At 47.7% G+C, this 114079-nt stretch carries 120 protein-coding genes, 5 pseudogenes and 2 riboswitches (2 of these 127 running past the window's edge); of the genes and pseudogenes, 46 read left to right on the top strand and 79 right to left on the bottom strand.

Features of this window, described 5'->3' with window-relative positions:
• A protein-coding gene (gene lytH, locus ACQE26_RS08445) for an L-Ala--D-Glu endopeptidase (RefSeq protein ID WP_500471262.1) crosses the window boundary here: on the top strand, positions 1-3 show its 3' portion. Its footprint begins 975 nt before the window's first position; only the last 3 of its 978 coding nucleotides appear in the window; its start codon lies off the left edge, out of view; the stop codon is at positions 1-3.
• A 37-nt stretch (positions 4-40) separates the two neighbouring features.
• Here lytH and yunB read toward each other — a convergent pair whose 3' ends face one another.
• From yunB to ACQE26_RS08415, 6 genes are all read right to left on the bottom strand, one after another.
• The gene (gene yunB, locus ACQE26_RS08440) at positions 41-799 is read right to left on the bottom strand and encodes a sporulation protein YunB (RefSeq protein ID WP_076982791.1); all 759 of its coding nucleotides are present in this window, start codon (positions 797-799) and stop codon (positions 41-43) included.
• Positions 800-925: 126 nt separating this feature from the next.
• The gene (locus ACQE26_RS08435; RefSeq protein ID WP_500471261.1) at positions 926-2320 is read right to left on the bottom strand and encodes a bifunctional metallophosphatase/5'-nucleotidase; all 1395 of its coding nucleotides are present in this window, start codon (positions 2318-2320) and stop codon (positions 926-928) included.
• Positions 2321-2337: 17 nt separating this feature from the next.
• Positions 2338-3159: a sulfite exporter TauE/SafE family protein gene (locus ACQE26_RS08430; RefSeq protein ID WP_500471260.1), complete on the bottom strand. Its 822-nt coding sequence runs from the start codon at positions 3157-3159 to the stop codon at positions 2338-2340.
• A gap of 19 nt (positions 3160-3178) precedes the next feature.
• Positions 3179-4030: a DUF72 domain-containing protein gene (locus ACQE26_RS08425; protein ID WP_438420560.1), complete on the bottom strand. Its 852-nt coding sequence runs from the start codon at positions 4028-4030 to the stop codon at positions 3179-3181.
• A gap of 26 nt (positions 4031-4056) precedes the next feature.
• Entirely contained in the window at positions 4057-4410 is a 354-nt protein-coding gene (locus tag ACQE26_RS08420; RefSeq protein ID WP_016938056.1) for a YunG family protein, read from the bottom strand.
• 101 nt (positions 4411-4511) lie between these two features.
• Positions 4512-5855 carry an allantoinase gene (locus ACQE26_RS08415; RefSeq protein WP_500471259.1) on the bottom strand — a complete coding sequence of 448 codons (1344 nt, stop codon included), beginning with the start codon at positions 5853-5855 and terminating at the stop codon, positions 4512-4514.
• Positions 5856-6029: 174 nt separating this feature from the next.
• On the opposite strand from ACQE26_RS08415, the gene pucR reads away from it, so the two are divergent.
• The 5 genes from pucR (at position 6030) to uraH (ending at position 12261) form a co-directional block, all read left to right on the top strand.
• The gene (gene pucR, locus ACQE26_RS08410) at positions 6030-7625 is read left to right on the top strand and encodes a purine catabolism transcriptional regulator PucR (protein ID WP_500471258.1); all 1596 of its coding nucleotides are present in this window, start codon (positions 6030-6032) and stop codon (positions 7623-7625) included.
• A 144-nt stretch (positions 7626-7769) separates the two neighbouring features.
• Positions 7770-9119: a nucleobase:cation symporter-2 family protein gene (locus tag ACQE26_RS08405; RefSeq protein WP_500471257.1), complete on the top strand. Its 1350-nt coding sequence runs from the start codon at positions 7770-7772 to the stop codon at positions 9117-9119.
• Between the two features lie 5 nt (positions 9120-9124).
• Positions 9125-10417, top strand: coding sequence for a nucleobase:cation symporter-2 family protein (locus tag ACQE26_RS08400; RefSeq protein ID WP_500471255.1), 1293 nt, complete (start codon positions 9125-9127; stop codon positions 10415-10417).
• Between the two features lie 12 nt (positions 10418-10429).
• Positions 10430-11914: a factor-independent urate hydroxylase gene (gene pucL / locus ACQE26_RS08395; RefSeq protein WP_500471253.1), complete on the top strand. Its 1485-nt coding sequence runs from the start codon at positions 10430-10432 to the stop codon at positions 11912-11914.
• Entirely contained in the window at positions 11914-12261 is a 348-nt protein-coding gene (gene uraH / locus ACQE26_RS08390) for a hydroxyisourate hydrolase (protein ID WP_500471252.1), read from the top strand. Before pucL ends, uraH begins: the two co-directional genes overlap by 1 nt.
• Positions 12262-12303: 42 nt before the next feature.
• Here the strand turns inward: uraH and ACQE26_RS08385 are convergent, their stop codons facing one another.
• From ACQE26_RS08385 to allC, 8 genes are all read right to left on the bottom strand, one after another.
• Entirely contained in the window at positions 12304-13002 is a 699-nt protein-coding gene (locus ACQE26_RS08385; RefSeq protein ID WP_500471251.1) for an aspartate/glutamate racemase family protein, read from the bottom strand.
• A gap of 137 nt (positions 13003-13139) precedes the next feature.
• Entirely contained in the window at positions 13140-13661 is a 522-nt protein-coding gene (gene pucE / locus ACQE26_RS08380; RefSeq protein WP_500471249.1) for a xanthine dehydrogenase subunit E, read from the bottom strand.
• On the bottom strand, positions 13652-15889 hold the full coding sequence (gene pucD / locus ACQE26_RS08375) for a xanthine dehydrogenase subunit D (RefSeq protein WP_500471248.1): 2238 nt from the start codon (positions 15887-15889) through the stop codon (positions 13652-13654). The genes pucE and pucD overlap by 10 nt, the downstream gene beginning before the upstream one ends.
• Positions 15886-16716, bottom strand: coding sequence for a xanthine dehydrogenase subunit C (gene pucC, locus ACQE26_RS08370; protein ID WP_500471247.1), 831 nt, complete (start codon positions 16714-16716; stop codon positions 15886-15888). The genes pucD and pucC overlap by 4 nt, the downstream gene beginning before the upstream one ends.
• Positions 16713-17330 (bottom strand): xanthine dehydrogenase accessory protein PucB, encoded by a 618-nt coding sequence (gene pucB, locus ACQE26_RS08365; RefSeq protein WP_500471245.1) that lies wholly within the window; start codon positions 17328-17330, stop codon positions 16713-16715. Before pucB ends, pucC begins: the two co-directional genes overlap by 4 nt.
• Complete coding sequence (locus ACQE26_RS08360; protein ID WP_500471243.1) at positions 17327-18319, bottom strand: XdhC family protein; 993 nt, start codon at positions 18317-18319, stop codon at positions 17327-17329. Before ACQE26_RS08360 ends, pucB begins: the two co-directional genes overlap by 4 nt.
• A gap of 229 nt (positions 18320-18548) precedes the next feature.
• Positions 18549-19799, bottom strand: coding sequence for a (S)-ureidoglycine--glyoxylate transaminase (gene pucG, locus ACQE26_RS08355; RefSeq protein WP_500471242.1), 1251 nt, complete (start codon positions 19797-19799; stop codon positions 18549-18551).
• Between the two features lie 16 nt (positions 19800-19815).
• Positions 19816-21054: an allantoate deiminase gene (gene allC, locus ACQE26_RS08350; protein ID WP_500471240.1), complete on the bottom strand. Its 1239-nt coding sequence runs from the start codon at positions 21052-21054 to the stop codon at positions 19816-19818.
• Between the two features lie 415 nt (positions 21055-21469).
• On the opposite strand from allC, the gene ACQE26_RS08345 reads away from it, so the two are divergent.
• The 5 genes and pseudogenes from ACQE26_RS08345 (at position 21470) to ACQE26_RS08325 (ending at position 25375) form a co-directional block, all read left to right on the top strand.
• On the top strand, positions 21470-22336 hold the full coding sequence (locus tag ACQE26_RS08345) for an endonuclease I family protein (RefSeq protein ID WP_064778658.1): 867 nt from the start codon (positions 21470-21472) through the stop codon (positions 22334-22336).
• Between the two features lie 69 nt (positions 22337-22405).
• A pseudogene (locus ACQE26_RS08340) lies at positions 22406-22567 on the top strand (aldo/keto reductase); the annotation flags it as partial.
• Between the two features lie 296 nt (positions 22568-22863).
• Positions 22864-23847 (top strand): aliphatic sulfonate ABC transporter substrate-binding protein, encoded by a 984-nt coding sequence (locus ACQE26_RS08335; RefSeq protein ID WP_438420578.1) that lies wholly within the window; start codon positions 22864-22866, stop codon positions 23845-23847.
• The gene (locus ACQE26_RS08330; protein WP_438420579.1) at positions 23847-24611 is read left to right on the top strand and encodes an ABC transporter permease subunit; all 765 of its coding nucleotides are present in this window, start codon (positions 23847-23849) and stop codon (positions 24609-24611) included. The genes ACQE26_RS08335 and ACQE26_RS08330 overlap by 1 nt, the downstream gene beginning before the upstream one ends.
• A gap of 11 nt (positions 24612-24622) precedes the next feature.
• Positions 24623-25375, top strand: coding sequence for an ABC transporter ATP-binding protein (locus ACQE26_RS08325; protein ID WP_060964358.1), 753 nt, complete (start codon positions 24623-24625; stop codon positions 25373-25375).
• 92 nt (positions 25376-25467) lie between these two features.
• Here the strand turns inward: ACQE26_RS08325 and ACQE26_RS08320 are convergent.
• Together ACQE26_RS08320 and ACQE26_RS08315 are read right to left on the bottom strand one after the other, a co-directional pair.
• A pseudogene (locus ACQE26_RS08320) lies at positions 25468-25620 on the bottom strand (two-component sensor histidine kinase); the annotation flags it as partial.
• 27 nt (positions 25621-25647) lie between these two features.
• Entirely contained in the window at positions 25648-26751 is a 1104-nt protein-coding gene (locus ACQE26_RS08315; RefSeq protein ID WP_500471239.1) for an ABC transporter ATP-binding protein, read from the bottom strand.
• A gap of 181 nt (positions 26752-26932) precedes the next feature.
• Between ACQE26_RS08315 and frlR the strand changes: the two genes are divergently transcribed.
• Positions 26933-27661, top strand: coding sequence for a transcriptional regulator FrlR (gene frlR / locus ACQE26_RS08310; protein WP_060964356.1), 729 nt, complete (start codon positions 26933-26935; stop codon positions 27659-27661).
• 24 nt (positions 27662-27685) lie between these two features.
• Here frlR and ACQE26_RS08305 read toward each other — a convergent pair whose 3' ends face one another.
• From ACQE26_RS08305 to frlB, 5 genes are all read right to left on the bottom strand, one after another.
• Complete coding sequence (locus ACQE26_RS08305) at positions 27686-28543, bottom strand: fructoselysine 6-kinase (RefSeq protein ID WP_500471238.1); 858 nt, start codon at positions 28541-28543, stop codon at positions 27686-27688.
• A 13-nt stretch (positions 28544-28556) separates the two neighbouring features.
• Complete coding sequence (locus ACQE26_RS08300; RefSeq protein WP_060964354.1) at positions 28557-29459, bottom strand: carbohydrate ABC transporter permease; 903 nt, start codon at positions 29457-29459, stop codon at positions 28557-28559.
• 3 nt (positions 29460-29462) lie between these two features.
• The gene (locus ACQE26_RS08295; RefSeq protein WP_500471236.1) at positions 29463-30341 is read right to left on the bottom strand and encodes a carbohydrate ABC transporter permease; all 879 of its coding nucleotides are present in this window, start codon (positions 30339-30341) and stop codon (positions 29463-29465) included.
• Between the two features lie 57 nt (positions 30342-30398).
• Complete coding sequence (locus ACQE26_RS08290) at positions 30399-31667, bottom strand: ABC transporter substrate-binding protein (protein WP_500471234.1); 1269 nt, start codon at positions 31665-31667, stop codon at positions 30399-30401.
• 80 nt (positions 31668-31747) lie between these two features.
• The gene (gene frlB / locus ACQE26_RS08285; RefSeq protein ID WP_016938024.1) at positions 31748-32734 is read right to left on the bottom strand and encodes a fructosamine deglycase FrlB; all 987 of its coding nucleotides are present in this window, start codon (positions 32732-32734) and stop codon (positions 31748-31750) included.
• A 193-nt stretch (positions 32735-32927) separates the two neighbouring features.
• Between frlB and ACQE26_RS08280 the strand changes: the two genes are divergently transcribed.
• The gene (locus tag ACQE26_RS08280; RefSeq protein WP_438420586.1) at positions 32928-33854 is read left to right on the top strand and encodes a MerR family transcriptional regulator; all 927 of its coding nucleotides are present in this window, start codon (positions 32928-32930) and stop codon (positions 33852-33854) included.
• A 32-nt stretch (positions 33855-33886) separates the two neighbouring features.
• Here ACQE26_RS08280 and ACQE26_RS08275 read toward each other — a convergent pair whose 3' ends face one another.
• From ACQE26_RS08275 to ACQE26_RS08265, 3 genes and pseudogenes are all read right to left on the bottom strand, one after another.
• A complete protein-coding gene (locus ACQE26_RS08275) occupies positions 33887-34477 on the bottom strand; it encodes a sporulation delaying protein family toxin (protein WP_060964350.1) in 591 nt (196 codons plus the stop codon).
• Positions 34478-34561: 84 nt separating this feature from the next.
• Positions 34562-35378 (bottom strand): annotated as a pseudogene (locus ACQE26_RS08270) (sporulation-delaying protein SdpB family protein); the annotation flags it as partial.
• A gap of 32 nt (positions 35379-35410) precedes the next feature.
• Positions 35411-35941 (bottom strand): SdpA family antimicrobial peptide system protein, encoded by a 531-nt coding sequence (locus tag ACQE26_RS08265; RefSeq protein ID WP_438420588.1) that lies wholly within the window; start codon positions 35939-35941, stop codon positions 35411-35413.
• Between the two features lie 123 nt (positions 35942-36064).
• Between ACQE26_RS08265 and ACQE26_RS08260 the strand changes: the two genes are divergently transcribed.
• Positions 36065-36337 (top strand): DUF1648 domain-containing protein, encoded by a 273-nt coding sequence (locus ACQE26_RS08260; RefSeq protein ID WP_500471232.1) that lies wholly within the window; start codon positions 36065-36067, stop codon positions 36335-36337.
• A gap of 39 nt (positions 36338-36376) precedes the next feature.
• Here the strand turns inward: ACQE26_RS08260 and ACQE26_RS08255 are convergent, their stop codons facing one another.
• From ACQE26_RS08255 to ACQE26_RS08245, 3 genes are all read right to left on the bottom strand, one after another.
• Positions 36377-36751 carry a nucleotide excision repair endonuclease gene (locus ACQE26_RS08255; RefSeq protein ID WP_003151888.1) on the bottom strand — a complete coding sequence of 125 codons (375 nt, stop codon included), beginning with the start codon at positions 36749-36751 and terminating at the stop codon, positions 36377-36379.
• Positions 36752-36817: 66 nt separating this feature from the next.
• A complete protein-coding gene (locus ACQE26_RS08250; RefSeq protein WP_500471231.1) occupies positions 36818-37933 on the bottom strand; it encodes an NAD(P)/FAD-dependent oxidoreductase in 1116 nt (371 codons plus the stop codon).
• Positions 37934-37970: 37 nt separating this feature from the next.
• A complete protein-coding gene (locus ACQE26_RS08245) occupies positions 37971-38672 on the bottom strand; it encodes a class I SAM-dependent methyltransferase (protein ID WP_500471477.1) in 702 nt (233 codons plus the stop codon).
• Positions 38673-38745: 73 nt separating this feature from the next.
• On the opposite strand from ACQE26_RS08245, the gene ACQE26_RS08240 reads away from it, so the two are divergent.
• Positions 38746-39207 carry a DUF2691 family protein gene (locus ACQE26_RS08240; protein WP_500471229.1) on the top strand — a complete coding sequence of 154 codons (462 nt, stop codon included), beginning with the start codon at positions 38746-38748 and terminating at the stop codon, positions 39205-39207.
• Between the two features lie 135 nt (positions 39208-39342).
• On the top strand, positions 39343-40179 hold the full coding sequence (gene csn, locus ACQE26_RS08235; RefSeq protein WP_500471228.1) for a chitosanase: 837 nt from the start codon (positions 39343-39345) through the stop codon (positions 40177-40179).
• A gap of 35 nt (positions 40180-40214) precedes the next feature.
• Here csn and sufB read toward each other — a convergent pair whose 3' ends face one another.
• The 19 genes from sufB to ACQE26_RS08140 form a co-directional block, all read right to left on the bottom strand.
• Positions 40215-41612 carry a Fe-S cluster assembly protein SufB gene (gene sufB / locus ACQE26_RS08230; protein WP_007410090.1) on the bottom strand — a complete coding sequence of 466 codons (1398 nt, stop codon included), beginning with the start codon at positions 41610-41612 and terminating at the stop codon, positions 40215-40217.
• A gap of 19 nt (positions 41613-41631) precedes the next feature.
• Entirely contained in the window at positions 41632-42075 is a 444-nt protein-coding gene (gene sufU, locus ACQE26_RS08225) for a Fe-S cluster assembly sulfur transfer protein SufU (RefSeq protein WP_003151877.1), read from the bottom strand.
• The gene (gene sufS, locus ACQE26_RS08220) at positions 42065-43285 is read right to left on the bottom strand and encodes a cysteine desulfurase SufS (RefSeq protein ID WP_045926011.1); all 1221 of its coding nucleotides are present in this window, start codon (positions 43283-43285) and stop codon (positions 42065-42067) included. Before sufS ends, sufU begins: the two co-directional genes overlap by 11 nt.
• Positions 43285-44598: a Fe-S cluster assembly protein SufD gene (sufD, locus tag ACQE26_RS08215; protein WP_016938012.1), complete on the bottom strand. Its 1314-nt coding sequence runs from the start codon at positions 44596-44598 to the stop codon at positions 43285-43287. The genes sufS and sufD overlap by 1 nt, the downstream gene beginning before the upstream one ends.
• Positions 44599-44615: 17 nt before the next feature.
• Positions 44616-45401, bottom strand: a complete 786-nt coding sequence (gene sufC / locus ACQE26_RS08210) for a Fe-S cluster assembly ATPase SufC (protein ID WP_003151872.1) — start codon at positions 45399-45401, stop codon at positions 44616-44618.
• A 177-nt stretch (positions 45402-45578) separates the two neighbouring features.
• Positions 45579-45731 carry a YuzK family famiily protein gene (locus ACQE26_RS08205; RefSeq protein WP_003151857.1) on the bottom strand — a complete coding sequence of 51 codons (153 nt, stop codon included), beginning with the start codon at positions 45729-45731 and terminating at the stop codon, positions 45579-45581.
• 192 nt (positions 45732-45923) lie between these two features.
• Positions 45924-46301: a carboxymuconolactone decarboxylase family protein gene (locus tag ACQE26_RS08200; protein WP_031306536.1), complete on the bottom strand. Its 378-nt coding sequence runs from the start codon at positions 46299-46301 to the stop codon at positions 45924-45926.
• A gap of 92 nt (positions 46302-46393) precedes the next feature.
• Positions 46394-47209: a methionine ABC transporter substrate-binding lipoprotein MetQ gene (metQ, locus tag ACQE26_RS08195; protein ID WP_500471227.1), complete on the bottom strand. Its 816-nt coding sequence runs from the start codon at positions 47207-47209 to the stop codon at positions 46394-46396.
• A 13-nt stretch (positions 47210-47222) separates the two neighbouring features.
• A complete protein-coding gene (locus ACQE26_RS08190; protein ID WP_064778644.1) occupies positions 47223-47891 on the bottom strand; it encodes a methionine ABC transporter permease in 669 nt (222 codons plus the stop codon).
• Positions 47884-48909, bottom strand: coding sequence for a methionine ABC transporter ATP-binding protein MetN (gene metN, locus ACQE26_RS08185; protein WP_438420593.1), 1026 nt, complete (start codon positions 48907-48909; stop codon positions 47884-47886). The genes ACQE26_RS08190 and metN overlap by 8 nt, the downstream gene beginning before the upstream one ends.
• Before the next feature lie 105 nt (positions 48910-49014).
• A riboswitch (SAM riboswitch) is annotated at positions 49015-49121 on the bottom strand.
• 111 nt (positions 49122-49232) lie between these two features.
• Entirely contained in the window at positions 49233-49583 is a 351-nt protein-coding gene (locus ACQE26_RS08180; RefSeq protein ID WP_500471225.1) for an SCP2 sterol-binding domain-containing protein, read from the bottom strand.
• A 96-nt stretch (positions 49584-49679) separates the two neighbouring features.
• A complete protein-coding gene (locus ACQE26_RS08175) occupies positions 49680-50000 on the bottom strand; it encodes a thioredoxin family protein (protein ID WP_016938005.1) in 321 nt (106 codons plus the stop codon).
• An 8-nt stretch (positions 50001-50008) separates the two neighbouring features.
• Positions 50009-50371 carry a toprim domain-containing protein gene (locus ACQE26_RS08170; RefSeq protein ID WP_438420595.1) on the bottom strand — a complete coding sequence of 121 codons (363 nt, stop codon included), beginning with the start codon at positions 50369-50371 and terminating at the stop codon, positions 50009-50011.
• A 67-nt stretch (positions 50372-50438) separates the two neighbouring features.
• On the bottom strand, positions 50439-50675 hold the full coding sequence (locus tag ACQE26_RS08165) for a YusG family protein (RefSeq protein WP_016938003.1): 237 nt from the start codon (positions 50673-50675) through the stop codon (positions 50439-50441).
• 54 nt (positions 50676-50729) lie between these two features.
• Positions 50730-51113: a glycine cleavage system protein GcvH gene (gene gcvH, locus ACQE26_RS08160; protein WP_500471223.1), complete on the bottom strand. Its 384-nt coding sequence runs from the start codon at positions 51111-51113 to the stop codon at positions 50730-50732.
• Between the two features lie 59 nt (positions 51114-51172).
• Positions 51173-51529 (bottom strand): arsenate reductase family protein, encoded by a 357-nt coding sequence (locus ACQE26_RS08155; protein WP_049627325.1) that lies wholly within the window; start codon positions 51527-51529, stop codon positions 51173-51175.
• Positions 51530-51642: 113 nt separating this feature from the next.
• On the bottom strand, positions 51643-53427 hold the full coding sequence (locus tag ACQE26_RS08150) for an acyl-CoA dehydrogenase FadE (RefSeq protein WP_500471222.1): 1785 nt from the start codon (positions 53425-53427) through the stop codon (positions 51643-51645).
• Between the two features lie 18 nt (positions 53428-53445).
• Positions 53446-54621 (bottom strand): acetyl-CoA C-acetyltransferase, encoded by a 1176-nt coding sequence (locus ACQE26_RS08145; RefSeq protein ID WP_003151841.1) that lies wholly within the window; start codon positions 54619-54621, stop codon positions 53446-53448.
• Between the two features lie 10 nt (positions 54622-54631).
• A complete protein-coding gene (locus tag ACQE26_RS08140; RefSeq protein WP_500471221.1) occupies positions 54632-57001 on the bottom strand; it encodes a 3-hydroxyacyl-CoA dehydrogenase/enoyl-CoA hydratase family protein in 2370 nt (789 codons plus the stop codon).
• 190 nt (positions 57002-57191) lie between these two features.
• On the opposite strand from ACQE26_RS08140, the gene ACQE26_RS08135 reads away from it, so the two are divergent.
• Positions 57192-57332 carry a YuzL family protein gene (locus ACQE26_RS08135; protein ID WP_076982541.1) on the top strand — a complete coding sequence of 47 codons (141 nt, stop codon included), beginning with the start codon at positions 57192-57194 and terminating at the stop codon, positions 57330-57332.
• 30 nt (positions 57333-57362) lie between these two features.
• Here ACQE26_RS08135 and ACQE26_RS08130 read toward each other — a convergent pair whose 3' ends face one another.
• Positions 57363-58271 (bottom strand): proline dehydrogenase family protein, encoded by a 909-nt coding sequence (locus ACQE26_RS08130; protein ID WP_500471219.1) that lies wholly within the window; start codon positions 58269-58271, stop codon positions 57363-57365.
• Positions 58272-58359: 88 nt separating this feature from the next.
• Between ACQE26_RS08130 and ACQE26_RS08125 the strand changes: the two genes are divergently transcribed.
• The 4 genes from ACQE26_RS08125 (at position 58360) to ACQE26_RS08110 (ending at position 61177) form a co-directional block, all read left to right on the top strand.
• Positions 58360-58617, top strand: a complete 258-nt coding sequence (locus ACQE26_RS08125) for a hypothetical protein (protein WP_016937996.1) — start codon at positions 58360-58362, stop codon at positions 58615-58617.
• 11 nt (positions 58618-58628) lie between these two features.
• Positions 58629-58961, top strand: a complete 333-nt coding sequence (locus tag ACQE26_RS08120; protein ID WP_045926004.1) for a spore coat protein — start codon at positions 58629-58631, stop codon at positions 58959-58961.
• A gap of 138 nt (positions 58962-59099) precedes the next feature.
• A complete protein-coding gene (locus ACQE26_RS08115) occupies positions 59100-59561 on the top strand; it encodes a MarR family winged helix-turn-helix transcriptional regulator (protein WP_438420601.1) in 462 nt (153 codons plus the stop codon).
• Between the two features lie 20 nt (positions 59562-59581).
• Positions 59582-61177, top strand: a complete 1596-nt coding sequence (locus ACQE26_RS08110; RefSeq protein WP_500471217.1) for an MDR family MFS transporter — start codon at positions 59582-59584, stop codon at positions 61175-61177.
• 35 nt (positions 61178-61212) lie between these two features.
• On the opposite strand, the pseudogene ACQE26_RS08105 reads toward ACQE26_RS08110, so the two are convergent.
• A pseudogene (locus tag ACQE26_RS08105) lies at positions 61213-61326 on the bottom strand (tautomerase family protein); the annotation flags it as partial.
• A gap of 63 nt (positions 61327-61389) precedes the next feature.
• On the bottom strand, positions 61390-62277 hold the full coding sequence (locus tag ACQE26_RS08100) for a LysR family transcriptional regulator (protein WP_438420603.1): 888 nt from the start codon (positions 62275-62277) through the stop codon (positions 61390-61392).
• Positions 62278-62416: 139 nt separating this feature from the next.
• Here ACQE26_RS08100 and ACQE26_RS08095 point away from each other — a divergent pair, with 139 nt between their 5' ends.
• Both ACQE26_RS08095 and ACQE26_RS08090 read left to right on the top strand, forming a co-directional pair.
• A complete protein-coding gene (locus ACQE26_RS08095; protein ID WP_012118395.1) occupies positions 62417-63163 on the top strand; it encodes an acetoacetate decarboxylase in 747 nt (248 codons plus the stop codon).
• A gap of 13 nt (positions 63164-63176) precedes the next feature.
• Complete coding sequence (locus ACQE26_RS08090; RefSeq protein WP_500471216.1) at positions 63177-64217, top strand: ketopantoate reductase family protein; 1041 nt, start codon at positions 63177-63179, stop codon at positions 64215-64217.
• Positions 64218-64406: 189 nt separating this feature from the next.
• Here the strand turns inward: ACQE26_RS08090 and ACQE26_RS08085 are convergent.
• From ACQE26_RS08085 to ACQE26_RS08070, 4 genes and pseudogenes are all read right to left on the bottom strand, one after another.
• Positions 64407-64674 (bottom strand): annotated as a pseudogene (locus ACQE26_RS08085) (YusU family protein).
• Between the two features lie 2 nt (positions 64675-64676).
• On the bottom strand, positions 64677-65501 hold the full coding sequence (locus ACQE26_RS08080; RefSeq protein ID WP_016937987.1) for an ABC transporter ATP-binding protein: 825 nt from the start codon (positions 65499-65501) through the stop codon (positions 64677-64679).
• A gap of 155 nt (positions 65502-65656) precedes the next feature.
• Positions 65657-66094: a YusW family protein gene (locus ACQE26_RS08075; RefSeq protein WP_500471215.1), complete on the bottom strand. Its 438-nt coding sequence runs from the start codon at positions 66092-66094 to the stop codon at positions 65657-65659.
• A gap of 120 nt (positions 66095-66214) precedes the next feature.
• On the bottom strand, positions 66215-67996 hold the full coding sequence (locus ACQE26_RS08070) for a M3 family oligoendopeptidase (protein ID WP_500471475.1): 1782 nt from the start codon (positions 67994-67996) through the stop codon (positions 66215-66217).
• Between the two features lie 133 nt (positions 67997-68129).
• Between ACQE26_RS08070 and ACQE26_RS08065 the strand changes: the two genes are divergently transcribed.
• Positions 68130-68978, top strand: a complete 849-nt coding sequence (locus ACQE26_RS08065; RefSeq protein WP_500471214.1) for an oxidoreductase — start codon at positions 68130-68132, stop codon at positions 68976-68978.
• A gap of 83 nt (positions 68979-69061) precedes the next feature.
• Complete coding sequence (locus tag ACQE26_RS08060) at positions 69062-69526, top strand: Dps family protein (protein ID WP_016937983.1); 465 nt, start codon at positions 69062-69064, stop codon at positions 69524-69526.
• Between the two features lie 46 nt (positions 69527-69572).
• On the opposite strand, the gene htrB is transcribed toward ACQE26_RS08060, so the two are convergent.
• The gene (htrB, locus tag ACQE26_RS08055) at positions 69573-70937 is read right to left on the bottom strand and encodes a serine protease Do-like protein HtrB (RefSeq protein WP_500471213.1); all 1365 of its coding nucleotides are present in this window, start codon (positions 70935-70937) and stop codon (positions 69573-69575) included.
• A gap of 275 nt (positions 70938-71212) precedes the next feature.
• Between htrB and cssR the strand changes: the two genes are divergently transcribed.
• Together cssR and cssS are read left to right on the top strand one after the other, a co-directional pair.
• Positions 71213-71890 (top strand): two-component system response regulator CssR, encoded by a 678-nt coding sequence (gene cssR / locus ACQE26_RS08050; RefSeq protein WP_045925993.1) that lies wholly within the window; start codon positions 71213-71215, stop codon positions 71888-71890.
• Positions 71887-73242, top strand: coding sequence for a two-component system sensor histidine kinase CssS (gene cssS / locus ACQE26_RS08045; protein ID WP_060964314.1), 1356 nt, complete (start codon positions 71887-71889; stop codon positions 73240-73242). Before cssR ends, cssS begins: the two co-directional genes overlap by 4 nt.
• Positions 73243-73269: 27 nt before the next feature.
• Here the strand turns inward: cssS and spxO are convergent, their stop codons facing one another.
• Entirely contained in the window at positions 73270-73434 is a 165-nt protein-coding gene (spxO, locus tag ACQE26_RS08040; protein WP_101605372.1) for an anti-adapter protein SpxO, read from the bottom strand.
• Between the two features lie 178 nt (positions 73435-73612).
• Here spxO and ACQE26_RS08035 point away from each other — a divergent pair, with 178 nt between their 5' ends.
• On the top strand, positions 73613-74488 hold the full coding sequence (locus ACQE26_RS08035) for a TetR/AcrR family transcriptional regulator (protein WP_438420609.1): 876 nt from the start codon (positions 73613-73615) through the stop codon (positions 74486-74488).
• 36 nt (positions 74489-74524) lie between these two features.
• On the opposite strand, the gene fumC is transcribed toward ACQE26_RS08035, so the two are convergent.
• Together fumC and ACQE26_RS08025 are read right to left on the bottom strand one after the other, a co-directional pair.
• Positions 74525-75913 (bottom strand): class II fumarate hydratase, encoded by a 1389-nt coding sequence (fumC, locus tag ACQE26_RS08030; protein ID WP_045925990.1) that lies wholly within the window; start codon positions 75911-75913, stop codon positions 74525-74527.
• 67 nt (positions 75914-75980) lie between these two features.
• Positions 75981-76166, bottom strand: coding sequence for a YvzF family protein (locus ACQE26_RS08025; RefSeq protein ID WP_003151806.1), 186 nt, complete (start codon positions 76164-76166; stop codon positions 75981-75983).
• Between the two features lie 116 nt (positions 76167-76282).
• Here ACQE26_RS08025 and gerAA point away from each other — a divergent pair, with 116 nt between their 5' ends.
• Genes gerAA through ACQE26_RS08010 form a run of 3 tightly spaced genes read left to right on the top strand, consistent with a single transcriptional unit; the run spans position 76283 to position 79909 of the window.
• Positions 76283-77725 (top strand): spore germination receptor protein GerAA, encoded by a 1443-nt coding sequence (gene gerAA / locus ACQE26_RS08020; protein WP_500471474.1) that lies wholly within the window; start codon positions 76283-76285, stop codon positions 77723-77725.
• Positions 77700-78800 carry a spore germination protein gene (locus ACQE26_RS08015; RefSeq protein WP_500471211.1) on the top strand — a complete coding sequence of 367 codons (1101 nt, stop codon included), beginning with the start codon at positions 77700-77702 and terminating at the stop codon, positions 78798-78800. Before gerAA ends, ACQE26_RS08015 begins: the two co-directional genes overlap by 26 nt.
• The gene (locus ACQE26_RS08010) at positions 78797-79909 is read left to right on the top strand and encodes a Ger(x)C family spore germination protein (protein ID WP_500471210.1); all 1113 of its coding nucleotides are present in this window, start codon (positions 78797-78799) and stop codon (positions 79907-79909) included. Before ACQE26_RS08015 ends, ACQE26_RS08010 begins: the two co-directional genes overlap by 4 nt.
• Positions 79910-79952: 43 nt before the next feature.
• Here the strand turns inward: ACQE26_RS08010 and liaR are convergent, their stop codons facing one another.
• The 11 genes from liaR to ACQE26_RS07955 all read right to left on the bottom strand — a co-directional run bounded on the left by liaR (position 79953) and on the right by ACQE26_RS07955 (position 89791).
• Positions 79953-80585 (bottom strand): two-component system response regulator LiaR, encoded by a 633-nt coding sequence (gene liaR / locus ACQE26_RS08005; RefSeq protein WP_016937973.1) that lies wholly within the window; start codon positions 80583-80585, stop codon positions 79953-79955.
• A complete protein-coding gene (gene liaS, locus ACQE26_RS08000) occupies positions 80563-81645 on the bottom strand; it encodes a two-component system sensor histidine kinase LiaS (RefSeq protein WP_438420612.1) in 1083 nt (360 codons plus the stop codon). Before liaS ends, liaR begins: the two co-directional genes overlap by 23 nt.
• A complete protein-coding gene (gene liaF, locus ACQE26_RS07995) occupies positions 81642-82373 on the bottom strand; it encodes a cell wall-active antibiotics response protein LiaF (RefSeq protein ID WP_269774319.1) in 732 nt (243 codons plus the stop codon). Before liaF ends, liaS begins: the two co-directional genes overlap by 4 nt.
• A 28-nt stretch (positions 82374-82401) precedes the next feature.
• The gene (liaG, locus tag ACQE26_RS07990; RefSeq protein WP_500471208.1) at positions 82402-83271 is read right to left on the bottom strand and encodes a LiaG family protein; all 870 of its coding nucleotides are present in this window, start codon (positions 83269-83271) and stop codon (positions 82402-82404) included.
• Positions 83272-83376: 105 nt separating this feature from the next.
• Positions 83377-84054: a stress responsive protein LiaH gene (gene liaH / locus ACQE26_RS07985; RefSeq protein WP_047477575.1), complete on the bottom strand. Its 678-nt coding sequence runs from the start codon at positions 84052-84054 to the stop codon at positions 83377-83379.
• Positions 84055-84067: 13 nt separating this feature from the next.
• Entirely contained in the window at positions 84068-84448 is a 381-nt protein-coding gene (locus ACQE26_RS07980; RefSeq protein WP_438420615.1) for a protein liaI, read from the bottom strand.
• Positions 84449-84615: 167 nt separating this feature from the next.
• Positions 84616-85884 (bottom strand): MFS transporter, encoded by a 1269-nt coding sequence (locus tag ACQE26_RS07975; protein WP_438420616.1) that lies wholly within the window; start codon positions 85882-85884, stop codon positions 84616-84618.
• Between the two features lie 164 nt (positions 85885-86048).
• Positions 86049-86618 (bottom strand): cob(I)yrinic acid a,c-diamide adenosyltransferase, encoded by a 570-nt coding sequence (locus ACQE26_RS07970; RefSeq protein ID WP_438420617.1) that lies wholly within the window; start codon positions 86616-86618, stop codon positions 86049-86051.
• Positions 86615-87841: an ABC transporter ATP-binding protein gene (locus ACQE26_RS07965; protein ID WP_500471207.1), complete on the bottom strand. Its 1227-nt coding sequence runs from the start codon at positions 87839-87841 to the stop codon at positions 86615-86617. Before ACQE26_RS07965 ends, ACQE26_RS07970 begins: the two co-directional genes overlap by 4 nt.
• Entirely contained in the window at positions 87838-88884 is a 1047-nt protein-coding gene (locus ACQE26_RS07960; protein ID WP_500471206.1) for a FecCD family ABC transporter permease, read from the bottom strand. Before ACQE26_RS07960 ends, ACQE26_RS07965 begins: the two co-directional genes overlap by 4 nt.
• The gene (locus ACQE26_RS07955) at positions 88847-89791 is read right to left on the bottom strand and encodes an ABC transporter substrate-binding protein (protein WP_500471205.1); all 945 of its coding nucleotides are present in this window, start codon (positions 89789-89791) and stop codon (positions 88847-88849) included. Before ACQE26_RS07955 ends, ACQE26_RS07960 begins: the two co-directional genes overlap by 38 nt.
• 188 nt (positions 89792-89979) lie before the next feature.
• Here ACQE26_RS07955 and ACQE26_RS07950 point away from each other — a divergent pair, with 188 nt between their 5' ends.
• Positions 89980-90771, top strand: a complete 792-nt coding sequence (locus ACQE26_RS07950) for an SDR family NAD(P)-dependent oxidoreductase (protein ID WP_016937962.1) — start codon at positions 89980-89982, stop codon at positions 90769-90771.
• Positions 90772-90819: 48 nt separating this feature from the next.
• On the opposite strand, the gene ACQE26_RS07945 is transcribed toward ACQE26_RS07950, so the two are convergent.
• The 5 genes from ACQE26_RS07945 to sigO form a co-directional block, all read right to left on the bottom strand.
• Complete coding sequence (locus ACQE26_RS07945; RefSeq protein ID WP_500471204.1) at positions 90820-91698, bottom strand: SMP-30/gluconolactonase/LRE family protein; 879 nt, start codon at positions 91696-91698, stop codon at positions 90820-90822.
• Positions 91699-91765: 67 nt separating this feature from the next.
• Positions 91766-93508 (bottom strand): sensor histidine kinase, encoded by a 1743-nt coding sequence (locus ACQE26_RS07940; RefSeq protein WP_500471203.1) that lies wholly within the window; start codon positions 93506-93508, stop codon positions 91766-91768.
• Entirely contained in the window at positions 93505-94212 is a 708-nt protein-coding gene (locus tag ACQE26_RS07935; protein WP_016937959.1) for a response regulator transcription factor, read from the bottom strand. The genes ACQE26_RS07940 and ACQE26_RS07935 overlap by 4 nt, the downstream gene beginning before the upstream one ends.
• A gap of 172 nt (positions 94213-94384) precedes the next feature.
• Complete coding sequence (rsoA, locus tag ACQE26_RS07930; RefSeq protein ID WP_016937958.1) at positions 94385-94621, bottom strand: sigma-O factor regulator RsoA; 237 nt, start codon at positions 94619-94621, stop codon at positions 94385-94387.
• Between the two features lie 3 nt (positions 94622-94624).
• Positions 94625-95155 (bottom strand): RNA polymerase sigma factor SigO, encoded by a 531-nt coding sequence (sigO, locus tag ACQE26_RS07925; RefSeq protein WP_095241447.1) that lies wholly within the window; start codon positions 95153-95155, stop codon positions 94625-94627.
• Positions 95156-95396: 241 nt separating this feature from the next.
• On the opposite strand from sigO, the gene ACQE26_RS07920 reads away from it, so the two are divergent.
• The 3 genes from ACQE26_RS07920 to rsiO all read left to right on the top strand — a co-directional run bounded on the left by ACQE26_RS07920 (position 95397) and on the right by rsiO (position 97317).
• On the top strand, positions 95397-95552 hold the full coding sequence (locus ACQE26_RS07920; protein ID WP_016937956.1) for a YvrJ family protein: 156 nt from the start codon (positions 95397-95399) through the stop codon (positions 95550-95552).
• A 116-nt stretch (positions 95553-95668) separates the two neighbouring features.
• Positions 95669-96829 (top strand): oxalate decarboxylase, encoded by a 1161-nt coding sequence (gene oxdC / locus ACQE26_RS07915; RefSeq protein WP_016937955.1) that lies wholly within the window; start codon positions 95669-95671, stop codon positions 96827-96829.
• Between the two features lie 65 nt (positions 96830-96894).
• Positions 96895-97317, top strand: a complete 423-nt coding sequence (rsiO, locus tag ACQE26_RS07910) for an acid stress-sensitive anti sigma factor RsiO (protein WP_500471201.1) — start codon at positions 96895-96897, stop codon at positions 97315-97317.
• Positions 97318-97353: 36 nt separating this feature from the next.
• Here the strand turns inward: rsiO and ACQE26_RS07905 are convergent, their stop codons facing one another.
• The 3 genes from ACQE26_RS07905 to ACQE26_RS07895 are packed head-to-tail and all read right to left on the bottom strand — an operon-like array spanning position 97354 to position 100223.
• Positions 97354-98157 carry an ABC transporter ATP-binding protein gene (locus ACQE26_RS07905; RefSeq protein WP_012118422.1) on the bottom strand — a complete coding sequence of 268 codons (804 nt, stop codon included), beginning with the start codon at positions 98155-98157 and terminating at the stop codon, positions 97354-97356.
• 18 nt (positions 98158-98175) lie between these two features.
• Complete coding sequence (locus tag ACQE26_RS07900) at positions 98176-99186, bottom strand: FecCD family ABC transporter permease (RefSeq protein WP_500471200.1); 1011 nt, start codon at positions 99184-99186, stop codon at positions 98176-98178.
• The gene (locus tag ACQE26_RS07895; RefSeq protein ID WP_438422156.1) at positions 99186-100223 is read right to left on the bottom strand and encodes a FecCD family ABC transporter permease; all 1038 of its coding nucleotides are present in this window, start codon (positions 100221-100223) and stop codon (positions 99186-99188) included. Before ACQE26_RS07895 ends, ACQE26_RS07900 begins: the two co-directional genes overlap by 1 nt.
• A gap of 249 nt (positions 100224-100472) precedes the next feature.
• On the opposite strand from ACQE26_RS07895, the gene ACQE26_RS07890 reads away from it, so the two are divergent.
• Together ACQE26_RS07890 and ACQE26_RS07885 are read left to right on the top strand one after the other, a co-directional pair.
• The gene (locus ACQE26_RS07890) at positions 100473-101411 is read left to right on the top strand and encodes an iron-hydroxamate ABC transporter substrate-binding protein (RefSeq protein WP_500471199.1); all 939 of its coding nucleotides are present in this window, start codon (positions 100473-100475) and stop codon (positions 101409-101411) included.
• Positions 101412-101558: 147 nt separating this feature from the next.
• Complete coding sequence (locus ACQE26_RS07885) at positions 101559-102473, top strand: class I SAM-dependent methyltransferase (protein ID WP_500471198.1); 915 nt, start codon at positions 101559-101561, stop codon at positions 102471-102473.
• Positions 102474-102521: 48 nt separating this feature from the next.
• Here ACQE26_RS07885 and ACQE26_RS07880 read toward each other — a convergent pair whose 3' ends face one another.
• Complete coding sequence (locus ACQE26_RS07880; protein WP_060964289.1) at positions 102522-103934, bottom strand: amino acid permease; 1413 nt, start codon at positions 103932-103934, stop codon at positions 102522-102524.
• A gap of 108 nt (positions 103935-104042) precedes the next feature.
• Positions 104043-104224: riboswitch (Lysine riboswitch) on the bottom strand.
• A 122-nt stretch (positions 104225-104346) separates the two neighbouring features.
• On the bottom strand, positions 104347-104487 hold the full coding sequence (gene sspJ / locus ACQE26_RS07875; RefSeq protein ID WP_003151760.1) for a small acid-soluble spore protein SspJ: 141 nt from the start codon (positions 104485-104487) through the stop codon (positions 104347-104349).
• Positions 104488-104669: 182 nt separating this feature from the next.
• Between sspJ and ACQE26_RS07870 the strand changes: the two genes are divergently transcribed.
• Positions 104670-105152: a metal-dependent hydrolase gene (locus tag ACQE26_RS07870; RefSeq protein WP_060964288.1), complete on the top strand. Its 483-nt coding sequence runs from the start codon at positions 104670-104672 to the stop codon at positions 105150-105152.
• Positions 105153-105194: 42 nt separating this feature from the next.
• The gene (locus tag ACQE26_RS07865) at positions 105195-107051 is read left to right on the top strand and encodes an LTA synthase family protein (RefSeq protein WP_500471195.1); all 1857 of its coding nucleotides are present in this window, start codon (positions 105195-105197) and stop codon (positions 107049-107051) included.
• Between the two features lie 28 nt (positions 107052-107079).
• Here the strand turns inward: ACQE26_RS07865 and ACQE26_RS07860 are convergent, their stop codons facing one another.
• Positions 107080-108006, bottom strand: coding sequence for a substrate-binding domain-containing protein (locus ACQE26_RS07860; protein WP_438420627.1), 927 nt, complete (start codon positions 108004-108006; stop codon positions 107080-107082).
• A gap of 117 nt (positions 108007-108123) precedes the next feature.
• On the opposite strand from ACQE26_RS07860, the gene modA reads away from it, so the two are divergent.
• The 7 genes from modA to ACQE26_RS07825 all read left to right on the top strand — a co-directional run.
• Positions 108124-108921 (top strand): molybdate ABC transporter substrate-binding protein, encoded by a 798-nt coding sequence (gene modA / locus ACQE26_RS07855; RefSeq protein ID WP_500471193.1) that lies wholly within the window; start codon positions 108124-108126, stop codon positions 108919-108921.
• Positions 108902-109585 carry a molybdate ABC transporter permease subunit gene (gene modB, locus ACQE26_RS07850; RefSeq protein WP_060964284.1) on the top strand — a complete coding sequence of 228 codons (684 nt, stop codon included), beginning with the start codon at positions 108902-108904 and terminating at the stop codon, positions 109583-109585. The genes modA and modB overlap by 20 nt, the downstream gene beginning before the upstream one ends.
• Before the next feature lie 91 nt (positions 109586-109676).
• A complete protein-coding gene (locus tag ACQE26_RS07845; protein WP_060964283.1) occupies positions 109677-110324 on the top strand; it encodes a response regulator transcription factor in 648 nt (215 codons plus the stop codon).
• 5 nt (positions 110325-110329) lie between these two features.
• Entirely contained in the window at positions 110330-111433 is a 1104-nt protein-coding gene (locus ACQE26_RS07840; RefSeq protein ID WP_500471472.1) for a sensor histidine kinase, read from the top strand.
• Between the two features lie 119 nt (positions 111434-111552).
• Positions 111553-112488, top strand: coding sequence for an ABC transporter ATP-binding protein (locus ACQE26_RS07835; RefSeq protein WP_500471191.1), 936 nt, complete (start codon positions 111553-111555; stop codon positions 112486-112488).
• A 23-nt stretch (positions 112489-112511) separates the two neighbouring features.
• Positions 112512-113606, top strand: coding sequence for an ABC transporter permease (locus ACQE26_RS07830; protein WP_500471189.1), 1095 nt, complete (start codon positions 112512-112514; stop codon positions 113604-113606).
• A gap of 1 nt (position 113607) precedes the next feature.
• A protein-coding gene (locus tag ACQE26_RS07825) for an ABC transporter permease (protein WP_500471188.1) crosses the window boundary here: on the top strand, positions 113608-114079 show its start. The gene runs 674 nt beyond the window's last position; only the first 472 of its 1146 coding nucleotides appear in the window; its start codon is at positions 113608-113610; the stop codon falls past the right edge of the window.

Here is a 114079-nt window from a genome sequence, read left to right as displayed (position 1 = left end):
TAAACACACAGCCGCCAGAAGAGAATGCGGCTGTGTGTCTTTATTTGTCTTTCTCCTTTTTTTCATTCGGCAGCTGAACGGAAGGCGTCACACCTGATCCGCCGCTTCCGTTATAAAACTGCGGCACCTCTCCTTGAATGGCTTTAATGGAGACCGGAATATTATTTGTCACGACTGATGTCTTGCTGGCAAACGGAATAATCACCTTCACTTTAATCTCCACGAAAATACTGATATCAATCAGGGCATTGTTGATGCCGTACGGCTTTATTTTTGTTTTCACATCAGTCAACGCATCACCGATCAGGTTAAAGCGCACGGGGATTTTTGGCCCGAGATTCCCGAGAATGCTGTTTCCCGTGACCTGCCCTAAAGGGATGTTAATCATAATTGCATCGGCCGTTTTGGCGCCTTTTTCTGTTTCATGCTGCTTATTGTTCGACTCCGCTTCCTTCAGATGAGCCTGAAGCTGCTTTGTCACTTTCGCCTTCATGCTGTTGACCACTTGTGTATTAAAATCCATCGTTGTGACTTTTCCGTTTTCATCCGTTTTCATATCGACCATATCTTTCACATTGTCGCTGTGAGACATGTATTCTTCAATGGATTCCGTAATGACCTCTGTCGCCACCCGTTTTGTTTCCATTTCTCCGATGTTCATCAGCACCGGTTTGATTGAGGAGTTGATCATCCAAAGGCTGATGACCGTCGATATGATAAAAAAAGCAAACGACAGAAGAAGCACATACCGAAAAGGCAAAGGCCCTCTCTTGCGAAGAGTGCTCCGGTATCTAGGCAAGAAAAATCCCCCCTTACATATCACAATGTATGCTTGTAAGAGGGGACATAGTAATTTATTTTTGCTCTTAAAAAATCACGCTTTCCTTCATTCAGGTGCCCGCGGCAGAAATGGACCGGCGTGACATTACGGCTGCTGCGCAAGCTTCCAGGCGAGCAGATCTCTTAAAAACTCCGGCATAAAGTATTGTTTTTCTTTCGAATCACGGATCTCAGGGAACAGCTTGCCGAGTGTGAACATGTCGAGAACGGCAACCGAGTATATCCGGTCCGGATCAAGCTCTTCCCCGTTCACTTTCACATTGATGAGGTGCGTCACCCCGTCTTCAAGGATGTCAGTCTCCACCTCTGCTCCGGCATATACCATCCTGCCCATGACTTCTCCGCGGAAGCCGAGGCCTTTAATCCGCAGCTGCTCCATTTTTTCAGAGGCAGCCTGGCTGATTGTTTCTTGAAGTTCCCTGCCTGAAAGACGCACGGCGACCGGATTGATCGGATGCGGGCAGATGCGGTGCAGATCAAGCTTTGTGACAGGCCCCTTTCTTAAAGGCCCCAAAATGACGCCTGAATTCACCATGCTGACTTCACAGCCGCACCAGCTTTTCAGCGCTTCGGCTAAAAGAAGCGGGAGGAGCGATTCTTCAAACCACTTCACGCCGGCTTCTTCATTCAGATCGGCGACTTGTACGGAGAGCAGGTTTTCCGCTTCCCGTTCTTTCTCTTTCAGATAAGCCGCTGTATCTTCAGATTCACCGTGCCAATCAGCCATTTTCTGCACAGATGCCTGTTTGCTGACGATGGTTCTTGATTCACTTTCGATCGTCAGCTCGACACAGCCGACATAGTTCCCGTATTTCTCCGCACAGGCAAGCAATACGCCGTTTATGTCCTGGCCGTCCTCAAGAAGGTGGTGCGTATGCGATTCAAGAATGACATCAATATCGGGGAATTTTTCCGCTGCGGCCCGGTCATCGATCAAGCCTAAATGCGAAAGCAGAATGATGATATCCGCTTTGCCTTTGATATTGTCAAGTGATTCTTGAATGCTTTTTTCCGCATCCGTCACCGTCCAGCCAAGCTTTTGATAGACGGGATAATACGGCACTGTGACGCCGAGTATGCCTGCGGTCATCCCGTTTTTCAGCGTTTTGATCACGTATGGCTCGGCCCATTTCGGCCGCTGTCCGTCCGCGTCAAACAGGTTGGACACGATGACGGGAAACGCGGCATGAGTATATAAATCCGCCAGTTCATCATGAGGCAGCGTAATTCCTTCATTATTCCCGACGGCGGCCGCATCAATCTCAAGACGGTTTAACAAGTCGACATTCGCTTTGCCGAAGGTCGCTTCCGTTATCATTTGAAATCGGTCCATATGGTCGCCGATGTCGAAAACGAGTGTTTCCTCCCCGTCTTTTTCATGCTCATTTTTCTTCTGCTCAATATAATGTACGATTTTCGGCCAATTTTCGAAATGGCTGTGCAAATCATTCGTATGATATAAACGGAGCTTCTCTAACATACCATCTCTCCTACCTTTTAGCTGAATATCCCTTGATAAATCAATTCACAGCCGATCAAAATCAAGACGAGCCGCATGAAAAGCACGATTGTTTTCGTCTGCACCCGCTTGTTGACCCACGCGCCCATTTTACCGCCGAACCAAGCGCCCGGAATAAGGCACAGCGCATAAAGCCAATTGACATGGCCCTCTGCGATATGTGACACGGAACCTGTCACGGAGGATAAGAAAATAATGAGCATTGACGTGGCCACAGCCACTTTCGGCGGGAACAAAAATAACAGCATCATGGCCGGAACCATAAGAGAGCCGCCGCCGATGCCGAAAAGACCGCCCAATAAGCCGACAAAAAAGGCAATCGCGATACCGGTAAACATACGGTACGAATATGTATAAAGCTCACCCGATTCATCCTCATATGTCCGGATCATGCCTTTATGCGCTTTATTGACCGGTTTTGCTTTCGCCCTCAGCATTAATGTAATGGAAATCAAGATCATAAAAAGTCCGAACCAGACGGAAAACGTATGCGCATTAAAGAGTTTAGACAAATACGCGCCGATGATGCTTCCCGGACCTGAACCGATAAAAAAGATCAGCCCGCTTTTGTAATCAACGGTTTTATATTTCATATAGGCCAGAGTTGATGACAGACCCGTAAATATAATCACCAAAAGGGACGTGCCGATGGCAGTCTGCGGTGTTACGTCATGGAAAAACGGAGTCATCGTGCTTAAATAGAGCATTGCGGGCACAATAATAATTCCTCCCCCAAGCCCGATCAGGCTGCCGACCGTTCCCGCGATAAATCCTAATATAATTAAAATAAGATAAGACATGTGTCTTGAAACCTCTTTTCTAGCTGAATAGGTCAAGCTGCTTCGGAGCAAGCCCGGTATATTGTATATCTAGCATTTCAAGCATCTCAAGGCCGTTGTCGGCGGCGTCTCCGCCTGAGTTATTATTGAAGAGCACGTACAGATTGCGCGACTGCTTTTTCAGCTCCAGAAGATTGTTTTTCCAATCTTTGAGCTCCTGTTTATTATAGCGGTATAAATATCTGACTTCACGCCAGTTTTGCCCGCCGTCAGGTTTGATCCAGCCCTGCTTGTTCCGTCCGTGAAAACGGACAAGCGTTTTTTCTTCATCCGTTGCTTTCAGGACGGCCGGAATGCTGCCCTCGCCGATTTGCGGCTCGTCACATATGCTGTGAATCCAGCCTTCCGCCTTCATAAAGGAAAGCGTCTGCTCGTAAAATGGCGGGGAAAACCATGACCTGTTGCGGAATTCAAGCGCACACGGGATATCACCCATCTGCTGCCTGCACCATCTCAAATATGCGACGTTTTCTTTCTTGCAGTCAAACCACGGCGGGAATTGGAACAGCACCATGGCAAGCTTTCCATGCTCTATATACGGCGTCAATGACAGCTTAAACGCTTCAAACATCTCTTCCTTCGTTTCAAAAGGAATATCGCCGCGCTGATGGCCCGTCATCCCTTGATATGCTTTGATGATAAATTGAAAAGTTTCCGGCGTCTCTTTGACCCACCTCTCGTTATTGCGGGCGGGCTGTATCGCGTAAAAGCTCGCGTCCAGCTCAACGATGGGAAAATGAGAGGAATACGCCTGCAGTTTTTGCGGTCCCGCCGTTTTAGGCGGATAGATGCTGTCATGATCCCCCCAACCCGTCAGTCCGATATAAATCACATTCCTTCACCTCTCACTCTAGTTTATCACAGGTGTTTTTCTCTTTCCGTCTCCATGTTTTGTCTGAATGCACTTTTCAGATACCGGTATTGATGTTCATTGGTGTCCGAAAATGCCTCACTTCTGGTAGAAGGGATATGCTGATAGACGACCGGCTCCGAAAACTGTCCCCTCGTGAAATCATATATCTCCCCTTCTATTCGGTTATAAAAATGCCAGCTTGTGCCGGTTTTTGTTTTGAGAATGTCACCGCCGTAAACATCTTGGATGACTAAAGCCGTCACGCCGCACTGGCCTTTGGCCGGGCATTCTTCCGTCCATTTTGTACTGGACTGCCGCGACCAGGATGCCGTTAATATGTTCAAGATTTGATCATACAATGTGTTTTACTCCTTTTTATAAAAAGATACCACGTTGATGAAATTTTAAAAACAAGCAGGGCGGAAATCAAAAAAAAACCCGGCGGTAAAATCCGCCGGGCTTACGAAGGAACGACCAGCGCTCCGTCAATGCCTTCTTCTGCTTTCTTCCCGTCACTGTACACGCATCGGCCTTTGCTGTATGTAGCCGAAATGCGGGAGGGAAAGGTATGTCCTTCGTAAAGGCTTAGCTTATGCTTTTGAAACATCGATTCTCTTGTGACAGTGTACGGCTCCATGCTGACAAGCACAAAATCCGCATCACACCCCTCCTCAAGGCGCCCTTTTTTCTGAAGGCCGAATCGTCGCGCAGGTGCCGCCGCTGTCCATTCAGCGATGGTTTCAAACGGAATCTGATGCTCAAGCGCGAGTTCCAGCATCCCTAATAAAGTAAACTGCCCGCCGCTGATTCCGCCCCATGATAAAAACAGATTATCCTCCCGCTTCAAGGATGGACGGCAAGGGGAATGGTCTGAGGAAACCATGTCAATGTGCCCCGCAATGAGCGCCTCGATCAGCGCTTCCTGCGACTTTCGCGGCCGGAGCGGAGGCGCGCATTTTGCGACAGAGCCCTTTTCCCGTAAATCGTCATGGCTGAACAAGACATAATGCGGGCATGTTTCGACTGAAACATCGAGCCCTTCCTGTTTCGCCTCTCTGATCAGCCGAACCGCTTTCGCCGTGCTGATATGAACAAAATGAACCGGGCAGCCTGTCACCCTCGCATACTGAATGGTGCGATATACCGCTTCAGCTTCGGCTTCCTCCGGGCGGGAGGCGGCGTACGCATCCGCATCCACCTTTCCTTCATTGGCCAAAACCATCTGCAAATAACTTGTGATCGCGTCGCTTTCCGCGTGAAGAGCGAGGATTTTCCCTGTTGCAGCGATTTCTGCCATGCCTTTGAGCAATGTCCGTTCATCAACAGAGCGGAACTCGTCTGTGCCTGATCTTGATAAAAATGCTTTAAATCCGATCGCTCCCGCTTCAGCCATCGGGCGGATGTCCTCGATATGGCCGGGCACAAGTCCGCCCCATAGCGCAAAATCCACGGCTGATTTTTGCCTTCCGAGTTCAGCTTTTGCGTGTAGATGCTCTGCCGTCACGGTTGATGGGATGCAATTGAGCGGCATATCAAAATAGGTGGTGCAGCCGCCTGCCGCCATCATTTGAGAGCCTGTTTCAATCCCCTCCCAGTCCTCTCTGCCCGGTTCATTGAAATGAACATGGCAGTCTATCGCACCGGGAAACACGTACTTTCCGTCTGCTTGGATGATTTCTGCCCCGCTTGTTTCAATGACAGAACCAACCTCGGCAATGATACCGTTTTGAACTGCGATATCAACTTCCTTCACACCATCTGGCGTAACTGCCTTCGCACCTTTTATCACCATATCGTAAGCCATACCGATCCCCCCATGTCAGGTTGACGATTTTTCATGTCAGTTTATGTAACACAATCCATTCTATTTTCAACAGTTTACTGCTACTATAATCGTATTACATCAGCAAAACCGCTAGAATTCCTATTGAAAATTATTCATCTTAACCAATATTTTTATAGAAAAGGAGAATGCGCTATGAATATTTTTGATGTGATGAGAATACCGGCTTTTGAAAACGCCCATTTAATCGCTGGAAAAGCAGGAGGTGAAAGAGAGGTACAGCATGTCAATATGATGGACGCACCGGATATTGCAGACTTCCTGCATAAGAATGAATTGCTCGTCACCACCGCGTATCACCTGAAGGATCACCCCGACCAGTTATCTGAATTGATTCGGCAAATGGCAAAACGCGGCTGCGCGGGTCTCGGCATTAAAACAAAGCGCTACTTGGAGGATATCCCGAAAGAAATCATCGAATTGGCCGATTCATACGCGTTTCCGATCATTGAGCTTCCGGAACACATCCGTCTCGGCGATATTGTGAATGCAACACTCAGCCGTATTCTCGATATGCGTTCCAACGAGCTTCAGCAAGCCATTTACGCGCACAAAAAATTCACAAACCACATTATGAGCGGAAAAGGGCTGCAATCTCTCCTCAAAAAGGTCTCAGACCTGCTTCAGATACCCGTGCTGCTTCTGGACCAGCATGCCAAAATGCTGTCTGCGTCCCATCAGATCTCAATTGAGACCGAAAAGCTAAAAAGAGTCCTGAACACCGTATCCGGGCCGTTTTTCACTTGTTTTTCCGCAATCTCCGATCAGAAAACATATTCCGTCCTTCCTATTTATAATCATGAAAAAAACTGCGGCTTCCTGCTGATACCGGACATGGTGCAGGCCGGCGACAAAGGATTGATTCTCACCATTGAGCAAGCGGCCAACGTGATATCCTTTGAACTGCTGAAGGAAAATGCGCTGAAGCAATTCAGCAGGCGTGCGCGCAATGAGTTTTTCAGCAATTTTATTGAGCGCACATTTTCTTCAGACGATGAAATCAAAAACCGGGCGAAGGAATTCAAGCTGCGCTGGGATCAAAAATACATGTGCATCGCCGGCAAACTCGACCGGAATAACGATTCGATCAGCTTCACAGAAAATCAGCTCGCCTCCGACGGTGTCTTCGACTTTCTTGAAGGTGAATTATCAGCCTTCCCGTTTCCGCCCCACCTTTTTATAAAAGGAAATGTCGGCATTATTCTGATAGAAGCGACAGACAGCTGGAATGAAATGCACGCCTCGGTGATCAGCTTTTTGGAGCAGTTCCAAACACAGGTCAGAGCTCAGTTTAAGCGGACGGTGTCCTTTGGCATCAGCAATATATGCCAAAAGCTTATTGACGTTCCCGACGCTTTCACAGAGGCTTCTGATGCTCTGCACTCTGGGCATTTGTCAAGAAGCACGGAGTTTATCCAGGTGTATCACGCGAAAGATGTGCCCGAGCTTCTCCGCCTGCTTCCGGTTGAGGATTTGAAGAAGTTTTACAGTTCCACGCTTCAAAGCCTCGCTGAAAAACAGCAGGAGGATCAAAGCCTGCTTCATACGCTGTCCGTCTATTTAGAAACACACTGCCAAATCTCCGAGACGGCAAAGCGCCTGTACGTTCATCGCAATACGGTCATCTACCGCCTTGAAAAATGTGAGGATCTGCTGGGCAAAAGCTTAAAAGATCCTGAAACGACGATGCGTTTGCGGCTGGCCTTACGGATGCAGCGGCTGATCAGCTAGCATCTGTCACATAATCTTACAAACTAAACCGTTTTTCGTCACTTCCAGCAATAATGCCTGTCTTTTTCAGCTACTGTACCCAATGACACCCAAAAATCAGCACGCTATCATGTTACTAAAGTTTACATACAAGGAGGGACTATGTTGAAACAAAGATCGTTTGCGGTGTTTTCTCTTGGCCTTCAGCATGTACTGGCCATGTATGCAGGTGCGATTTTAGTGCCCCTGCTTGTCGGCAGGGCGCTGAATGTAACCTCTGAACAGCTGTCTTACCTGTTAGCGATTGACCTGTTAACGTGCGGCGTCGCGACGCTTTTGCAAACCTTGCGCGGCGCACACATCGGCATCGGGCTTCCCGTCATGCTGGGCAGTTCGTTTGTGGCCGTCACTCCGATGATCGCTATCGGCGCCAATTACGGCATTCACGCGGTTTACGGTTCCATCATTACAGCCGGTGTATTCATCTTTTTGTTTGCGCGTTTTTTCGGCAAGCTGACCGTGTTATTCCCTCCTGTCGTAACAGGAACCGTTGTGACCTTAATCGGCCTTTCACTTGTTCCGGCAGGTGTGAAAAATATGGCCGGCGGCGAAAAAATAAACGGCGGCGCCAACCCCGAATACGGTTCGCTCGAAAACCTTCTTCTCTCTGTCGGCGTTCTTGTTCTGATCCTAGTCCTCAACCGCTTTCTCAAAGGGTTTGCCCGAACGCTGTCTGTTCTGATCGGAATCGCCGCCGGAACAACGGCAGCGGCGCTCATGGGCAAAGTCAGCTTTTCTGCTGCTGCTGAAGCCCCGTTCTTCCAAATCCCGAAACCGTTTTATTTCGGAGCCCCTTCATTTGAAATCGGACCAATCTTAACGATGCTGCTCGTCGGAATGGTCATTATCGTCGAATCAACCGGCGTTTTCTACGCAATCGGCAAGATATGCGGCAGATCTTTAACCGAAAAAGATCTTGTCAAAGGCTACCGGGCAGAGGGAATCGCTATTCTTATCGGCGGGCTGTTCAACGCCTTTCCTTATAACACCTTTGCGCAAAACGCCGGCTTATTGCAGCTGACGAAAGTCAAAACAAGAAATATCGTCGTTACCGCAGGCTGTATCCTTGTCTGTCTCGGCCTGATACCGAAGATTGCCGCCCTTGCTTCTGCCGTTCCTGCTGCTGTACTTGGCGGCGCAACCGTTGTCATGTTCGGCATGGTGATTGCCTCAGGCGTTAAAATTCTCAGCACAGCGGATCTCAAAAACCAATACCACCTCTTGACCATCGCATGCTCAATCGCACTCGGCATCGGCGCCAGCACGGTCCCCGGGATTTTTGCTGAATTCCCCGCTCCAATCAGAATTCTGGTCAGTGACGGCACCATCACCGGCAGCCTGACCGCCATCTTTTTGAATCTATTTTTCAGCCTGCGCGGCAAAAAAGAAAAAACAACACAGAAAACCGAACTTCCGGCATTAGATCATACACTCGCATTAGAAAAAGAGGTGTAAAAAAGATGCAGAAACAGCAAAATGCCTTTCAGCTGGTGATGCTCGGACTTCAGCATATGCTTGCCATGTATGCGGGAGCCATTCTCGTTCCGCTGATCGTCGGAGCGGCGATCGGGCTGAATGCGGGGCAGCTGACATATTTAATCGCGATCGATTTGTTCATGTGCGGGGCGGCGACTCTTTTGCAGCTATGGAAAAACCGGTTTTTCGGCATCGGCCTCCCCGTTGTGCTCGGATGTACGTTTACCGCGGTCGGCCCGATGATTTCCATCGGCAGCACATACGGTGTCTCAGCGATCTATGGCGCCATTATTGCCGCAGGGCTGATTATCGTCTTAGCCGCGGGCTTCTTCGGAAAGCTTGTCCGCTTTTTTCCGCCTGTCGTGACCGGCTCAGTCGTCATGATCATCGGCATCAGCCTGATTCCGACGGCAATGAATAACCTGGCCGGAGGCGATGGAAGCAAAGACTTCGGCTCATTGGACAACGTGCTTCTCGGGTTTGGCGTCACGGCTTTTATCTTATTGCTGTTTTATTTCTTTAAAGGCTTTATCCGCTCCATTGTGGTTTTGCTCGGCCTTATCGCAGGTACAGCGGCCGCATTCTTCATGGGAAAGGTCGATTTTTCTGATGTCATGGAGGCGTCCTGGCTTCATATTCCGTCTCTGTTTTATTTCGGCATGCCGACCTTTGAACTGCCGGCTATTGTGACGATGCTTCTCGTTGCGATTGTCAGTCTGGTCGAATCAACAGGTGTTTACTTTGCGCTTGCCGATATCACAAATCGCAGGCTGTCGGAGAAGGATCTGGAAAAGGGCTACCGGGCGGAAGGCCTTGCGATCGTGCTTGGCGGCTTATTTAACGCGTTTCCCTACACAGCTTTCTCGCAAAATGTCGGTATTGTCCAGCTGTCAAAAATGAAAAGTGTTAACGTCATCGCCGTCACGGGAATGATGCTGATGGCAATCGGACTGGTTCCAAAAGCAGCTGCACTGACAACAGTGATTCCAACCCCCGTTCTCGGCGGCGCGATGATCGTCATGTTCGGCATGGTCATTTCTTACGGGATCAAAATGCTTTCCAGCGTTGATCTCGACTCGCAAGGCAATCTGCTGATTATCGCCGCTTCCGTCAGCTTAGGGCTTGGCGCAACGACAGTTCCCGAGTTGTTTTCCTCTCTTCCGGGAGCGGCTTCAGTTTTAGCAGGAAGCGGAATTGTGATCGGCAGTTTGACGGCAATTGCATTGCACGCTTTTTTTCATACCAAACAGCCGGATCACGCTGAAATAAAAACGTAAAGGAAGATGCCAATGTTCACTATGGATGACCTGAATCAAATGGACAAACACACTCTGGCAGACACGCTGGGATCTATTTTCGAACGCTCTTCATGGATTGCGGAGGAAGCGGCGGAATTACGCCCGTTTTCTTCCCTTTCTGACCTTCACCGCAAAATGGCCGGCATTGTAAAAGCCGCGGACCGCCAGACGCAGCTTGATTTAATCAACAAGCATCCCAGGCTCGGAACAAAGAACACAATGAGCGCTGATTCGGTAAGAGAGCAGCAGAACGCAGGGCTCAGCAAACTTGAACAAGAGGAATACGAGGAATTTCTCAAGCTGAATGAACATTATCATGAACGCTTCGGCTTTCCTTTTATTTTAGCGGTAAAGGGAAAGACGAAACAGGACATTCACCGGGCCCTAGTGAAAAGGCTTGAGAACGAACAGGAAACCGAGTTCCAGCAAGCTCTTATCGAAATTTACCGCATCGCCCGCTTTCGGCTGGCGGACATCATAACTGAAAAAGGAGAGACGCAAATGAAAAGAACCATGTCTTACGGCAAAGGAAATGTATTTGCCTACCGAACGTTTTTAAAGCCGCTCACAGGAGTAAAGCAAATCCCAGAGTCATCTTTTTCAGGGAGAGACAATACCGTTGTCGGCGTTGATGTGACATGCGAAATTGGCGGAGACGCATTCCTGCCGTCATTTATAGACGGGGATAACACCCTCGTCGTGGCGACGGATTCAATGAAAAACTTTATTCAGCGCCATTTCGCTTCCTATGAAGGGACAACAATTGAGGGGTTCTTACACGATGTGGCTCACCGATTTTTAAATACGTATTCTCATATGGACACGATTACTCTGACGGGCGAAGAGATTCCATTTGAAGCAATGCCCGCATACGAGGCGCAGGAGCTCCGCACAAGCCGGCTCGTTTTCAGAAGATCGCGCAATGAACGGGCCCGGTCTGTGCTGAAAGCGGAACGAACAGGAGAGACCATAACGATTATAGAGCAGTACAGCGAAATGATGGATCTTCAGCTCGTCAAGGTGAGCGGCAACTCTTTCGTCGGCTTTATTCGCGACGAATATACGACTCTCCCCGAAGACGGCAACCGTCCGCTGTTTGTCCACCTAAACATCGGCTGGCATTACGAAAACACAAATGACGCATACGCTTCTGATCCAGCCCGCTACGTCGCCGCTGAACAAGTCCGCGACTTGGCGTGCGCCGTGTTTCACGAGCTTGAAACCCCTTCAATCCAACATTTAATCTATCATATCGGCTGCAGAATTTTAACGAGATTCCCGCAGCTCACTAATGTCAGCTTCCAATCTCAAAATCACACATGGGACACAATCGTGGAAGAAATTCCGGGGTCCAAAGGAAAAGTCTACACCGAACCGCGCCCGCCATTCGGCTTCCAGCGTTTTACCGTGACAAGAGAAGACGCCGAGAAAGAAAAACAGAAAGCCGATGAAGCCTTAGGGAGCCTGAAAGCCTGATGGGAAAGCTGACGACCCATATCTTAGATTTAACCTGCGGCAAACCCGCGGCGAACGTAAAAATTGAATTGAAGCGGCTGGGCGGCGGAGGCTTTAGGAAAGAGGCATACACCAACGCTGACGGCCGAGTCGATGCCCCGCTTCTCGCAGGTGAAGAGCTGGTGTCCGGAGAGTATGTGATGGAGTTTCATGCAGGGGACTATTTCGCGAGTAAAAACGTGAACGCATCCGATCAGCCGTTTTTAACCATCGTCACCGTCCGTTTTCACATTGCAGATTCAGATGCGCATTATCATATCCCGCTTTTGCTGTCGCCGTTTGGTTATCAGGTGTATAGGGGGAGTTAAAAAGAAAGCCCGCCGGTGAGGCGGGCTTCTCCATGGCAGCATTCACAGCTGCAAGGAAAGAGATGTATTCACTGCTGTTTGTGCATGAATGAAAGCCGTATCAAATAATGGCACTTCAGAATCCTCGGCTTTTACTAATAATCCAATTTCAGTACATCCGAGAATAATCCCTTCCGCACCCCGATCCACCAAATGATTGATAATCTTCTTATACATGGTTTTAGACGACTGTTTGATTTCGCCTAAACACAGCTCCTGATAAATAATATGATTGATTACTTCTCTTTCCTCATCAGCAGGCACAATGACATTAATATTGTGAGACTCAATACGTGATTTATAAAAATCTTGTTCCATCGTATACTTCGTTCCAAGTAAACCTACTGAACGAATACCTTGTCTTGTGATTTGATCGGCAGTTGCATCTGCAATTTGTAAAATAGGGATAGTGATCATTTTCTGGATACAGCCAATCACTTTATGCATGGTATTTGTACATATGATGATAAAATCTGCCCCGGCTTTTTCTAATGATCTCGCAGCTTCCCCCAAAGCTGCACCCGCCTTATCCCAAGCCCCTTCAGACTGATAGTGTTCAATCTCTTTAAAATCAACACTGTATAAAACGCATTTTGCAGAATGCAGCCCTCCTAGTTTCTTTTTTATCTCTTCATTGATTATTCGATAATATTCAGCCGAAGATTCCCAGCTCATTCCGCCAATAAGGCCGATCGTTTTCATATAACCACTCCTGAATTTTTCCAGAATATAATCAATTATTCTAAAGTATTGATTAGTCTTATACAATTATTTGTTTTTCAGAAAATGGCCTGCGGGGAAAATATCCCGAAGTTTTTTAGATACTAAAAGTCCGGCTTTTAACAGCCGAACTCCCTTTTCCCCCTGTTCAGCTCTCTTCTCATCCTCCAAGCCGACCGCATAATCCCGCCATACCCGGTGCACCGGCACAAATTCCCTGCCAGCCCTTCTTCTATCTCTTCATCTGTGGGATGCGGGTTTTCTTCGAACAATGCTTTAAGCGCAATGATCATTCCCGGCGTACAGTAGCCGCATTGGAAGCCGCCTTCTTCCAGGAAAGCGGTTTGGCACATATCCAGCTCTTCTTTTTGAAGCCCCTCGATGGTTGTGATGGAATGGCCGTCTGCTTGATAGGCCATCGTCATGCACGCATTGGCCAGCTTCCCGTCAATTAAAATGGAGCATGCTCCGCAGCGGCCGATACCGCAGGACACCTTTGTCCCGGTCAGCTGAAATTCCTTTCTAAGCAAATCACTCAGACGAGCCGTGGGAATGGCTGTCACCTCACGCTCCTGCCCATTTACGGTCATTCGGTACTGTCCCTTTTTTACAGGAAGTGATCCAGCCTCTTTTACGTCCATTGCTTCAGCCCCTTTCTGTCTATCGCTTCAAGCAGCTCTTCTCTTGAAATCGGCAGCTTGTTTATCCAGCATCCGACCGCATCATGTACAGCCTTTACAATAGCGGGAGTGATAGCGATCGTTCCGATTTCGCCGACTCCCCGCGGTCCGTATGCGTCTCCCTTCATCAGTTCTTCTATTGCGATCACCTTCATGCAAGGAACATCTTTGACGACTGGGATTAAATAGTGATCGAGATTTTCCGCAGCATAACGGCCGTCCGTCATTTTTGCTTCCTCCATCAGCGTATAGCCGATCGCCATGGCGGCGCCGCCTTCAATTTGGCCCCGATAACCTTGCGGACTGACAACCGGCCCTGCCGCAATGGCGTGCTCACAATCTATCACTTTGACATCGCCTGTTAACAGATCCACCTCCACCTCAACAGCCGCCGCTCCAAATGAGTAAAGGAAATGGCCGCCGTCCACGGGATCAGGCGTTGTCGGAAAGTCAAATGCCGATTCCTCTGCCAAAGGGCCTTTTTCAGCCAGCTCTTTATATGTCACCATGAGCTCCTCTGTGTTTTTATCACGCAAGCCTTTAGCGCCGGGAATAAGGGTTTCCGCCGAACAGCCGCTCCATTGTGCCGCCCGTTTTTTCAAGCGAGAAAGAAACGGCTTCTTCAAACGGTGAATGGCGTGCCATACCATGCTTGTGCCGCGGGATGCCGTGGAGGAGCCTGACTTCGGCACTTTTGCGGTATCCCCAATGACAATGGTAATATCCTCTGCGGCACATCCAAGCTCCTCGGTGACGATATGTTCAATCGCTGCCAGAATGCCCTGTCCGCATTCTTCAAATCCGAACGAAGCTGTAATTTTTCCGTCACTTGAAAGGGACAAACGGCCTCCCGCCGCATCCATTCGGCCATAGCCCAGCCCGCCGCCGTGCATCGTTATTGCCGCTCCCGTGCCGCTCCGTATATACCCGGTGTTCCGGCGTTTTCTTGTCAAAATGGGAGATTCAGAAATGGCATTCAGCACCTGTGCCGCTCCGTCAGTCGGTGCAATCCGATGCTCCAGCGGCCCTAAGTCATACGGCTTTCTGATATTTTTTCTTCTCAGCTCCAGCGGGTCGATACCGAGCCTATCACTGAGGCGGTCGAGATGGGTTTCAAGGGCAAATGTGATTTGATTGCCGCCAAAGCCCCGGAATTCTCCCGCCACCCCGTTGTTCGTAAACACAGATATCCCTTCCGTCCGGATATTCGGAATACGGTACGGCCCTGCGGCATGCTCGACTGAAAAATCAAGAACGGCGGGTCCAAGTGTGGCGTAAGCGCCTGTGTCCGCCACAATTTTCACATCATGAGCCAAGAGCTTTCCTGTTTGATCAGCTCCCGTTTTTATTGTCACCTTCATCGGATGGCGCTTAATGCCAGAACGTACAGATTCCTTTCTCGTCTGATGGATTTTGACAGGGCGTCCGCTTTTCAGGGCCAAAAGCGCGGCATACGGCTGGATATTCAGCTCATCCTTTCCTCCGAACGAGCCGCCCATCGGACTCGACACAACCCTGATCTTCTCTTCAGGAATGTCAAAAATACGTGCAAGCTGGAAACGGTCTTTATAGCCGTGCTGTGTTCCTGCATACATCGTAAAGCCCCCATCATCCTCCGGAACGGCTGTGCCTCCTTCCGTTTCCATATACGTATGCATCTGCCGGGGCAGCTCATAGGTTTCTTCAAGGACTGTGTCACACACCCGAAACCCTTCCTCGACATCGCCGTTTGAAAAAAACGCGCGGTGCAGAATGTTGCCGTCCTCGTGCAGTCTATGCGCGTCCGGAAGAAGCGCTTTTTCCGGTGAATCAATGATCTCAAGCTCTCTATACTCAACACGAATCAGCTCCAGCGCAGCCTCCGCGATTTCCTCCGTTTCTGCAGCCACGGCGGCAATCGCATCCCCGACATACCGTACTCTGTCCTCGCATAAAACCGGCTGATCAGGGATGACGATGCCAAATCGGTTTAATCCGGGAACATCTTTATGAGTGACGACAGCCCGCACACCTTCCAATTCTTCAGCTTTCATGGTGCAAATCGACACAATCTCCGCATGAGGATAAGCGCTTCTTAACACCTTGCCATACAGCATTCCGCGAAAGCTGAGATCGGTCATATATTTCAGTTCTCCTGTGACCTTTTCTCTTCCATCCGGCCTGACTCTTGACGGTTTGTTGATCATCATTTATTCCCCGCCATCAGCTCTGACATAATGACGTTGGCAGCGGCTTTTTTTCTGTATGCCGCTGACATAAAAGCATCTGCGGAAAATGGCAGCTCATGGATAAGCGTTTCGTACAGCTCGTGCGGATCACACCCTGACATCATCCACTTCGCTTCACTTTCCAATAATCTTTCAGGTGTAATATCAGCATGGCCAGCGGCGAGACGAATGCCGCCGTCTTTCAAAAAACGTCCAGCCGCAACAGCAGCCGCTCCTGTAAAAGCCTGACGCCTCCCAAGCTTGCGGTAAAACACACGCTCTCCCTCCGCACGCGGGATGATGACACGCGTGACGATATCACCTCCATCATTTTCATCTGCGAGCCAATCGCCAAGCGGCAGTCTGATCAGCTCCTTTTGATATGCGACAAGCTCCGCATCAAGTACGAGCAAGAGCGGAATCAAATCGCCGATTTTACTCGCGATATTTCCGCCAATTGTGGCCCGGCTGCGGACACCCGGTGCGGCGACGGCGGAAGCAGCGTCGCTGAAACAACGAAGCGCACTCTTGATGAAAGGATTCTTTCTGCATTCATTCAGTGTCGTAAGCGCTCCGATCGACACGTGGGTGTCACTGACGCTGATCCCCCTCATCTCTTTTATTCCTTCCAGACTGACAAGGTGCTGTTTCGAAAGAATTCCCTTATCCCACTGAAGCTGAAGCCATGTGCTGCCCGATGCGGCACACACATCCGGGGCAAACTGCTCTAAAAGCGAATAGGCTTCATCGAGCGCTGCCGGTTTCCATAATTGAATATTCATCCTCGCTTTTGGCACTTGCCCGTTCATACCATCGCCCTCCTCACCATCTCATATTCCTCCGGTGTATCAATATCGTTCAGCTCCGCGCTTTCCTTTGCCTCCAAAACGGCTCCCCTTCCAAGCTGCCCGCTTTTCAGAAGTCTGCGGGCTCCTTCATCTCCCTTTAGCTTCTTTATATAAGGAAAACACGCTGCTGAGAAATAGATTGGCGGGGCAGGGGCGCCTAAAGATGAAGACACGGCAAACGACTCAGGTGCCATCGCCACAAGGGCATTGAGATGATCAACGGAAAGCTGCGGCTGGTCGGCTAATAAAATGACAACGCCGTCCGCTCCCATGCTTTCCGCTTTTCTCACCCCGCTGCTGACTGAATGCCCTTGACCTTTTTCTGCGTCTCGACAAACATGCAGACTCCAGCGTTTTCGAAAAGGCGGAGCGTGATAGGGCGCTCCCATCCATTCAAGGGAAGCATGTTTTGTCCGCTCGACGATCAGCACGTGATCAAGGCCGGACAGAAGAGCCGTTTTCAAGGAAAGCGATCCGACGGTTTCTCCTTTTAGCGGCAAAGCCAGCTTGTTTCGGCCCATCCTTTCGCTTTTGCCGGCAGCGAGAAACACACCGATCAGATAGGGGCTTCTCATACAACCGCCAGCCGTTTTCTTGTTTGAATGATTTCCGCAACAACGCTGACGGCGATTTCCTCGGGGCCTTCCGCACCGATTGACAGCCCGACCGGACTGTAAAAGTGAGCCGGCGGCTGTTTTCCGTTCAGCAGCCGCTTCGTGCGGTTCGCCGAACCCAACAAACCGATATAACGAAGATGTTGAGAAAATAAAAAGTCGATGATCGCTTGATCGTGCTGAAAATGATGGGTTGCCACAACAGCTGCATCCTGCGGCAAAAACTGAAATTCATTGAGCATTTGTTCCGGAAAAGCGGTGATCAGCCGATCCGCTTTTGGAAATAGAGAGGATGTGCAATAAGCGGGACGCCAATCTGTCACGATCACAGAAAATCCTGTATCAGCCGCCAAATTGGCAAGCGGCACAATATCCGGTCCCGCTCCGAACAGAATGAGGCGCGGCTTCGGTTCAATCCGCTGCATAAACAGGTTGGCAGATGGATCAAAATGCGGTAAATGAAGCGCAGAAACGGTACGTTGTATGTCTTCCAGAGGCGCGCCCAGCCAATTCCCGAAATGCCCGTTTTCCGTCAGAAATAAAGAACGGGAGGAATCAATCTGCGTAACGGCTGTTACTGCTTTGCCAGCATGAAGGCAGTCTCGCACTCTTTCATAGTGCCGTCTTTTTTCCTGAGTGATTGCTTCCGCATGAATATGAATCATGCCGTTGCAGCCTGCTCCCATGCCCCAGGAAAGATCGTCCTCCGCCCGCATATCATAAGAAATCAGCGCTGACGTCAGCTGATCACCCAGCTCACTGATTCTGCGGAATAAATCTTCTTCCACACATCCGCCGCTCAGCAGGCCGACCCTTTCCCCATTTTTCTTAAAGAGCATAGAGGCGCCTGCTTTTCGATATGCGGAGCCTTCTACTTGAACAATTGTCGCCAGCACAGCCTCTTCCTGATCTTCTAGAAGCGCATCTACCATCATGTGCAAATTTGCCATTGCTGTATCCCCCTCTCTTACATTGCTGTGAGAATCAACAAGTTCAGCGTGATTTTATAGGTAACTTGTATAAAGAATAGATGATGGAAGAAAAATTGACTCATGCTTCGTCAGAAAATACAACACGGAGAGAGAAGATTTGTAAAAAGAGTCAAACGGAGAAAAACGGATTGGAGAAATAGCACATCATATGACTAAAAAAGCTTGCGGAGTTTCCGCAAGCTTTTCTTTATACCGCCGCCTGACGGGCGGCGTTTTCATACACGTCAAGCGCCGATTGGAGCGCTTTTCCCGCTTCGATCGCTGCACCATGTCTGAGCAGCACAGCCTCCAGCCCGGCAAGGACGAACAGCACGTTTTCTTTTCTGCAGCTGTAGCCCATCGTGCCGATTCTCCAGATCTTCCCCGCCAGCGGACCGAATGAGCTGGCAATTTCGATGCCGAATTGCGCCAGCAGCATGCGGCGGACAGACTCGCCGTCAATGCCGTCCGGAATTTCTACACAGGTGACAACAGGCATTTTGCAGCTGTCATCTCCAAACGGATTCAGCCCCATGGCCTGAATCCCTGCCGCTAATGCGTTCTCATGGCGGCGATGGCGCTCAAAGCGGGCTTCCAGACCTTCTTCAAGCACCAGCCTGACACCCTCACGCAAGGCATAGAGCATCGTCGTCGCTTCTGTATGATGATTGAGCCGTCTTTCGCTCCAATAATCCTCAAGCTGGCTCAAATCAAAATAATTGCTTGTGATCGGCCGGTTTCCTGAAAGCGCTGCCCTGTCCGCTTGTGTCGCAATCCCGCGCTCTACCTTTTTACGAGCCGCAATCACATCCGCCACCCGCTCATTATATGTAATCGGCGCCATCCCCGACGGAACAGACAAGCATTTTTGCGTGCCGCCGATGGCCGCGTCAATCTTCCATTCATCCACCTTTACCTCGCAGCCGCCGATCGTCGCGACTGCGTCGACGACAAACAATACATTGTGTGCGCGGCAGGCTTCGCCGATTGCTTTCAGCGGGTGAATCCGCCCTGTCGAAGTTTCGCCGTGCACCATCGCCACGATTTTCGGCTTCACTTTTGTCATTTCCCGTATGATGTCCTCCGGGTCAAAAACCGTTCCCCATTCGCACTCAAGCGTATGAACATTTGCCCCGTACCGCTCGGCGATTTCAGTCAGCAAATAACCAAAGCGCCCGTAAATGGGGATGAGCACATCATCTTCAGGTTCAATGATACTCGCCAGCACCGCTTCGATTCCCGCCCGTGACGTGCCGTCAATCGGGTATGCCCAGCGGTTTTTTGTTTGAAACAGCTCCCGAAGCATTTCCATCGTTTCATTCATGATATCCGTAAACGCCGGATCAAATTGCCCGACTACCGGGGTGCTCATCACTCTCAATACACGCGGATCTACCTCAACAGGGCCCGGCGTCATAATCGTTCTTAACGGCGTGCATAATTCCTTTCTGCCTGACACAGCCATTCCTCCTTTATCAGTAAGCCAGTTTGTATAATAAATCAGTCAGTGCGCGGACGCCGATCTCAAGCTGTCTGGCCGAGGTATATTCCTTCGGTGAGTGGCTGATGCCGCTTCGGCTAGGCACAAACAGCATACAAGCCGGATGGCGCCGTCCGATCATTTGCGCGTCATGCCCTGCTCCGCTCACCATTTCCTCACAGCTGATGCCGTTTTCTGCCGCCGTTTCAAAAGCCGCATCCTTCAGCCTTTTATCCATCGGCACAGGTTCTATCCGCATATATTCATCAATCACGGCGTGAATTCCTTTTTGACGGCAAATTCGGTTGATCAAAACAGCCATATCTTCATGAAATTGCTTCAGCACGCGCTGATTTTGATGGCGTATGTCGATTGAAAACTGCACCCGCCCCGGGATGACATTGGCTACATTAGGTTCGGCCGTTATTTTTCCGCATGTCAGACGGAGCTCATCCGGCTGCTCTTCTGCGCACAGAAGCAGTTCATGAATGATGCGGCTGCCGGCTGCGAGCGGGTCCTTGCGCCATTTCATGGAGGTGGTTCCTGCGTGATTGCATTCTCCTTCGAGCGTGACCAGATATCGTCTCTGCCCCGCAATACTTGTCACGATGCCGAGATCCCTGCCTGACATTTCCAACGTCTGCCCCTGTTCAATATGCAGCTCAACAAACGCGCTGATATCTGTCCTATATGCTGACTGAAACACACCTTTGCCAAAACCGCTCTCATACATCGCTGTTTGGAGGGAGACTCCCGACTCGTCTCTTGGCTCTTTTGCATCTTGTTCTGAAAAAACACCCGTCATATTCCCCGACCCCCAATAGGTCATTGGAAAACGGCTGCCTTCCTCCTCACATAAGGAGACCGCCTCGAGTGTTTTTTTCGGCGCTCCGTATGTTTCCTTGAGCTGCTTTAACGCAAGCATTGCCGCCAGAACGCCATAAGCGCCGTCATACTTTCCCCCATTGATGACAGTATCAATGTGCGAACCGGTTACAATCACTTCATCCGGAGACTGGGTGCCCGAAAGCCTGCCGAAAACATTGCCGACGTCATCGAATCTTGTTTCAAGCCCGAATGAAGACATTTCCGTCTTCACTGCAAGCTGTGCGTCCATCCACTCTTTTGTGTACAAAAGCCTCGTTACACCGCCGTCTGCTGATGCGCCGTATTGGGCGAGCCATTCAATATAATCTGTGATGCTGTTTTTGACTGAAAGCTTCTGCTTTTCCATGTACTCCCCCCTCTGGCCGTTATGGTGACTTCATTATAGAAGGAGGAACACGACAGTTCATTGACAGATTAACCAAAAAAACGTTTATTTTTTGGTCACAGTATCTCATGTAAAACCCACAGAAAACACAGTAATCAGCCGCAATGGATGAAGGAACCAGCGAGAGGAAAAAGAGGACAAAAAACCTTTCATATGAACAAGCCAAGCTTGCGGAGAAACGATGCGCAGAGCGCGGGACAGATGAAAACAGAAATGCCGGCAGCTTGCCATCTCCCAACTGAAGCAAAAACCGGGTCTCAGGATATCCCCCAAAGGAACCAATTTACAATTTTAATGAAAAATATACAAAATGACACTTCTATCCTTTATATCAATTTTAGATAATAGATATGAGTTGATAAAAGGAGGGCAAGCGATGACAAAAAAAGCATGGTTTCTGCCGTTCGTCTGTGTATTACTGATTTCCGGATGGTTTGCGCCGGCAGCTTCAGCAAGCGCGCAAACCGCATTAAGCCTGAATGACCGATTGGCGTCTTCCCCTTCAGGAAAAATGAGCCTTCTCTCATTAGCCGCACCCGCAGCACCTTATACTGACATTGACACCTATTATGAAGGGGCTGACGGAAAAACAGGGAAATCGCTAAAAAGCGCCCTGCACCGCATCATCAGCGGACACACGATGCTGTCCTACAGCGAAGTGTGGAACGCACTGAAAGAAACCGATGAAGATCCGGCAAATCCGAATAACGTCATCCTGCTCTATACGAATGAATCACGGTCCAAAAACTTGAATGGCGGCAATGTCGGCGATTGGAACCGCGAGCACGTCTGGGCGAAATCCCATGGCAATTTTGGTACGGGCAAGGGACCCGGAACTGATATTCACCATTTGCGCCCGGCTGATGTCCAAGTTAACAGCGCCAGAGGAAATATGGATTTTGACAATGGCGGTACTGAATATAAGAAGGCACCCGGAAATTATTATGATGGCGATTCATGGGAACCCCGCGATGATGTAAAAGGCGATATTGCCCGCATGCTGTTTTACATGGCTGTCCGTTACGAAGGTGATGACGGCTACCCTGACCTTGAGCTTAATAATAAGACAGGCAACGGCTCGGCTCCTTATATCGGCAAACAATCTGTCCTGCTCGACTGGAATAAACAGGACCCGGTTGACGACCGTGAGCGAAAAAGAAATGAAATCATTTATGAGAAATACCAGCACAACCGCAATCCATTTATCGACCACCCTGAATGGGCCGGCGACATCTGGCCGTAAGAAAAAGGTGCTCCTGAAAAGACATCTTCAGCTTGAGCAAATTGCAGAAAATCATAAAACAATCTCTAAATGATCTTACGCTGGCATATTCAGCTCGGCGCTGTCCCGATTCCAAAATCAGCATCACTAGACAGCCAGCTTGAAAATATCTCTGTTTTTGATTTCTCCCTTGAAGAAAACGACATGAAGATCATCGATTCGTTTACCCGCGCGGAGTATGAGGAGTTTTAAGAGAAGTAATACTCAATAAAGAACGTGGTATAGCGGCCATCCTTTTCAGCGAATTAATTATCCCGTAATCACAGCTGCCCTGCTGATTTTAAGTCTTTCACTTGCCGTTACATTAAACGGAGGGACGCGGTTTCACCATCCTTATAGAGTCAGACTGTTTAAAAAAAGACCCCCTCGGGTCTTTTTTTGTGTTTTTTCAAATCATTTCCTTTACAGGATTGACATTACACCTTCAAATACATATAATCCTATAAAAATAGTAAGGAATGAATCTGTGAAGGAAGGTGGCCATTCTGATGAAGCGAAAAAGGGTCTGCACTCTCATAATCATAGCTGCTTTTTTAAGCCTCACTGCATGTACAGCCAATGAAACAAATGGAAAGCAGCCCATTCGAATCGGATTCCAAAAAGGAAATACGCTGCACCTTTTAAAAGAAAGCCGCTATTTAGAAAAACGATTACCACACGAGAAAATTGAATGGATTGAATTTGAAGGTGGCGGGGCTTTATTGGAGGCGTTGGCTGCCGGAAAGATTGATTACGGCAATGCCGCTGACGGATCAGGTATTTTTGCGCAAAGCTCCGGCAAACACATTGTTTACGTGGGTGCGAGTCCGCCAAATTTATCAGGTGTCGGTGTGGTCGTAAAAGAGAATAGCCCCATTCAATCCTTTGCTGATTTAAAAGGGAAAATGATAGCCGCGAATAAAGGGGGAAATCACCATTATCTCGCTCTCTTGGCTTTGAAAGCCGCCGGGTTAACCCAGCACGATGTCAAATGGGCTTTCGTATCGGATGCCGCCCAAGGCAGGGCTGCTCTGGAATCGGGTGAAGTCGATGCTTTTGCAACGTACGATCCGTTCCTCGCCGGAGTCGAAGAAAATGGACATGTGAGAACTCTCTCCCATCATGTTGCGGCTTATCCGAATCGAACGTTTTACTATGCTGCACCGCAATTCGTACGCGAACACCCCGATCTGGTCAAATCTATATTAGAGGAGACTGACCGCTCAGACCGATATGCCAGCACGCATCAAAACGAAATCGCCAGCCGTATCGCGACTCTGACCGGTATTCAGTCTAATATCTTGAAACGGGCGACAAAGCGAAAAAACTACGGCGTGAATACGCTGACGAAAGACATCATATCCGCCCAGCAGCAGCAGGCAGATGACTACTATCAGCTCGGATTAATAAAAGACCCGATCCGCGTTTCTGACATCATGCCTCTCGATCCTTTGCGGAAGCCTGTTTTAAAAGAAAGTAAAGGAGGCGAATGATGATGAGAAAAAGTGTACTTCCCTGGCTGGTGCCGATTTTTATTCTAATCGTTTGGCAATTATTTTCTTCCTCACATGTATTATCAGAGGGTCTTTTTCCTTCTCCGCTATCTGTTTTAAAAGCATTGTGGGAGCTCATCACAAATGGAGCGCTTTCTCTGCATTTACAAATCAGTTTAGCGCGTGCACTGAGCGGATTATTGATTGGCGGACTGATCGGCTTTGTCCTCGGTATTATCAACGGCTGGTCAGCGCTTTCCTTCCGTCTGCTAGATACAACCATCCAAATGATCCGGAACATTCCGCACTTTGCCCTTTTGCCGCTTGTTATTGTCTGGCTTGGAATCGGCGAAGCTCCGAAAGTATTTCTCGTCGCGCTTGGCGTCATGTTTCCCGTCTATATTAATACGCTCCATGGCATTCGGAACGTGAACCGCGAACATATTGAAATGGGGAAAATGTACGGCTTACGCGGTTTTCAATTATTCAAACAAATTTATTTCCCTTCCGCTCTTCCTTCTATATTCGTCGGCTTTCGTTATGCGCTCGGCGTTATGTGGCTGACCTTAATCGTTTCTGAAACAATCGCCACAAGCAACGGAATTGGCTACCTTGCCATGAATGCACGTCAATTTATGCAGACGGATGTCATTATCGTCAGCATTTTAGTCTACGCCTTATTAGGAAAAGCAGCCGACATCATTGCTCATATCGGTGAGCGCTATGCGCTTAAATGGCATCCTAATTATCAAAAGCAAGGATAGGAGTGAAAAAAATGGCACAGCCCTCTCAGAAAATAGAGTTGTATAACCAAGCAAATGAGCAAGCGGCCCAAATTAAATTGGACCATGTCAGCAAACAATTCGGCGGCACACAAGTCTTAAAAGACATTTCTTTGACAATTGAACAAGGCAGATTCACGGCCATCGTCGGAAAAAGCGGGAGCGGAAAAAGCACATTGCTCCGCATTCTGGCCCAGTTAGAACAAACGAGCTCAGGCCAACTGACATTCAGCGGCACAGATGAGAACAGCACCACAATGATGTATCAGGATTCACGGCTGCTGCCATGGAAAAAGGTCATCGATAATGTATTAATCGGGCTGCCGAAAGAGCGGACAGAAAAAGCAGAGGAAGTGCTGAAAGCAGTCGGATTGTGGAATTACCGCCACGCATGGCCGTATAAGCTGTCAGGCGGACAGCAGCAAAGGGTTGCCCTTGCTCGTGCTCTCATCAGAAAGCCGTCCCTTCTGCTGCTGGATGAACCGCTCAGCGCATTGGATGCCCTCACCCGTCTCGACATGCAGCAATTGATAGAAAAGCTATGGAAACAAAATGGATTTACAGCTGTGCTCGTCACACACGATGTGCAGGAAGCGGTCCGCCTTTCTGACCGCGTCATCATGATCGAAGACGGAGAAATCAGTTTCGACATCCCGATCCGCGCCAAACGCCCTCGCTCCTTGTCCGACAGCACACTCATTCAGATTGAACATGAGATCTTGCATCGAATTCTTCAGCGGACATGACAACGGGATGATGCAGCCTGACATTCAAGAGAAAGCTGACGGAATCACTTGTCAGCTTTTTCTGCCTTTACAATATATGAATGCGCAAACTCTTCTAAGCAAAATAAGTGCAGTCTGACAGCAGTTAAAGGTGTATTCATATCATGCTTTACTTTATGCAGGAGTTCCTTTTGCTGTTTGAGTTCCAGTTCGCGGTATGTTGTTCTTTCAATTAACATTACCGACTTGATCAGTTCCCCAATCTGAGGTGCTCCTGAAAAGGAGCACCTTTCCTAATACACAGCCTCTTCCGTCTCCGCATCGAAAAAGACGGCGTGATCCATTTTCACTGCCAGCTGAATCGAATCGCCTGCGGCAATTCGCGTGTTCCCATCCAGGCGCACCGTCAGCCGCTCGTCCCCGCTTGTGACATGGACAATCAGCTCCGATCCCAGATTTTCATTCACTTCCACCTTCGCTTTACACACTGAATCAAACAGCTGTTCATTCCCTGTCATGTGTGTAATATGCTCCGGCCGGATGCCGGCAATCATCTGCTCTCCGGCGTAACCCTTTTTTCTAAGCCGCTTCGCTTTTTCTTCAGGAATGTGAAGACGGATCGAAGGATTTGTGAAAAACAGCTCGCCATGCCGCTCTTCTATGACGCCTTTCAAAAAGTTCATTCCGGGAGAGCCGATGAAACCTGCGACAAACAGATTTGCCGGATAATGATAAATGTCATGAGGTTTCGCCACCTGCTGGATTTCTCCTTCATTCATCACGACAATCCGATCGCCCATTGTCATCGCTTCGGTCTGGTCATGTGTGACATAAATGATGGTGGCCTCTAAACGCTGGTGCAGCTTGCTGATTTCTGTACGCATCGTCACTCTCAGCTTCGCATCCAAATTGGAAAGCGGCTCGTCCATTAAAAAGACCTTCGGCTCCCTCACAATCGATCTGCCCAGCGCCACCCTTTGCCGCTGCCCGCCGGAGAGCGCCTTCGGTTTCCTCTTCAGCAAATGCTCAATCTCTAAAATTTGAGCTGCCGCATGAACCCGCTCGGTGATTTCCTGTTTGGACATCTTTCTGAGCTTTAATCCGAACGCCATATTATCAAAAACCGTCATATGCGGATAAAGCGCATAGTTTTGGAATACCATCGCGATATCACGTTCTTTCGGGGGGAGATCATTGACCCGCTCCCCATCAATGAGAAGGTTTCCTTCAGAGATGCTTTCCAGTCCCGCCACCATCCGCAGCGTGGTCGATTTTCCGCATCCTGACGGCCCCACCAGCACCAAAAGCTCCTTATCCTTTACATTTAAATCAAAGTCCTTCACCGTTAATTGTGAGTGATATGATTTTTTGACATGTTCAAATGTTAATGAAGCCATCAGACATTCCCCCTATCTTTTCATCTGTTATTTCGTCACTGGAAACAACTCGGTCTTTCTGTTATTTTTAAAATAATCAATTCCTATTTTTGCTATATTCCTAAAATAATAAATGCGGAATTTGTATTATAACGTCATATTACATTATAATATGAATAACAGGTTAAAAGGAGGCTACCTTTTGTTAAACAATGGAAGTTCTACACCTTTATACATTCAGCTGAAACAAATCATCACTGATGATATCAAAAAGGGCGTGTATTCTCCCGCCGCCAAGCTGCCTACTGAAAACGAGCTTTGCAGCAAGTATAATGTCAGCCGCATTACCGTCAGGAAAGCCATTCTCGATTTAGTCGAAGAAGGCTATCTGATCAGGCAGCAGGGAAAAGGAACGTTCGTTAAAAGCCCTAAATTAAAACGGGAGCTGATTGCAGTAAACGGCTACTCGGAATTTATGGAATCAACCGGAAAAAAACCGAAGCACCATGTGCTGTCCCATGAGATCATTCCGGCGGCAAACCTCATTGCTGAGAAGCTTCAAATCAATCCCGAGAGCCCTGTCGTTGAACTAAAACGGATTTTATATAACGATGACCAGCCGCTCACCTTTGAAGTGACACATTATCCGCTGGATCTGTTTCCCACTATTGATACGTTTATTGCTGACGGCGTATCCATGCATGATATTTTGAAACAGCAATACCAAGTTGTTCCGACTCACAATACGAAGCTATTAAATGTCGTATATGCCCAGCAGGAGGAAAGCAAATACCTGGATTGCGATATCGGCGATGCGCTGTTTGAAATTGATAAAACGGCTTTTACATCAAATGACCAGCCAATCTACTGCTCATTGTTTTTGATGCACACAAACCGTGTCACCTTTACCATCAACAGCCCCTACACTTAATAGGCATAAAAAACGAGACACTGCTTACAGTATTCTCGTTTTTTCACTGCTTCCCCCGTCATCCTCCAAGCGATAAGGATGGCCATAGCCGAAAGCCCCGTACACGCTGCAAGTTTTCGCAGCCGTTTCCGCCGCTTGGCGCAAAGCAGGCGTTATGTCCTGCTTCTCACAAAAGGCAGTCAAAAAACCAGCGATAAAAGAATCTCCCGCTCCAAGTGTATCTATTATATCAATTTCCACAATCGGCTGATGATAGATTCGGTCTCCCGCAGACAGGATCGCTCCCTGGCTCCCGCGGGTCAGACAAACGAATTTGGCTCCGTACCCATGTGCTTTTTCAATAAGCGCACCGCACTCTGACTTACTCAAATCGCTTCCTGAAAAAAACGCATACGTCACATAAGGACAGACCTTTCTCAAATAATCATCCTCCCGATTGGTTGAAAAATCAAAAGAGACCGGGATCAGCCCGCACAGCTGCGGAAGATCGTTCTCAAGCCGGCTGTACACACTGGTATGCAGCAGATCATGCCCGCTGATAAAGGCGAGATCTTTCTCCTGGAACACGAGCCGGAGCCGGGACTGAATGCCGCCTTTATTTGACCTGACAAAAATCCGGTCCCCCTGTTCATCAAGGGTGACAATGGCCATTCCGTTTTCTCCGTGCGCTTGGCGGATGTAATCCGCATTAACCTTCTCTAAATTCAGTACGTTCAAAAGATGTGCCGCAGCTTCGTCATTGCCGACAATTCCGATATAAGAAGCCTCGTGCCCGAGCCGTTTGGCAAGCACAGCGACGTTCAAGGCATTTCCTCCCGGGTAAAACGTTTCTTGATCCTTATAGTAATCGACAACGTTATCTCCGACCGCAATCAATTTCATTTTTCTTCCCCCTTTAACCTTTTACACTTCCGCTTGCAATCCCGCGGACAAAATACTTCTGCATCAATAAAAATAGAATGATAATCGGCGCTGCTGAAATCGTTAACCCCGCCAGCAGGACGCCCCAATCTGTCTGCAGCGCGTCTCTGAACTGCATCAGTCCGGCTGGAATGGTCCGCAAATTCTCATCATCTATGAAAATAATCGCAAACATAAACTCATTCCACGTATGGTAAGCCGTCAAAATGCCGGAGGTGACCAAGATCGGCACACTCATTGGTAAGAAAATTCTGAAAAATACTCCGAAACTCGAACACCCATCTAAATAAGCCGCCTCCTCCAATTCTTTTGAAATAGAAAGAAAATAAGAGCGGATCAAAATGATGGTGAATGGAATCCGGTAAGCCGCATACGGGAGGATCAACGCCCAATACGTATTGTACAGGCCAAGCGACTGAATAATAGAATAAAGCGGCACAAGACTGACCTGCGGTGTCAGCATCAATCCGCCAAGACACAGCACCAAAAAGAATCCTTTTCCTTTAAACTCAAAACGGGAAAGTCCATACGCCGCCCATGCACTGATAAAGACAGTGATCACACACGTCAGCGCCGTGACAATGACACTGTTCATAAAATAAGAAGAAATCCCCTGATTCCAGGCCGACACAAAGTTCTCCGGATGCCAAGAAGACGGCAGCGACCAGCTGTGCTCAAAAATATCATCCGAGTTTTTAAAAGCGCTCATCACCATCCATAGAAGCGGGTAGGCGATCGCAATCAGATAAAGAAACAGAAAAACCCACACAGACGTTTCTCCGATGTACCATTTTCGTCTAGGCTTTCTTTTCTCCTCAATGCGCCGGTCAGGCACAGGCTCCAATCTGAACAAATCTGTCTTCTTCTGGGGCAGCATCTGTTAATCCTCCTTTCCGGTTTTAAAGAACTTCATTTGCATGAGCGACAATACGAGGGTAATGATTAACACAACGGTGGCAATCGCTGAGGCATAGCCCATCATATCCTTTGTAAAGGCGCTTTTATATAAAAACGTGCTTAAAACTTCTGAAGCGTTGCCCGGCCCGCCGCCTGTCAAGATGTACGGTTCATTAAATACCGTAAAAGCCCCGGTCAGCGTCATGACGACCGCCACAAAAGACATCTCTTTCGTCTGGGGAACGGTAATGTGAAAAAACTGCTGAATTTTTCCCGCCCCGTCAAGCCGGGCCGCTTCATACAGTTCATCCGGTATTTTTTGGATCGACACAATGTACAGCATCGCAATATAACCGACAGATTGCCATTGAGACACGAAAATAACAGAAAGCATAGCCGTGCTGTCCTCCCCAAGCCAAGCCCTCGTCAGCTGATCAAGACCTGCCGCCTGAAGCAGCTGATTCAAAAGCCCCGTCTCAGGGTTGTAAATAAAATCAAACAAAAGCGCGATCACCGTCATAGAGATGACGACCGGCAAAAAGAAAACGGTGCGAAAAAACGGCGACCATTTTCTGACCAGCTTATCCTCAAGCACCGCCGCCAAAATCAAACCGCCAAATACCTGGCATACAATGGAGATCACGGCGTAAAGCACATTATTGGAAAGCGCCCGGTAGAAGACAGGATCATGAAACAGTTCCACATAGTTTTTCAAGCCGATAAACGTTTTTTCCGGAGAAAAAGAGCTCCACTGAAACAAGCTGAGGAAGACATTCTCAAAAATCGGAATATAAACGAAAAGTAAAAAAACGAGAGCGGGCACCAAAAACAAATAGGGGATTATTTTATTCTGATTGACCAAGGATATCTCATCTCCTTTATAAAAAGAAAAGGTGCAAAGCTTCACCTTTTCTTTGATTTATTCAGCTTGCGCCCTCACTTGCTTCGCTGCTTTTTGAACGGTCTTCATCACCTGCTCCGGTGTCATGTCGCCGCCAAGCATTTGCTGGACGCTCGTTAGGTACGCATCTGCGACTTCAACATCGACATCCATATCAAACCATGGAACCATTGATTTCGCATCAACAATATGCTGAACGGCTTCACGCTGGACGGCTGTAGAATTTTCTTCAGTTGCCGTTCCTTGCACCGCACTGTATTTTCCGACATCTTTGACGAGCTTTTCCCCCATTTTCTTCGACGTCAGAAACTGCAAAAATTCCACCGCTTCCTTCGGATGTTTTGTTTTTGAGGAAATCATGAATCCTTCCGGCGCTCCCGTTAACGCTTCTGAAGATCCTTTTTGCCCGCTGATTTCAGGGAATGGGAACATCCCCAGATTCACCGGTTCAACCAGCTTGATCTCCGCTGTTTCCGCATATATCATCGCCGACTTTCCGCTCTTAAATTGCTGCCTTACATATTCGTGGTCGACGGAGTTTACATGTTTATTGAAGTAAGGCATCAGCTCCTGAAGCTTTTCAAGTGCTTTTACATAGCCTTCATCGGTAAATTCACCTGTTTTGGCGTTATAGTCCTTTTCCCGGGTTTTTTCATCGACCATCCGCTGATTGAGCGTGCCGATATAGTGGGAGATTGTCCAAAGTGCTCTTGTGCCGAAGCTGATCGGTGTGTAGCCATGTGCTTTCAGCTTCTTTGACACATCGATTAATTCGTCCCATGTCTTCGGCGGATTAAGGTTCAGTTTTTGAAAAATGTCTTTATTATAGAAGAATGATTTAGCGTCCATTTGCCATGGCACGCCATATTGCTTGTTTTCATAAGTAAACGGTGTAATTTGCGATTGAACGAGCTGTGATGACCAATCGGTATCATTTTTGTAGTAGGACGAGAGATCAAGTGCTTTATTGCCTTTAATGAATTTAAAAGCAAACTCGTCGCTCCAAGAGAAGTAAATGTCTGGAGGACTGGTGGTTCCCAGCATAACCTTAATTTTGTCTTTATAGGAGTCATTCAAAACGGATTCAATTTGAATGTCGATATCCGGGTGCTTTTTTTCAAATTCCTTTACAACCTCTTGAAAGTAACTTTTTTCCGGCTCCTTCGGCCATCTGTGGAAAAATTTCAATGTCACCTTTCCGTCCGCTGAACTGCTCTGACTCGAACAGCCTGCAATGGTGAGCAAACTGACAGCTGCAATGATCAAGAACAACAACATTTTCTTCAAAGGGTTGGCCTCCTCTGGACACTAGACTATAATGTTATATAACATTATAGTCTAGTGCATAATGGTTCCTCATTTTCAGATCAATACTCAACTTTCCACATGTATCTTCTATGAGATAAAGGATGATTTCTCGCCTCTGCCAGTTCGTCTGCATAGCTTCTCAGCACACGGTTGAGGACAAGCGGGGCAAGATAGCCTTTAACTGAATCGTCAATTGCAGTGAAATCGTAGGATGCGGCATCAAGCACAGTGAGCTTTCTGCCATACTTTTTCGAGAAGGAAAGCGCCCGCTCTTCAAGAGGTCTTGTTTCGTCTAAGCCGAGCAGGATAATAAATGGAACGGATTCATCAATGATTTCGAACGGTCCGTGAAAATATTCTCCGGCATGAATGGCGTGGGAATGAATCCATTGCATTTCCATGAGAATGCAGATGCTGTAGGAGTAAGCGACACCGTAGTTTGCACCGCTTGCCATTGTGTAAATGATGCTTTCTTTTTCATGAGCTTTTGCGAATTGCTGTGCGTTGTCAGCTTCCTGCTTAAGGGCTCCTTCATACACAGCCTGTAATTGGTCTAAGCCTTCAATGGCCTGCTCAAATTTCGTGTTTTTTTCTAAAACTTGCAGGGTGCCGAAAACGATTTGATACAAAACGCCATAGTTCGTATTGATCGCAAGCGCCTCATCACCCCAATCGTACTGGGCAACATATTGCGCTTCCTGTGCTAAAGGAGACTCCGGTTTATACGTCATCGCAATCGTAAGTGCGCCTTTGCCCCTTGCAAACGCGGCAGCTTTAACTGTTTCCGGGGTATTCCCCGAATGCGAGCACAAAATAACAAGAGACTTTTCACCAAGCTGAACAGGGTTGCGCTGGATAAATTCGTTTGAGCTGTAAAGGTCTGAGCTGATTGATTTTGACTCCCTGTCAAACACATATTTACTCGGATACATAATGGCCGAAGACCCTCCGCAAGCGACAAAGAAGACATGGTCAATGGTTTTCCCTTTCAAATCCTGCAAGAAAGCTTGAACCTCACGATTTACTTTTGCTGTGGCCTGACTCAAATCCTTCACTCCTTATTTTTATTATATAACGTTATATAACATTATATATTGTTATATTAATCGCAATAAAGGTGTGTTGTCAATTATATTTTCTGAAATTTCTAAAATATAAAGCGAGATCGCCTTAATTCCCGCACTCTCTTGACCTGACCCTTAGAGACACGTTTAGAATAAAAGCAGGGAGTGATGCAGAATGAATATAAAAGAAGCCGCCCGGCAGACGGGTCTCACGAAAAAAGCCATCAAATATTACGAGCAGGAAGGTTTAATCACCGTCAGCAAAAACCCTGATAACGGATACCGTGAGTATTCCGCAAAGGATGTAAATACACTGAAAATGATTGCCGCCCTCCGAATGCTGGCACTTTCCGTAAGCGATATTAAAGCGTTCCTCTTAGAGGGCAGCAGCCTGCATGAGATACTGCAGCAGCAGCATCAAAAGCTCAGCCGGCAGATTGAAGGGCTTGAGCAGGAACGGAAACTCACCGAACTGCTGCTCAAACGCGTGGAGGGTGCAGAAAATGTCGATTCCATTTTACATGACATCGGCGAAGTCCAAATAGACGAACCGAAGTATATGGGGCTTCAGCTGAAAAAACTGTTCCCGGGAGATTTCGGAAAATTTATCGCCGCGCTGTTTGAACCGTTCCTCGACTTTTCTATTGATACAGATGAGAAAAAAACGACATGGGCGGAGCTTATTAAAGTATTGGATGATATGGAAGAAGTGCCGGCCGCACACCCGATGATGCAACTGGTCGGCAGCGAGGATCCGGCTCAGCTCCAGCAGCACAAAGCCCAGCATGACCAATTCATCGAGCGGATTTTGGAGAGAGACCCCGCTACTTGGGACACTCATAAAAACACAATCATTCAGCTCGTAAAAAGAGTGCAGACAGATGAAGAATACAGAGAAAACCTGATCAAGGTCGGGGAATCCGCTTCGGATCTGCCGGCACTTAAGGCAGGTTCGCCTTTCAGCAATCTCCTTCAAAAGCTCAGTCCGACCTATGACAAATACGTGCGCCTTCAGCTTGAACTGAAAAAAGAAGCCGACGAGGAGCTCGGCTTTGATTCAGAGGCATATTTAAAAAAGATGCTGCAAATAAAAAAACGCTAAGGCCGATTTCCTTAGCGTTTCTTTCTTCAGCTTCAGTGCTGCGCATTAATGCGGTCCACGACATTAGCGATGAGCTGCTCTTTGCCTAAGTCGGAATCTTCGTCAACGCTTGCTACGGTCAAAATGATGGCCGCTACCGCAAGAGCGATCGTCTCAATGGCGGCTGCCGCGTTTAAAAACACCCAAACTGCCGTTGCGCATTGGCCGATGGCCGTTGATTTTCCTTTGTCCATGCTTTTTTTGTCAAATTCTTCTTTCAGCACTTTCGCCATAATCTGTGAACCTTGATCAATGACGCTGTTCACTTTCTCATAATCGCCGCTGTAGACAGCCGTTTTTAACTTTTTAAAATAATCCGGCGATGACTTTTTAATATCAGCGATCACCTGATCGGAAACTTGCTTTAATTCGTCCTGATTAATCTTTTTGACAGCTTTGGTATCCCATACCTCGGGAAGAAGCTTTGCGACCTCACCTTGTCCAAAAAAGATGCCGGAAAAAATGTCTTCACCCGAATAAGAGACGGCTGGCTTCGTTTGCGCTGTGGCATGCGGGCCGACTAATGCGACCATTAAAACAAACACCAGCAGCATGGCGGCAGCTGACCTTTTACTTTTAACCATATAATTTCCTCCTTTTCCTTTTATTGAGAAAATTGTATCTGATAAAATAGGGATTGTAATGGTTCAAAGCTACTGTTTTCTCTGCCGGCACCAAAAACAGGACCAAAATACCAGACACTGTAATGGAAAATGAGGTAAGCCCAAGCATGACAGCAAAAATTTCATGCATAAAAATGGATATAAACAAGATCAGGCGCCAATATTTTTTCGGAGCGAACAAAGCGCAGAACATAATAGTTTGCACAATGAGCGTGCCCCAAGTCGGGATGATGACAAGCTTTGACTGCAACATAAAGTCAAACAGACTGTGAAGCGCATCCGGCAGCCCCAGCATCGGATCGTTCAAATAGTAATAAACGGCGGTGCCGTTCTGCCACTCTTCTTCCATCAGTTTGGCAATGACGGAGTTAAAGTACAGCATCGCGACCTGTATTCTGATGATTGTCAGTGTCGCCCAGCATAAGGAACGGTAATAAGGCTCAAGCGGCCTTTTCTCAAAAGACGCTTCGTACGGAGACCAGTGCCATTTCCGCGGATCAGTTAATGTCAAGGGGAGCAGCAGCAGCGTAAAGACGGCAGCCACCTGATCTCCCCCGTCAAGGGTAACGGCGGAGTTTTGGAAGCTGTATGAAATCCACCAGTGAAAAAAACCGGTTAGGCGGGGCCGCCAGCCAATGACAACCAGAATTAAAATACAGATACAAACGGCTTTGACGACCTCAATGTAACGGAAATCGGGAAACAGCAAGAACAGGCTGAACGTATCGGAAAAGCTGAGCATTTGATTTTGCGTTTTAAAGAAGACAGATGCCGGATTGAACAGCAATGTCAGAAGCGTGCCGAGCGCGATTAAACTTCTGGCAAGACCATACACATTTGTCCAAGGAGGATTCTTCATCATCCATAAGGTGAGCTGCTTTTTTGCATCCTGAATCAATTGACATCCACTCCGATGTATTTTTTGATGGTTCGTTTCGTTTCAGTATGGCTGCTCCATGCCCATGGGGTAATGCGTTCATATGTAATGATCATTTTTCCTTTCAGCCTTGGGGAGGGAGACTCATTTTTCACCTTCAAAAATGTGGTATTCTTAAAGTCTTGGCCGGCCGTGAAGTCGTTCCACTTTTCTTTGGAAGGCAGCTTTTCCAGCATAAGGCCGAGTTCTATCCCTTGCGTCCGTCCGTGCCGATTTAAGCCGATCACGTTTTTCAGAGAATTATTCGGCCATCTGAGCTCCTCCCCGGCATCAAGAAGATAGATATTCAGGCTGTCTTCTCTCGGATCTTTACTGAAAAACCCCCAGCTTTGCGGATAAATCATAGAAACGGTTTTGGATTGATGTTTGGTTAATTGGATGGCGGAGCTTGGCAGTGCCGCGATAACGGTTAAAAACAAAACGATGATCCAGGCGGCCATGATAAAAAGAAAGAATGAAAACATGCCGGTTTGCTTCTTGTCAGTCAATCGAAACCCTCCTATTGTTTGGAAATTTCATTGACATGATTATACACCATCCAACAGGTAAAATATTGATAAATTAGATTTTTAGGACTAATATACTATTATATGTAAAAAAGGAGTGTTCATATGTTTTTGATGAATGATAAGGTGCTGTGGGGAGCTGTGGCTCTCGCCTTTATTCTGTCGATTGTGTGTTATCCGTTGCTTCCTGCTGATATGGTCATCCACTATGATGTGTCGAACCGTCCGAATACAGCTATTAATAAAACGGCCGGCGTTCTGATTTTACCCGTGCTTATGGTTGTCTGTATGTTATTCAGAAAACGGATCGTCCAGTTATTCCTCGTCGTATACTTTCTGCTGATCGTCCACATCGCGGTGCTGTGGCTGGCACTGTAACAACAATAAAACCGGAGCCTTGAAGGGCTCCGGTTTTCCTTATTTATAAAATACTTTCTCAATGTTGTATTTTGACTGAAGGGTATTGATCGCGTACGTTTCGTAAATCTCCCTTTCCATCGGATCATTGACGACACATACTTCAATTTTATACACTTCGTCCCTGTGATGTTTAACAGGCGACACATTGTCTTCAAAATGCTTTTTGATTCTTTGTCTTAATTTACGGGCTTTCCCGACAAACAGCAGCTCATCATGAATGTTATAAAACATAAAGATGCCGCCTTTGTCTCTCGGAATTCGGTGAAAATCAATGAAACCGTAAATCGCTTTAATCGCCGGTTCATTTTCCGACGGTGACTGCTGCCGTTCCGTAATGGTTACATCAGGAGCAGGAAGGTTTATTTTTATCAAAATGGGTCACGTCCTCTTATTCATTAAAGCTCCATCCTATCATAAGAATGCGCTAAAAGCTATTTTTTATTCAAGCGCCCCGGCCGGATCATAAAGGCTCAAATCAATTTCTGTCTGCTGATCGAGCGCGAGTTTCGCCAGTTCAGCCCCCAGATACGGCCCGCTCGTCAGCCCTGAGGCGCCCAGCCCGTTGGCAACGAGAAGTCCGCTGATATTCGGCAGTCTGCCGATGACGGGTAGAAAACCGGGAGTAAACGGCCGGAAACCGACTCTTGTCTCCATCAAAGTACTATCTGAAAGCCCCGGCGCCACGGTTAATGCTTTATCAAAAATCTCGCGGAGACCGCCGGCCGTCACCCGCAAATCCATGCCGGTATCGTTTTCATGAGTCGCGCCCGCTACAATCCGGCCGTTTGCAAACGCGAGAATGTATTGATCATTTGGAGGCATGACGACCGGCCAGCCGCCCGTATCCTCATCCTGAAGCTCTAAATGAACGATCTGCGCCTTTTGGTACGATACTGAAAAGCGGATGCCGAGCGGCTCAAGCAGCTCTCTCGCCCAAGCGCCGGCTGTTACGAGAACCTGATCGGCCAAAAGCGTGCGTTCTGCGGTTTTCACACCGATGACGGCACCGTCCTCTGTCAATATTGACGCCTCTTCATTGTAAACAGCCGCGCCGTGCTTAACGGCAGCGTTTAACAGCGCCTTACGAAGCGCCCTCCCGTTCACCCGGGCCGCACCGCTGATATGAACCGCTCCGTATTCCTCCGACAGCGCAGGAAACAATGCCTTCGTTTCTGCCGGAGTCAGTCTCGTAATGTCACCGATTTCAGGAGCGTCCTCTCTTCTTTTATAAGCTCTTTCCTCCATTTGGCTGAGCTTTTTTTCATCCGTATGGAGACTGACGGCACCGACCTTTTGATAACCGGTGTCCGTTTCTCCGTCGGCTTCAAGCTGCTGTATCAATTGGTTATAATAACGGGCTCCGCCTTTTGCGATCGCATACCATGCCTGATTGCGGCGCTGCGACAGCCACGGGCAGACGATTCCCGCCGCCGCGTCAGTCGCCTGCCCCTTGTGTTTCCGGTCAATGACCGTTACATCCGCACCGGCCTTTGCGAGATGATAAGCCGCTGACGCACCGAGAATGCCGGCTCCGATAATGATATAAGACTTCATGTGTAACACCTTTTCTGTCTGTTTTGTCTTATTTATTTTAACAAATGGAGCGCCCGGTTCCTACCGGAGTCCTGACAGCAATGATGAGTTTCGAAAACGGAAACGTATAATAAAAGGAATAAGTTCTTGTCTGGAAGCCGTTTTCCTCAAGAAGCTTTCTGTATTGAGACGTATTTTTTATATCTGACACAGCCAATGTGCCGCCAGGTTTCAGCACTCGCGCCATTTCCGCGATCGCCCGTTCCCTCTCTTTTCTGCCTGAAATGTTGTGTACGACAAAATGTGAAATGACAAGGTCAAACGTTTTATCAGGAAACGGCATATCTTGCGCGAGTCCGTCATACAAAGCAATTTCCCGCGCTCCTTCTGTCCGTCTGTTCTTTTCAAATGCGTCTCTCCCGTTTCCGCCCAGATCCCAGCCTGACCATTTGTCAATCGCTGAGACGTCAGCGCCTTTTTGAGCCGCGGCAATCGCTAACAGCCCCCGTCCCGTCCCAATATCAAGCACCTTCATGTCCGGCTTTAAACCGGAAAGCGCCAGAATACGATGGCGGTGTGAAAGTTGAATGGCCGTTGAATACAAGAGCATCCAAAGTCCGAGCACTAAAAACAAGGCGCCCGTCAGCCAGCCCCAGAAAACAGGAATCATGCCGCATAACGTGCCTGCGGCATAAAGGATCGCAAGTAAAATAAACCCAAAAGCCCCATAAGGCGCATCAATTCCGTATCGTGTTGTTATACCGTCAAGCCCTTTCAATATTTATCCAACTAGTATACCATAATATTCAAAAGCCGAAAGGAGAGAGGACAATATGAAACGCGGCATTACCTTTGACATCCCAAATCAATTCGGACGGTTTGCGGCAGACATATTAAAACCGTTCCCCATCTCTTCCTATACGTGGTTTATCGGTGATGGAGAGGCGTATACTGAGTTCAAAGAAGACACCGATACAGACCTGTTTCCGCAAAATCAGCGCATCATTGAGGGTCAAGAACTCCGTCAGCGTCTGGAAGGAAACCTTTATTATATGATTTTTGCTGAATTGAAAGCTTTCCCGAGCGGGATGGTAACGGAAATCAATACGTACGAGGAGTATGTGGAGAGTTCCTGTGAACTTGTGCTTCTCATCGCGGATTGCTCGTATGTAACGTTATATTGCAAAGATCCGGACATGCTCGAAGCTCTTTTTCAGCAGGCTGTACAATGCGGGTTTCATCGCATTGACTATGTTACAGATGAGAATGATGAGAGAACGGAATTATCTGTCTGATGAAGATGCGTTCTTTTTATGAAGCGCCGGATAGGGCTTATGATTCAAAATATTGACAAATTCGTGTGTTTTCAACAAAAAATAACCCCCTCATGTATACTGAGTGCGTAACTTACATATGAAAGGGGTATGACAATGAAAATCAGTTTGAAAAAAAAAGCAGGTTTTTGGAAGAAGACGGCGGTTTCATCTCTTATTTTCACCATGTTTTTTACCCTGATGATGAGCGGTACGGTTTTTGCGGCCGGGCTGAATAAGGATCAGAAGCGCCGGGCGGAACAGCTGACCAGCATCTTTGAAAACGGCAAGACGGAAATCCAATACGGCTATGTTGAAGCATTGGATGACGGAAGAGGTTACACCTGCGGCCGGGCCGGCTTTACGACGGCTACCGGAGATGCCCTGGAAGTAGTCGAAGTATACACGAAAGCGGTGCCGAATAACAACTTGAAAAAGTATTTGCCTGAATTACGGCGGCTTGCGAAGGACGAGAGCGATGACATCAGCAATCTGAAAGGATTCGCTTCTGCCTGGCGCTCACTTGGCAATGATAAGGCCTTCCGCGCTGCCCAGGATAAGGTAAATGACAGCTTGTATTATCAGCCGGCGATGAAACGTTCAGAGCAAGCCGGACTGAATACAGCATTAGCAAAAGCGGTGATGTACGATACGGTGATTCAGCACGGCGACGGCGATGATCCAGACTCCTTCTATGCCCTGATTAAACGCACGAACAAAAAAATGGGCGGGTCACCGAAAGACGGAACCGACGAGAAGAAATGGTTAAATAAATTTTTGGATGTACGCTATGATGATCTGATGAATCCGTCAGATGAGGACACCCAGGATGAATGGAGAGAATCGGTTGCCCGTGTCGACGTTTTCCGCGATATTGTCAAAGAGAAGAACTACAATTTAAACGGGCCGATTCATGTCCGGTCAAGCGAATACGGAAATTTCACGATTCAATAAACAAAAAAACCCCGCCATGTGGCGGGGTTTTACTATTAACCGATGGAGCCTTCCATTTCGAACTTGATCAAACGGTTCATTTCAACTGCGTATTCCATCGGAAGTTCTTTTGTGAACGGCTCGATGAAGCCCATAACGATCATTTCAGTTGCTTCTTCTTCAGAAATACCGCGGCTCATCAAGTAGAAAAGCTGTTCTTCAGAAACTTTTGATACTTTCGCTTCGTGCTCCAATGAAATGTTGTCGTTCAGAATTTCATTGTAAGGGATTGTATCAGAAGTTGATTTGTTATCCATAATGAGCGTATCGCACTCGATGTTTGAACGGGCGCCGTCCGCTTTCCGTCCGAAGTGGACGATTCCGCGGTACGTTACTTTTCCGCCTTGCTTTGAAATCGATTTTGATACGATTGTGGATGACGTATTTGGTGCAAGGTGAATCATTTTCGCACCTGCGTCCTGATGCTGTCCTTTGCCCGCAAGAGCGATAGAAAGCGTCATGCCGCGCGCGCCTTCACCTTTCAGAATGACAGCCGGATATTTCATCGTCAATTTAGAACCGATGTTTCCGTCAACCCATTCCATTGTCGCGTTTTCTTCACAAACCGTACGTTTCGTTACAAGGTTGTAAACGTTGTTCGCCCAGTTTTGGATTGTTGTATAACGGCAGTAGCCGCCTTTTTTGACGATGATTTCAACAACCGCGCTGTGAAGTGAGTTTGTCGTGTACACAGGAGCCGTACAGCCCTCTACGTAATGAACGCTTGCTTCTTCGTCAACGATGATCAGCGTGCGTTCGAACTGGCCCATGTTTTCAGAGTTGATACGGAAGTACGCTTGAAGCGGTGTTTCAACCTTCACGCCTTTTGGCACGTAGATGAAAGATCCGCCGGACCATACAGCTGAGTTCAGCGCCGCAAACTTGTTATCAGTCGGCGGAATGACTTTCGCCCAGTGCTCGCGGAAAATGTCTTCATTTTCTTTCAGCGCGCTGTCTGTGTCTTTGAAGACGATGCCTTGCTCTTCAAGATCTTCTTTCATGTTGTGGTACACAACCTCAGATTCGTACTGTGCAGAAACACCGGCAAGGTATTTTTGCTCAGCTTCAGGAATACCGAGTTTGTCGAATGTCTGTTTAATTTCCTCAGGCACTTCATCCCAAGAACGCTCTGAACGCTCAGACGGTTTTACGTAGTACGTAATTTCGTCAAAGTTTAAAGAGTTTAAATCCCCGCCCCACTGCGGCATCGGCATGTTGTAGAAATGCTCAAGAGATTTCAGGCGGAAATCAAGCATCCATTGAGGCTCTTCTTTCATGCGTGAAATTTCTTCTACGATTTCTTTTGTCAATCCGCGCTCTGAACGGAAAATGGAAACGTCCTTATCGTGAAAACCGTACTTGTATTCACCAATTTCAGGCATTTTTTTAGCCATCCATTTTCACTCCAATCTTTTAATTGCCGCCTTTTTCGCCAGCGACTCCTTTTTCAAGTGCTTTCCATGAAAGGGTGGCACATTTAATCCGGGCCGGGAATTTCGAAACGCCTTGAAGGGCTTCAATATCCCCGAGATCTATTGAGTCGTCATACTCTTTCCCTTGCATCATGTCTGAGAAAATCTTAGACATGGAAAGGGCGGTATCAATATCTTTTCCTTTAATCGCCTGCGTCATCATGGAAGCTGAAGCCATGGAGATGGAGCAGCCTTCCCCTTCAAACTTCGCTTCCTGAACGGTATCGCCGTCAAGCTTCATTGTCAGTCTGATCCGGTCGCCGCAAGTCGGGTTGTTCATATCGACGACGATGCTGTCATCCAAAACCCCTTTGTTGCGCGGATTTTTGTAATGATCCATGATCACTTGTCTGTATAATGTATCTAAATTTGCATTAAAAGACATTTGTAAAGTACTCCTTTGTCTTTTGGAGAGCTTCCGCGAGCTTATCGATCTCTTCCTCTGTATTATACAGATAAAAACTCGCTCTCGCAGTAGCAGATACATCCAGCCATTTCATGAGCGGCTGGGCGCAGTGATGGCCGGCTCTGACCGCAATGCCCTCAGCATCAAGGACAGTCGCGACATCATGAGGGTGAACCTCATCAAGGTTAAATGTCACAAGGCCCGCCCGCTCTTTCGGTCCGTATACCGTCACGCCGTCGAGCTGTTCGAAACGGTCAAGCGCATAGGCCGCAAGCTTATGCTCATGCCGGGAAATCTCGTCGAGTCCGACCTCTTCAAGAAAATCAATCGCGGCTCCCAATCCGATTGCGCCTGCGATAATCGGCGTGCCTGCTTCAAACTTCCACGGAAGCTCTTTCCAAGTTGATTCATAAAGCCCTACAAAGTCGATCATCTCGCCGCCAAATTCGGCCGGCTCCATATTCTCAAGCAGTTCTTTCTTGCCGTACAGCACGCCGATTCCCGTCGGGCCGCACATTTTATGGGAAGAAAGCGCGAAGAAGTCGCAATCCAGATCCTGAACATCGATTTTCATGTGCGGTGTGCTCTGCGCTCCGTCCACCACGATGACCGCGCCGTTGTCATGAGCGATTTTGGCGATTTCTTTAATCGGGTTGATCGTGCCGAGCACGTTTGACACATGAGCGACCGCCACGATCTTCGTATGGCTTGTGACCGTCTGCCGGACGTCTTCCAGCGAAAGCGTGCCGTCTTCCTGCATCGGGATATACTTTAAAGTCGCGCCGGTTGCTTTTACAGCCTGCTGCCACGGGATGATATTCGCATGATGCTCCATTTGGGTGATGACCACTTCATCACCTGGTTTTAAGCTGGCGCGGGCATAGCTCAGCGCCACCATATTCAGTGAAGTTGTCGTGCCTTTTGTGAAAATGACCTCAGCCATTGACTTCGCATTGATAAACTTACGGACTTTTTCACGCGCTCCTTCATAGCCGTCTGTCGCTCTTGTGCCAAGAGTATGGACGCCTCTGTGAACATTGGAATTGTATTTGCTGTAATACTGATCCACTGCTTCAATGACAGACCGCGGCTTCTGAGAAGTCGCCGCGCTGTCAAGGTACACGAGGTCATGTCCGTTCACTTGCTGATGAAGGATCGGGAACTGTTCACGAATATCAGTGATATTCATTATTTTACTTTCCTTTCGATGACGGAGACGAGCTGTTTCTTAACTCCTTCAATCGGAAGTTCTTTTACCACCGGAGCAAGGAATCCGTAAATGACTAAGCGTTCCGCTTCTTCTTTCGCAATTCCCCGGCTCATCAGGTAGTAAAGCTGAATAGGGTCCACACGGCCGACAGATGCCGCATGTCCTGCAGTTACATCGTCTTCATCAATTAACAGAATCGGGTTTGCGTCGCCTCGTGCTTTTTCACTCAGCATCAAGACGCGGGATTCCTGTTCAGCGTTTGCTTTAGACGCGCCGTGCTCAATTTTGCCGATGCCGTTAAAGATGGAAGATGCGGCATCTTTCATGACTCCGTGCTTCAGAATATAGCCTTCTGAAGCTTTACCGAAGTGGATGATCTGCGTCGTAAAGTTTTCCGTCTGTTCTCCTCTTCCGACAACCACGGTTTTCGTATCGCCGTATGTGCCGTCTCCGTAGAGGTTTGTTGTGTTTTCAGAAATCGTGTCGCCGTCGTTCATCAGACCGAGCGCCCACTCGATTTTGCTGTCGCGTCCGCGCGCGGCTCCGCGGCGGTTGACGTATGTTGTGACGCCTGCTGACAAGTTGTCAACGGCACCGTACGTCACGCTGGCATTATCACCTGTGATCACTTCACTGATAATGTTGAATACAGCTTCTTTCGGATTCACCGTGCTGATATAGTTCTCAACGTAAGTGACGGAGCTGTGGTCTTCAGCGACGATCAGCACGTGGTTGAACAATGCCGTGTCATTGCTTTCATGAACGTAAACGGCCTGAACAGGCGTCTCCACCTGAACGTTTTTAGGAACATAAAGGAATGCTCCGCCGTTCATTAATGCCGCATGAAGCGCAGTCAGTTTATGCTCGTCGACCTTTACTCCGTCTTTCATGAAGTATTTCTCAACGAGGTCGCTGTGCTCACGGGCAGCCGTTAAAATGTCCGTGAAAATAACGCCTTTGTCTTTCAGCTCTTTAGAGAGAGACAGGAATGCAGGCGTTTGGTCACGCTGCACATATAACGTTTTGTCTTCGTTTTCGATATCGATCAGCGCTTTTGCTTCATCAGCTAAATCTTCCAAAGAAGCAAGCGGCGCGTTTTCTACTGTATGCTTGTTGAACTTTGTAAAGTTCCAATTTGTGATTTTTGTTTTATCAGGCTTAGGCAGCGGCAGATCTTCAGCTTTTTCAAGAGCCTGTAAGCGCAGGTTTTTCAGCCAGGCAGGTTCTTGATGCTTTTCGGAAAAGCCTTTGACATATTCCTGATCTACGGATAGTTTCGTTTCCAATGTCATGTTAATCCCCCTAACGCTTACGCTTCTTGACCTACAGTTTCGTCTTCAATGCCGAGTTCTTGTTTAATCCAGTCATAACCTTCCGCTTCAAGGCGCTGTGCAAGCTCCGCACCGCCTGATTTCACAACGCGTCCCTGCATCATAACGTGAACGACATCCGGCGTGATGTAGTTCAGAAGGCGCTGATAGTGAGTGATCATTAAGCAGCCGAAGTTTTCGCTGCGCATTTTGTTGATTCCTTTAGAAACGACTTTAAGCGCATCGATATCAAGACCTGAATCGATCTCGTCAAGAATGGCGATTTTCGGCTCGATCATCATAAGCTGAAGGATTTCGTTGCGTTTTTTCTCTCCGCCTGAGAAACCTTCGTTCAGGTAACGCTGCGCCATTTCAGGGTCCATTTCAAGGAACTCCATGTTTTCGTCCATTTTGCGGATGAATTTCATAAGAGAAATTTCATCGCCTTCTTCGCGGCGTGCGTTAATCGCAGAGCGAAGGAAGTCGGCATTCGTCACACCGCTGATTTCACTTGGGTACTGCATCGCAAGGAAAAGACCCGCCTGAGCGCGCTCGTCCACTTCCATTTCCAGTACATCCTTGCCGTCAAGCGTGATGCTGCCTTTAGTGACTTCGTATTTCGGATGTCCCATAATCGCTGCAGAAAGCGTTGATTTACCGGTACCGTTCGGCCCCATGACAGCGTGGAATTCGCCGCCTTTTATTTCAAGGTTTACACCTTTTAAGATCTCTTTTCCTTCGATTTCAACGTGAAGATCCTTGATCGTTAATGTTGAAGCAGCCATATCTATACCTCCAAAAATATATAATCATTATTCTCAATTTATTCTCATTCTAATTTTATAACAAATGAAAAGTAAATACAACTTTTTATATTACCCGGAACATTCCTAAAGTTTATCAAAGATCAGGGTGTAATTAAAGCTGTTTAAAACAGAAAAAGGGCGGAATTCCACCCTTTTTTACTGACCGATTTTCTCATTAAGCTGCGCTGCGAGGAACTTGCTTTTTTGGTACTCAAGCTCCCTCTGCCGTTCGACTTCCATCCTTTTTGAAAGACGCCGTCCGTATTCCTCGTAGCCGATGCCGTGTGACTTCTGCATCGCTTTTTCCATTTCAGGCGTATAGTCAAGGTCCAGTCTCTCGTGGCTGGTGCAGATAATGAATCAATCCCTTCATATATTTGCTTCTATTGTAACAATGATCCTCTGCTCCGGCCAAAGGGAGTGTGCCCCTGAATCCTTTCGAATGTGCCGGTAACCGGCGCTGGCTTTATCTGAAAAACGGTATTCATACGATTGCTCTTTCTAATGCGTTGTATGTCCGAATTCCTGAATGCACTGCTGCACGAGGGTTACTCCCTGACTGAGAGCCGCGCCTCCCCCGAATGCCGCCGCGACGCTGATGACCTCAAGGATGTTTTCCTCTGTCGCACCCTGATCAAGACAGCCTTTCGTGTGATAAATCATGCAAAATTCATCTTGAGCGCTGATGCTGATGCCCAGAGCGATTAATTGTTTCTCTTTTTCAGTTAATGAATCCGCTGAAAAACACTGTTCAGTAAATTCATTAAACTTCCGCCCCATCATCGGCATTTTTTGCTCGAATATGCCTAAACCTTCTTTATATTGTTTCAATGCGTCATGCACGCTTTTTCCGTTATCCTGGTATTGAGCCACTGCCATTCCCTCCAATCGTTAACCTTCCTTTTTATTATGGACAGTTCTCCGATTAATACCCGAAAAAAACCCCGGATGATCCATCCGGGGTTTTTGCTTTATTCAGATACAGGAAGCACGGCTCCGTCGTATTTTTTCTCAATAAAGTCTTTGATTTTCTTAGAGTGAAGCACTTCCATAAGCGCTTTGATTTTCGCTGATTTTTCGTCGCCTTTTCGCACAGCGATGATGTTTGCGTACGGGTTGTTTTTCGTTGATTCCACTTGAATCGCATCTTTTAACGGATTCAGTTTGTTTTGAATCGCATAGTTGACGTTAATGAAGACTGCATCGCCTTCTTCTTCATTATATGCTTTCGCCGTTAATTCAGGGGCGATTTTTTTGAATGTCAGGTTTTTCGGGTTTTTCGTAATGTTTTTCGTAGTGGCGTCAATCGTTTTTACCTTCGGATCAAGTGTAATCAGTCCGGCTTTTTCAAGCATCGCCAGCATACGGCCTTGTTCAGCGACGTTGTTTGTCATGATGATGGTCGCGCCTTTAGGCAGGTCTTTCAGTGATTTGTATTTTTTCGTATAAATACCGAACGGCTCAAGGTGAACGGCTCCGGCATTCACGAGTTTGTAATCTTTATTTTCTTTCATTTCCTGTTCAAGGTAAGGAACATGCTGGAAGTAGTTCGCATCCACTTCATTATCAGCTAACGCTTTGTTGTACATTTTGTAATCGTTCAGCACTTTTACTTTTAATGTGTAGCCTTTTTCCTTCAGGAGCGGCTCCGCTTCTTTTAAGATTTCAGCGTGCGGCGTCTTTGTCGCAGCGACGACGATTTCCTTTTTATTTGATCCGTTTGATCCGCAGGCGGCCAAAACTCCCGCGAACACAAGCAGCAGCGCACTTAGTACAATCTTTTTCAATGTAAATCCTCCCTTATCTTTTGTCTATTATATTTGTAATCACATCACCGATGATTTGAATGATAAAGACGATGATGAGTATAAATACTGTCGCTACAAACGTTACATCCGTATTATTGGACTGGTACCCCTCTACATATGCAAGGTTTCCGAGTCCGCCTGAACCGATGGCGCCGGCAATGGCGGTAGATCCGATCAGGGCGATGGCTGTAACGGTGATGCCCGAAATTAACGCAGGCATTGATTCAGGAATCAGCACTTTGAAGATAATCGTCGATGTCTTTGCTCCCATTGATCTGGCAGCTTCGATGACTCCTTTATTGACTTCCCGCAGCGCGATTTCAACAAGCCGGGCATAAAACGGCGCGGAGCCGATAATCAGCGCAGGCAATGCGGCGTTCGGCCCTAAAATCGAGCCGACTAAAATCTTAGTAAAGCCGAGAAGCAGAATAATTAAAATAAGAAACGGAATAGACCTGAAAATATTAACGACCGCCGCAATCACGGTGTTAATGATTTTATTTTCCCATAAGCTTCCCTTGCCCGTTAAAAAGAGCAGAAGACCGAGTATCGCTCCGATGACAAATGAAAAGACTAAGGCGATGACCGTCATATAAAGGGTCTCGTATGTGGCCGTCCACAGCTCGGTTAAATCAACGTTCGGGAACCATTTTTCAAACATTTGTGATCACCTCTGCTTCTACCTGTTTGTCTTTGATGAACCGGATCACGTTTTCTACTTCTTTTTCCTGACCGTCAATATGGATGAATAAAGAACCGTAGGCTCCGTCCTTCGTCTGTGAGATTTTCCCCTGCAGAATATTGACGTCCACCTCAAAGTTTCGGATCATCTCCGTAATGAGGGGCTGCTCGGCGGCCTGCCCGACAAATGAAAGCTGAATCGTTTTTCCTGTCGCGGTTTCCTGCAGAAAATGCTGGATGGTTTCTTTCGTCTCCTCCGGTTCTGTCACCTGCTGAACGAAACGCTTGGTCATCGGTTCGCGCGGGTTTCTGAAAACTTGGAGCACTTCGCCTTCTTCAACGACTTTCCCGTTTTCCATAACGGCGACTCTGTTGCAGATTTTTCGGATGACGTGCATTTCATGGGTAATGAGCACGATCGTCAGACCGAGTCTGTCATTTATATCGGATAAAAGATCCAAAATTGAATCGGTCGTCTGCGGGTCGAGCGCTGATGTCGCTTCATCGCACAGAAGGACTTTCGGATTGTTGGCGAGCGCCCGGGCGATGCCGACACGCTGCTTTTGACCGCCGCTCAGCTGTGACGGATAAGACTTTTCTTTCCCCTCTAATCCGACCAGTTTAATCAGCTCATCGGCGCGGCGGACCCGTTCGCTTTTTTTCACGCCGGCGATTTCCAGCGGAAACATAATGTTCTCCCGAACGGTGCGCGACCACAAAAGGTTAAAATGCTGGAAAATCATGCTGATTTCCTGGCGCGCTTTTCTCAGCCCGCGGCTGCTTACTTTATTTAATTCCGTCCCCGCAACTTCCACGATACCTGACGTCGGCTTTTCAAGGCCGTTCAAAAGACGGATTAAGGAACTTTTACCAGCTCCGCTATATCCTATAATTCCAAATATTTCGCCCTTTTTGATATCAAGAGTGACATCTTGGACAGCATTGACATCCCCATGCTTCGCTTTATAAATTTTTGAAACATTTTGAAGATGGATCAAAGCAATCACCTGCCTTACACTATTCTAAGAAATCTTCCGGTTTTCTACGCAAAAGAAAAGCCTTTCTGCAAAAATGAGCAGAAAGGCTTATTGAAAAAGGCCTTTCTCTCATCTTTCAAAGCAGACCGCTTTGAGTGAATTGGCACCATTTCAACATCGTTGATGGTTGCCGGGCTTCATAGGGCACTTCCCTCCACCTCTCTTGATAAGAGAAAACATATCGTATTTTCGTCCGGAAATTCTTACTGTAGAATAGCACGGCGAATGATAAAAAGTCAATAAAATAAATAATGGAAGCTATTGTCACATAGTAGATTGGCAGTTTACGGCCGTTTGCTGATCGTCTGAAAAAATCCGTTTGTCAGCCAGAGGATGGCCTCCAGCTTCAGCAGGGCCCGGAATGATCCTTTCACTTTGAGTTTTCCGCTTTGGATGAGCTTCTGCAAAGAGACATCACCGTGCAGGAGATGGATGATTTCCGTCTGGTTTCCGTAAAAGGTCAAATTAGATTTTTCCTTTGAAACCGACGTTTTTCTCATTTCTCCCTGTCCGTTAATTGAGACCGTTAAGGCTTCCTTTTCTCCCTGGAATGTAATCAGCAGCGTTGAGGCGTTTAATAGCGGTTTCAAAAACAGATGCTGTCCGTCATTCTCCAAAACTTCTATTTTCTCCACTCGTATAACCTCCCGTTTTAATGGCCATACATACACTTTCTCTTTTTAACGGACAGAACCCTTTATAAACCGCACGACATTTTCCTGTAAAAATTGTCACATCGGGAACGTTTGCGATGTTTTTTGTTTAATCAGCTCATATAAATAAGAAACGGAGCGGAAGGCGTATCCTTTCTCAACAAGTTCTCCGCCTTTAAACAGCAAAAAGCACGGAACGCTCTCAATCTGATAGGCTTTGGCGAATGCGGGGGAATAATTCACGTTGTTTTTATAGAAGGCGGTGCCGGGCAGCATTTCTTCGACGACAGAAAGCATCTTGGACGCCAGCTGGCATGTGCCGCAAAACGGGGTGTACAAATACAGGAGATAGACGTCATCCTGAATCAATTCGAGTTCATTTTCTTGGAGTTCTTTCATTTTGATTATCACCTCAGGTCGTTCTTTTTCAAAAATACAGGGTCTGCATCAAGGCCGGCTCTGATCAGCACAGATGCGAGATGATGGCCCGGGCACGACTCGACTTGCCTGTATGTTCTGTCTATATAGATATGGCGCGCTTCGGGAAGCTCCCGTTTCAGCTGTTTTCTTAATTTTTCTCCGGATTCATCTGCGTCCGTTAATATAAAGACGTCTCTGTCAAACAGGCGGTCCGCCAAATCTTCCAGTTCGGTTTGGCCGATCGTCCCGTTTGTACAGACGATTTCCGCGGGTTCGATGAGCACTTCTCTGACTTTGATTTTATCCGATTTCCCTTCTACGATGATCACCTTTTCATCTTCGTTGTTCATAAGCATCACCTGCCGATTGTTTTAGCGTCAGATTAAAAAAGAAGGCAGTGAAATTCACCGCCAACTGTTAACACCAGCCGTTCTCATAATCGCAATCCACATATTTCGGATCACTGCCGTTTATGACATCGGCTGTTTTATAAAATTTTTGATTCTCAAATGAAAAGCCCTGTTTGAGCTCGTACTGGTTCATGCCTGTCATCTCGCCGATGGCTTCATTTTCATGAAACAAGGAAAACCGGCCGTTTTGAAAGCGGCCCGTGACGTTTTCCGTCACATCGACCTTTTGTTTATCAAAAGCCATATTAGACACCTCCCGTTACAGATAGAATGTCCAAATGGCCCTTTTGCTATCCGATCAGTCTTCCTGTGTCATTTCGTCATACTGCTCGGAAGTCATGAGGTTTTCGATTTCTTTAGCATCAGCCGGTTCCACGACGATCATCCACGCTTTTTCATACGGAGATTCGTTTACGAATTCAGGGCTGTCATCAAGGTCTTCGTTCACTTCCGTCACCGTTCCGTTAATCGGTGCGTACAATTCGGATACGGTTTTGACGGATTCTACGCTGCCGAATGGCTCGTCCGCTTTAATTTCAGCGCCGACTTCCGGAAGCTCGACAAATACGATATCGCCAAGTTCGGCTTGCGCGAAATGTGTAATCCCGATACGGGCTTTTCCGTCCTCAACTTTGACCCATTCGTGCTCTTTGGAATAACGCATATCTTTCGGTGTGCTCATCTAAATCCCTCCAATTTTTTCTTATAATAAGAAGATACCATAATTCTTAGAACGCGGCATTACATCCAATATTTTTCGAATTGGTCTTCTTTGAAGCCGACAGTGACTTTTTCGCCGTCTGTCGTAATCGGGCGTTTCAGGAGCATACCGTCAGATGCCAGAAGGTCAAGCTGTTCATCCTCTGACATATGATACAGTTTTTCCTTTAGGTTCAGCTCGCGGTATTTCATGCCGCTCGTGTTGAAAAACTTTCTCAGCTCAAGGCCGCTCTTTTCATAGAGGTCTTTAATTTCTTCTTTCGACGGAGTTTCCTCCACAATATGTATCTCGTTTATTTCCTTACCGCGGTCTTCCAGCCATTTTTTCGCATTACGGCACGTTCCGCATTTAGGGTACCAGTAAAAATTTAACGACATCTTCTTCACCCCTTGTAAATGATCGTCGTTATTTTAACACAATCACTTGTAAAAACCTATAACGTTGCTTCATGAAAAAGCGCTCCGGATGAAGGAGCGCTTACAGCATGTGATCAGACGATATATTTTTCTTCACGGAAGACAGCGGCAGCCGCTTCACGTTTTTTCCGGATCAGATTTTTCGGTGTCAGGCGCGTCAGTTTGCGCAGCACGGAAAGCATCATGCGGAGGGAATCTCCTTCCTCCATGGCGATCAGTGATTCTTTGGCATGCGCTTCAATATTCTGAAGGGCTTCCTGGGCAAAGATCTCCGTATATAACAGCTTTTGCGCGGCTTTTTCGGCACCGTCCGCCGCAATCGCTTTTTCCGTTCTGAGGACAGCAGATTCCAAAGCGTACACCGCGCTGACGATATCAGCGATGTTCACCATGAGTTCCTGCTCGCCTTCGATCTCTTTTCCGTATTTCTGCGCCGCGAGCCCCGCTGTCAAGAGGGCGATCTTTTTCGCCTGTCTGACAATGTATTTTTCCTGTTCAAGAGGCTCTGAGCCCGGCTCTTCAGGCATCAGCATCATGAGCTCTTCCTGGAGCGCCTTCGCTTTTTCAAAGAGCGGAAGCTGCCCTTTTACGGCTTTTTTCAGGAACGTGCTCGTTACGATCAGGCGGTTGATTTCATTTGTGCCTTCAAAAATTCTGTTGATTCGCGAGTCACGATAGGCGCGCTCCACTTCATATTCCTGCATAAACCCGTAACCGCCGTGAATTTGAACGCCTTCGTCGGCAATGTAATCAAGCGTTTCAGATCCGCACATTTTGTTGAGCGAGCATTCAATCGCGTACTCGGCGATTGACTTTGCGACTTCGCGTCCGTCTTTTTGCGCTTCTTCCGTCAGCCGGCTCATATTATCTTCGAACAAGCCCACTGTTCTGTATACAGAGCTCTCCATGGCGTAAAGCCGTGCCGACATTGTCGCAAGCTTTTCCTGAGTGAGCGTGAAGCTTGAAATCGGCGTTTTAAATTGCCGGCGCTGGTTTGCGTAAGCGGCAGACAGCTCAATCACCCGTTTAGAAGCGCCGATTGTGCCGACGGCAAGCTTGTAGCGTCCGATATTCAGGATATTAAAGGCGATGACATGGCCTTTTCCGATTTCGCCAAGAAGGTTCTCTTTCGGCACTTCCGCCTGATCTAAAATCAGCGTTCTCGTCGATGAACCTTTAATCCCCATTTTTTTCTCTTCAGGGCCTGTTGACACGCCCGGATAATTTTTCTCTACGATAAATGCGGAAAACTTATCTCCGTCCACTTTTGCGTAGACGACAAAGACATCTGCAAAGGCGGAGTTAGTAATCCATTGTTTTTCTCCGTTGAGAATATAATGTGTGCCCGCTTCATTCAAAACGGCCGTTGTTTTCGCGCCGAGGGCATCTGAACCTGAACCGGGCTCAGTTAAGGCGTATGCCGCGATTCTTTGTCCTGAAGCCAAGTCCGGCAAATAGGTTTTTTTCTGTTCTTCCGTTCCGAAGAACACGATCGGCAATGAGCCGATACCGACGTGAGCGCCGTAAGATAGCGAAAAGCTGCCGGCACGCGAAAATTTTTCCGTAATGAAGGCTGAACTGATTTTATCCAAGCCGATGCCGCCATACTCTTCAGGCACGTCTGCTCCGAGGAGGCCCAAGTCTCCGGCTTTTCTGAGCAGTCTGACTGAATGCTCAAACTGATGGTTTTCAATTTCATCAATATAAGGAAGCACATCGTTTACGACATAGTCTTCTGTCGTTTTGCCGATCATTTTATGTTCGTCTGTAAAGTCCTCCGGAGTGAATATTTGATCATATCCCGTCTCCTCAATCAGAAAGCTGCCGCCTTTTTTGACGTTGACCGTTTCCTGTTTCATATTCGTTTCCCCCTTTGTTTAAATGAGCTCAAATACGCCGGCAGCGCCCATGCCGCCTCCGATGCACATCGTCACCACGCCGAATTGCTCGTTTCTCCGTTTCATTTCATGTATGAGTGACAGGGTCAGCTTCGTCCCCGTGCAGCCGAGTGGATGTCCGAGCGCGATGGCGCCCCCATTGACGTTCACCTTTTCTTCATCTATTCCCAGTGATCTGATAACTTGAATGGCCTGTGAAGCAAAGGCCTCATTCAATTCAAAAAGCCCGATATCCTGCAATTCGAGTCCGGCAAGCTTGAGCGCCCGCGGAATAGCTTCAATCGGACCGATCCCCATGACCTCAGGGGGAACGCCGCCTACGGCAAAGGAACGGAATTTGACTAGCGGCGCCAATCCGAGCGACGAAGCTTTTTCGCGATCCATCAGCATGACAGCAGCCGCGCCGTCACTCGTTTGTGAAGAGTTCCCGGCCGTCACGGTTCCCGTTTTAGAAAAAGCCGGACGGAGCTTTGCCAATACGTCAGCCGATGTGCCGGGGCGCACGCCTTCATCTTGAGAAAAGGTAAATTGTTTTTTCCGCGGCTTATGGTCATCCCCGACTTCTGTCAGCGATACTTCAACCGGCACGATTTCGTCATTAAATTTCCCTTCTTTAAGGGCTTTCGCGGCATTCTGATGGCTGCGGACGGCAAATGCATCCTGGTCTTCTCTGGATACGCCGTATGTTTCGGCGACCTGCTCCGCTGTGTGCCCCATACTCATGTAATACTCAGGCGCATGCTCCGCCAAAGCGATATTCGGGCGGGTCACATGCCCCATCATCGGAACTTGCGACATGGATTCCGCCCCGCCGGCGATGACGGTGTCGCCCGCGCCGATCATAATTTTTTCCGCACCGTAAGCGATGGATTGAAGTCCGGAAGAGCAGTAGCGGTTCACCGTAATGGCCGGCACCGTATGAGGAAGCCCCGCCAGCGCACCGATATTCCGCGCCATATTTAATCCTTGTTCGGCTTCTGGTGTTGCACATCCGATAATTAAGTCATCTATGTTTCCTTCATAGCCTCCTGCCCGTTTCAGCGTTTCTTTCACACAAAGCGCGCCTAAATCATCAGGACGAACGGCTGCAAGCGACCCTTTTTTCGCTTTACCGACCGGCGTTCTCGCACCGGCCACAATGACTGCTTCTCTCATAAACACCCTCCTAGTTCCGTAAAGGTTTGCCTTTGACCAGCATATGCTGCATTCTCGCTTGAGATTTCGCCTCGCCAGCGAGGCTTAAAAAGGCTTCTCTTTCAATCTCGAGTAGATATTCTTCTGAAACCTCGGTGCCGAACGGGACTCTTCCCCCGGCAATGACATGGGCCAGCTTCTTCGCAATCTTCATATCGTGATCTGATAAATAGCCGGATCTTCTCATTTGGTCTGCTCCGAGCAGTAACGCAGCACAGCCGGTTTCTCCCGTGACTTTTACTTTTTTGAGGGCAGGCGGGCGGTATCCGCTGTCATATAAATAAGCAGCCAGCTGTTTCGCATCGTGCAGCAGGTGATCCTGATTCATGCTGACACGGTCTGCCGCAGACAAAATCTTCATATCACGGGCTTCGTGCGCCGAGCCGGACACCTTGGCAAGCGCAATGGTTTCGAAGGTTTTAATGGCCGCGTCCATCAGTTCACTTCCGCCGTTCAAGTAATTCATGTACAGCTCTTTATTTCCCCCGCCGCCCGGAATAAGGCCGACGCCGGTTTCGACAAGACCCATATACGATTCGCTCGCCGCCTGAACGCGTGCTGCCGGAAGACAGACTTCCGTTCCTCCGCCGAGTGTCATTCCGAACGGCGCCGCCACAACAGGTTTGGCGCTGTATTTGATGTTCAGCATCGTCTGCTGAAAACGGCGGATGACAAAATCGACTTCCATGAAGTTATCATCCTGAGCTTCCATTAAAATCATCGCAAGGTTTGCTCCCGCGCAGAAATGTCTGCCTTGGTTTCCGATGACAAGACCTTTATAATTTCGCTCCGTTTCCTCAAGCGCATTGTCAATCATCTGAATAATGTCTAAGCCGATCGCGTTGCTTTTCGTATGAAATTCCAGCAGCGCGATATCATCGCCGAGATCAATCAGACTGGCGCCGCTGTTTTTATTGATCACGCCCTTTGTTTCCTTTACCGTTTGCAGGCTGATCCGTTTCGGATTTTCTTTCACAGCCCTGTATTGGCCGTCTGAATAGTAAAATCGTCTTCCGTTTTCCTTCATATAAAATGTTTCATGGCCCTCGTCAAGCATTTCTTTCACCCAGCCGGGAAGGTCTGCGCCTTCTTGTTCAAGCCGCTCCGCTGATGTTCTGACACCGATGGCATCCCATATTTCAAACGGGCCTAGCTCCCAGCCGAAGCCCCATTTCATGGCGTCGTCAATCGCTTTGATATCATCAGCGATTTCACCTAAAAGCCGGGCTGAGTATAAGAGAGTTTGCGACGTGATATTCCAAAGCAGGCGGCCGGCGCGGTCATCAGAGTATATAAGCGCTTTCATTTTCCCTTTGGCACCCTTTGCCTGTTTGGCGGCTTCTAAAGCGGGCGTCTTCATTTTCGAGCGCTCGCCGTATGTCATGGTAAGCGGATCGAGCTCATATATTGTTTTACCTTCTTTTTTGTAAAAACCTTGGCCGGATTTGCTGCCCAGCCAATTGTTTTTCAGCATGTCATTCATAAATTCCGGCAGCTTAAACATGTCTTTTTCAGCGCCGTCGGCTTTATCATAAACATTTTTTGCCACATGGGCGAATGTATCAAGCCCCACGACGTCAAGGGTTCTGAAGGTCGCGCTTTTCGGTCTGCCGATCAAAGGCCCGGTCACCGTGTCCACCTCGCCGATGCGGCAGCCGGAGGAAAGCATTTCCCTTACCGTGACCAACAGGCCGTACGTACCGATGCGGTTAGCGATAAAGTTAGGCGTGTCTTTTGCGATGACGACACCTTTTCCGAGTGTATTTTCGGCAAATGAAGTCATAAATTGCAATACCTCAGGATCTGTTTCCTGAATCGGAATGATTTCCAGAAGCTTCAAGTAGCGGGCCGGATTAAAGAAATGGGTTCCTAAGAAATGAGCTTTAAAATCGGCAGATCTGCCTTCCGCCATTTTTGTGACGGAGATACCGGACGTATTGCTGGACACGATGCTTCCCGGTTTCCGGTATTCATCAACAAGTGAGAAAATCTGTTTTTTCACGTCAAGATTTTCGACGACGACTTCAATAATCCAATCGGCATCCTTCAACTCAGCCGCGTCATCTTCCAAATTCCCCGCCGTAATATAATCGAGATTGGCAGCTGAAGTCAGCGGCGCCGGTTTTTGCTTCAGCAGCTTTTGCATGGCCGATCGGCTCAGTCTGCTGCGGACCTCCGGGCTTTCTAATGTCAGCCCTTTTTTCACCTCATCCTTTGTCAGCTCGTTTGGCACAATATCAAGCAGCAGGACGGGAATTCCGATGTTAGCCAAGTGCGCGGCAATTCCGGACCCCATGACGCCTGACCCGAGAACGGCTGCTTTCTTTATAAACTTGTGCATGAGTCATCCCCCTTGAACTTTGAATGAATAGTCATTCATTTTTTCGGCAAAAAAAATGAAACCCTTTTCTTCTTTCATCTTAAAAGATTTTCAGGATGACTTCAATAGCAAATATGGAATTTTTTTAAATTTTTTGGCTTCCGCATGTTCTGTGCCGCAGGCGGGAAACTTAAACCCGGAGGTGAAGGGAATGGTGCGAGGGAGAAAAGATCCGTCTTCCGGCGCAGTGAGCGCGGCAAGCATGAAAGGAAATGCGGGACCGAAGCAAAAATACGGCGGCGGCAAGCGGACAAGCCAAAATCAGCAATATAAAAAAGACAACATGGAGTAACATACTGCGGCTGCTTTTTTAAGGCAGCCGTTATTTTTTGAAGATTCCTTTCAGCACAAACGCCGCATTTGCCGGGCGTTCGGCAATTCTTCTCATCAGGTAGCCGTACCAATCGGTTCCGTACGGGACGTACACCCTCATCCTGTATCCTTCTTCGGCAAGCTTCTTCTGCCGCTCCGTTCTGATGCCGTACAGCATTTGGAATTCAAACTGCTCCCGGGGAATCTGATGCTCGCTGATGAGTGTTTTCGTATACGAAATCATGTGGTCATCATGTGTCGCCACCGCTGTTTCATGCCCGCTCAAAAGCTGCAGCTTGATCAGCTGCTGGAAATGAAGATCGGTCCCTTTTTTATCAGGAAACGCAACGGACGCTGATTCTTTGTATGCGCCTTTTACAAGTCTGAGCCGCGGCTTATATGGCATCAGGCTGCTGATGTCTTCAGCCGCGCGGTACAAATAAGCCTGAATGACGGTGCCGAGCATCGGAAAATCCGGTTTGCACCGCTTATACAGATCAAGCGTGCGGGCGCATCTGGAATAGTCCTCCATGTCAATCGTGACGGGGACGCAGTGTTCTTTTGCCTCCGTCAATATGTCTCTGATGTGCTGTTCGGCGAGATTCTCAGATATATCCAGACCGATAGATGTTAATTTCAGCGACAGCTCACAGTCCAATTGATTCTCGGCGATCGCCCTGATTGCTTTTTTGCATTCTTCGGCCGTCCTTTTGGCATCCTTCCGGGACCCAGCATATTCACCCAGATAATCTATCGAGGCCGACAGCCCGTTTTGGTTCAGCCGCTTCACCGTTTTTACAGCTTCTCGAAGTGTTTCCCCCGCAACGAATCTTCCCGCGCCGAAGCGGAGGCCGTAAGCCTGGGCGAATTTCGTAAGCATTTTATTTTTCGACAAAAATAAACATATGCTCCGCAGCAAGGGCGAACTCCTCCTTTTTCTTTTATTTGTGTATGAAATCCCGGTCGCAGAGAAAGCTAAGAAGAACAGAATTGAAGGAGGCGTTTATATGAATAACCAGGAGCAGCACGGACATTTGCCGCCTGCCGTCATCTCAACGAAAGACCATTTGTATCTTGAAGACATGCTGAACTGGAATCTGCTTGCCATGAAAAAAGCGCATTTCATGGCGGAACACTGCCAGAATCAGACGTTAAAACAAGAGCTTGAACAAATAGGCCGGATGCACCACAAGCATTATCAAAACATTTTGGGTCACCTGAATCCCGCTCAAGGCGGACAGACAACAACAGGCTATATGCAATAGGAGGACAATACATGGAACAGCAAAATCAAAAAATCACTAACCCGCAAACGCCCGTGCCCGATACGGCGCAAATGAATGACCGAGACTTGGTGAATGAACTGCTGACGACGGAAAAGTATATCACGTCTTCATATTGCACAGCCCTGCACGAGTTCAGCCACGAGTCTCTTTATCAAGATATTCAGGCGATTTTCGATGAGTCACAAAAAGCGCAGAGAAGATTATACGATGTAATGTTTCAAAATGGCTGGTATTCCATTGAAGCGGCCGACACCCAAAAGCTTCAGCAATCGTATCAGAAGTTCCAGCAGACCATTCAGCAGCAGTCTCCCTACCAGCAGTAACATAAGAAAGGATTTGATGTTTTCACTAAGCATCAATCCTTTTTTTATTTTTGCCCAAAAGGATTGACTTATCTTTAATCCTTATTTATATTTAACTAATGTTAATTATTTTCCCGAAGAACCAGATGAGGAGGAGTTATGAAAAACGCGGATCAATATGTGTCTGACATCCAGAAATCCCTTCAGACGCTGCTGCAAAACATACAGCCGGAAATGATGGAAAGCATGGCAAAACATGAGGTGACTCCTGCCCAATTATTTGTTTTAGCCAGCCTGAAAAAACAAGGAAGCTGCAAAGTTTCCGAAATTGCGGAGCGTATGGAAGTAAAGCCGAGCGCAGTGACGCTGATGGCCGACCGCCTTGAGCAAAAAGGACTGATCGTCCGCAAACATAATCAGCAGGACAGACGTGTCATCGACATCAGCCTTACCGAAAAAGGCGAGAAGAAATTCGAGGATGTCGTGGAAGGAAGAAAAGCGATCTTAGCGCGAAACCTGTCCGTTCTGACTGAAGATGAACTGATTCAGTCCGTGAACATCATCCGCAAAGTAGCGGAAGCCGCCGAGAAATACGCGGCTGATCAAAAAGAAAACGAATAGAAAAGAGGAGCTGCCGAAGCATGAGCATTGAACAGAAGGATCCAAAACGCACATTATTAATAACGGGCTTAATTATCGCTATGTTTTTCTCAGCCCTTGACGGCACGATCGTAGGAACGGCGATTCCTAAAATCGTGGGTGACCTCGGGGGATTAAGCATGATGACGTGGCTGACCACGGCATATCTTTTAACTTCGACGACGATCGTCCCGATTGCGGGGAAACTTGCAGATTTATTAGGGCGGCGCGTCGTATATGTATCAGGTTTATTGATTTTTATGGGAGCATCCGCGCTGTGCGGAATGGCCAGCAACATGACGGAACTGATTATTTTCCGCGGACTTCAGGGAATTGGCGGCGGTGTCATGATGCCGATGGCCATGATCGTCATCGGGGATTTGTTCACAGGGAAACAGCGTGCCAAGTTCCAAGGGCTTTTCGGGGCGATTTACGGGCTGGCTTCTGTCATCGGCCCGCAAATCGGGGGCTGGATTGTTGACTCTTTAAATTGGAAATGGGTTTTCTATATCAACCTGCCTGTCGGAATCTTAGCCGTCATCTTTATCGCAAGAGGACTTCAAGGCAGAAAACAGACCGGGCCGATTAACTTTGACATCGCCGGGATTTTCACAATGATCGTCGGAATCGTCAGCCTCCTGCTCGCACTCAGCTTCGGAGGAAAGGATTATGCATGGGGGTCTTGGCAGATTCTCGGTCTCTTTGCGCTTGCGCTTGCCGGGATTGTCGGATTCATTTTCGCTGAAATCAAAGCAAAAGAGCCGATTCTGCCGATGTACCTGTTTAAAAACAGAACGTTTACCGTACTGAATCTGATCGGGTTTTTCATGAGTATCGGCATGTTCGGCGCCGTTACGTTCGTTCCTTTCTTTATGCAGGGAATTATCGGAGTCAGCGCTACCGCGTCCGGAACGATTATGACGCCGATGATGGTATCTATGATCATCACAAGTATTATCGGGGGCCAGCTGGTTTATAAGATCGGCATCAAACCGCAAATCATGATCGGCATGCTGATCATGGCCGTCGGCTTCTTCTTATTAACGACTTTGCAGCTGGATACAAGCAAACTCGCGGCTACATGCTATATGGCCGTGATCGGTCTGGGAATGGGGCTCGTCATGCCGCTTCTCACACTCGCTCTGCAAGAAACGTTCTCAAAAGAAGAGCTGGGTGTCGTGACTTCATCAAGCCAATTTTTCCGGATGATCGGGGGAACGTTCGGCATTACGGTGCTCGGCGCTGTAATGAATGCCAGATCAGGAAGCCTTTTAACCGACAGACTGGTGCCTTACTTAGATTCACTGCCGAAACAGGCCAGTGCCTTTGCCGACCAGTTTAAAGGTATGATTGACAAGAATCCTGAAGGGCTGCTTCAATCCTTGTTCAGCCAGGAATCGATTAAACAGATTCCGGCCGCATTTTCTTCCCATATCGTGCCGGTTTTGAAAACGTCACTGATGGATTCGCTTCACAGCGTGTTTTTCACAGGCCTGGCCTTTATCGTTGCCGGATTGATCCTCACACTGTTTGTTAAATCAATTAAACTGACTAACAAAAAAACAGGCAAACAAGAAGAAAAGGCGAAAGCCGTTTAATAGAGAAAAATCCCGCGGATGCCGCGGGATTTTTTTTATATCATCTGGGCCTCTCCGTTTCCAAATGACCAGTCTTCCGCCGCATTGCCTGAGAGGACGATAAACACATCATCTTTTCTGACGCCCAGCTTTTCGTGCAGCCGGAGTGCCTACCCCGCAACAAGTGAAATAGGAAATGGGGGTAAACATTCAAAAAATAGTGATGAAATCCTTTAATAAACCTTAAACATTTCATCGTTATCTTTATAGTACGACATAATAAAGTCACGAAAATTTCTTACCGAAGAAGATAACAGCTTATGTCTCATCCAAGATAAACCGACTGGATATGAAGCAGAGTTATCAGTCACTTTTATAAAATTCAGCCCCAATGTTCTGCAAACTGAAATAGGAAGCAACGCAACACCTCGATCCAGCTTTATAATCTCGACCAGTAAATGAGAATCCGCCTCAAATGCAATATTTGGGGTGAAACCAGCTTTCTCACAAAGCGAGGTTGTAAAACCTCTATACTCCTCATTATTAGCAAGAGTAATAAATGGTTCATCGGCGACAAGACGTAAAGAAATTTCTGTTTTACCCGTAAATCGGTGGTTTGAGGGTAAAGCCAGAACAATATCTTCATTTACCAGCACACAACTCTCTATCTCTTCATCTTGAATCGGATGACCTGTTATTCCTAAATCAATGTCCCCTTTTTTTAAACTTGTTATGATCTCGCTTTTAACTCCGATTGCTTGGAGAATTTTTGATTGAGGAGAGCGGTTGATATATTCACTCATCAGTCCTGCAAGGAATCTTGGATTGGAAATAGATATTCTTATGGTGTCAGAAATTTGATGTTCCTCCAATTGAATTTCCGTTTGTGCATTTTCAATTTCAGTAAAAATCCTGTTTACATGTTTTAAAAGAATTTCCCCTGATGAACTCAGCTTAATATTTCTGCCTTTTCTCTCAAACAAGGCTGTTCCCAGTTCATTCTCAAGTCTTTTTATAGTAAGACTTAAAGAAGGCTGGGCAATCTTTAATTGTTCTGCTGCTTTAGAAATATGCTCAGTATAGGCAACTGTCTGAAAGTATTTTAGCTGCAGCAATTCCATCTGTCTGCATCTCCCTTATTTATTTCAATAAATATACATATACCTTATTATGTATTAGATTAAATGTAAATGCGGATGTAAGATAATAGCATAGTTAAATTGAAAAAACATAAAAAAGAAAAGGAAAGGGTGTCATTCAATGAAAATTGATGTGAAAGATATAGCAAAAAATTTAAATACGCCGCTAACGGCTCCTGCTTATCCTATCCCAAATTATAAATTTGTTAACCGTGAATATTTAAATATTATTTACCGAACGGATGAAAAAGCTTTACGGGCGGCAGTGCCAGAGCCTCTTGAAATTACTGAACCTTTAGTGAAATTCGAAGTGATGTGGATGCCCGATGTTTCCGGACTTGGTGCCTATACAGAGGCAGGACAGGTCATCCCTGTCAGCTTTAATGGTGAAGAAGGGGATTATGTACATTCTATGTACGTAGACAATTTTCCAGCTATTGCAAGCGGACGGGAACTTACTGCATATCCAAAGAAATTGGGCGCCCCTAAGCTGTATATAGACTCTGATACTCTTGTCGGCACACTGGATTATGGCAGTCTTCGCGTGGCAACTGCCACTATGGGATATAAACATTTCGAAATGGACAAGGAAAAAGCGAAAAGGGAAATTTGCCGACCTAATTTTATGGTTAAGATTGCTACTGATTACAATGGTGATTTAAGGGTTTGTGATTTGGTGCGAACGCAAATAACGAATATAGAAGTTAAAGGTGCCTGGACTGGACCCGCGCGGCTTCAATTATTTGAACATGCTTTAGCACCTCTTGCAGATTTGCCTGTATTAGAAGTCGTTTCAGCATCTCATATCCTTACAGATTTAACCTTGAATGCTGCTCAGCCGGTTTATAACTACTTAGAGGAAAAATAAGGAGACGTATACAATGAGAATTGCAATTTTAGGAGCAGGTTCTTTAGGAACCATAGTGGGAGCATATCTGTCTGCTGGCGGAATGGATGTCGAATTGATTGATTCATACAAAGAACATGTAGATACTCTAAATCAAATAGGTGCTAAAGTAGTTGGTACAACGGAATTCCAAGCAAAGGTGAAAGCCATTACCCCTGAAAACAAGTCAGGCCAGTATGATTTAATATTACTTCTGACGAAACAATTATATAATGACTCCATTCTTAAAGAGTTACTGCCTTTTTTAAAGGATGACAGTGTTGTATGTTCCTTGCAAAACGGTATACCTGAACAGAAAGTTGCTTCGATCGTTGGTGATGAACGTGTTATTGCGGGTTCTGTTGAATTTGGTGCTACGTTTATTGAACCAGGCGTATCCAGACTTACAACTGAGTATACTCAATTTAAAGAGTACGCTTTTCAAATTGGAGAATTAAATGGTGAAACAACAGAAAGAATCCAGCGTATTAAATCGGTTTTAGACCTTATCGGCGGAACACATATTTCCGATAATTTAGTTGGAACGAAGTGGTCAAAATTACTTATCAATAATGCATTCAGTGGTTTATCGGCAGCATTAGACGGAGAATACGGAGACGTTCTTGACCATGAAATCGGTGTTGCTAGTGCAGTTCATATCGCAGATGAGACGATTAAGGTTGGACACGCCAATGGTGTCAAATTTGCGAAAATGGGCGGCCTTGATTTAGAATCTTTGGAATTAAGAAGCGAAAATGATATTCCTGAACGTATCCAAACATTCAGGGCAGCCATGGAACCATCTAGGCTGCTAAGAGCAAGTATGCTACAGGATCTTGAGAAGAAACGTAAAACTGAAATTGATTATATTAATGGAGTTATTCCCAAAATGGCAGAAGGTACTGGAATTTCCACACCTTTTAATGATTTGGTTGTAGCACAAGTCAAATGTGCCGAGGAATCTCAAACAGTGCCCAATTTTGATACAAATATAAAAGCATTTGAAGAGTTATTAAGTATCCGAAAGGAAATGTGATATATAGGAAAGAGAGAAAGGGATTGCTGCGGCGGTCCTTTTTTCTTGGTTCAACAAGCGGAAGAATGTACGTAAACAAACGGGTGCGTTAGTTAAATTAAAGTTCTTCGCTATGAATTGAACGGCGCCTTTATTGATTCCTTTTCAGCAAAAAAGCTTCCGGCACCTCTCTTTGATGCCGGAAGCTTTTTATTGTTTTTTTCTGTGCTCTTCATTGAGCTGTTTAATGTGCTGTACCGCGGCTTTGATGCCCTCTTTGGCGTCCGGGTAGGATTGGTTCCAATGCTTTACGAGCGGAGGCATGCTTTTTGCGATATGTGTATACAAAATCCATTGCCTGACTTCTTCCTTTAGTTCCGGATTTGTTTCGCCAAGCAATAGTTCCGTGTATTTTTCAAGCAGGCCGTCCAGCTGCTGCTGCAGTTTCTCTTCCATACCGTTCCCTTCCCTTTTTCATGATTATGACAATCGGGCGGTGAGAGCCGCTTCCTGCACGATGCATCTCCCGCGCCCGTGCGGAATGCAAAGCGGCGTACCGAACAGCGGGTCCTGCGTTACTTGGCAGTTCATTGCAAATACCTGCTGCACAAGCTCACAAGTGATGACTTCTTCGGGACGGCCCTCCGCGTAAATCTGTTTATCCTTAATGGCGACAAGATAATGAGCATAGCGGCATGCGAGATTAAGGTCGTGCAGCACCATGACGATGGTCCGTTTTTCTTTTTCATTTAATTCAAACAGCAAATCAAGTATTTCAATTTGATGCGTCATGTCGAGATAGGTTGTCGGCTCGTCAAGCAGAATGATATCCGTATCCTGGGCGAGTGTCATCGCAATCCACGCGCGCTGGCGCTGTCCGCCTGACAAAGAATCCACCGTACGGTCGGCCATTTCCTCAAGCTTCGTCGCCTTCAGCGCTTTTGCCACTGCGTCTTCGTCCTCTTTGGACCATTGCTTCAGCCAGCTTTGATAAGGGTATCTCCCCTGCTTTACAAGCTGATGCACGGTCAGGCCTTCGGGAGCTGACGGGCTCTGCGGCAAGATAGCCAGTTCTCTTGCCACTTCCTTCGTCGGAAGCTTAGCGATGGCTTTTCCTTCCAAAAGCACAGAACCGCCCCTCGGTTTCATCAGCCGCGCCAATGAACGTAAAAGCGTGGATTTTCCGCAGCCGTTGCTTCCGATCAATACAGTGATTTCGCCTTTTGGAATCGCTACATCCAACTCGTCAATGATAACAGTCTCTCCGTACCCTAAGCTCAGCGTCTCTGTAGAAATTGCACTCATACCGCTAACCGCTCCTTTTTTGTATTTCCCAACACTATGTATATAAACAAATTGCCTAAACATTCAACGTGAGATCATGATTATATTGTAACAGAAATTAATGACTCTGAATATCATTATCAATTAGTTTTGGGCAAAAAAACAGCGGGCAGCGGTTATTTTTTGATTTCCGTCATTTCTCCGTCGCTTTTTTTCAGTTTCAAATAAAAATGGTCATAATGGCTGTCTAAATTAAAAGCAGAGAGCACCTGCCTGACGACTTCGCTTTCTTGCATCCGGCTGTTTACGGCAAGTTCTCCGAGGATCATCTTCATTTCATCAAGCGCTTCCTCGCCCTCTCTGTGAACTCCTGAAAGCTTGTCCTGGATGTCCGCCTTTTCACGACCGCCTTTTCTTTCATACAAACCTTCATAGCGGTTATGCTCTCCGGCTCCGTAGTTGACGCGAAGGGAAAAGCTGCTGTAAGGAACCGGCTTCGCGGTTGATACGGGCGTGCTGTCTTGTTCCGCTTCCCGTTTTTCTTCATTCAATCGGCAGCCGGCAATCAGCATCAGCGTCAGACATAAAACGCCCGCCGTCCTGATCCATTTCATGCGATTCACTCCCATTCCATTCCGATCGTTTTTAGGTATTTCCAAGGGAGGCGGCTGTCATTCATCGAACAAAAAAGAACCGGAGCTGTTTATCGCTCCGACCGGTTCCTCTCTATATCATCATTCAGTCAGCTCTAAAAATTCCTGCACATCCCGTACCGCAAGGCGGACCGCGTCTTCCCAAAACGATCGTTCCGTCAGATCCGCTCCAAGGTGCTTCATCGCCAAATCCTCAACGGTCATCGAAGCCGTGTCACGCAAAAGCGCGATATATTTTTCTTCAAAATCCGCTTTCTCCCGAAGAGCTCTTGCGTATATTCCAAGCGAAAATAAATAACCGAACGTGTACGGAAAATTGTAGAACGGCACTCCCGTAATATGAAAATGAAGTTTTGACGCCCAGAAATACGGGTGGTATTCCCCTAATGAATTGCAAAACGCTTCTTTCTGCGCCGCTTCCATCAGTTCATTCAATTTATCAGCCGGAACGACGCCATGCTTCCGCTCTTCATAAAACCGCGTTTCAAATAAAAATCTCGCATGGATGTTCATAAACATGGCTACGCTTCTTTGAATTTTATCTTCAAGCAGGAACAGCTTTTCTTCTTTTGCCTCCGCTTGTTTCAACGCGGCGTCGGCGACGATCATTTCCGCAAAGGTCGAGGCTGTTTCAGCGACATTCATGGCGTAGGCTCTGTTCAGCTGCCGCACTTGAAGCATGGCCTCCTGGTGAAACGCGTGTCCAAGCTCATGGGCCAGCGTCGATACATTTGAAGCGCTTCCTGAAAATGTCATGAAAATCCGGGATTCTCCGCTGTCGGGAAAGCTGGTGCAGAAACCGCCGACCCGTTTGCCGCTGCGGTCTTCCGCTTCAATCCACCGATCGCGAAACGCTTTTTCCGTAAATGCGGACAGTTTTTTGCCAAATGTGGAAAATTGAGTAACGATCAGATTGGCCGCTTCATCATATGTGTATTTTTTCGGCGCCTCACTGATCGGCGCGTTCACATCATACCAATTCAGGCGCTCAAGCCCTAAAAGGGACGCCTTTCGATTCAGGTATTCGGCAAAGGGCTTTTTATGATCGGTAATGACCTGCCACATGACATCCAGTGTTTCTTTTTTCATCCGGTTGATCGCAAGCGGCTCTTCCAAGGCGCTTTTCCAGCCCCGCGCTTTATACATTTCCGTTCGGAAGCCGGCCAGGTGATTCAGCGTGCTGCCAAACAGCTCCTCTTCTCCCTTCCAGGCTTCGTTAAGCTCTTTAAATACTTGCCGCCTGGTGCCGCGATCCGGATGCGCCATCATGTTTTCCGCCTGGCCGACCGACAGCTCTTTATCCTCAAACGGAATCTTCATTCTTCCGACAGCCGCATTATACAGGTCGCCCCATGCGTGATAGCCGTCAACGGCCAGACCTTCAATCAGTCTCTCTTCTGAAGCGCTGAGCTTTTCTCTGATCCGGTCTCTTCTTTCATTTAAAACGTATGTGAGGTCCTGAAGTTCCGGTTTTTGCAGCAGTTCCTCCCACACCCGCTCGTCAATCCGGGCAAGTGTATCATCAAGCGTGACCAGAGCGGATTTAAAATCACTGCTCAGCTGATTGATCCGCCCCCTCCACTCATTCGCTTTCTGATCATCAGTGTTCTGAGCCTGAAGACAGCCGACGAACGCTCCCGCCTGTCTGATCATGATCGCCGACCGCTCATACCGATCAATCAGATGAATCAGCTCTTGGCCTTCATCAGCATGAGACGGAACTGTAAACGCCTCTGCCTCTTTTTGAAAAGCGCTGAGCTGCTGTTTAAGCTTTTGTATGTATTGCTGAAAATCTTCCGACCTGCTCCCGCCCTCAAAAATGGAGTTTAAATCCCATGTTTCCTTCAATCCCTCTAATGCCATCTTTTTCATTACCCCTTTCTGTCCGAAACTGATTCCATTATAAAACAATTCTGACATATTGCCGAACGATTTCTCCTTCTCACCGCTAAATGTTATACACTAACATATAAGAACAAACGGGGAGGAATATGAGTTGAACAGAAAAATTGCCATTGTAACCGGCGCGACGAGCGGATTCGGTCTGCTGACAGCGCTGAAGCTCGCCCGGTCTTATCATGTCATAGCCACAGCGAGACAGCCGGAGAAAGCTGAAACATTGAAAGAGGCCGCCGCCCAAGCGGGTGTATCCGGTCATATTACGATCGCTTCTTTAGATGTGACAAATGAGCAGTCAGTGTCTGACTTCGGCAACACCATCAGCGGTTTCGGACCGGTTGATGTGCTTGTGAACAACGCCGGCACTGCGTACGGGGGATTTATTGCAGATGTGCCGATGGAACATTACAGACAGCAGTTTGACACGAATGTATTCGGCCTGATTCATGTCACAAAAACCGTCCTCCCTTATATGAGAAAACACGGCGGAGCGAAAATCATCAATATCAGCAGCATCAGCGGACTGACCGCCTTTCCTGCTCTTTCTCCGTACACTTCTTCCAAATTCGCGATTGAAGGGTTTACAGAGTGTCTGCGTCTTGAGCTTCTTCCTTTAGGAATTGATGCCGCTTTAATAGAACCGGGCTCCTATAAAACGTCTATCTGGGAGACGTCTCTCTCCCATCATCTTACGGCACCCGGCAAAGATTCGCCCTATTACCGCTACTATCAGCAAATTGAAGCTTACTTCAAAGCGAGCGCATCTAAAAGCGGCGATCCCAATGACGTGGCGGAGCTGATTTATCAATTGGCACAGACGAAACGCCTGAAGAAACTGCGCTATCCGATCGGCAGGGGCATTAAGCTGACATTGGCTTGCCGCTCACTCTTCTCTTGGCCCGTCTGGGAATCGATGATAAAGAAAAAGCTGTTCAAAGAAACTTAAATTATAATTATTATAATTTAGTATTGATTTTTATTTGATACGTGATATAATTAAATTAACAGATCACAGGGAGGACGATAAATATGAATACACAAAACGCGAAAAAAACTGAAAATCTAGTTGAGAAATCAATGAACACCCAATTATCAAACTGGTTTATCCTTTACTCTAAACTGCACCGCTTCCATTGGTATGTAAAAGGCCCTCATTTCTTTACGCTGCATGAAAAGTTTGAAGAACTGTATAACGAAGCGGCGGAAACGGCAGATGCCATCGCAGAGCGTCTTCTGGCCATCGGCGGACAGCCCGCGGCGACTTTTCACAGCTACCTTGAACAAGCTTCCATTACGGATGAAGGCCAGGAAAAGACGGCTTCTGAAATGGTGGAATCACTCGTTCAGGACTACAAACAGATCAGCCGCGAATCAAAATTTGTCATCGGCATCGCCGAGGAACAAAATGACCCGTCAACAGCCGATTTGTTTGTCGGATTAGTTGAAGAAGCGGACAAGCATGTGTGGATGCTGTCAGCCTACTTAGGAGAATGAGGAAAAAAGCTGAACCTCAGGCGGAGGTTCAGCTTTTTTTATGCGTTCAGCTTGCGCTTTCAGTTTGTTTCGTTAATGTGATGTTCAGCGTCTTGCTGCTGCCGCCTCTGAGAACTTGAACAGTCGTTTTATCGCCGATTTTCAGCTGGTTATACAGGATCTGTCTGATATCGGCGCTGCTGCCGACATCTTTGCCGTTCAATTTTACAATGACGTCATTTGATTTGATGCCCGCTTTCGCAGCCGGTGAGCCGGACTGCACTTCTTTTACGTAAACGCCCTTAGACAGCTGGTCGCCGAACAATCCGAGTGTGTTTTCCTGATAGGTTTCCGGCACTTGCGACATATCAATCATCTGCACGCCTAAAAACGGACGCTCGACTTTTCCTTTTGCAAGCAGCTGGTCGACAATCGGTTCCACATCGTTGCTCGGAATGGCGAAGCCGAGTGATTCCACGCCGTTTTCACTGACTTTCATGCTGTTGATTCCGATGACCTGGCCGCTGGAATTGATTAACGGCCCGCCGCTGTTACCGGGATTAATCGCAGCATCGGTCTGAATCACGTTCATTTCCACCGTGCCTTGGGATGTGTCAGCGTCTACCGTTCTGTTCAGCCCGCTGATCACACCTTGTGTGACGGTGCCGGAAAACTGCTGGCCGAGCGGGTTGCCGATGGCGATTACCTTATCGGCAATGCGCAGCTGTGAAGAATCGCCGAAGCTGGCCGCTTTTTTGACATTGGACGAGCTGATTTCCAGTACGGCCAGGTCACTGATGGCATCCTTTCCGACAAGCTTTGCCGTTTCGGTTTTCCCGTTATAAAGAGTGACCGACAGCTTGTTTGCTCCTTCTACGACATGGTTGTTTGTGATGATGTACGCTTTTTGGCCGTCTTTTTTGAAAATGACGCCTGACCCCGTGCCGCTCTCCGTTTCAGAGCTTGAACCGCCGTCAAGTCCGAATTGGCTGCTTTGCGAAGCTTGGTAGTTGGACACTCCGACAATCGCAGGCTCCAAATCTTCTACCATATCCGCCACACTTGAGGTATTTTTCAAAGGCGTTGACGTAAAATTCGCAGACTGAACTTGTTTCGCCGTATCAGAAACAGATTCTGCCTTATGCTGCTCACCCGGCAGATTCGGCACAATGCCAAGCACGAGGCCGCCGCCGATAATGCCGCCTAAAATCGGGCTCAGCCAAGCGGCTCTCCGTTTTTTTTCTTTTTTCACGGCAGCCGTTTTTTCAAATTCCGTACCGGCAGCCGTCTCTTTTTCCGCTTCTTTCGAGACGGGGCCTTCGAGCAGCTCAGGCTCCTGATGGCTGATCCGCTGCTGTTCATTGCCGTTTTGCTCCGTATGTGAAAGATCTGACTGATCGCGGCTGATGCCGTCATCTCGCTGATCGTTCATATTCACGCACACTCCTTCAGTGGTTCTCATTCTATTCATTACATATTCATCGCATGTACAAGTTCTATTGTCCCAATAATAAGGAGAAAAGCAAAGCTCCAAAACAAAATGTGTTTGAACATGTTATCTTCCCCGCTTTTTTTCTTCCTTTCTTCCCTTATACATATCATAAACAAACATTGTGGGATAAAAATGAAAAGAATATGTGAAATTATGAAAATGCGGCCTGAGTGTGTTAAAACTAGTATAATGACGTTGAAAGGATGTGAACTGCCTTGTCATACACCATTTATCTAGTTGAAGATGAGGATAACCTGAATGAACTGCTCACAAAATATTTAGAGAATGAAGGCTGGAACATTACATCTTTCACAAAAGGCGAAGAAGCCAGAAAGCAGATGCAGCCGTCTCCCCACCTGTGGATTCTTGACATCATGCTGCCTGATACGGACGGCTATACATTGATAAAAGAAATAAAAGAAAAAGATCCCGATGTGCCGGTCATTTTCATTTCCGCCCGGGATGCCGATATTGACAGAGTTCTCGGGTTAGAGCTTGGAAGCAATGATTATATCGCCAAGCCTTTTTTGCCGAGAGAGCTCATTATACGGGTTCAGAAACTGCTGGAGCTTGTGTATAAAGAACAGCCCGCTCCCAAAAAAACCGGCCTCACCGTTTCCTCCTACAATGTGATCGAAGATGCCAGAGAGGTTTATGATGAAACCGGCAGCCTGGTCAATTTGACGTCTAAGGAATTTGATCTGCTGCTTTTATTTCTTCACCATAAAGGACACCCCTTTTCCAGGGAAGATATTCTGCTGAAAATATGGGGCCATGACTATTTCGGCACTGACCGGGTGGTCGATGATCTAGTACGGAGGCTGCGGAAAAAAATGCCCGGCTTAAAGGTTGAAACCATTTATGGATTCGGCTACAGGATGATGACGTCATGAAAAATAAGCCGCTTGCTTTTCAAATATGGGTGGTCATCTCGGGTATCCTTTTAGCCATCTCGATTCTGCTGCTCGTGCTGTTCTCAAATACGCTGCGGGATTTTTTCACGGATGAAACGTACACGACCATTGAAAATGAACAGCATGTGCTGACAGAGTACCGGCTGCCCGGGTCAATCGAGCGGGGATATTACAGTGAGGACGCGACCGCTCCGACGACTTTCCGATCCGTTCAGCACGTTCTTTTGCCGGAGCGGGAGGAATCGGCAAGCGACAAAGATTTAAACTACTTTTCTTCTTCCTTTATCCATAAGGTGTACAAGCTCGCGGGCCGCCAGCACAGCGTCACGAAACGATACAGCGCGGACATCGGCGGGGAAAAAGTGTTTTTCGTCATTAAAAAAGGCCTCACCATTAACGGTCAGGATGCGATGATGCTGTCATATGCGCTTGATTCTTACCGTGATGATCTGTCATACACCCTGTTCAAGCAGCTGCTCTTTATCATTGCCGGCGTGATTTTGTTAAGCTGGATTCCGGCGATTTGGCTTGCCAAATATCTCTCGCGTCCGCTCGTCTCCTTAGAGAAGCATGTCAAACGGATTTCCGAACAGGACTGGGATGATCCGGTCATTGTCGACAGAAAAGATGAAATCGGAAAATTAGGCCACACCATTGAAGACATGCGGAGCAAGCTGGTGCAAAAGGATGAAACGGAAAGAACGCTCCTGCAAAATATCTCTCATGATTTAAAAACGCCTGTCATGGTGATAAGGGGCTATACTCAATCCATAAAGGACGGGATTTTTCCTAAGGGGGACCTGAAAAACACAATTGATGTCATTGAAGGCGAAGCAGAAAAGCTTGAGAAGAAAATTAAGGATTTATTATATTTAACGAAGCTTGATTATTTAATGAAGCAGCGGGTGCACCATGAGACATTTGACCTTGTGAAGGTCACGGAAGAAGTCATTGAGCGGCTCAAATGGGCCCGGAAGGAATTATCATGGACCGTTGAAACAGAAGATGTATTGATGATGCCCGGTGATCCGGAACAGTGGGGCAAGCTCCTCGAAAACATTCTTGAAAATCAAATCCGCTATGCGGAAACGGCGATTCACATTCAGATCAGCCAAAATCAGCAGCAGATTGTCATGACGGTTAAAAATGACGGGCCTCCGATTGAGGACGAGATGCTATCCAGCTTGTACGAGCCTTTTAATAAAGGGAAGAAAGGCGAGTTCGGCATAGGACTCAGCATCGTAAAACGGATTTTAACCCTGCATAAAGCATCAATTTCAATTGAAAATGACCAATCGGGTGTAATCTATCGGATTATCATACCAAAGTAGACTGTAGTGTTTCATTGCAGTCTTTTTTTATGTGAAGGAGTAGCCGTTAAAATCTCTGTAGTTTGTTTTCAGCGGTTTTCGGCATTGATGAACCCATTTCTTTTCACAAATAGTCTTTTTCGGATATTTCACCTTTTCGACTTTAATTCCTCTGTTTCGCAAGCGGCTGATCATTTCATCTAATTCTTTCATTTTCAGATTCACCCTTTCGCCAGAACTTTGACCATTCGGTCAGCTCACTATATAATATAAATAAAACAAAACAAAAAAACAAGTTACAATCAGGTTAAATTTACAGAATATCAATATGACCATATAGTCACACACGTGAAGCACAAGCCAGCCTCCTGGCTCCGAAAGGGTGGAACCATTGAAGGAAAAAGAAAAGCTGATTATTGAAGCAGCAATTAAACTATTTGCCCGAAAAGGGTACAAATCAACATCGGTTCAGGAAATCGCCGATGAATGCAAAATCTCAAAAGGCGCTTTTTATCTTCACTTTCCTTCCAAAGAAGCACTGCTTCTGTCCATGCTGAATTACTACTATGATAAGACGTTTACCCGAATCACGACGATCCAAACGGAGGGTGACAGCCCGAGAGCCGCTTATCAAAAACAGCTTGCAGTGTTTTATGAATCGATTCTCGCCCATAAAGATTTTATTACCGTGCAGATGAAAGACGGTTCACTTCCTTATACCGAAGAAGTGGCGCAGTGCGGAAAGAGAATCCGCCGGTCGATCCTGCAGTTTCATATCGACAGTCTTCTTGCTATTTACGGAGAAAAAGCCGAACCCTACACCGCCGAGCTTTGTTTTTTAATAGAAGGAATCAGTCAGATGTATCTTGAATATCTCATTCTGACCGGCCGGTCTGTACAGCCTGCGCTTCTCGCAAATACCGTGATTCACAGAATTGATGACATCGTAAACGGAATGGCGGACAGACATGATGAAGCGTTAATTTCTCTTGATGAGGCAAGCTCACTGTTTGGGCCCCTTCATAACGGGAAGCCCGATCCTTTAAGCCAATCAATCTTGCAGACCCTCCGTGCGCATATCAGCACGATGGACAAGCCGCAAGCATCTGAATACACCGAGAGCTTGGATATTCTTGAAGCGGAAATGAAGAAAAAGTCGCCGAAACCGGCAATCATCAAAGGAATGATTCTAAATTTGAAGGAATCCGACCTGCTGGCTGATGATGCAGAACAGCTCAGATTTTTACTGAAACAGCAGTTTATTTAGAAGAACGGCCGCAATGACTGCAGCCGTTCTTTCTGTTTATGCTTTCGGGTGCACCATATCTTCCGGACGCACCATTTCATTAAATTGTTCTTCTGTCAGAAGGTTCAGCTGTAATGCCGCTTCTTTCAGCGTCAGGCCTTCTTTATGGGCAAGCTTGGCGATTTTTGCGGCGTTTTCATAACCGATGTGCGGGTTAAGCGCCGTGACAAGCATTAATGAGTTAGAAAGATTTTCCTGAATGGTTTCCTGGTTCGGCTCAATACCGACAGCGCATTTGTCATGGAAGGAATTCATTCCGTCACTGAGAAGCTGCACTGTCTGCAGGAAGTTATAAATGATAACCGGCTTGAAGACGTTCAGCTCGAAGTTTCCTTGGCTGGCCGCAAATCCGATTGTCGCGTCATTTCCCATCACTTGCGCGGCGATCATTGTCAGCGCCTCACTTTGTGTCGGGTTGACTTTGCCCGGCATGATAGAGCTTCCCGGCTCATTTTCAGGAATGACGATTTCGCCGATTCCGCAGCGCGGGCCGCTTGCCAGCCATCTGACATCGTTGGCAATCTTCATCAGGTCGGCAGCCAATGCTTTTAACGCGCCGTGAACGTGAGTGATTTCATCATGGCTTGTCAGCGCATGGAATTTGTTAGGCGAGCTTTTGAATGTCTGCCCCGTTACTTTTGTGATTTCTTCCGCGACGAATTCACCGAACTGCGGGTGGGCGTTGATTCCCGTACCGACTGCCGTGCCGCCGATCGCAAGCGCGCGGATTTTTTCCGTTGACTCAAGAATCATTTCTTTCGAACGGTCAAGCATGTATACCCAGCCGCTGATTTCCTGTCCGAGTGTCAGCGGAGTCGCGTCCTGCAAATGCGTGCGTCCGATTTTCACAATGTCTTGATACGCTTTCGCTTTTTCGTCAAGTGTCGCACGCAGCTGATCAAGGGCCGGAACGAGCTGCTCATATACGGCAAGGACCGCCGCAACGTGCATCGCCGTCGGGAATGTATCGTTTGAGCTTTGGCTGCGGTTGACATCATCATTCGGATGAATCTTCAGATCAGAATTTTTTTCTTTCAATAAAGCAGTCGCGCGGTTGGCCACCACTTCGTTCATATTCATGTTGCTTTGTGTGCCGCTTCCCGTCTGCCAGACGACGAGCGGAAAGTTATCGTCGTATTTGCCGTTTAATACGTCATCACATACAGCGGCAATCGCCTGTGCTTTTTCAGACTCTAAATTGCCGAGGCGTTCGTTAGCGATCGCCGTGCTTCTTTTTAAAATTGCAAACGCCTTCACAACACGCTGAGGCATTTTTTCTGAACCGATTTTGAAGTTCTCTTTGCTGCGCTGTGTCTGAGCGCCCCAAAATTTATCTGCCGGAACTTTAACTTCTCCCATGGTGTCTTTTTCAATTCTGTAGTCCATTTATGTATCCCTCCATAACAGTTGCTTCACCCTGAGTATTATTCGCCAGTAACCGATGAAACCCTTTTTATTTTTCGGCCTTGGCCGTTTTTAATTTCAGCTCAAGATAGACGCGCGAATCCTTAGAGTATTTGTACTTCGGATTTGTTTTTCGGTATTCCTTCGACGTGTAAGCTACTTCGTAATGCGCTTCAAATGATTTGATGAGCTGCTCTATTTCTTCGGCATTTCCTGCCAGTCTGACTTGTGCCACATCTCTCCTCCGCTTTCATAAAAAAACTTGTACCATTAATTACTTTATCATAGTATATCATTTTTTTAACAGGAAAAGATAACCTCAATTAAGGAATGGAAGGCGGGTGACAGTTGATGGCGCAATCGGAATTCAAGGAATACATACACATAAACCTGGCTATGGTGCTGCCCCACCTAGAGCCGAACGATGACCTGGTTCAAAATAAAAAGATGCTTCCGAACGGGCTTGTTTTTTATTATATGTATCTGAGTGAAATGAACGATGAAGACAAAATAAAAGAAGCGATTGAAACACTGCTGCAGGGAGAAGACACCCTGACGCTGGAGGCAGTGACGAAACGTCTTGATCAGATTGACGCCCGTCCCGTCACTGCGGCGAAAGAAGCCGTCACTTCCATTCTGCGGGGGAAATGCGCCGTGTTTATTAACGGCCTTGACAACGTATACATTCTTTCCACGGGAAAAAGAGAAAAAAGAAGCGTGACAGAACCTACCTCCGAAAAGGTTGTAAGAGGGCCTAAGACCGCTTTCATCGAGGATTCTGATACAAACGTCGCCATGATCAGGCAGCGGACGAACCATCCGAAGCTGAAAACGAAAAAGGTTCCGCTCGGAGAAAGCAAGTTAAAATACGCCACTGTCATGTACATAGATGATGAGGCTGACCCGTCTGTCGTCAGCGATGTTTTAAAACGCCTCAGCGAAGTGAAGCTGGACGACATTCAGGATTCCGGGACGCTTGAAGAGCTTATTGAGGATAATAAGTATTCGCCGTTTCCGCAAATACAAAATACGGAACGGCCTGATAAAGTCTCCTCCGCCTTGTTTAACGGCCGCGTCGCCATCCTTGTCGACAACTCACCGTTTGCGCTGGTGGTTCCGGCTTCTTTAGGCATTTTAATGCAGTCTCCCGACGATTATTATGAACGGTGGATTTCCGCCTCGCTCATTCGGGCGCTGCGGTTTACGTCTATTTTTATCACGCTGTTTTTTTCAGCCATTTATATCGCCCTCGTCTCGTTTCACCAAGGGCTTCTGCCGACGCCGCTTGCAGTCACTATCTCGGCGAACAGAGAAAACGTTCCCTTCCCGCCCATCATTGAAGCAATGGTGATGGAAATTACGATAGAACTGCTGAGAGAGGCGGGCTTGAGGCTTCCCAGCCCGCTCGGCCAGACGATCGGATTGGTGGGCGGAGTCGTCATCGGCCAGGCGGCCGTTGAAGCAAATATTGTCAGCTCCATCATGGTCATCGTGGTCAGCATTGTCGCGCTCGCTTCATTTACGGTGCCGCAGTACGGAATGGGGCTTTCATTCCGTGTGCTCCGTTTCATTTCAATGTTTGCTGCGGCAGCATTCGGGCTGTACGGCATGATTTTATTTATGCTGGCGATATACACCCATTTATCGAGACAGCGAAGCTTCGGTTCTCCGTATTTCTCGCCGAATGGGTTTTTCAGCTTAAAAAACGCAAGCGACTCCATTCTCCGTCTCCCTATTAAAAATCAACCAAAAGAGGCGAAAAACGTAAATGAGCCAGAAAACAACTCACAATAAACTTACAAGCTATCAAGGGACGGCATTGATTGCCAACACGATGCTCGGGGCGGGGCTCCTCACCATGCCGCGGTCGCTGTCAGCAAGGGCAAATTCGCCGGACGGCTGGATCGCATTATGTCTGGAAGGCGTCATCTTTATCTTTTTGATTTATCTCAATACGCTCATTATGAAAAAGCATCAGTATGAATCGTTTTTTGATTATATGAATGAAGGTCTCGGCAAATGGGCGGGCAATATCGTCAACCTGGTGATCTGTCTCTATTTTATAGGAGTCGCCAGCTTCGAAGCCCGTGCGATGGCGGAAATGGTCAAGTTCTTTTTATTGGAAAAAACGCCCGTGCCGGTCATGCTGTTTATCTTTATCGCCTGTTCCGTTTATTTGATTATCGGCGGCATGAGTGATATCGGCAGGCTCTTTCCTTTCTATTTAATGATTACGATTATTATTTTGCTGATGGTGTTTTCCTTCAGCTTTAAAATATTTGATATAGACAACCTGCGGCCGGTGCTCGGCCAGGGATTTTCTCCCGTTATGGCCTCTTTGACCGTCGTTTCTGTTTCCTTCTTGGGCATTGAAATTATGCTGTTTCTCCCAGAGTACCTTAAAAATAAACAGCACATGTTCCGCACGTCGGCCATTGGCTTTGGCATCCCGATTATTTTATACATCATTACCTACGTGCTCGTCGTCGGCGCCTTAACCACCCAGGATGTCAAAACTATGATCTGGCCCACGATCGCGCTCTTTCAATCATTTGAAATCAAAGGACTTTTTATCGAACGGTTCGAGTCCTTTCTGCTTGTTGTCTGGATTATCCAATTTTTCGCCACCTATGTATCGTACGGATATTTCGCGACATCCGGCCTCAATAAAATTTTCGGGCTGAAGCAGAAAAAAGGCATCATCTTCGTAGGGATTGCGACATTCTTGGGGTCATTGATGCCAAAGGACGCGAACAAGCTGATGATGTTCAGTGATATTCTCGGCTATATCTTCTTAGGTTTCTTTTTGCTGCCTTTACTGATGTTTGCAGTCGTCGCTGTGAAAAGGAAGGTGAAAAAAGCGCAATGAAGAAATACATCGTAATCTTTCTTTGCTCATTGCTTTTGACGGGATGCTGGGACAGCCGTAATATAGAAGACTTGAGCCTCGTTATCGGAGTCGGGCTCGATAAACCTGAGGAAGAAAACGTGGAAGTGACGCAGCAGATTCTGATCCCGCAAAAAGCAAGTTCCCAGCAGTCGACATCAAGCAATCCGACAAAGGTGACTTCCACTTCCGGGGAAACCGTTCACCAAGCCTTAAGGACGGCATCGTTAAAAAATCACCCCGCTTTCTCCCAGCACTTGCGCATCATGCTGTTTTCCGAAGCGCTGTTAAAGGACAACATCCCGTTTGACGCATTAATGAACCAGTTTGTCAGGGACAACGGAACGAGAAGAAGCTGCAATGTGATGACGGTGCCGGATAAAACGAAAGATATTTTCAATGTCAGCGACCAGGGGGAGCCTGCGTCAAATACTATCTATGACTTAACGGAAAATAATGCCGTCACCATCCGGATGATGGAGCCTGTGACATTAGGGGATATATCCGAGAAAATCGCCCAGAACGAGACCTTTGTCCTGCCTCAAGTGCGCAAAGTGGGCAGCAGGCTGGAAATCTGGGGCGCAACCATTATAAAAAATAAATTCTGGTATGCAGATTTAACGCCTTTACAAGTCCAGAATATGAACCTGTTCACAGGCACGGTAAAGGGAGGCGTCACGTTTGCAAAGCATGACAATTATTTTTTATCTTTCGAGATATTTTCAAGCAAATATGATGTGAAAACACAATACAAAAACGGAAAATTCAAGTTCATCGTCACCCGGTTTGTTGAAGGCCGCCTGTCTGAGGATTGGAACCCGAAAGAAGATTCCTTCAGGGAGTCCTATATAAATGAAATCAAAAACGCGGTAAAACGAAGCATCCATTCAGATGTTACGACATTCATCGATTATCTGCAGCATGATTTAAAAGTGGATATTACCGGGTTAGGCGATCAGGTCCGTATTCATTACCCCGATAAGTGGCAAAAGGTGGCCTCTGACTGGGACCGTCATTTCAGTGAATCAGATATTGAATACAAAGTCAAAGTCGCCGTCAGAGATTTCGGAACAAAAGGAATGTCCCAATGACCTGTCCCGCGGGGAGAGTGTGCATCGCGCCGCTCTCCTTTTTTCATTTCACGAGATGATTGCGGTGGGCATATACGGCGGCCTGCGTGCGGTCACTGACATCAAGCTTTGACAATATATTCGTGATGTGGGTTTTCACCGTTTTAATCGTTATGAACAGCTCTTCCCCAATCTCTTTATTCGTCTTGCCTTCCGCGACGAGACAGAGGATTTCCAGTTCTCTCTTTGTCAGCGTTTCATGCGGAAGCTGGTTCTCTGAATGGCGCAGCCTTGACAGCACTTTTCCCGCCACCTTCGATTCAAGCTTCGGTTCGCCCTTGGCAGCCGCTCTGATGGCTTCGGCTATTTCCGCCGCCTTGGACGTTTTCAGCAAATAGCTGAGCGCTCCCGCTTCGATTACCGGATACACTTTATCGTCATCAATAAAGCTCGTCAGCACGATGATTTTCGGGTCATCGAGTTTGGCGCAGATCTGTCTCGTCGCTTCGATGCCGTCCATGCCGTCCATGACAAGATCCATTAAAATCACATCCGGCAAAAGCGCGGCGGCCAGATCGACACCCTGCTGTCCGTCTGATGCTTCACCGGCGACTTCAATGTCCGGCTGTGCTTCTAAAAACGCGGCCAGACCCATCCTGACCATTTCATGATCATCAATCAGTAACACTCGAATCACTGTCGTTCTCTCCTTTTGTTTTCTGGTAAATCGGGACTTTCACGTCGATCTGCGTGCCTTTTCCCTTTACTGAGATAATTTCCGCTATGCCGCCGATTTCGCTCGCTCTTTCCTTGATGGAATGCAGACCGTAAGAGGAGGCTTTGACTTGATCCATTGTAAAACCCGCCCCGTTATCAATGACTTTAAGCTGAAGTTTTTGATGTTTCGCGCCGAGTCTGACAGTGACCTTGGTCGCCTTTGAATGCCTGAAAACGTTGGAAAGCGCCTCTTGTACGATTCGGAACAGATGGTCTTCAACGCCTTTTGACACACCCGTGTCGCTGATATCCCACTCAATATCAAGCGGCTGCTTCGCTTTGAACTCTTTTAACAGCTCAATCAGCCCTTCTTTCAAGCCTTTTCCTTCTAAGGTGACGGGCCGCAGATGCAATAGCAGCGCCCGCATTTCGTTTTGCGCTTCCCCCGCCATATGTTCAACCATGCGAATCCGTTTGACGATTTTGTCATCCGCATCTTTCACCTGCTCTAAGACGGCGGATGTCATCATAGAGATGGCAAAGAGCTGCTGGCTGACGGCATCGTGCAGATCGCGCGCCAGCCGCTGGCGTTCTTCAGTGATGACCGATTTTTTCATTTGATCCTGCCATTCCGCCCGCTCGTTGGAAAGCTTTTGCAGCGATGTGACCTGCAGCTCGACCCGCTTGGCCATTTCGTTGAGCTGGTCTGCCGCCAGACCGATTTCATCATCACCGAGCGGCGGCACCCGATAAGCGAAATTGCCGTTTTCAAACTTCAAAACCGCTTCAATCAGTGTATCCATTCTTGTTTTCAGACGGCCGCCGTATACATAACCGGAAATCAGTCCGGCCGAAAGGGACGCCAAAAGCAGGATGACCACAAACGGAATACCGAACCAGCCGGAAGAAAACAACAGCATCGGATCAAGCCCGTAATACAGCAGCATCAGCGCAATAAACACCGCGCAAAGGAGCAGACTGAGCCCCGCGGTCATCCGCATGGCGCGCCACTGAATATTGGCGAGTAATTTTTTCCTCATAAATACTTCACATCCACATCGCCGATGAATAGAGAAATTGATATTTTAATCCGCCGCGGCGAGTCGCCGTACTCAGAAGACACTTTATACAGATTCGTGCTCATGCCGCTTTTCTTAGAGCCAAGCAGGTTCATATCGCCGATAAAAGCCGATGAACTGACGGACACTTCGATATCGGACGGGACGTACACATCAACATTGCCGATGACACCGCTGATTGTCATCGTGCTTTCTCCTTCAGGTATTATCGCCTTTGAGAGATCAATTTTCACATCACCGATAAATCCGGAAACATTTAAATCATTCAGCTCAAACGGGTCCTTCATCATGCGCAGCTCGCCGATAAAAAAGCTCCGGAGATCCGGCTGTCTGCTTTCCGGCTGGACGGCAGGCTTTGGCTGCTCTTCTTTTTCAAGGCTGATTTTCTTTTCTTTATGCTCAAATACGCGCTTTCCTTTCAGGAGCCTGTAGCCCGCGTAAATGAGAAAGGCGGCGAAGGCATAGCCGAACAGGCTGAAGGTGGCGCTGAACAGGTTTCTCAAAAATAAAAAAGCGGCAAAGATATACAGGACGGAGCCGAGCCAGCCGCGGGAGTATTTATTAAAAATATAGCCTGTGATCAGAAAAAAGAGCGGCCAAAACAGGAAGTCGCCGATGCCGATAATACGTAAAAACATGCTGACGCCTAATAAGGCGATGATAAGTCCGAGAATCTGTTTTTTTGCCATGTCAGCTGCTTGCCCCTCCTTTCCTTGTCTATTGCAGTGCAATATTGCCGCTCGTCACTTTTATATCTATCGGCCTGGCGCCGCTGCCTTTCATGCCGGTGAAGGTCCCGCCTTCCTTACTCGTTTTCTCAAAGGAATAGGACGGCTGAATCCTTCCGCTTGCCGTTTCGGCGTTTACTGTAAAATTCCCGTCTTTCGGCAGGCTGATGGCTGCGCTGCCGCTCGCAAGCCTGACGGATACGGGAGCGTTCGCCGTCTCAAGCGAGGCGTCGACACTGCCGGAAGCGACCCTCACGTCAAGGGCTCCCGTCACATGATGAAGCCCGGTATGTCCTGAGGATGAGCGGACTTCCGCCGTTTTAGCCGCAAGATCGGCTGCTTCGAGATCGCCCGACAGCCCTTTCGCTTTAAACACATCCGTCTTCACATGCTTCAGCGATATGTTCCCGCTTACAGAACGGACGCCGAAATGCGCAAGAGACAGCCCCTTGTTTCCGTCAACGGAAATGCTTCCGCCTGATGTTTGGACGGTGATGTCCTGATGATACTCATACGGGATGCGGACAATCAGCAGAGGACGCTGAAAGAGATTCAAAAATTGGAATCCTTTCTCCTTCGCTTTGAGATTGAGGGTTTTCCCCCTGCTTTGGACAAACATTTTCCCCGCCGGTCCGGTCATGTTTGCCGCGATGTCATTCCGCTCTTCCGCAATGATTTTCACATCCGTCTGTTCCGACGAAACGGACAGGCTTTTGACGGCATGAGGCGGCACGCTTGCCGATACCGATTCTGTTTCGTACAGCGGAAACAAACGCCCGGCAAACACTTCTTTCACCAAAAACAGACAGCAGATCAGAACGGACGCCGCCATCAGCCCTTTGGCAATCTTACGCTTCATTACGTTCCATCCTTTTTCATTCATTTTATTATAAAGGAAAAGCCGGATAATTGATATGTGCGTATAGGGAAGAGGCGTAAAAACGCCGACCTTCCCTTGTGCACATTATTCATGAGCCGCTTTTTGATGCTCTGCTTTTTCCAGAGAAAGCGAGCGCATTTTTTCAAGCTCAGCTTCGACCTCGTCCGAATATTGCGAGCGGCTGTGTTCTGTATTCGCCTCAGCCGAAGTGCCGTATTTGACGCGGACTTCCATTTCTTCAATGCGGTTTTCCATTCGGAGAAACTCTCTATAGGCGCTTTCGCTGTCAATCTTGTCAAAAGAAGCGTTCATATGTTCCTTCGCTTTTGCCGCGTTGGCGCGGGCGATAAGCGCCTGTTTTTTATCCTTTACGTCGCGAAGACGCGTTTCCAGGGTTTCCAGCTGTTCTTTCAGCTCGGCCAGCTGTGTTTTCGCCTGCTCGTACGCTTTTTCATGTTCGGCCGCTTTTCCCTCAAGGTATTTCATTTCAGTCAGAGCCTTTTTCGCAAGCTCCTCTTCCCCGGCGTCAAAGGCAAGCTGAGCCTGATTTTTCCGCTTTGCCGCCGTTTCGGAAGCGTCCTCCTGTTTTTTCTTAAACTGATGGACGATCGTGTGCTGTTTGACAATCGTTTGTTTCGCCTTGGCGATGTCACTTTCCATATCACGCACATATTGATTCAGCATAACTTTCGGATTTTCTAGTTTATCAAGCCCTTCGTTAACAGATGCGACGAACATATCTCTTATTCTTTTTAAGACCATTTTGTCTTCCTCCTTATTTTTTCTTCAAAAATTCTTCCCATTCAGAGTCAAAGCCTGATTGATAGCCCGGTGATGACGCTTCCGGTTCATACTGGCGGGAAGCGGTGTCTGAGCCGCCCTGCTTCATCATCTTCCAGCCGAAATACACCATAGCGCCAGCCAGCCCGATAGCAACGATAAATGGAAGAGAGCCGACAAGAATCATAGCTCCGATGACGCTTGCGATGATACCGGACACCGCCCGGCCTTTTGAAAAACGTTTGATTCCCCAGTAAAGCATCAGGCCTCCGATCGCCAGCGGGATGATAAACGCGAAGTGGCCTCCTCCGAAAAAGACAGAAAGTCCGAACACAATCAGCAGAAAGCCGCCTGCCGTTTTTATATTTATATTCATGCAGATCCTCCTTTCGATTTCCTTGTCTTTACTATAAACAAATCCCGCGGCCGGCAAAACGAGTCAGAGATTGATTTTCATATCAGACCGGAGTCGTATAAGCCCCCCGACCCTAACATCAAAAAAACGCCGCTGCACCGGACGGCGCAGGGCGTTTTACAAGAATGCTATATTCTGATGCTCGCTTCTTTTTCCTTGATGAGATCAGTGCGTTCCGCTTTGGCAAGCTTCGTAAAGAACAATATCCCGAGACCTGACAGGACTTCAACGAGACCGCCGGCGGCAATGACTTTTCCGGGCCCGAAGGCGTTAGCCGCATATCCGCAAAGAACCGCACCGAGCGGAATGGATATGTTGGAGATCATATGGATGACGGCATAGACCTGCGGCTGATCATCATGATCCACAGACGTTTGAATAATGGTATACTCCGGCACATTTATGGCGCTGACGGCGGAACCGAACGCAAACGCTGCAAGGAAGACGAGCGGCAGAAACGTGTTGATGCCGGTGATGAAAAATGCCGCCCCTTCTATGATTCCCGCTGACACAAACAGGAGACCGTATTTGTTCACCTTCACCTTAGCCAAAATAAAACCCATTAAAAAGGCTCCGCCCGTTCCTGTCGCTTTCAGAAGCGAGTAAATGATCGGCGGCATATGTAAATCTTCAGCGACGTAAACGGCGGAAAGCGCCTCCCACGGAGCGGCCGCAAAGTTCATGAAAATACAATAGATGGCGAGCGGGTATAAAATCTGGTGTTTTCTGACGAGCACAAAACCCCGTTTAAGCCTTCCGAAATACGTCCCGCGCTGTCTGACGGCGGCGGTATCCTGTTTGTCACGCTGAACTTGGTATGACATAAAGAGTACGAGAAAACCTGATAGAAGATAGAATATAAGTGCGATAAACAAAGAATAGGCGGGACTGATAAATGTTAAAAACACTCCGCTCAGCGTAACGGCGGCAAGCCTGACGATCTGGCCTGATGACTGGATGACCGCATTCGCTTTCTGCAGGCTGTTTTCTCCGACAATATTGGGGATTAAAGAGATAGATGCAGGATTATAAGCGGCTCCGGTGGCTGAATGCACAATCATAAGAAGCATCACAAACCATAAAGGAGAAAAACCGTTAAAATAGCAGACCGGAATGATTAACACGACCGCCGCGCGCGTGAGGTCTGAAAAATACATCCAGAATTTCAGCGTATGCTGCTTCATAAAAGGCCCGGTAATCGGCGCCAGCATCGCCTCCGGAAGGAACGTAACCGCAATTAACAGCGCCGTGCCGATCGCCCCTTCACCGTCAAAAATCAAAAACCAGAGAATGGAATTAAAGGCAAAACCGTCTCCCGACAATTTAACAAGCCTTGAGATAAACAGAAAGGTGAAATTTTTATTCCAGATGCTCTCGCTCTTATGATTTGTATCCATCTATCAAATCCCCCATTTTTTTACAATGTTTCTTATAATATCTCATTTTTTAATTTTTCAGTCAATAATGCATAAGATACATTTTCCTTCTGGCAATAAGGGTTCAATTGATGGATATCGCCGTTAAAAACAGCCGGCTTCCTCTCGCCGGCTGAATCAAAACGTTATTCATCTTCACGGAATACTGCGGCGCTTCTTTCATACTCTATATCTTTAACGCCATGTCTTGCGTTGACTGCTCTTGCCGCCGCGAAAAAATAATCAGACAGACGGTTCAAGTAACGCATCACCGTGTCATTTATCTCTTCTGTTCTGCCCAGTTTCACGATGAGACGCTCCGCCCGTCTTGTGACAGTCCGCGCGATGTGAAGCTGAGCAGCCGCCTTATGCCCGCCCGGAAGAATAAATTTTTCAAGCGGAGGCGCTTCAGCGGTATAACGGTCTATGCAGTCTTCCAGTACGGTAATAGATTTCTCTCTTAATGTATAGCTCTTATTCTCAGTGACAGTCGCCAAGTCGCCGCCGCAGTCAAACAGCTCGTGCTGAATGTTTCGGAGTTCAGCTTTCAGATCACCGCAATTCTCACAATCATCAAGCTCCGCAAGCGCAAGCCCGATAAAGCTGTTCAGCTCATCGATCGTCCCGTAGCTTTCAACCCGCAGACTGTCTTTATCCGTTCTGCCGCCGATCAGGCTTGTCTGCCCTTTATCACCGGTTTTCGTATACAGCTTCATCGTTCTGTTCCTCCTTCTTCCGCCGCTTTTACACATTCCGCGGTTCCTCTTCTCACAGCTTTTTCCGCATGGCGGACGTCCATTACCTTTCCTGTCTGCAAGGCACAAATGACAATGTCACCGTTTGCCTGTCTGCCGGAAAGAGCCTGCATTCTCGCTTCCGCCGCTGCCGTTAACAGACGTACAAAGCCTTGTTCAGATAAGCGGCCGCTGACGAGTGCCCAAACGGTGTGCCTGGCGGTCACGGCAATCGTTATCGAATCAAACGTCCGGCAGACAAAACCAGCCGCCGCTGAGCCGGTAAGCCGGCGGCTCCACGAAAAGCCTGAGCCGTCAGATGCGGTTGACAACATTCTGAACGGACGGTCTGTCTGAAGCGTTACGGTATTTCCGCTTTTGTTTATCAAAGAGGCGAACGAAGCGCTGACAGACTCTCTTTCCTCCCGCACTTCCGGCATGAAGGCGATCAGCGGTTTCGGTGACGCTTTTTGGCCGACAGCACTGACGGTGATGCCGTAAATGTCTTCAATCGTTTCTTTTTTCAAAGCCTGATCCGGCGTCTGCTTGGAAAAAGCGCGTCCGTCTTTCATCATCAGCAGCTGATCACAGTATTGTCCTGCGGCGTTGAGGTCGTGAAAAATACTGATGACCGTCAGGCCGCTTTCTCTCGTCAGCCGCTTCACCGTATCAAGCAGGTCTTTTTGATATTTGAGATCAAGAAATGTCGTCGGCTCATCCAGACACAGCACCTCAGGCTGCTGAGCCAGCGCCTGCGCCAGAAAGACGCGCTGCCGCTCCCCGCCGCTCAGATTGCGGACGGATTGCTGCGCATATCGGTCGATGCCGGTCATTTCCATCGCTTCCCGGACAATGGCTTCGTCATGTTGATCCATCTGTCTGAAGAGTCCTTTTTGATACGGGTATCTGCCGAAAGACACCGTTTCCTTCACGGTAAATGAAAAGGCTTGCTCCGTATGCTGCGGCAAAACGGCCATGATTTTCGCAAGCTCCCGCGGCTTGTATCTGCTCACTGGCCTGCCTGCGACAAGCACCTCGCCTTTTGACGGAGAAAGCATCCCCGTCAGCAATTTCATCAGCGTTGTTTTTCCTGAGCCGTTCGGACCGAGTATGCCGACAAATTCACCCTTTCCGGCGGTAAAGCTGACATCCTCTACAATCATCCGGCCTCCGTACCCGCCGGACAGGCCGCTCACCCTGATCATAAGCGTTTCCCTCCATGATGCTGGCGAAGCAGAATCAAGGCAAATACAGGCGCTCCCGCCAAAGCCGTCATAATGCCGATCGGCAATTCGACAGGTTCAATGACGGTGCGGGAAAACAAATCAGCCAAAATGAGAAAACCGGCGCCCGTCAATGCTGACAGCGGGAGTAAATGGCGATGATCCGTTCCCCATAAAAGCCGTGTCACATGGGGAATGACAAGGCCGACAAATCCGATTGTCCCCGATACGGCAACCGCTCCCCCCGTCAGCAGAGACCCGCCAGCGATCATCAGCCATTTTCTTTTTTCCGTACTGACGCCTAAAAGCCTTGCCTTTTCTTCTCCATAAGTCATAATGTTTAATTCTCTGCCATTGATAAGCAGAAGCGCCGTCCCGGCCAGAAAAAAAGGCAGAAACAGCGCGACATAGCCCCAGCCTCTCATTGACACGCTTCCTAACAGCCAGCGGACAATCGGGAGCAGGTCATTTCCCGTTAAGGCGATCACAAGCGAAATGAGAGCTCCGAGAAAAGAATTGATGATGATGCCTGTCAAAATGAGCGTCGAAACAGACATCGACGCATGAACGAGACGGCTGAAAAACAGAACCGCCGCCATGACCGCAATGGCTGCGGCGATGCTGACAACCGGAAGTGTGAACCGGCCGATGACGGGAATCTGGAGGCCGAAAAACAAGGTGATCACGGCTCCCGCCGAAGCTCCCGAAGACACCCCGAGTGTATAAGGATCGGCGAGCGGATTTTTCAGAAGTCCCTGAAACGCCGCTCCCGCAATGGATAACGCGGCTCCGACAAGGGCGGCCAGAACGACTCTCGGCAGGCGGATATTCATCATAATATTGACATTCATAGGGTCAGCCGAGGATGTCCGGCCGACCCCGATCCAAAAAACGTCGGATAAAGGAATATGCAGACTGCCGATTGAAATGCCAAACGCCGCACAAACGGCTAAAAACAGCAGGCTGGCCGCGTAAGCCAGCGGCCGGTTACTTTTTAAACGTTTCAGGATAAACGCTTTCCGCAAGCTTCTCGACCCCTTTTACAAGGCGCGGGCCTGAGCGTGTGACAAGGTCAGGATCAACAGAATAGACGTTGTGGTGTTTGACCGCATTGACGGCACCCCAGCCGGCGCGTTTTTCCACTTCAGCAGCCTTTACGCCGTCTGTCGTAATGATGACGTCTGGATTCATTTTGACAATCGCTTCATCCGTCAGCTGCACCCAGCCGGTCTGGCTGCCGGCGGCGTTTTTCGCATGTATATCTTCAAGCATTTCGTTCATAAACGTGCCCTTTCCCGTTGTATAGCCGTCAGGAGAAACCTCGACGAATACTTTCTTTTCATCTTTTTCAGAAATCGCCGCCGCTTTCTTTTCTATGCCGGAAAGGTCGGATTTCATCTTTTTGATCAGCTTGTCCGCCTGCTTTTCTTTGCCGGCTGCTTTTCCGATCATACTGATTGATTTGTACACGTCTTGGAACGATTGCGCATCATTGACCGTTAAGACGGTGATGCCCGCATCTTTTAACTGCTTCATCGCATCGGCGGAAGCGGACATTGAGGACGCGTGGGCCAGCACGAGATCCGGCTTCAGCGCGATGACTTTCTCAACGTTTACATTCATATCTCCGACTTTCGGTTTTTTTGCAGCTTCTTTCGGATATGTATCATTTGTCGTGACGCCTGCGACCTTATCTCCCAGTCCGAGCGCGTATGTAATTTCCGTATTGCTCGGCATGAGGGAGACGATTTTTTCCGGCGCCTGCTTCATGGTTACTTTGTCATTTGTGGCATCCTTGATGGTTACCGGGAATGCCTCGGTTGAAACGGCTTTTTGTTTTGCCGCGCTTCCTTCTTCTTGCGCGCCGGAACAGCCGGCGGACACAACGGCGGTGACAAAGAGCGCCGCCCAGACGGCAGTGATCTTCTTCATTCTTTTAACTCCCCCTGATTATGGTAAACGATTGTCTTCTTGACATTCGTATCCTTTTTTCGCAGTAATTATACTATAAGTCTTGAAGGCTTGTATATCCGGCCTTTTTTGCATGAAAGCAAATGATTCGTAAACACTAAAATTCATCATGTATACTGTTACACAATCGAGTAAAAAGGAGGATCATCATGGAATTACAGCTTGAACGAAAACTCGTGTTAATCACAGGATCAACTTCCGGCATCGGAAAAGCCGCGGCCAAAAGCTTTTTAACTGAAGGCGCCGAGGTGATTGTAAACGGAAGAAAAAAAGAAACCGTTGAACGGACGGTTGAGGAGCTTTCCGCTTACGGAACGGTTCACGGCATCGCCGCAGATTTATCGCGTCAGGAGGAGGCCGATGATTTGATCAAGCGCGCCGCCGGAATCGGGGAAGTCGATATTCTCGTTAATAACCTCGGTTTTTTCGAAGTGAAGGACTTCGCGGATGTATCTGATGACGAATGGACCCGGTATTTTGAAGTGAATGTCATGAGCGCTGTGCGCCTGTGCCGGCGTTTTCTGCCGCAAATGCTTGAAAGAAACAGCGGACGGATTTTGAACATCTCCAGTGAAGCCGGTGTCAAACCGCTTGCGCAAATGATTCCGTATTCAATGACGAAAACGGCGTTAATCAGCTTGTCCCGGGGAATGGCGGAAATGACAAAAGGCACGAATGTCACGGTAAACTCCGTGCTGCCGGGACCGACATGGACCGAAGGCGTCGCTTCTTACATGGAAGGAGCCGCAAAGGCCGCCGGAGAAGATACGGACAGCTTCGTCCGGGATTATTTTAAAGTGAATGAACCGACATCATTGATTCAGCGCTATGCGACCCCGGAAGAAGTCGCCAATACGATTGTATTTCTCGCTTCAGCTGCGGCATCTGCCATTAACGGCACCGCACAGCGGGTTGAAGGCGGCATCATCCGCTCCATTTAACAAAAAAAGCCCGGCACAATGGGACTGTTCCCATATGCCAGGGCTTTTTTACATGAGGCCTGCAAACGGAACCGGCTCCCAGCCGCCCGTCTCAAGCTCTGCGGAAAACAGGCCGCCCGCATGCGGCTGTTCAAGTCTTTCGGCTTCCGTCAATTTTTCCGTTGCGGTCGTAATGTATAATGTGTTGAGCTCCCTGCCTCCGAACGCACAGCAGGTGACGTATTTTGCGGGAACTTCAATAGATGCAATTTCCTTATGCGAAAACGGGTCAATCCGGACGGCACGGCCGCCTCCGAACAGAGCCACCCACAGCATTCCGTCCCGGTCAATGGTCATCCCGTCGGGAGATCCGTGCGACTCCGGAAAGCGGTAGACCGTTTTCGGATCTGATACGGCTCCGGTTTTAAGATCGTATGCATAACAGACGATTTCCTGCGTCGGAGTATCAATATAGTACATCAGGTTTCGGTCCCGATCCCAATCCAAACCGTTCGAAGTGGAGACCTGGTCTTTTATTTTGGCAAGGCTGCCGTCCGTATTCAGACGGTACAGCGAAGCCTCCTCTTCTTTGCCTTCCATGCTCGTGGTCCCCGCCCATAATCTTCCGGACGGGTCGCATTTTGCATCATTGAAACGGATATCTTCCCGCATGTCTTTCGGCTGCTTCATCTTCGTCAATATGTCTTCCCGAAGATTGTACAGGTAAAATCCGTCTTTCATCGTCATCACCAGCTCTTCCTTTGAATACAAGGCCAGAGCCGTGACAAATGATTTGAATTTAACGGAACGGTTGATTCCGTCAGCCGGAGTAAAAATATGGAGCTGGCTGCCCAGTATATCTACCCAGTACAGGCATTGCTTGTCCTTATCCCATAAAGGGCCTTCTCCTATAACTGCTCTCGTATCTGCTCGTAATGCTGCTTCCATGTGTGAACACCTCTTCTTTTGCTTGTCAGTCTTCTATATGTTATTCCCGACAAAGCGGCGTCCAAACTCAATCTTTCTTAAAAAGAATCGTAATCACAGTTCCGGCGCTGATTCTGCTGTTGACATGAATGGTTCCGTTATGAAGGTGAACCAGCTCCTTGGCAATGGCGAGCCCGAGTCCAGTTCCTTCTGACGGCCCCTTCGTATTCGTTCCCCGGTAATAACGGTTAAACAGCTGGTGAATCGTTTCGTCGTCCATTCCTCTTCCATTATCTTTCACCTTCAAAATGAGCTGTTCTGCTGATTCCTCAAGCACAACCCGAATGGCCGTCCCTTTCTTATTATGCTTTACCGCGTTGGCCAGCAGATTCTCCAGAATACGGCGGAACCATGCTTCATCAATGGCGAAAAGAATATCTTCCTTTTTGGTTTCAAAGGCGATGTCATAGCCTTCCGAGAACGTGTTTTTCGTGAAATCGTTCGTGACGTTTCTGATAAACGGAACGACGTTGATCAGGCGCCGTTCGATCGGGAGGGCGGCGTTTTTCAGACGGTATGTCAAATTCAAGTCCTCAATCAGCTTCGACATATATTCTGATTTTTCCCGGACGATCTGCCCCATTTCTTTGACTTCTTCCGGGGTCCATTCGTATTGCTTCGATTCAAGCATCATGCTGTAGCCGTAAATCGTGCTCAGCGGGGTTTTCAAGTCATGGCTCAGCCCGGCGATCCACTCTTCCCTTGTCGCCTGGATTTTTTCTCTGTTTTTCTTATCCCGCTTCAGCGTGTCAGTCAGCTGATCCATTGATTCGAAAATCTCTGCGAAAAAGCGGAACGGCTGCTTTGTTTTGCCTTTTTTGTTTTTGCTGACCGGCTGTCCTTTTCGGTTCTTCGGCTCTTCAAGCCGGCCCTTTGATAAATTGACGAGCCATTTGATGGTATGAAACAGCGGCCAGCCGAAACGGAAAGAGTACCAGATGGTCAGGATGCAGATCAGCAATACTAAGATTCCGATCAAGAGGAAGAGGGTTTTCATCACATTTCTCAGAAATGACTTGTTAAACTCATGATCGGGAATGTACACAGGGTTCGGCACAGACGCGACCATCCATTTCGTTTTATCGAGTCTTTTAAAAGAAATTTCCCGCTTGTAATTCCACGGTTTGGAATTGTATTTCAGCAATTCAAGCTCATTGACGGTGTTCCGCTCTTTTTTGGTGCTGTTGATATCCCCGAGCAGTCTGCCGCTGTCTTCGAGAAGGTAGACCGCCCCTTTTTCCCGTTTAATATAATCAACCGTGCTTTTTTTATATTGAGAAAGAGAAGCGAGGGATGGCTCCTGAGACTCGATGTAAGTGAGAAGCTGCTCACTGGCAGATTTCCAGCCGAACAGAATCAGATAGGTCTCATCATTAATCGTGACCGTCCAGTAGTTCAGCTTATAGTTGTCAAAATTCCGATACTGATAAATGGATAAGAGATCTTTTCTGCTGTAATGGCTCGGGACGTCTTTCGGCACTCTGTACGCGTAGTCTGTTTTTTCTTTGTCATTAATAATCTGCAGCCAGCCCTTCTGCTTTCTGACCGACATCTTTAAAAATTCATCGACATCCCATGTGCCGTCTTCATTTTTATCAAGCCACGCTTCAAACGAGTCTGCCGTCGCTTTAGTAAGTCCTGCATTGGCTTCCGCTTCGCTGAAACGCCAATCCAAATAGAAGAAAGAAGCGACGGCCAAAACGGACATCAGCAGGATGACCAGCAGCAGCTGACCGAAAAAGTGAAGCAGAAATTTTCCGCGCATTCTCATGAGCGGGTTCCTTTTTCTCCTTGATCGGGAATAAACCGATAACCGAGGCCGCGCACCGTGACAATATAGGACGGATTGCTGGGGTCTTTTTCAATCTTTTCTCTGAGCTTGCGGATGTGAACCATGACGGTGTTGTTGTCGCCGTAAGACGGATAGCCCCACACTTTTTCATAGATCTGATCTTTCGAGAGCACCACATCAGGATGTTCACAGAAATATTGAAGCAATTGCAGAAGCTGTGCGGAGCAGCTGACGGGCTCGCCCCCGACAATCAGCTCGGCGTTTTGCGGCGAATAGGAAAAATGGCTGTATGAGTACGTTTTCTCTTCGCGCTTATAGGTTCTCTTCAATGTCGCCCTGATCCGCGCCGCCAATTCCAGCGGATTAAACGGCTTTGTTATATAATCGTCAGCTCCCAATGCAAATCCTGACAGCTTATCCGCATCAGACGACCGGGCAGTCAGAAAAAAGATCGGAGCGTCGGTATAGTTCCGGATTTCGGCGCATGCCTCAAAACCGGACATGCCTTCCATCATCACATCCAGCACGAGCAGATCCGCTGTCTCATGTTTAACAAACTCAATCGCTTCCTCTGCGCTGCCTGCCGTCTTAATGTTGTGATAGCCTTCTTTGACGAGAACGCGCTTGACCATATCAACGATCGCCTTCTCATCGTCTACAATTAAAATTGACGCATTTTCCACCTTGGACGTTCCTTTCTCTTTGTTTTTTTCATCATATCATTATATGGATAAGATTTGGTACTTTTTTAGTGCGGAGGTCTTGCGGGGAAACAGAAAAGAAAAACGAGACCGGACATCTCCTCTCGTTTTTCTCGCGGTGTCAGAGCGGAATCCCAATCATCCCGCCGCTTTGTCAGGAGCTTTCATTTATAAGATGAAGAATAAATTCCCAAAATCCCGGCACTTCCTGGCATAACAGCATGTCCGCTTTCTCTACGATTTTAATCTTCAATTCCTGTTCCAGATCTTCTCTTTCCTGGTAAGACGTATTGCTCAGTTTTTTTTTTATCATTGGCGAAAAACGCGAAATCAAGAGTTCCATTTCGTCGATATCTGTTTTCCCCTTGTTGAAGTCAAATGGCCCGTTCACTGCTTATTTTCCCCCTTTTTTCTGCTTGTCCAGCTGCTTTCTGAGATTGTCGAGACCCTTTTTATGAATATTGGAAATGTTCTGTCTTGATTCCCCCAGAGACTCGGCAATCTCCTTCATTGTCGCTCCGTGAAGGTAAATATTCGTCAGCACGCTTTTTTGTTTATCGGTTAACGTCTGGAGCGCTTCGTATAAATCCCGGTTTTGGACATGCTGGCTCAAATCCCCCTGCTGCCGCAGAAACTCTTCATACGCGTCTTTTCCCATTTCATAGGGAAGCGCTTCACCTCCTTCCGGCTGATCCACCGTAAGCGGATAGCGCTTCTGGTTTTTGCGGATGCGCTTGTCAAAGTCGATGGAGAAAATCCGGATCATAGAATTCATATATTTGATGATCCGGATTTCCTTATAAAACTGCTTAAAATGTTCGTCCAGTGATTTTGCATCCTTCTCGTCTGAATGTTCGAGCACATTTTTAAATTTCTCGTAATGCTTAGGGTCACTCAAGAAATGTTTGACGATCGGATGTTTCATGATTTCCTTGCATTTTGACCGTAAAAGAACTTGATAGTCCATAAAACCGCCTCCTATTTAAATTAAATGAAAGAAAGCAAAAAAAAGTAAACTACTCCTTTCCGACTAAGGTTCCACACTTCTTATGTCCCGGTTTTTCCGAAACAAAAAAAGACCCTCCGCGCGGATATCAGGTTTACAAGAGCCGCACGTTCTTTCACTTATATACATGACTGCAGGTCAAGTCAGGAGGTGGCTGGTGATGGATCAGGTTTTTATAGAAGAAGTTGTCAGACAGATCGGCAATCTCGGCTTTCCGGCTCTGATTGCCATGTACCTTCTCACCCGGTTTGAGAAGAAGTTTGACGCCCTGATCGAGCTGATGGCAGAGCTGAAAGACCAGAAAATGAAAAATTAATTTTCACACGAAGTTGACTTTTCATCAGGATGCATCACTTAACAAAGCAGAAGGGAAAACGAAAGGCCTTTCACATTCTCTTTCTGAAAACCAAAGCTTGAGAGGAGACGATTTACATGTCAAAAGAAAACAACTGCAATATCCCGCAGCCGATCAGAGGAGACAAAGGAGCGACCGTCACGATACCGCGCAACCTTGAAAGAGACCGCCAAAACCCGGATATGCTGACGCCGCCGGAAACGGATCACGGCACGGTGGATAATATGAAATTCTCTTTCTCAGATGTGCATAACCGGCTGGAAAAGGGCGGATACGCGCGTGAGGTAACCGTCCGCGAGCTGCCGATTTCTAAAAATCTCGCATCTGTCAACATGCGTTTAAAACCGGGCGCCATCCGTGAGCTGCATTGGCATAAAGAAGCGGAATGGGCATATATGCTGACGGGCAAAGCGCGGGTCACAATTGTTGATGAACAGGGACGCAGTTTTATTGATGACGTGAAAGAAGGAGATCTGTGGTATTTCCCGTCAGGCCTGCCGCACTCCATTCAGGCGCTGAAAGAAGGCTGTGAATTCCTTTTAGTCTTTGATGACGGTTCATTCTCAGAAAACAGCACATTCCAAGTAACTGACTGGCTTGCCCATACGCCGCTTGATGTCATCGCCAGCAACTTCGGGGTTTCAGAAAAAGACCTTGCCGGACTGCCAGGGAAAGAAAAATATATCTTTGAAGAACCTGTTCCCGGGAAGCTGAAAGATGACATTGTGGAAGGACCGAACGGCGAGGTGCCTTACCCGTTCACCTACCGTCTGCTGGATGAAGGTCCGACTGCTGAAACGGACGGCGGCAAAGTATATATTGCGGATTCCACAAATTTCAAAGTGTCCAAAACGATCGCTTCAGCGCTTGTCGTGGTCGAACCGGGCGCAATGAGAGAGCTGCATTGGCATCCGAACACACATGAATGGCAGTATTATATTTCCGGTAAAGGACGAATGACGGTGTTTGCTTCGGACGGCCATGCGAGAACTTTCAACTATCAGGCCGGAGATGTCGGCTACGTTCCGTTCGCCATGGGCCATTATGTAGAGAATCTGGGGGATGAGCCGCTCGTCTTCTTGGAAATCTTCAAGGATGACCACTACGCCGACGTGTCTCTGAACCAATGGCTCGCCATGCTTCCTGAGAAATTCGTCCAGCAGCATCTGGATCTGGGCAAAGACTTTACGGATATTCTTTCGAAAGAGAAACACCCTGTCGTCAAAAAGAAATGCTGAAGACACACACCGACTTGCAGAGTCCGTCTCTGCAAGTCTCCTCTGTGTAAAAAGGAGCTGAGCAGATGATCAATCAAAACGGGACGAAATTGTTTTTTCTCCAGGTGCTCAGGTATGCCCTGGCAGCGGCCGCCGTATTATTCGGGTATTTCATCGTGATGATGACCGTTTTTTCATTAGCCGGGACGAGCTACGGATCAATGGCGTACGTCCTGCTTTTTTCCGTGCTTTTTATTCTTCTCGGTTTATGTTTTGAACCGCTTGAGCGGCTGATGATACATAGCTTTACTTTTTTTGGGACGGGCAGGCTGCCTTTTCTTCTTCTAGCCAGCACCGTTCAGCTGCTGTTCCTCTGGATGACCGCGTATACGACGGATAAACTGATTGAAAAGATTTGGCTGTCAACGACCGAGGAGCTGATTGTGGCGGGGGTTTTTTTCGTTTTGGATAAATGCATCTCCGGGCAAAAGCCGCCCCGGGCGCAATAAAAAAACGCAGTCCCAAATGGTTCTGCGTTTTTACCGTCATACCGTGGCATTTTCATGCCGGATTAAATCGTATGTCAAGCAGACGGGTTTGTTCGTGCGCGGATCTTTAACGATCTGTGCGTCAATCTGAAACACGTCTTTCAATATGCCGGGCGTCATGACTTCCTCCGCCGTCCCTTCCTTGATGACGCGCCCTTTTTTCAGCGCAATCATATAATGGGAAAAACGGGCGGCATGGTTCAGATCATGAATGACCATTAAAATCGTGCGCCCCTGCTCTTTGTTTAATTTGTCCAGCAGCTGCAGAATTTCAAGCTGATGGGCGAGATCTAAATAAGTGGTCGGTTCATCAAGAAGCAGCAGCTCCGTTTCCTGAGCGAGCGCCATGGCGATCCACACACGCTGCCGCTGCCCGCCGGAAAGCGCTTCGATCGGCCGATCGTAAAATTCGGCCATCCCCGTCTCTTCAAGCGCCCATTTGATCATATCACGGTCTTTATCACTCAAGCGGCCCATTCCGGACTGATGCGGAAACCTGCCGTAAGAAACAAGTTCGTATACCGTCAGCCCGCTCGGCGCTTCAGGCGTCTGCGGAAGGATGGCCATTTCCTTGGCGATGTCCTTCGTGGATTTTTGCATGATCGCCTGTCCGTTTAAATAGACGGCGCCGGATTTCGGTTTCATGATTCTTGACATCGTCTTAAGAACCGTCGATTTTCCGCATCCGTTTGGGCCGATCAGCGTTGTGATTTTTCCTTTCGGTATGGCGATGTCCAATTCTTTCGCTATCAGACGGTCTCCATAACCGACAGTAAGCTGTTCCGCCGATAATGAGTTCATCGCGGCAGTCTCCTTCCTCTATTTCGTTTTCATCAGCAAATATACAAAATACGGCGCTCCGAGCACGGAAATCACCAAGCCGACCGGAACCTCGGACGGCGCAAGCACATTTCTCGCCAGCGTATCAGCGAGCAGAAATAAAAATGCGCCGATTAAAGCCGAAATCGGAATAAGCGTTTGATGGCGCGGCCCGGTAAGCCTTCTGGCCAAATGCGGGGCAATCAATCCGAGAAAAGCGATTCCGCCGGCTGCCGCAACACATGACGCGGCCAAGGCGGCGGCTGAAAACAGCAGAATGCGCCGCTCCTTTTCGACCCGGGTGCCGAGTCCCGCCGCCAGCTGGTCACCGAGCTGGAGCACGTTTAAATATCTCGCTTTATAGAGGCTGAACGGCAAAAGAACCAGCAGCCACGGCAAAATGGACAGCACCATTTTCCAATTGGCATTCCAAATCGAACCGGAAATCCATACAAGCGCCTGCATGAAGTCCCGCGGGTCCATCTTCAGCTGAAAAATCAGGAGAAGCGCATTAAACCCCGCATTAACGCCGATCCCGACCAAAATGAGCCGGACAGGCGAAACACCTTTTTTCCAAGCGAGCACATAGATGAGCAGCACAGCCAGAAAAGCCCCCGCCAAAGCGCTCACCGGAAGCAGCCATGTACTGAACATGCTTAAATCAGCAGCAGACCCTTGGAAAAAGAAGATAAATAGCACGACCGCCAAAGACGCCCCGGCGTTAATACCGAGAATGCCCGGCTCCGCCAAGTCATTTTGAGACACGCTTTGAAAAATAGCGCCTGAAACGGCGATTCCGGCCCCGACCAGCAATGACAGCACCATGCGCGGCAGTCTGAATTCAAATAAAACGAGCTGATCCCGGGCATCCCCCTGTCCGAAAAAGACACGTAACGCATCGAAAGGCGCAATCCGGATCACACCCATATTTAAGCTGATAAAAAAGACGATGCATATGAGCAAAAACGTAATGGCTATAACCGCCAGCGGTTTTTTCGATTTCACATTCATTACAGCCCTCTCCTTTCCCTGCGCGCCAAATAAAAGAAAAAGGGAACCCCGATAAGGGCCGTTAAAGCGCCGACCGGTGTTTCAAACGGCGCATTGACGAGTCTTGCCGCAATGTCACTGAAGACTAACAAAACGGCGCCGAATACCGCCGAACAAGGAATAATCCATCTGTAATCTACACCGACTAAAAAACGGGTGATGTGCGGAATCACCAAGCCGATAAAAGAAATGGCTCCGGCGACTGATACTGAAGCCCCCGTCAAGAGGACAACGACAACCATTCCGATGACTTTCACAAGCGCCGTGTACTGCCCTAGCCCTTTAGCAAGCTCCTCACCCAAGCTCAGCACCGTCACTGAGCGCGCAATCAGAAATGCGAGCAAAAGTCCGATGACGCCGACTGTCAAAAGCAGCTGGACGCCCTCCCATTTCACGGATGCGACTCCTCCGGCATACCAGAACTTCACATCCTGAGCGACATCAAAACGGATCGCAATCGCGCTTGAAAGCCCCGTTAAGAAATAGCCGACCGCCGTACCGGCCAGCGCGAGCTTCACCGGTGTCAGCCCGCCTTTTGAAAACAGGCCGATGCCAAACACAATGAGCGCCCCGATTCCCGCTCCCATAAAGGACCACAAAACAAGCCCCGCGGCAGAGAGCCCCGGAAAAAAAGCAAATGCCAAAGCGATCGCAAATCCCGACCCCGACGTCACGCCCATAATGGAAGGCTCAGCAAGCGGGTTTCGCGTCAGCCCCTGCATAATCGCCCCGGACACAGCTAAAAAAGCCCCGACGAGCGCGGCGGCAGCAGTTCTCGGCAGCCTCAGATCGCGTATGATTTGATGAGATGTATTTTGCGGCTGAAAGTGAAAGAGAGCATCCCACACCGTCCGCAGATGAATATCGGCAGCTCCGATGGAAACAGACAAGGCCGCGCCGATCAATAAAACCGCAATACCGGCACACAGCAGCACAGCCGCCCGGAATGAACGCGCCGTCCACTGGATTTCGCTCCCTGATGCCCCCTGAGCCGTCATTGTCTGCTTCTTTTTTAATAGACCCAACACTCGTTCTTCCTTTCTCAAAACAAGAATGGTAATGATAATGATTATCAATGACTTGTTTCAGTATAGCACTATTATCTTCTCTATTAATAGACCTAATTTCATATGACAATAGAAAGTTTTTCTTTAAAAAGAGCGTGCTTCTCTATAAAAGCAGTGATATAATCACACTGATAATGATTCTCTTTATCACTATTTTTTTTATGAAAGAAGGAATGTCAGATGTTCCATATATACAAGAAAATCGGCGCTGCGCTGATTGCCGTGCTGCTCATCGCCGCTTTGGCCGCATGCGGAAATTCTTCAGACACGAAAGGCTCTTCTGAAAAAGGAGAAACCGTCACTTATAAAGCCGAAAACGGCAATATTAAAATTCCGAAGAACCCGAAACGTGTCGTCGTCATGGCTGACGGCTACTACGGCGACTTCAAACAGCTCGGCATCAATGTTGTCGGCGCGCCGCAAAACGTATTTAAAAACCCGTATTACAAAGGGAAAACAAACGGTGTGACAAACATCGGCGACGGCACATCCGTTGAGAAAATCATTGACTTAAAGCCTGATTTAATCGTTGTCTGGACGACACAAGGCGCCGATATTGAAAAACTGGAAAAAATCGCGCCGACCATCGCCATTAAATATGACAAGCTCAGCAACATTGATCAATTCAAAGAGTTTGCGAAAATGACGGGCACTGAAGATAAAGCAGACAAATGGCTGGCTGAATGGGATAAGAAAACCGCTGCCGCTAAAACAAAAGTTCAAAAAGCGGTCGGCTCAAAAACCATCTCCATCATGCAGACAAACGGAAAAGACATCTATGTATTCGGTAAAGACTTCGGCCGCGGCGGAAGCATCATTTATGACAAACTCGGGCTGAAAGCCACAAAACTGACGAAGGAAAAAGCCATTAATCAAGGGCCGGGCTACGCCAGCATTTCACTTGAAAAACTGCCTGACTTCGCGGGAGACTATATCTTTATGGGGCCGTGGCAGGCCGGCGGTGACGACAAAGGCGTGCTTGACAGTTCAATCTGGAAGAATCTCGATGCCGTCAAGCAAAACCATGTCTATCACATTGATCCGATCGGCTTCTATTTCTCAGACCCGATTTCACTCGAAGGCCAGCTCGACTACATCACAAAAAGCTTAACAAAGTAACCCGGGAGCCGCTGTCACAGCGGCTTTTTATGACGCCAAAAACTTGACAAAAAAATTCATTTATGCTATAATTTACACTTTTGGATTAACATGTATAATAAGATTCTCCCGGCCGGAGATTGACGTAAATAACGGAGGATCTTTAATATGAGAGAAAATAAAGCGAGTATGACTTCCCTGCTGTCCGCTTTCGTAAGGGCGTACCACAGTAAATACGACACACCGGTGATATTTGATGATTTCTTGGCACAAGATCTTTTATCTGAAAAAGAGCTGTCGGACATCAGCGATCATTTGATTCAAGGTATATCATTTTTCAGCAAAGACATGGCCCGGAGGCTTCAAGGCAAACCGGATGACATCTTAAAATGGGTGACTCAAGTCCAGCTGTCTCCTACACCGTTAGCACGTGCGGCGTATTGTGAAGAAGTGCTCCTGAATGAAGTGAAGCTCGGGGTTAAACAGTATGTCAACCTCGGAGCGGGGCTGGATACTTTCTGTTTCAGACATCCCGAGGTGACAAACGGCTTAGACATCTTTGAAGCGGATCTCCGCGCTTCACAGGAAGACAAATTAAACAGATTAAAACGTCTTGAGCGCGATATTCCGAGCCGTCTTCATTTTGCGCCGATGGACTTTACGGCTCCGCTTTCTTTCAGCCGTCTGAATCAGGAAGGTTTTTCCCGCCAAAAAACCTTTTTCAGCCTGCTCGGTGTTTCATATTATCTTACGAAAAAGCATCTCGCCCGCCTGCTTACACAATTATTTGCCGAAGTCCCGCCCGGCAGCTCTATCGTGTTTGATTATGCGGATGAATCGCTCTTTGAAGAAAAAGGACTGTCAAACAGAGTGGAGAACATGGTGAAAATGGCTGCGGCAGGCGGAGAACCGATGCTGTCGTGTTTCAGCTATAAAGAAATTGAAAAAATGTTAGAATCATCAGGCCTGCTTATTTATGAACATTTATCTCCAGCGGTTATCAATGACCGTTTTTTCAGCGGACGCACTGACCATTTAACCGCATTCGAGACCATTCATTATATACACGCCGTCAAAAAGTAATCCGCTGACACCAAAAAAGACATCCCACAGACGTGAGATGTCTTTTTTTTATACGGATTGTCTGTTGTTTGCAAATTTCTTTGAAACGAAAGGATATAACAGCAGACCGACGAAGAACAGCCCGATACCGAGAATAAAGGTCGTTAAATCGGCCGTTCCGGTAATAATGACGTAAAAAGAATAAATGCAGGCAAGGATGGCGATGAAACCGTCCTTCACTCTTGAACCCTTGATTTCGTCATACGTTTCACCCGTCAGCACGAGCTTCAGGCTGTAAAACGCAGATACGAGATACGGAATCAGATAAGCGAGTGTCGCCGCCGTTGTTAAAAACGTAAACGCGTCACTGATTGTCCGGGAAATAACCGAAAAGATAAAGATCTGTGACATCACATTCGTGACGATTAACGACACAACCGGGCTTCCCTGTTTATTTGTTTTTGCAAAAGCGGCGGGAAAGTCTCCTGATTTCGCGGCTTGATACGGAACTTCAGAGCCGAGAAGAATCCAGCCGAGCATCGTCCCGAACAGACAGAGGATCGCCAAAATCGCCATGATGATGCTTCCCGCATTGCCGACAATCGCGTATAATACGTCAACAAACGGTTTTTCCGAGCCGACAAGCTTACCATGCGGAAGCACGCCCATCGTAATCAATGTCACGATAATATAGATGCTGAGCGCGATCAATAAGCCGGTAATGGTGGCGCGTTTCACGTCGCGCTGCGAACGGGCGCGCCCGGATAAGATGACTGCCGATTCAATTCCGACGAACGCCCATAATGTTGAAATCGCCGCATTGTGGACCTGACCGCCGATTCCCTCAACCGTGTGAGGACCTGTCTGAACCGGAAAATAAAAATGATCAAAAAACGACGTTTGAAATACAAACAAACCTGCAATGATAAAGAAGATAAATCCTAATACCTTTGAAAACGTCGTAACGAAATTTAATTTACTCGCACCGTTCATGCTGGAGACGAGAATCGTGTGAGTGCCCCATAATAAAACCGTACATACGGCAAATGTCAGCAGCTGGCCAAGTGTAACCGCCTGACCGCCGATTGAAAACATTTCACGCTTATCCGTTAAAATCGGGAAAAAAGAAGTTAAATATCCGGCAAGGCTGGTGATGATCGCCACGTTGCTGATCCAGCTCGCCACCCAGTAGCCCCACACCATCGTGAAACCGGCTGCGTTCCCTTTTTTCCGATCACTGAACAGCGCTCTCGCATAGCTTTGCGGCCCCGCCGTCAGCTCAGGCTTGCGGATGGATAAGTGACCGAAGACAAGCGCGATCATTAACACACCGGCTCCCGTTAAAAGCCATGCCGATGTAGCGCCGAACGGGCTCGCGATTTTTGCGAGCGTGCTCGGAAGGGAAAAGATGCCCGAGCCTACCATATTTCCTACGACAAATGCCGTTAATAACCAAAAACCCCATTTTTTCGTCTGTTCCATTCCTGTACCTCCTGGTTGTTCATTCGTACGGACCAGACCCCGAGACCATATTTACACACAAAAAAAGCCTGAACAAAAGTCCATGCTTAAAGAAACACACACCCTTGATCTCCGGATAGCCCTCCGCGAAAAAGCACGCGGCAGTCCTGCACTTATTCAGATACAGTCCCAGCATAAAGAAGGATCGGCTTTCTTTACACTTCGGCGCTGATGCCTTTAACACATGTTTTGCGGCCCCTTATCAGCCTGGCATGTGCGACTCATCATCAAGCGCAACCTCTACCTCACCGAGAAAGAGTGAGGATTTTTATCATTCAATTCTACTCAGAGGTTATCAGAGATAAAAAGATCTGTCAAAGGGAAAAATTAGACGGAAAACGGATAGAGCATTCGCCCTACCCGTTTTATATAGTCAGCGGTTGTTTTTTTTCTTTTGAACAGCTTCTTGAAGCGGATCGTCTTTCAAAGCTGCACTGGCGTCATCAAGCGCACCTTGAATGACGTTTTTGTTTTTATCGCTGTTTTTGCCTTTTTCTTTGTTAAAGAAAGCCATCTGTATCACCTCTTTATCAAATATAGGTACACCTATAATGTGTCTTTTTCCGCGGCAGAATATGCGGAATCCGTTCTCCTTCCTTTTGGCGGAACAGGTAAAGTTTGTTGATCAAACATGCATTCTCTTGATATATTTGTAATTCAGGGGATTTTGGCAAAAATAAAAAGGAGAAGCGAAAAATGACAGGAAAAACACACATCATGGGAGGCATCGCTTCTTGTTCCGCAATTGCGTATTATTACGGGTATGATCCGGTCCTTATGACCTCAGCGGGTGCCCTCGGGGCGCTGATTCCCGATATTTGCCATACGAAAAGCAAAATCGGCAGAACGCTGCCCGTTCTGTCCAAAATCGTAAGCACGGTGTTCGGCCACAGAACATTTACACACAGTCTGCTGTTTATGCTTATTATGTTTTTCATCACGGCAGCCTATATCCCGAATCCGAGCATCTCCGCCGGACTGATGATCGGAATGGCAAGCCACCTTGTGCTTGACGCATGGACCGTCAACGGCATTAAACTGCTGTTTCCGTCTGCCATCCGCTTCCGTCTTCCCCTTTATATGAGGACGGGGAGCTTTTCGGAGCAGCTTGTGCTGGCCGGGTTAACGATTGTATCCTGCTATTATTTATACGAATTGGTTCACGGCCGCATCTCTTAAACAAAAAGCGTCTTTTCGCTTTTAGGGTGAGGAGTCATACATATGAAAAAATCCTTTTTCAGCAATCATCGGTTTTTATGCCTGTCTATCCTGTTCATGTGGATAAAAACATACGCCGTTTACAAGCTCGGTTTTGATCTGCAGAACAATTCGGTTCTTGAGGAATGTCTGCTTCTCATTAATCCGCTGAGCTTTATTGTGCCGCTGTTCGGCATCGGCCTGCTGCTGACAGAAAAAAAGCAGCGGATCTTTCTGCTTTCGGCGAATGTGATGCTGACGGGGATTTTAATCGCCAATACGGTGTTTTACGGGTTTTATATTGATTTTATCACCATACCGGTTTTGTTTCAGGCGAGCAATATAGGCGATATGGGAAGCAGCGTCCAAGAGCTGTTTCACCCGCTGTATATTGCTTTATTCGCGGATATTGCGGTTCTGTTTTACCTATCTGGAAGGCATAAAGCCGGTAAGGGAAAAGCGGGAGCCCGGACCGTTAAAGCGTATGCGTGGGCATCAGCCGGGCTCATGCTGTGCAACCTTGCGCTGTCTGAGGCCGAGCAGCCGAAGCTGTTCAGGCATCCTTTTGATCGTGAAGCGCTCGTAAAAGGAATCGGCCTGTTCCACTTTCATTTGTATGACACCATTTCGCAAACGCTGAATGCAGGGGCTAAAGCGTTTGCCGACGAAGACAGTCTTGCGGCGGTCGCGAACTACACCCAAGCCGACTACAGCCGCCCGTCCGATACAAAGTTCGGGCTTGCTAAAGGGCGTAATGTGATTTTTGTCACGCTTGAATCAACACAGCGTTTTGTGATGGATGAACGGGTCAACGGGCGAGAGATTACCCCGTTTATGAATAAGCTGCGGAAAAAAAGCTATGACTTCACTCATTTTTATCAGCAGACCGAACAGGGAAAAACCTCAGATTCAGAATTCATTACTGCGAATTCGCTGTATCCGTCTTCAAGCGGCGCCGTTTTTTTCACCAAAAGCGGCCACCGGTTCAATACGCTGTACCATACGTTAAAAGACCATCAGTACTATTCGGCCGTTCTGCATGCCAATCATAAAGCCTTTTGGAACCGGGATGAGATGTACGGGGCATTCGGCATCGATCGTTTTTTCGACGCGGATGAATTTAAGGTGACACCGGAAAATTCAACGGGCTGGGGCCTGAAGGACAAGGAATTTCTCGAACAGTCAGCGGAAAAATTAAAGAAGCTTCCGCAGCCGTTTTACGCAAGCCTGCTGACTTTGACCAACCATTTTCCTTTTGAAATTGATAAACAGGATCAGCTCATTGAGGAACCGGACACAAGCAGTGATTTGTTAAACCGTTATGTGACGACGGTCCGCTATGAAGATGAGGCGCTAAAACACTTTTTCAACAAGCTGAAAAAAGAAGGGCTTTATGATAACGCGATGATCGTCCTGATGGGAGATCATTACGGCATATCCGAAGCCCACAATAAAGGACTTGCCGAATTCTTGGGAAAAGAAGAAATCACGCCGTTTGATACGGTTCAGCTCCAGCGCGTGCCGTTTATCATTCATATTCCCGGGGTGACCGACCGTGAGCCGGAAACGATCGCTTCCGCCGCGGGACAGGTTGATGTAAGACCGACGCTGCTTCATCTGCTCGGCATTGAAACGAAAGGCAGCATTCAGTTCGGCAATGACCTGTTTTCCAAAGAGCGGACTCCGTTTGCTGTGCTGAGAAACGGCAGCTTTATCACGGGTGATCATATTTATACGAAAAATACGTGTTACAGCCGCAAAACGGGCGAACCGCTTTCTGACATAGGCGCGTGCAGCGATGAGAAAGAAAAAGCGGAACAAGAACTGATGCTCTCCGATAAAATATTAAACGGCGACCTGCTGCGGTTTTACAAACAATAAAAAATCCCTCCGTCATTGGAGGGGTTTTTTACGTTTCATATATGAGCCGACCGGTCATTTTCGTATCATATCCGGATAATTGAGAAAGCTGAGACTTGAATTCCCCGGAATTGAGAATGTCCTGCACGCTTTGAACAAGCTCCCGGTTTTGTTTTAAAACGACCACATCGTACTGCTCACTGATTACCGGGATAAAATCCGTGCCGGCTATATGCGCCGCATGCTGCGAACCGATTCCCGCATCCGCTTTTCCGCCTGATACTTGTGAAGCCGCTGACAAATGATCCGTGACAATGTCATGGTAGCCGGCAACCTCAGACGGCGTGATGCCGAATGATCTGAGCTGTTCGTCCAGCAGCACCCTCGCGCCTGATCCTTTTTCGCGATTGACGATACGGACATCCTTTCTGCTCAAATCCTGAAAGCCCTGAATGTTCAGCGGATTGCCCTTTTTCACGTATAATCCGGCTTGCCGAAGCACGACATGAAAGAGCGCAAACGGCTCTCCTGAAAGAATGCGCTTCACATACGGGATGTTATACTCCCCCGTCTCCCCATCATACAGATGCAGACTGACGATGTCGCAGGCTCCCCGGTACATCTCGATCAGGCTGTTTAAGCTGCCGCTGTACTTGCGGAGCGGGGACGCCTGTATTTTTTGTTCCAGCTGTTTGCTGAGGAGATCCATCGACACATCCTGGCCGCTGATGATAACAGACTGCCTTTTTTCCGGCTCCGGCCTGCGGGGCGGGTCAGCCGCCTTGACTGCTGATGGCTCTTTAGACATCCTCATGTTTGCTTTATATTGTTTTAAGTCTTCTTCATCGACCCTCATCTGTCTTCCGACCCTGTACGCCGAAATGAGTCCTTTTTTTATCAAATCATATACTGTCAGTTTTGAGACCTTCAAAAGGCCCGCAACTTCTTCTATTGTATAGGAAGTGGCTTCTGTCATATTATCACGCTCCGTTTTTATTATAACGGTTCAGATATTGAAAAAAAACCGCACCCTCCCGTACAATTACGTTATAATTAGTTTGATCTAATGATATTCAGTTATAAGGGGTGCACAATGTTGAAAAAGAAAGCGACACTATTCACAACTGCGGTTATGGGCGTTTTCCTCGCAACTGCAGGCTGCTCATCCGGACAATCGGCCAAAGGCGGACAAAACGAAAAAGTAACGCTGACCGTTTCCGCGGCGGCGAGCGCTCAAGACGCGCTTGAAGAAATCCAAACCAACTACGAAAAATCACATTCAAACGTGGCCATTCAAGACAACTTCGGATCATCAGGCACACTGCAAAAACAAATTTCCCAAGGCGCGGGAGCTGATTTATTCTTCTCGGCAGCTGAAGATAAATTCGAAAAGCTTGTTCATGACGGCGATATCGACAAAAAGGACAGCACGGACCTTTTGAAAAACGATCTGGTCATGATCGTGCCTGAGAAAAACAGCGCACACCTTACACATCTGAATGACCTGAAAAAAGACAGCACGGAAAAAATCGCGCTCGGCACGCCTGAATCCGTTCCGGCCGGACAATACGCCAAACAGTCATTGACTAAATTATCCCTGTGGGACAAGGTAAAAGATAAGGTCGTCTATGCAAAAGACGTCCGCCAGGTGCTTTCCTATGTTGAAACCGGAAATGTCGATGCCGGGATTGTCTATAAAACAGACGCCCTGATTTCGAAAAAGGTGAAGATTACCGATGAAGCACCGGCGAAAACACACGATCCGATCGTGTATCCGCTAGGCATCGTCAAAGATACAAAGCACCGTAAAGAAGCAGAAGCGTTTTATCAGTATCTGCAGTCAGATGCAGCGATGAAAGTGTTTAAGAAATATGGATTTACTGCCAAGTAACATTACGGCTTCGGAATTTTTCACCCCAGTCGTATTGTCTTTTGAGGTGGCTTTGGCTTCGGGCATCGCCGTCATCCTTCTCGGAACGCTTGCAGGCGCCTGGATGGCGAAAGCGCGATTTCCCGGAAAAACGGCTGTGGAGACGCTGTTTATGCTCCCGCTCGTTCTTCCGCCTACCGTTGTCGGCTTTATCCTCATTATCATTTTCGGGAAACACAGCTTTATCGGCCGGGCGATTGAGCGGATTTTTCACCAGCCCGTCATTTTCACGTGGTGGGCCGCGGTGATCGCTTCGGCCATTGTCGCATTCCCGCTTATGTATCAGTCTGCCAAAACGGGTTTCGCCGCGGTTGATTCTGACATCGAAGGAGCGGCGAAAGTAGACGGAGCCGGCAGATGGCAGGTATTCACCCGCATTTCCGTCCCGCTTGCCTTTCCGTCCCTTTTGACCGGAAGCATTCTCAGTATCGCAAGGGCGCTCGGTGAATTCGGGGCGACTTTAATGTTTGCGGGGAATATCCCGGGCGTCACCCAAACGCTGCCGACAGCGATTTACGTCGCCATGGATTCCGGCAATGAAACACTCGCCTGGGTGTGGGTGATCTGTATTATGATGATTTCCTTTCTGATGCTGTTTTTCATCCAACTGAAAAAACCGGCTTGACCGATCCGCCTTCCGACCACATTTCGCCGGGAGGCTTTTTGATTTAAAATCGGATGGTATATAATGAAACAAAAACACAAAGGGTGCGGCTATGAAAATTAATGTCATTATCGCGGATGATAATTCTTTCATCAGAGAAGGAATGAAAATCATTTTGCATACATATGAGGAATTTACAGTATCGGCAACGCTGGAAAACGGATTAGAGGCGGCAGAGTATTGTAAACACAATCCCGTCGATATCGCCTTATTGGACGTCCGCATGCCGGTGATGAACGGCGTAGAAGCCGCAAAACGGATCGCGGAGGAAACGGATACGAAGCCGATGATCCTGACGACATTTGACGACGACGAGTATATTTTAGAAGCGATTAAAAATGGCGCAAAAGGATATTTATTAAAAAACACTGAGCCGGAACGGATCCGCGATGCGATCAAGAGCGTCTTCAACGGGCACAGCATCCTTCAGGACACCGTGCTGGATAAAATAAAAGACAGCCTTTCCCGGCCGGCGGAAGCCGCGCATCAGATTGATGAAAGCCAGTTTACTGAAAGAGAGCTCAGCATCATGTCGCTTATTGCGAAAGGACTGTCGAACAGAGAAATTTCAAAACAGCTTTTCATTTCTGAAGGGACGACGGCCAATTATATTTCATCTATTTTAGGGAAAACGGGTCTTGAGCACAGAACGCAGATCGCGATTTATTATATCACCGGGAAGGTGGATAACGAGCGTTGAACGGTATGGATTTTTGGATGCTGATGAGCAGACTGATCGTCATTTTGTATACGGCCTTTTTGTTCGTATCGGCCGACCGCCTTTACATGCCGTACGCCGTCTTGTTTCTGCTGCTTTATCTGTGTCTGGGCATTGCGGTCTGCATGATCAGGCCGACCGCTTGGAGGCGCGGGATCACCCTCATGACGCTGGCATTGACCGCCTTGCTTTCCGCCGGAGGCCATCCGGCGTTTCTGTTTCTTTTGCCGCCCGCCATTTTTGCCGTTCTTGCCGAATATCCGGTTCACCGCTATGTGTTCTGCCTGCTCGTGTTTTTGCCGTTTTTATTTATCCCGTACGGCGATCTTCCGACGTATACCGTCATGACCTTGTTCTGTCTGGCGATTTTCGTTTTAGCCGCCCGGTCAAATGATCGGCTGAAGACATATGAGGAGCAGTCAGACAGCATGCGGTCAAGCATTGAAAAGCTGACGAAACAGCTGCACAGCAGCACAGAATATATCAAACAATCGGAGTACACCGGCAAACTTGAGGAAAGAAACAGATTGTCCCAAGCCATCCATGACAAAATCGGCCACTCCATGACCGGCGCGCTCATTCAGATGGAAGCAGCGAAGCGGATGCTCAGCTCCCGTCCGGACAAAGCGGCTGAACTGCTTCAAAACGCCATTACGATTTCCAAAGAGGGCATAGAGGATATCCGCATTACGCTGAAAAATATGAAACCGCCCGCTGAACAAATGGGCATTCACAGATTAAGAACATTTATTGATGAATTTTCAGCTAAAAACGGCATGCCGGTTCCGTTTACGCATCAAGGCGATTTGGACAGGCTGACGCAGATGCATTGGAAAGTCATTCAGGAAAACGTAACCGAAGCTTTGACCAATGCGATGAAATACGCCGATGCCGCGCAGATCTCCATTGATATTCAAGTGCTGAATAAAGCCGTGAAAGCGGAAGTGAAAGATAACGGAAACGGCGCTGTCCGCTTTAAAAAAGGCCTCGGCATGCTCGGTATGGAAGAACGGGCCGCCGCCCTGCACGGAACCGTTATTTTTGACGGCACGGCCGGTTTTTCCGTCACGACATTACTGCCTATTGAATAAGTGAATGTTTTCATGTGAAAAATATGAGGATTCTCATGTCAAAGGAATGAACAGCTGCACTAACGGCCGTTCATTCTTTTTTTTATAATTAGAGCATCATAAGACATAGAGGTGGAAACATGAACATTTTGGAGCTCAAACAGCTGAGTAAGAAATTCGGCGATTATGCCGCCGTTGACCAAATGTCGCTTGCTGTAAAAGAAGGTGAGATTTTCGGGTTTCTCGGCGCAAACGGAGCCGGAAAAAGCACGGCCATCAACATGATCTCAGGCCTTTTAAAACCTTCTGACGGAGACATTCTGTTTCTCGGAAAAGATATTTTCAAACACAGCAAAGCCGTGAAAATGAATATCGGCATCGTCCCGCAGGATCTCGCCATTTACGAAGAATTAAACGCCTATGAAAATGTGAAGTTCTTCGCCGGGCTGTACGGTCTGAGAGGCACGGTTTTGAAAGAACGGGTCGAGGAAGCCCTGACATTCGTCGGCTTGAGCGATAAACATAAATATCTGCCGAAGCATTTTTCCGGCGGAATGAAACGCCGGCTCAATATCGCCTGCGCCCTTGCCCACCGTCCGAAATTGATCATCATGGATGAACCGACGGTCGGCATTGACCCGCAATCAAGAAATTATATTCTGCAATCAGTGAAAAAGCTGAATGAAATGGGCTGCACGATCATCTACACGAGCCACTACATGGAGGAAGTTGAAGAAATATGCACACGCATCGCCATCATTGACCACGGGAAAGTCATCGCAGAAGGCACAAAGGAACAGCTGACTTCCATCATTACCGACACAAAGGACGTCGTGATTGAGCTGTCATCCGGAAACGGTATCAGCCTCGGCGATATTCAGGATCTTCCCGGCGTCAGAGCCGCCGCACTCGAAGAAAACAGCGTGAAAATCAGCTCTGACACAGGGGTCAACAATTTAAACCGCCTGATCCGGTACTTCATGGACAAAGGAATTGAAATCCGCTCTTTACAGGAACAGGCCCCTGACTTAGAAACGGTATTTCTCACTCTGACAGGCAGAAGCCTGCGCGACTGACTCAACTGAAAGGAGGATTGCAAATGAATATTCTGCACATCGCCGGGAAAGAAATCAAAATCAGTTTCCGTGACAGACGGACCTTTATTTTCATGCTTGCTTTTCCGATCGTCTTTATGATGATTCTCTCTGCGGCATTATCAAACGCCTTTGATTCAGAGGTGACGGTCGGACACATCAAGGTCGAATATACAGACCAGTCAAACGGACCGCTTTCTCATCATTTTACTGAGTTTATGAAAGCATCAAAAAAAGAGCATGTCTATTTTCACAAAGCGGATACGGCGGCAAAAGGCAAAAACGACGTTCGTGAAAATCAGGCGGATGCTTTCGTCACTGTCAAAAACAGCGGTTTTCAAGTTTATACAAATAACCGGAGCGGCATGAACGGCACGATCGTCCAAGGCATGCTGACCGCTTTTACCAACCAATACAAAGCAGGTGCCGCCGCATACAAGGCGCATAAGGCACCGGCCGCAGGACAAATAAAAAGCGATTATATGAAGCAGACGTCTTTAAACAAAGCGAAGGAACCGAAAGCGAAAGATTTTTACGCGGTGTCCATGACGACGATGATCGGGCTGTACGCCTCGATTTTTGCAAGCACCTTGTTCCGCGGGGAAAGAATACGGCACACAGCCGATCGCCTGATTGCCGCTCCGCTCCGAAAAAGCGATATCTTTCTCGGAAAGATGCTCGGCATTATGGCTGTGAACGTTCTGACAATCCTTGCCGTTGTCGCCTTCAGCAAATTTATTTTAAAAGCCGATTGGGGCAGCCACATGGGACTGGTGCTTTTGATTCTCGCCTCTGAAATTCTTTTGGCCGTCAGCTTCGGGCTCAGCCTGAGCTATTTCACCAAAAAACCTGAAAGCGCCAGATTAATCACCGTCATCATCGTTCAGGTGATGGCCATTATCGGCGGCGCCTATTATAAATATGAAGGCGGAGGAATTTCCGCCCTGTCGCCCTTATCCTGGATCAATAAGGCGATTAACAACATCATATACGCAAATGACGTATCGGCCGCCTGGCCCGCAATTGGTTTAAACACAGCATTAGCGGCGCTCTTTTTGCTGATTGCCGCGGTTACGTTTCAAAGACGGGAGGGACTGTAAAATGAAAAACTTCTGGTGGCTGTTTATACACACGCTCAAAGGAATCACAAAAAGCAAAAAACAGCTCATTCTTTATATCGGGGCTCCGCTGATCGGCGTCTTTCTCTCCTTCATGTCCAATGCCAACGGCGGAGCCGAAACGCTCAATATCGGCATTCTCAATCAAGACGGCGGAGAAGTGGCACAGGATACGGTCACGTTTTTAAAAGGACTGGATCATGTGAAAATTTCGGAGGAAACGGCTGCGTCCGCCTCATCCAAGATCGCATCGGGAAAAATGGAAGCGCTGGTTACGTTTGAAAAAGGCTTTTCTAAAAGCGTAAAAGACGGAAAACCGGCTCACATTGGCATGACCTCGTTGAAAGGCGCCCAGGTCACCGGATATGTCAGCTCTTATCTGTACAATTATATAAACAGCGCCGCCTCAATCGGCAAATCTTCCGGCGGAGATGAGAAAGCCTTTCAGGCGATGT

The sequence above is a fragment of the Bacillus sp. 5RYD7K genome, from assembly GCF_059831465.1.
This window is presented reverse-complemented; position numbering and strand designations above follow the sequence as displayed.

Bases quoted from the DNA above. Each gene is read 5' to 3' on its own strand.
- ACQE26_RS08200 (WP_031306536.1), bottom strand. From the start codon at position 46,301: ATGGCAGTGGCTCAATACCAGGATAACGGAAAAAGCGTGCATGACGCA.
- ACQE26_RS07975 (WP_438420616.1), bottom strand. From the start codon at position 85,884: ATGGATACAAATCATAAGAGCGAGAGCATCTGGAATAAAAATTTCACC.
- ACQE26_RS07865 (WP_500471195.1), top strand. From the start codon at position 105,195: ATGAAAAAATCCTTTTTCAGCAATCATCGGTTTTTATGCCTGTCTATC.
- pucB (WP_500471245.1), bottom strand. From the start codon at position 17,330: ATGAGAAGCCCCTATCTGATCGGTGTGTTTCTCGCTGCCGGCAAAAGC.
- modA (WP_500471193.1), top strand. From the start codon at position 108,124: ATGTTGAAAAAGAAAGCGACACTATTCACAACTGCGGTTATGGGCGTT.
- ACQE26_RS08260 (WP_500471232.1), top strand. From the start codon at position 36,065: ATGTTTTTGATGAATGATAAGGTGCTGTGGGGAGCTGTGGCTCTCGCC.
- htrB (WP_500471213.1), bottom strand. From the start codon at position 70,937: ATGAACGATCAGCGAGATGACGGCATCAGCCGCGATCAGTCAGATCTT.
- ACQE26_RS08120 (WP_045926004.1), top strand. From the start codon at position 58,629: ATGGAACAGCAAAATCAAAAAATCACTAACCCGCAAACGCCCGTGCCC.
- pucE (WP_500471249.1), bottom strand. From the start codon at position 13,661: ATGGACGTAAAAGAGGCTGGATCACTTCCTGTAAAAAAGGGACAGTAC.
- cssS (WP_060964314.1), top strand. From the start codon at position 71,887: ATGAAAAATAAGCCGCTTGCTTTTCAAATATGGGTGGTCATCTCGGGT.
- ACQE26_RS07885 (WP_500471198.1), top strand. From the start codon at position 101,559: ATGAGAGAAAATAAAGCGAGTATGACTTCCCTGCTGTCCGCTTTCGTA.
- liaH (WP_047477575.1), bottom strand. From the start codon at position 84,054: ATGGTCTTAAAAAGAATAAGAGATATGTTCGTCGCATCTGTTAACGAA.
- sufB (WP_007410090.1), bottom strand. From the start codon at position 41,612: ATGGCTAAAAAAATGCCTGAAATTGGTGAATACAAGTACGGTTTTCAC.
- ACQE26_RS08190 (WP_064778644.1), bottom strand. From the start codon at position 47,891: ATGTTTGAAAAATGGTTCCCGAACGTTGATTTAACCGAGCTGTGGACG.
- gerAA (WP_500471474.1), top strand. From the start codon at position 76,283: ATGGCGCAATCGGAATTCAAGGAATACATACACATAAACCTGGCTATG.
- ACQE26_RS08165 (WP_016938003.1), bottom strand. From the start codon at position 50,675: ATGGCTTTTGATAAACAAAAGGTCGATGTGACGGAAAACGTCACGGGC.
- ACQE26_RS07900 (WP_500471200.1), bottom strand. From the start codon at position 99,186: ATGAATGTGAAATCGAAAAAACCGCTGGCGGTTATAGCCATTACGTTT.
- ACQE26_RS08155 (WP_049627325.1), bottom strand. From the start codon at position 51,529: ATGTCGTTAAATTTTTACTGGTACCCTAAATGCGGAACGTGCCGTAAT.
- ACQE26_RS07895 (WP_438422156.1), bottom strand. From the start codon at position 100,223: ATGACGGCTCAGGGGGCATCAGGGAGCGAAATCCAGTGGACGGCGCGT.
- ACQE26_RS08250 (WP_500471231.1), bottom strand. From the start codon at position 37,933: ATGAAGTCTTATATCATTATCGGAGCCGGCATTCTCGGTGCGTCAGCG.
- liaF (WP_269774319.1), bottom strand. From the start codon at position 82,373: ATGGCAAAAAAACAGATTCTCGGACTTATCATCGCCTTATTAGGCGTC.
- rsiO (WP_500471201.1), top strand. From the start codon at position 96,895: ATGATCAATCAAAACGGGACGAAATTGTTTTTTCTCCAGGTGCTCAGG.
- ACQE26_RS08135 (WP_076982541.1), top strand. From the start codon at position 57,192: ATGGTGCGAGGGAGAAAAGATCCGTCTTCCGGCGCAGTGAGCGCGGCA.
- ACQE26_RS08335 (WP_438420578.1), top strand. From the start codon at position 22,864: ATGAAGCGAAAAAGGGTCTGCACTCTCATAATCATAGCTGCTTTTTTA.
- ACQE26_RS08140 (WP_500471221.1), bottom strand. From the start codon at position 57,001: ATGCACAAGTTTATAAAGAAAGCAGCCGTTCTCGGGTCAGGCGTCATG.
- ACQE26_RS08435 (WP_500471261.1), bottom strand. From the start codon at position 2,320: ATGTTAGAGAAGCTCCGTTTATATCATACGAATGATTTGCACAGCCAT.
- ACQE26_RS08010 (WP_500471210.1), top strand. From the start codon at position 78,797: ATGAAGAAATACATCGTAATCTTTCTTTGCTCATTGCTTTTGACGGGA.
- sspJ (WP_003151760.1), bottom strand. From the start codon at position 104,487: ATGGCTTTCTTTAACAAAGAAAAAGGCAAAAACAGCGATAAAAACAAA.
- ACQE26_RS07890 (WP_500471199.1), top strand. From the start codon at position 100,473: ATGTTCCATATATACAAGAAAATCGGCGCTGCGCTGATTGCCGTGCTG.
- ACQE26_RS08300 (WP_060964354.1), bottom strand. From the start codon at position 29,459: ATGCTGCCCCAGAAGAAGACAGATTTGTTCAGATTGGAGCCTGTGCCT.
- ACQE26_RS07870 (WP_060964288.1), top strand. From the start codon at position 104,670: ATGACAGGAAAAACACACATCATGGGAGGCATCGCTTCTTGTTCCGCA.
- ACQE26_RS08125 (WP_016937996.1), top strand. From the start codon at position 58,360: ATGAATAACCAGGAGCAGCACGGACATTTGCCGCCTGCCGTCATCTCA.
- liaS (WP_438420612.1), bottom strand. From the start codon at position 81,645: ATGAGGAAAAAATTACTCGCCAATATTCAGTGGCGCGCCATGCGGATG.
- ACQE26_RS08400 (WP_500471255.1), top strand. From the start codon at position 9,125: ATGCAGAAACAGCAAAATGCCTTTCAGCTGGTGATGCTCGGACTTCAG.
- oxdC (WP_016937955.1), top strand. From the start codon at position 95,669: ATGTCAAAAGAAAACAACTGCAATATCCCGCAGCCGATCAGAGGAGAC.
- ACQE26_RS08280 (WP_438420586.1), top strand. From the start codon at position 32,928: ATGAATATAAAAGAAGCCGCCCGGCAGACGGGTCTCACGAAAAAAGCC.
- ACQE26_RS08385 (WP_500471251.1), bottom strand. From the start codon at position 13,002: ATGAAAACGATCGGCCTTATTGGCGGAATGAGCTGGGAATCTTCGGCT.
- ACQE26_RS08275 (WP_060964350.1), bottom strand. From the start codon at position 34,477: ATGGTTAAAAGTAAAAGGTCAGCTGCCGCCATGCTGCTGGTGTTTGTT.
- ACQE26_RS08110 (WP_500471217.1), top strand. From the start codon at position 59,582: ATGAGCATTGAACAGAAGGATCCAAAACGCACATTATTAATAACGGGC.
- ACQE26_RS07840 (WP_500471472.1), top strand. From the start codon at position 110,330: ATGGATTTTTGGATGCTGATGAGCAGACTGATCGTCATTTTGTATACG.
- gcvH (WP_500471223.1), bottom strand. From the start codon at position 51,113: ATGAGCACACCGAAAGATATGCGTTATTCCAAAGAGCACGAATGGGTC.
- ACQE26_RS08070 (WP_500471475.1), bottom strand. From the start codon at position 67,996: ATGGCATTAGAGGGATTGAAGGAAACATGGGATTTAAACTCCATTTTT.
- sufS (WP_045926011.1), bottom strand. From the start codon at position 43,285: ATGAATATCACTGATATTCGTGAACAGTTCCCGATCCTTCATCAGCAA.
- ACQE26_RS08095 (WP_012118395.1), top strand. From the start codon at position 62,417: ATGAAAATTGATGTGAAAGATATAGCAAAAAATTTAAATACGCCGCTA.
- ACQE26_RS07830 (WP_500471189.1), top strand. From the start codon at position 112,512: ATGAATATTCTGCACATCGCCGGGAAAGAAATCAAAATCAGTTTCCGT.
- sigO (WP_095241447.1), bottom strand. From the start codon at position 95,155: ATGAAACATCCGATCGTCAAACATTTCTTGAGTGACCCTAAGCATTAC.
- ACQE26_RS08415 (WP_500471259.1), bottom strand. From the start codon at position 5,855: ATGGCTTACGATATGGTGATAAAAGGTGCGAAGGCAGTTACGCCAGAT.
- ACQE26_RS07965 (WP_500471207.1), bottom strand. From the start codon at position 87,841: ATGATCAGGGTGAGCGGCCTGTCCGGCGGGTACGGAGGCCGGATGATT.
- ACQE26_RS07920 (WP_016937956.1), top strand. From the start codon at position 95,397: ATGGATCAGGTTTTTATAGAAGAAGTTGTCAGACAGATCGGCAATCTC.
- ACQE26_RS07940 (WP_500471203.1), bottom strand. From the start codon at position 93,508: ATGAGAATGCGCGGAAAATTTCTGCTTCACTTTTTCGGTCAGCTGCTG.
- pucR (WP_500471258.1), top strand. From the start codon at position 6,030: ATGAATATTTTTGATGTGATGAGAATACCGGCTTTTGAAAACGCCCAT.
- allC (WP_500471240.1), bottom strand. From the start codon at position 21,054: ATGGAAAAGCAGAAGCTTTCAGTCAAAAACAGCATCACAGATTATATT.
- ACQE26_RS07955 (WP_500471205.1), bottom strand. From the start codon at position 89,791: ATGAAGAAGATCACTGCCGTCTGGGCGGCGCTCTTTGTCACCGCCGTT.
- spxO (WP_101605372.1), bottom strand. From the start codon at position 73,434: ATGAAAGAATTAGATGAAATGATCAGCCGCTTGCGAAACAGAGGAATT.
- csn (WP_500471228.1), top strand. From the start codon at position 39,343: ATGAAAATCAGTTTGAAAAAAAAAGCAGGTTTTTGGAAGAAGACGGCG.
- ACQE26_RS08325 (WP_060964358.1), top strand. From the start codon at position 24,623: ATGGCACAGCCCTCTCAGAAAATAGAGTTGTATAACCAAGCAAATGAG.
- ACQE26_RS08015 (WP_500471211.1), top strand. From the start codon at position 77,700: ATGAGCCAGAAAACAACTCACAATAAACTTACAAGCTATCAAGGGACG.
- modB (WP_060964284.1), top strand. From the start codon at position 108,902: ATGGATTTACTGCCAAGTAACATTACGGCTTCGGAATTTTTCACCCCA.
- ACQE26_RS07880 (WP_060964289.1), bottom strand. From the start codon at position 103,934: ATGGAACAGACGAAAAAATGGGGTTTTTGGTTATTAACGGCATTTGTC.
- ACQE26_RS07945 (WP_500471204.1), bottom strand. From the start codon at position 91,698: ATGGAAGCAGCATTACGAGCAGATACGAGAGCAGTTATAGGAGAAGGC.
- liaG (WP_500471208.1), bottom strand. From the start codon at position 83,271: ATGAAGCGTAAGATTGCCAAAGGGCTGATGGCGGCGTCCGTTCTGATC.
- ACQE26_RS08100 (WP_438420603.1), bottom strand. From the start codon at position 62,277: ATGGAATTGCTGCAGCTAAAATACTTTCAGACAGTTGCCTATACTGAG.
- ACQE26_RS07980 (WP_438420615.1), bottom strand. From the start codon at position 84,448: ATGAATATAAATATAAAAACGGCAGGCGGCTTTCTGCTGATTGTGTTC.
- sufU (WP_003151877.1), bottom strand. From the start codon at position 42,075: ATGTCTTTTAATGCAAATTTAGATACATTATACAGACAAGTGATCATG.
- pucC (WP_500471247.1), bottom strand. From the start codon at position 16,716: ATGAACGGGCAAGTGCCAAAAGCGAGGATGAATATTCAATTATGGAAA.
- ACQE26_RS08175 (WP_016938005.1), bottom strand. From the start codon at position 50,000: ATGAAAGAACTCCAAGAAAATGAACTCGAATTGATTCAGGATGACGTC.
- ACQE26_RS08205 (WP_003151857.1), bottom strand. From the start codon at position 45,731: ATGGAAAAAGCGATGCAGAAGTCACACGGCATCGGCTACGAGGAATAC.
- ACQE26_RS07860 (WP_438420627.1), bottom strand. From the start codon at position 108,006: ATGACAGAAGCCACTTCCTATACAATAGAAGAAGTTGCGGGCCTTTTG.
- ACQE26_RS07905 (WP_012118422.1), bottom strand. From the start codon at position 98,157: ATGAACTCATTATCGGCGGAACAGCTTACTGTCGGTTATGGAGACCGT.
- fumC (WP_045925990.1), bottom strand. From the start codon at position 75,913: ATGGACTACAGAATTGAAAAAGACACCATGGGAGAAGTTAAAGTTCCG.
- ACQE26_RS08430 (WP_500471260.1), bottom strand. From the start codon at position 3,159: ATGTCTTATCTTATTTTAATTATATTAGGATTTATCGCGGGAACGGTC.
- pucD (WP_500471248.1), bottom strand. From the start codon at position 15,889: ATGATGATCAACAAACCGTCAAGAGTCAGGCCGGATGGAAGAGAAAAG.
- uraH (WP_500471252.1), top strand. From the start codon at position 11,914: ATGGGAAAGCTGACGACCCATATCTTAGATTTAACCTGCGGCAAACCC.
- ACQE26_RS07950 (WP_016937962.1), top strand. From the start codon at position 89,980: ATGGAATTACAGCTTGAACGAAAACTCGTGTTAATCACAGGATCAACT.
- ACQE26_RS08330 (WP_438420579.1), top strand. From the start codon at position 23,847: ATGATGAGAAAAAGTGTACTTCCCTGGCTGGTGCCGATTTTTATTCTA.
- ACQE26_RS08075 (WP_500471215.1), bottom strand. From the start codon at position 66,094: ATGAAATGGATCAGGACGGCGGGCGTTTTATGTCTGACGCTGATGCTG.
- ACQE26_RS08080 (WP_016937987.1), bottom strand. From the start codon at position 65,501: ATGAGTGCAATTTCTACAGAGACGCTGAGCTTAGGGTACGGAGAGACT.
- ACQE26_RS08305 (WP_500471238.1), bottom strand. From the start codon at position 28,543: ATGAAATTGATTGCGGTCGGAGATAACGTTGTCGATTACTATAAGGAT.
- pucL (WP_500471253.1), top strand. From the start codon at position 10,430: ATGTTCACTATGGATGACCTGAATCAAATGGACAAACACACTCTGGCA.
- ACQE26_RS08170 (WP_438420595.1), bottom strand. From the start codon at position 50,371: ATGAACAACGAAGATGAAAAGGTGATCATCGTAGAAGGGAAATCGGAT.
- ACQE26_RS08145 (WP_003151841.1), bottom strand. From the start codon at position 54,621: ATGAGAGAAGCAGTCATTGTGGCCGGTGCGAGAACGCCGGTCGGTAAA.
- ACQE26_RS07845 (WP_060964283.1), top strand. From the start codon at position 109,677: ATGAAAATTAATGTCATTATCGCGGATGATAATTCTTTCATCAGAGAA.
- ACQE26_RS08360 (WP_500471243.1), bottom strand. From the start codon at position 18,319: ATGGCAAATTTGCACATGATGGTAGATGCGCTTCTAGAAGATCAGGAA.
- ACQE26_RS08150 (WP_500471222.1), bottom strand. From the start codon at position 53,427: ATGAAACAGGAAACGGTCAACGTCAAAAAAGGCGGCAGCTTTCTGATT.
- ACQE26_RS08345 (WP_064778658.1), top strand. From the start codon at position 21,470: ATGACAAAAAAAGCATGGTTTCTGCCGTTCGTCTGTGTATTACTGATT.
- ACQE26_RS08060 (WP_016937983.1), top strand. From the start codon at position 69,062: ATGAATACACAAAACGCGAAAAAAACTGAAAATCTAGTTGAGAAATCA.
- ACQE26_RS08115 (WP_438420601.1), top strand. From the start codon at position 59,100: ATGAAAAACGCGGATCAATATGTGTCTGACATCCAGAAATCCCTTCAG.
- ACQE26_RS07835 (WP_500471191.1), top strand. From the start codon at position 111,553: ATGAACATTTTGGAGCTCAAACAGCTGAGTAAGAAATTCGGCGATTAT.
- sufD (WP_016938012.1), bottom strand. From the start codon at position 44,598: ATGACATTGGAAACGAAACTATCCGTAGATCAGGAATATGTCAAAGGC.
- ACQE26_RS07970 (WP_438420617.1), bottom strand. From the start codon at position 86,618: ATGAAGCTGTATACGAAAACCGGTGATAAAGGGCAGACAAGCCTGATC.
- sufC (WP_003151872.1), bottom strand. From the start codon at position 45,401: ATGGCTGCTTCAACATTAACGATCAAGGATCTTCACGTTGAAATCGAA.
- ACQE26_RS08240 (WP_500471229.1), top strand. From the start codon at position 38,746: ATGAAACGCGGCATTACCTTTGACATCCCAAATCAATTCGGACGGTTT.
- ACQE26_RS08090 (WP_500471216.1), top strand. From the start codon at position 63,177: ATGAGAATTGCAATTTTAGGAGCAGGTTCTTTAGGAACCATAGTGGGA.
- ACQE26_RS08315 (WP_500471239.1), bottom strand. From the start codon at position 26,751: ATGGCTTCATTAACATTTGAACATGTCAAAAAATCATATCACTCACAA.